The following is a 112268-nucleotide window of genomic DNA, read 5'->3' as shown; positions in this document are numbered from 1 at the left end:
CTCGGCCTTGCCGCGCTGGTCGTGTTCGGCGAATACGTCCGCCTCGTTTCGCGGATCGCGCCCGATCCCGCGAAGATGTCGGCGGCGGTGCTGACCGGCGCGATCTACATCGGCTGGGCTGCGTTCGCGCTGATCGTGATGCCGACGCCGCTGCTGGTCGGCATCATGGGCCTGGTCATCTGCACCGATACCGGCGCCTATTTCACCGGGCGGGCGATCGGCGGGCCAAAGATCGCGCCGAAGATCAGCCCGTCGAAGACCTGGGCAGGGCTTGCCGGCGGCATGGCCGCGGCTGGCATCTGGACTTCGCTTGCGACGCTGTTCGGCGGCTACCTCGTCTCCGCCATCGGTCCGACCGGGCCGAGCCTGGGCGAAGCGCTGCGCATCACCAACGTCGGCTTTGCCGCGCTTGCGGGCGCCGCGCTCGCGGTGCTGGCGCAGGCGGGCGACTTCTACGAAAGCTGGCTCAAGCGGCGCGCCGGGGTCAAGGATTCCTCGCGCCTGATCCCGGGGCACGGCGGGCTGTTCGACCGGGTCGACGGGCTGCTGCCGGTCGCGATCGTGGTCGGCACGCTGTGGGCGCTGGGGGCGGCGTCGTGAGCGCGCCGCGCAGCATCACCGTGCTCGGCGCGACCGGCTCGATCGGCGCATCGACGCTCGACCTCGTGCGCCGGAACCCGCGCGACTGGCGGGTGGTGGCGCTGAGCGCGAACTGTCAGGCGAAGGAACTGGCCGCGCTCGCCCGCGAGTTCGGCGCCGAGATCGCGGTGGTCGCCGACGAGAGCTGCCTTGCCGACTTGCGCGAGGCGCTGGCCGGCAGCGGGATCGCGGCGGCGGGTGGCGCTGCCGCGCTGGTCGAGGCCGCGGCGCGTGGCGCCGAGGTGACCGTCGCCGCGATCGTCGGCTGCGCCGGGCTCGCCCCGACGATGGCCGCGATCGAGCAGGGCCGCACCGTCGCGCTCGCCAACAAGGAAGCGCTGGTCTCGGCCGGCGAGGTGATGACCGCCGCCGTGGCGCGCTCGGGCGCGACGCTGCTGCCAGTCGATTCCGAGCACAATGCGATCTTCCAGTGCCTGTCGGGCAATGCCATCGACGACGTGCGCTGGATCACGCTGACCGCGAGCGGCGGACCGTTCCGCGACTGGAGCCTCGAGCGGTTGCACGAGGCGACCCCGGCCGAGGCGGTCAAGCATCCCAACTGGTCGATGGGCGCCAAGATCAGCGTCGATTCGGCCACGATGATGAACAAGGGGCTCGAATTCATCGAGGCGTTCCACCTGTTCCCGGTGGGGGTCGAGCGCTTGCGGATCATCGTCCACCCGCAATCGATCGTGCACTCGATGGTCGAATATCGCGACGGCTCGACGCTGGCGCAGCTGGGGCCCTCGGACATGCGCGTGCCGATCGCTTCGGCGCTCGCCTGGCCGCGGCGGATGGACACGCCCTGCGCCCCGCTCGACCTCGCCGCGATCGGCGAGCTGACGTTCCGCGCGCCCGACGAGGTGCGCTTTCCAGCGACGCGGCTGGCGCGCGAGGCGGCGATCGCCGGCGGCGCCGCCGCCGCGGTGCTCAATGCCGCGAACGAGGTTGCGGTGGCCGCGTTCCTCGATCGTCAGATCGCGTTCACCCGAATCGTGCAATGTGCGCAGGACGTGCTTTCGCGCGGCCTCCCGCCTGCGCCCGCTTCGCTCGACGATGTCGTCGCGGTGGACCGGGAGGCGCGGATCCGGGCGCGCGAGACGATGGAGCCTGTTCGTTGACCCCTGCGCTGCATTCCCCCGGCCTGCTGATCACCCTGCTGGCGTTCGTCCTCGTGCTCGGACCGCTGGTGTTCATCCACGAGCTCGGCCACTACCTGGCCGGCCGGCTGTTCGGGATCAAGGCCGACAGCTTCTCGATCGGCTTCGGCAAGGAGCTGCTGGGCTGGACCGACAAGCGCGGCACGCGCTGGAAGCTCTCGGCGCTGCCGCTGGGCGGCTACGTCCAGTTCGCCGGCGACATGAACGCGGCCGGAAAGGCCGATCCGGCCTGGCTGTCGCTGCCGGCCGAGGAGCGCAACCGCACCTTCCAGGCAAAGCCGCTGTGGCAGCGCGCGCTGGTCGTGCTGGCCGGGCCGGTGACCAACCTGCTGCTCGCGGTGCTGATCCTCGCCGGTTTCAACCTCGCCTACGGCAAGATGGTGGTGCCGCCGGTGATCGGCGCGATCCAGGCAGGCTCGGTGGCCGACAAGGCCGGGCTCAAGGTCGGCGATCGTATCGTTTCGTTGCGCGGAAGCGGCGTCGACAGCTTCCTCGACGTGCGGCTGCAGGTCTCGCAGCATCCCGGCGAGCCGCTCGACGTGGTGATCGAGCGCGCCGGCGCGCGCCTCGCCCTGCCGATGGAGGCGGGCACCAAGGTGCTGCGCGACCGCTTCGGCAACGAGCAGAAGATCGGCTTCGTCGGCATCGGCCCGGCGAGCGTGGAGCGCGTCGCCGTCGGCCCGGTCGGCGCAACCGCGGCGGCGGTCGGCCAGACGCGCGACATCATCGGCATGATGGTCACCGGCATCGGCCAGATCCTGACCGGCAAGCGCGAAGTGCGCGAGCTGGGCGGGCCGATCAAGATCGCAAAGTATTCGGGCGAGCAACTGGCCTCGGGCTGGGAGGCGTTCGTCTTCTTCATCGCCATGATCTCGATTAACTTGGGGTTCATCAACCTCTTGCCAATCCCGGTGCTCGACGGCGGCCACCTTGCGCTCTACGCGGCAGAGGCCGTCCGCCGTCGACCGGTGAGCCAGCGCGGGCAGGAATGGGCCTTCCGCACCGGTCTTGCGCTGGTGCTTGGGCTGATGCTGTTCGTGACGCTCAACGATGTCGCATCGCTCGGGTTCTTCGGAGGGTAGGCCGTTTTGCCGCGTTATCACCGGGCCGGCCGGCACCGGGCGGTGAAGGCGGAATTTTTCACAATATTGCGGGGCTAATCGAGTTCCGGTGGGCTTGCTTGCTTGATTGGCACGGCTGCATCGGGCACAGGGCTGCGATTGCCGGACGGCGGGCTGGATGGCAGGGACCAGCCCTCGACGATCGGCTGCACGATGATACGGGATGGCGCTTGGTGATGACTGGAATTGACATGGCCCGGGCAACCCCCGCCGTGAAGCGTGTTTCCCCCCTGGCCATGGCCCTGCTCGCGACCACCGCGCTCGTCGCGCTGCCCGATGCGGCGCAGGCTGCTTCCAAACCCAAGCCGGGCAAGGCGGTTCCGATCGCAGCCGATGCGCCTGCCGCGCCGGTGCGCGCGGCCCCTGCGGTCGATCCGGCGGCGCCGCTCCAGACCGTCCGCTCGATCGACGTCCAGGGCGCGCAGCGGCTCGAGCCCGACACCATCCTGTCGTACATCCGTCTGCGCGTGGGCGATACCTACAGCCAGTCGGCCGGCGACCAGGTGCTCAAGGACCTCTACGCCACCGAGCTGTTCGCCGACGTCTCGCTCAAGAACGACAACGGCGCGATCACGATCGAGGTCAAGGAAAACCCGGTCGTCAACCGCATCATCCTCGAAGGCAACAAGCGGTTGAAGGAGGACAAGATCCTCCCCGAGATCAAGCTGACCGCGCGCCAGATCTTCACGCGGTCCAAGGTCCGCGCCGACGTTGCGCGGATCATCGAGCTGTACAAGCGGCAGGGCCGTTTCGCCGCTTCGGTCGAGCCCAAGATGGTGATGCTCGACCAGAACCGCGTCGACATCGTGTTCGAGATCACCGAAGGGCCCAAGTCCAAGGTCCGCCAGATCAACATCATCGGCAACGAGACCTTCTCGGACAGCGACCTGCGCAGCGAGATGGTGACCAAGCAGGCGCGCACCTTCCGCCTGTTCTCGAGCGGGACGAGCTACGATCCCGACCGCCTCGCCTTCGACCAGCAGAAGTTGCGCCAGTTCTACCTGACCAAGGGCTATGCCGATTTTCGCGTCGTCTCGGCGGTGGCCGAGCTGACCCCGGACAAGCGCGACTTCATCATCACCTACGTGGTCGAGGAAGGGAAGCGCTACAAGTTCGGCGACGTCAAGGTCGAGAGCCAGCTGCGCGACTTCGACGGCGCGGTGCTCGCCAAGCGGCTCGCGCTGCACAAGGGCGACTGGTACAACGCCAAGCTGGTCGAGGACACGGTCGACAGCCTGACCGAGACCGCGGGCACCTTCGGCTATGCCTTCGCCGACGTGCGCCCCGATTTCGACCGCAACAAGGATGACCTGACGATGTCGGTCACCTTCCGCATCGCCGATGCCCCGCGCGTCTATGTCGAGCGGGTCGACGTCAACGGCAACACGCTGACGCAGGACAAGGTCGTGCGCCGCGAGTTCCGCCTCGCCGAGGGCGATGCGTTCAACTCGTTCCAGATCAAGCGCTCGTCGAACCGCATCAAGTCGCTCGGCTACTTCCAGGAAAAGTTCGAGGTCGAGCAGAAGCAGGGCAGCGCGCCCGACCGCATCGTGCTCGAAGCCAACGTCGAGGAGAAGCCGACCGGGCAGCTCCAGCTCTCGGCCGGGTTCTCGAGCCTCGAGAGCTTCATCTTCCAGGCCTCGATCCAGCAGAACAACTTCCGCGGCCGCGGCCAGACGGTCGGCGCCAGCGTCGACTATTCGCGCTATTCGCGCTCGATCCAGCTGAGCTTCACCGAGCCGTACCTGTTCGATCGCAACGTTTCGTTCGGCATCGACGTCTATCGCCGCGACTACAACAGCTTCAACTACTACAACTCGAGCCGCAACACGACCTACAAGCAGGCGACCACCGGCTTCCAGGCGCGCGTCGGCGTCGCGCTGACCGAGTACATGTCGCTGGTCGGGCGCTACACGCTCAACTTCGACAACGTGACGCTCGACAAGACGCTCTACTACACCAACGGCGCCTGCGATCCGTTCAAGGGCGGGTTCTACCTGTGCGATGCGATCGGCAAGCGCACCAGCTCGATCCTCGGCGCCTCGCTGATCTACGACACGCTCGACAACCGCGTGCGGCCAACGCGGGGCACCTCGGTCGTGCTGGGCACCGACTTCGCCGGGCTCGGCGGTTCGGTGAAGTACGCGCGCATCACCGCCAATGCCGCCAAGTACTTCTCGGTGGGCAAGGGCTTCGTGTTCTCGCTGCGCGGCGAAGGCGGGGCGATCCAGCCGCTCGCCAAGCGCTACGACGAGAACGGCGTCGAGGTCGACGGCGTGCGCCTGACCGACCGGTTCTTCCTCGGCCAGCCGCAGCTGCGCGGCTTCGACATCCGCGGCGTTGGCCCGCGCGTGCTGCGCAAGTTCTACACCGGCCTCAACACCGACGGCACCGGCGGCGTGACCAGCACCAACCGCGACGACTGGCAGGACGACGCGATCGGCGGGCGCTACTACTACCTCGGCCACGCCGAGCTGGAGATCCCGCTGGGTTCGGGCGCGCGCGAGCTGGGCCTGCGGCCCTCGATCTTCGTCGATGCGGGCGCGGTGTTCAGCGTCAAGCGGCCGACGGTCAATCCGCTGGTGCTCGAGATCTCGAACAGCACGACCGGCGACGTCAAGTACGTCTCGGTCACGCCCGATCCGGCCAATCCGGCCAACTGGACCAACTACAGCATTCCGTCGGGTTATTCGGTGACGCGCAAGTTCACCGAAAGCTTCGTCGGCAATTCCGCCAAGCCGCGCGTCTCGGTCGGCGTCGGCGTGAACTGGAACTCGCCGTTCGGGCCGTTCCGCATCGACTTCGCCAAGGTTCTTTCCAAGGTCGACGGCGACGACCCGCAGGCCTTCACCTTCAACGTGGGAACACAGTTCTGATGAAACTCCGCATTGCTTCGGCCCTGATCGCGGGCCTTCTCGTTTCGGCTGCTCCCGCGGCCATGGCCCAGACCACCCCGGGCGGCACGATCGCCGCCGGCATCGCCGTCGCCAACCCGCCGGCGGTGGTCGCCGCGTCGAACGCCTTCAAGACCGCGCAGACCCAGCGCCCGGTCACCTACAAGGCGCAGATCGACCAGGCCAACACCCGCAAGGCCCAGATCGAAGCCCAGCTCAAGCCGCTGGTGGCCAAGCTCGAGGCGGATTCGAAGGCGGCCAACCCGAACCGCGCCGCGCTGCAGCAGCAGTACGAGCAGATCCAGCAGATCCAGCAGGCCGGCGAGCAGGAAATGCAGCAGATCCTCGCTCCGCTGAACCTGTCGCAGCAGTACGTGCTCGAGCAGATCGGCGACAAGCTCGACGACGCGACCCAGGCGGCGATGACCAAGAAGAAGATCACCATCGTCTATGACTCGCAGGGGATCATCAAGGCCGACCAGGTCTACAACCTCAACCAGGACATCCTGAACGAGCTCAACACGCTGCTGCCTTCGGCCCAGCTCGTGCCGCCCGCCGGCTGGCTGCCGCGCGCGCAGCGCGAACAGCAGCAGGCCGCCGCGGCCGCTTCCGCCGGCGCCGCCGCTCCGGCCGCCGCTCCGGCGACCAACACCAAGAAGCCGTCCGGCCGTTAAGTCGGAGCGCACCGGGGAATGACCGAAGGGACCCAGCCGGAAGCGGCCGCGCCTGCGCCGCTTTCGTTCGACATCAAGGGCGTGATGGCGGCGCTGCCGCACCGCTATCCGCTGCTGCTGGTCGATCGCGTCGCCGAACTGGTCGTGGGGGAGCGCATCCACGCGATCAAGGCGGTGTCGATGAACGAGCAGTTCTTCCAGGGTCACTTCCCCGGCCGCCCGATCATGCCGGGCGTGCTGCAGATCGAGGCGCTGGCGCAGGCCGCCGGCGTCCTCGCGGTCGAGACGCTGGGCCTCGCCGGCACGGGCAAGCTCGTCTACTTCATGGCGATCGAGGAGGCGAAGTTCCGCACGCCGGTCGAGCCCGGCTGCCTGCTCGATCTGCACGTCGAATTCACCCAGAAGCGCGCGCGCGTCTGCAAGTTCGCCGGGCGCGCCATGCTCGGCGACAGGATCGCGACCGAGTGCAGCTTCACCGCGATGATCGCCGACTCCTGAGAAATAGGGTGCGCGGCCCCACTGGCGGCGCCCGAGGGCAGCGGTTAAGGCGGTTCCCGAAGGAGACCTGCCCATGGCCCGTGCCGAAACGATCGCGCTGTTGTCCCGCTATTACGCCGCGTTCAACGCGCGCGACTGGCAGGGCATGCTCGATTGCCTGGCCGAGGACGTGGCGCACGACGTGAACCAGGGCGAGCGGGTGGTCGGCAAGGCGGCCTTCGAGCAATTCCTTGCCCACATGGAGCGCTGCTACGCCGAGCAGTTGACCGACATCGTGCTGATGGCGAGCGACGACGGCGCCCGCGCTGCCGCCGAGTTCGTGGTCCATGGCCGGTACCTCGCGACCGACGAGGGCCTGCCCGAAGCCAGCGGGCAGACCTACGTGCTCCCCGCAGGCGCCTTCCTCGCCATTGCCGACGGGCGGATCAGCCGCCTGACGATGTACTACAACCTCGCCGACTGGGAAGCGCAGGTCATCGGCGCATGACCATTGCGGTGCGGCCGCTGACGGGGCCCGAGGTGCAGGCCGCGCTGGGCGACCTTGCCGCCTTGCGCATAGCGGTCTTTTCGGCCTTTCCCTATCTCTACGACGGCGACGAGGCCTACGAGGCCGCCTATCTCGCCGACTACGCCGCGTCGCAGGACGCGGTGCTGGTTGCAGCGTTCGATGGCGCGCGCATCGTCGGCGCCGCCACCGCTGCGCCGATGTGCCACCAGAACGCCGGGTTCCGCGCGCCGTTCGAGGCCCACGGGCTCGACAGCGCCGGGCTGTTCTACTTCGGCGAGAGCGTGCTGCTGCCCGATTACCGCGGGCGCGGCATCGGCCACGCCTTCTTTGATGCGCGCGAGGCGCAGGCCCGCGCCTGCGGCGCCGAGGCCGCGTGCTTTGCCGCGGTGATCCGCCCCGAGGACCATCCGGCGCGGCCCGCCGGCTATACCCCGCTGGACGCGTTCTGGACCCGGCGCGGCTATGCCCCGGTTGCGGGTCTTGTCGCGCGGCTCGCCTGGAAGGAGCACGGCGAGACAAGCGAAAGCGACAAGCCGATGCAGGTCTGGCTGCGCCGCTGGGGGGCGGCATGAACGCGTTCGGCTGGCAGGTCGCCGCCGCGCAGTACCCGATCGAACCGCTCGCCGACTGGGACGCCTATGCCGCCAAGCTCGCGCGCTGGGTCGCGCTCGGCGTCGAGGGCGGGGCCGACCTGCTGGTGTTCCCCGAATATGGCGCGATGGAGCTGGCCGCGCTCGACCCTTCGACGATGGGCGACCTCCACGGCTCGATCGCGACCGTCTCGGCGCTGCTGCCGCGGGTCGACGACCTCCACGCCGAGCTTGCCGCGCGCCACGGCGTGCACATCCTTGCCGCCAGTGCGCCGCGGCGCGATGCCGACGGGCGCTACCGCAACGTCGCGCGGCTGTTCGCGCCCAACGGAAATCGCGGCGCGCAGGAAAAGCTGGTGATGACCCGCTTCGAGCGCGAACAGTGGGCCATCGCGGCCGGCGACCGGCTCCGCCTGTTCGAGACCGCGCTCGGCCGGATTGCGGTGACGATCTGCTACGACAGCGAATTCCCGCTGCTCGCCCGCGCCGCCGTGGAGGCGGGCGCCGAAGTGCTGCTGGTGCCGAGCTGCACCGATAGCCTGCACGGCTACTGGCGCGTGCGGATCGGCGCGCAGGCGCGCGCGCTGGAAGGGCAATGCTACGTGGTCCAGTCGCCCACCGTGGGCGAGGCGGCGTGGTCGCCGGCGGTCGACGTCAACCGCGGTGCCGCCGGGGTCTATGGCCCGCCCGACGCGGTGCGCGGCGGCGACTGGGCCATGCCCGAGGACGGCGTGCTCGCGCTGGGCGAGGAAGGCGCGGCGGGCTGGGTCCACGCCCGCATCGATCCCGCGCTGGTCGCCGAACTGCGCGCCGACGGCGGCGTGCTCAATGCCCGGCACTGGCGCGAGCAGCCCGGCGCCGTCCCGCTCCCTCCGGTCGAGATCGTGAGCCTGCTGTGAAGATCGATCCCTTCATCCTGATCATGCTGGCGACGGTTGCGCTGGCCAGCCTGTTTCCCGCGACCGGCGCTGCCGCGCTCGTCGTCGACGGCGTCGCCACCGCGGCCATCGCGCTGCTGTTCTTCCTCCACGGCGTGCGGCTGAAGCGCGAGACGCTGGTGACCGCGGCGACCGACTGGAAGATCCATCTGCTGATCCTGGCCTGCACCTTCGTGATGTTCCCGCTGCTCGGCATCGCGCTGCACCTTGCGCTGCCCGGCCTCCTCCCGCCGGCGCTGTGGATCGGCGTGCTCTACCTGTGCGCGCTGCCCTCGACGGTGCAGTCGTCGATCGCGTTCACCTCGATGGCGCGGGGCAATGTCGCGGTGGCGCTGTGCGCGGCGGCCTTCTCCAACCTGTTCGGGGTGATGGTCACGCCGTTCCTGGCGAGCGCGCTGCTCGGCACGCAAGGCGGCATCTCGGCCGGGCAGGTGGGCAAGATCGCCAGCCAGCTGCTGCTGCCGTTCGTGCTGGGCCACCTGCTGCGCCCCTGGCTCGGCGCCTGGGCCGAGCGCAACCGCAAGCTGCTGACCTTCACCGATCGCGGCACGATCGTGCTGGCGGTCTATTCCTCGTTCGCCGCCGCCGTGGTCGAAGGGCTGTGGCACAAGGTCGCGCCGCTGCAGATGCTGGCGGTGCTGGGGCTGTGCCTGCTGCTGCTTGCCGTGGTGCTGGCGCTGACCACCGTGATCGCGCGGGCGCTCGGCTATGCGACGGCGGAGGAGATCGCGATCGTCTTCGTCGGCTCGAAGAAGTCGCTGGCGAGCGGGGCGCCGATGGCCAAGATCATCTTCCCCCCGGCGGTGGCGGGCGCCGCCATCCTGCCGGTGATGATCTTCCACCAGGCGCAGCTGATGGCCTGCGCGGCGATCGCCCGGCGCTATGCCGCGCGCGCGGGCGATTGACGCCAGGCGCTGTCACGGCACTGTCGCGCGAAGGTCATAGCGGGCGTCCTCGGTCAAGCCTGAAGGAGGAATCGCCATGACCCTGTCCCTTTCCCGTCGTGAGATTCTGGCCGGGACCGCGGCCTTCGCGCTGTGCGGGATGGCCGCGCCGCAGCGCAAGACCCGGGTGATGCCGCCGGTGCCGCCGCAGGCCTACGTCTTCGGCCACCGCGGCGCCTGCGCGCTGCGCCCCGAGCATACGCTTGCCTCCTACGGCCGCGCGATGGCCGACGGCGCCGACTTCGTCGAGCCCGATCTCGTGCCGACCAAGGACGGGGTGCTCGTCGCCCGCCACGAGCCCAACATCGCCGAGACCACCGATGTCGCCGCCCATCCCGAGTTCGCCGACCGCCGCAAGGTACTGACGATCGACGGCGAACAGCAGGAAGGCTGGTTCACCCACGACTTCACGCTGGCCGAGCTCAAGACCCTGCGCTGCAAGGAGCGGCTCGGCGCGGTCCGCCCCGAAAGCATGAGCTACGACGGCAAGTTCGAGATCGTCACGCTCGACGAGATCGTCGCTTTCGTCCAGGCCGAGGGCGCCAAGGCCAAGCGCGAGGTCGGGCTGATCCCCGAGATCAAGCACTCCACCTTCTTCGCCGCTGCCGGCTTCGACATGGAGGGGCTGTTCCTCGCCGCCTTCAACCGCCTGCCCTACCTCCAGGACGCGCCGCTGATCGTGCAGTCGTTCGAGACCGCCGGTCTCAAGCGCCTGCGCCGCGAGATCGGCCAGTACGGCAATGTCCAGCTGATGCAGCTGTTCGACGACGACGCCAAGCGCCCCGCCGACATCGTCGCCGCCAAGGGCAAGACGACCTATGGCGACATGGCGACGCCCAAGGGCTTCTATGTCGTGGCCGATTATGCCGACTGGGTCTGCGCCCCGACCGAGCGCATCTTCAACACCCGCGACGAGGGCCGCCATCTGGTGCGCACCGAGTTCCTCGCCGATGCCCAGCGCGCCGAGCTGCTGGTCGGGGCCTATACCTTCCGCCCGGAAAACCGCTTCCTGCCGCCCAACTTGCGCAACGGCGGCGAGAACGAGCGCAACCAGGCAGGCGCGGTCGCCTACATGCGCCGCTTCCTCAATGCCGGGGTCAACGGCGTGTTCACCGACGATCCGGCGATCGGCCGCCTCGCCGAGAGCGACTGGGGGCAGTAAGGCAGCGTGGCTGGTGACGCGGCGATCGTGCTGGGCTAGGGCTGCGGCATGATTGCCATTGAAACCGGATCGCGCTGATGGACGCCGCCGAACAGGTCCACGCCAAGTTCCTTGCCGCGCTCGAGCGCGGCACGTTGCGCCGCCGCTCCAACCTCGGCCTTGCCGAGGCGGGCCTGGCGCCGGCGCGCGCGGCGGCGCTGCTCCATTCGCAGATGACCAGCCGCCAGCTCGATCGTCTCAGCCGCAAGCTGCAGGCCCGCGGCGAGGGGTTCTACACGATCGGATCGTCGGGCCACGAAGGCAACGCGGTGCTGGCGGAAGCCTCGCGCACCGACGACATCGCCTTCCTCCACTATCGCGACGCCGCCTTCCAGATCCACCGCGCCAGCCGCGTGCCGGGCGAAACCCCGGCGTGGGACATGCTGCTGTCCTTCACGGCGAGCGCCGAGGATCCGATCTCGGGCGGGCGGCACAAGGTGCTCGGCTCCAAGCGGCTGATGATCCCGCCGCAGACCAGCACCATCGCCAGCCATCTGCCCAAGGCGGTCGGCGCGGCCTTTTCCATCGGCATTGCCCGCCGCATGGGCTGGAACGATACAGTGCTCGCCAGCGACGGGGTGGTGATCTGCTCGTTCGGCGATGCCAGCGCCAACCACTCGACGGCCGTCGGCGCGCTCAACACCGCCGCCTGGGCCGCGTTCCAGAACACGCCGATGCCGATCGTGTTCGTCTGCGAAGACAACGGCATCGGCATTTCGACGCGCACCCCGCCGGGCTGGATCGAAGCGGCCTGGTCGAACCGTGCCGGGCTTCGCTACATCGCCGCCGACGGCTGCGATCTCGCCGATGCCCACCGCGCCGCGCGCGAGGCGATCGATTTTGCGCGGGCCAAGCGCAAGCCGGTGTACCTGCACCTCAAGACCGTGCGGCTCTACGGCCATGCCGGCAACGACATGCAGCTCGCCTATCTGAGCAAGGACCACATCGCCGCCGACGAGGCGCGCGATCCGCTGCTGGCGAGCGCGGCGCTGCTGATCGAGGAAGGGGTGATGACCGCCGCCGAGATCGCCGACGAATACAACGCCATCGAAGCCTCGCTCGCCGCGGCGGTCGAACAGGCGATCCGCCGCCCCAAGCTGAAGGATGCGGCCGAAGTCATGGCGAGCATCGTTCCGCCCCGGCGCGAAGGCGGCGACCGCCCGCCCGCTCCGGCCGAGGCGCGCGCCGCGCTGTTCGCCGACGAGGCGAGCGCGATGGCCAAGCCCCAGCACATGGCCAAGCTGATCTCGTGGGGCCTCGCCGACGTGCTGCTGCAATACCCCAACGCCATCGTCTGTGGCGAGGACGTGGGGCCCAAGGGCGGGGTCTATGCCTGCACGCAGAAGCTGCACCAGCGCTTCGGTTCGGCCCGCGTGATCAACACGCTGCTCGACGAGCAGGCGATCCTCGGCCTCGCCATCGGGGCCGCACACAACAACCTGCTGCCGCTGCCCGAAGTGCAGTTCCTCGCCTATGTCCACAATGCCGAGGACCAGATCCGCGGCGAGGCGGCGACGCTGCCGTTCTTCTCCAACGGGCAGTTCACCAATCCGATGGTGCTGCGCATCGCCGGGTTGCCCTACCAGAAGGGCTTCGGCGGGCACTTCCACAACGACAACAGCCTCGCCGTATTCCGCGACATTCCCGGCGTGATCCTGGCCGTGCCGTCGAACGGGCGCGATGCCGTGGCGATGCTGCGCGAATGCGTGCGGCTGGCGCACGAGGAACAGCGCGTGGTCGTCTTCGTCGAACCGATCGCGCTCTACATGACCCGCGATCTCCATGCCGAAGGCGATGGCGAGATGACCGGGCTCTACCCGCCGCCCGGCGAACACGTCGTGCGCATCGGCGAACCGGGCGTGCATGGCGATGGCGCCGACCTTGCCATCGTCACCTACGGCAACGGCACGTTCCTCGCGCGCCAGGCGCAGAAGCTGCTGGCCGCACAGGGCGTCGCCGCGCGGGTGATCGACCTGCGCTGGCTCGCCCCGCTGCCCGAGGAGGCGTTGCTTGCCGCCACCGCGCCTTGCGCGCACGTGCTGATCGTCGACGAATGCCGCGTCACCGGATCGCAGAGCGAGGCGCTGATGGCGCTGTTCGCCGAACGCCAGCCGGACAAGCCGACGACGCGCCTGGCCGCGACCGACAGCTTCATCCCGCTCGCGCGCGCCGCCACCCACACGCTGCCGAGCCGCGACATGATCGTCGCCCGCGCGCTGGAGATGGTCCGTGGCTGAGGCACCCGCGAAGGAACGCATCGTCGTCGTCTGTCCGGGGCGCGGCACCTACAACGCGCCAGAGCTCGGCTACCTTGCACGCCACCACGCGGGCGAGGCGCTGCTGTCGCGCTTCGACGCGATCCGCGAGCAGGCCGGCAAGGCGGCGCTGACCGCGCTCGACGCCGCGCCCAAGTTCACCCCGGCGCACCTCAAGGGCGATGTCGCCGCGCCGCTGATCCACGCCTGCGCCTATCTCGATTTCCTTGCGCTCGACCGCGACCGCTTCGAGATCGTCGCGGTCACCGGCAATTCGATGGGCTGGTACACCGCGCTCGCCTGCGCTGGCGCGGTCGGCGCCGAGGAGGCGTTCCGCATCGCCGATGCGATGGGCGTCAATTCGCAGGCGCACGACGAGGGCGGGCAGAGCGTGCTGGTCCTCGCCGGCGAGGACTGGCGCGTCGATCCATCGCGCGAGGACGAGATCGCGGCGCTGATGGCGGCGCACGGCGTGCTGCCCTCGATCCGGCTCGGCGGGATGCTGGTGGTGGCCGGCCCCGCGGCCGCGCTCGCCGCGTTCGAGTCCGCGCTGCCGCCGCTGTCGCGCCCGCCGATGCGGCTGCCCGGCCACGGCCCCTTCCACACCCCGCTGATGCACCCGAGCGCCGCCGCCGCGCGCGCCTCGCTGCCGCAGGCCTGGTTCGGCCAGCCGCAGATCCCGCTGATCGACGGGCGCGGCGCGATCTGGCGGCGCGCCTCGACCGATCCTGCGGCGCTGTGGGACTACACCTTCGGCCACCAGATCCTCGAGCCTTACGACTTCACCGCCGCGATCACCGTCGCGCTCAAGGAGTTCGCCCCCGACCGGCTGGTCCTGCTCGGCCCGGGCGAAACCTTGGGCGGCGCGATCGGGCAGGTGCTGGTGCGCAATCGGTGGCTGGACATTTCGTCGCGAAACGGTTTTTCTGCACGGCAGGAAGAGGATCCGTTCCTGATCGGCGTTGGCAGGGCAAGCCAGCGGGGTATCGTGATCCGATGACGACAAGGCACCAGGCTCTGATCCGGCAGGAGCGGTGATGCAGCCGCGCATCCTGTTCGTCTGTCTCGGCAACATCTGCCGCTCGCCGATGGCCGAGGCGGCGTTGCGCGCGCGCGCGGTGGCGGCGGGCATCGCGCTCACCATCGATTCGGCGGGCACCGGCAGCTGGCATGTCGGCAACCCGCCCGATCCGCGCGCCCAGGCCGAGGCGCTGCGCCACGGGATCGACATCTCCGCCTACCGGGCGCGGCAGGTGCGCGAGGAGGATTTCCGCACCTTCGACACGATCTACGCGCTCGATCCCTACAACCTGCGCGATCTCCACGCGGTTGCCCCGCGCCGGCCGCTGGCGAAGGTCGCGCTGCTGATGGACCTCGTCCCCGGTCGGGCGGGCACCGCGGTGATCGACCCGTTCTATGGCGACGAGCACGATTTCGCCGCGGCGTGGGACGATGTCGATGCCGCGGCCGCGCAGATCGTGGCGCAGTTCAGCCGGCGCTGATCGCCCCGGTTCGCCCGCCGCCCGCACCTGCTGCACCCACCACGCCCAGGATCGCCTCGATCACCCCGCTGCGCGCGGCGCGCCCGTGCTCGCCCGGTTCGAGCGCAAGCCCCACCGTCCGCCGCAGCGCGAAGCCCGCCAGCGGCCGCAGCGTCACCCCGGGCGTGCCGAGGCTGGCAGGCATCACGGTCAGCCCGAGCCCGGCGCGGACGTAGCCGGCGACGCGTTCCTCGCTCATCGAGCGCGCGGCCATGAACGGGCGCACCCCGCGCGCGGTGAAGAACTGGCTGACCAGCGGCAGCGCCTCGCACTGGCGGCGCACCAGCATGGGCTCGTCGACCAGTTGCTCGGCGGGGATCGCGGATTCGGCGGCGAGCGGATGCGCATCCGCGAGCGCGAGCAGGTAGGGCTCGTCGAACAGCGGCACCGTGCGCCGCGCCGCGCCCGCATCCAGCGGGCCCAGCGTCAGGTCGACCCGCCCGCGATCGAGCAGCGCGGCCAGCTCGCCCGCTCGCCGCTCCACCAGTTCGAGTCGCACGCCCGGCAGCGCGCGGCAGGCCGCAACGATCGCCTCGACGAACGGCGCCGCCAGCGTCGCCGCCAGCCCCAGCCGGATCGTCGTCACCGCGTGGGTTTCGGCAAGCGCCGCCTGCGCCTCGAGGAACGCTGCCTCGATCCGCCGCGCCGGCTCGACCAGCCGCGCGCCCGCCTCGGTCAGTTCCACGCGGCGGTTGGAGCGCACGAACAGCGGCGCGCCCAGGTCGCGCTCGAGCCGGGCGATCCCGGCCGAGACCGTCGGCTGCGACACGCGGGTCAGGTCGGCCGCGCGGCTGAACGATCCGGTATCGACCACGGCAAGGAAATAGCGAAGCAGGAGCCGGTCCATGATAGCATTCTTCTATGCACTGCATGAAGCCGCGCCAAGTGGTCATCGGCCCGCGGTGTGATAGCATCGCCGCCAAACTGCTGATGGAGGATGCCTTGCGTGCGACGCCCGATCTCGATTTCGGCCTGACCGAAAGCGCGCTGATGATCCGCGAAGCCGCCGGCCGCTTCGCCGACGAGCAGATCGCCCCGATTTCTGCCGAGATCGACCGCAACGACCGCTTCCCGCGCGAACTGTGGGAGCCGATGGGCGCGCTTGGCTTGCACGGCGTGACCGTCGAAGAGGAATGGGGCGGGCTCGGCCTCGGCTATCTCGACCATGTCATCGCCGTCGAGGAGGTCAGCCGCGCCAGCGGCTCGGTCGGCCTCAGCTACGGCGCGCACTCGAACCTCTGCGTCAACCAGATCCGCCGCTGGGGCAACCCTGAGCAGAAGGCGAAGTACCTGCCCAAGCTCGTTTCGGGCGAACACGTCGGCAGCCTCGCCATGTCCGAAACCGGCGCCGGCTCCGATGTCGTGTCGATGAAGCTGCGCGCCGATGCGGTCCCCGGCGGATTCCGCCTCAACGGCACCAAGTTCTGGATCACCAACGGCACTTATGCCGATACGCTGGTGGTCTATGCCAAGACCGCGCCGGAGGCGGGCAGCCGCGGCATCACCGCGTTCCTGATCGAAAAGGACATGCCCGGCTTTTCGATAGGGCAGAAAATCGACAAGATGGGCTTGCGCGGCTCGCCCACGGCCGAGCTGGTGTTCGAAGACTGCTTCGTGCCGGAAGAAAACGTCATGGGCCCGCTGCACGGCGGCGTCGGCGTGCTGATGAGCGGCCTCGACTACGAACGCGTCGTCCTCGCCGGCATGCAGATCGGCATCATGCAGGCCTGCCTCGACACGGTCATTCCCTACGTCCGCGAACGCAAGCAGTTCGGCAAGCCAATCGGCGCGTTCCAGCTGATGCAGGCGAAGGTCGCCGACATGTACGTCGCGCTGCAATCGGCGCGCGCCTATGTCTACACCGTCGCCCGCGCCTGCGATGCGGGGCAGACCACGCGCTTCGATGCGGCGGGTGCGATCCTGCTCGCCAGCGAAAGCGCGTTCCGCGTGGCGGGCGAAGCGGTGCAGGCCTTGGGCGGCGCGGGTTACACCAAGGACTGGCCGGTCGAACGCTACCTGCGCGATGCCAAGCTGCTCGACATCGGCGCCGGGACCAACGAAATCCGCCGCATGCTGATCGGGCGCGAGCTGATCGGAGCGGGGTCGTGAGGACAAGCCTGACCCCTCCGTCAGCCCTGCGGGCTGCCACCTCCCCGTTTGGCCCTTCGACAAGCTCAGGGCAAAACGGGGAGGAACCGCTCCTCCCCATTTTCGCAGCGCGCAAATGGGGAGGTGGCAGTCGCGAAGCGGCTGACGGAGGGGTCCTGATTCAAAGCGAGCAAGCCGCATGACCGCCCCCGTCCTTCCGACCAACCTCGACCTCTCGAGCCCCCAGGCCCGGGCGCGCGCCGCGCACAACCGGGCGCTGGCCGATGACTTGCGCGCCCGCGTCGCGCAGGCCGCGCTTGGCGGCGATGCGCGCAGCCAAGACCGCCACGTTGCCCGTGGCAAGCTGCTGCCGCGCGACCGGGTGGAGCGCCTGCTCGATCCGGGTTCGCCCTTCCTCGAACTGGGCCAGCTCGCCGCCAACGGCATGTATGGCGATGAAGTGCCGGGCGCGGGCATCATCACCGGCGTCGGGCGCGTCTCGGGCCGGCAATGCATGATCTTCGCCAACGACGCGACGGTGAAGGGCGGCACCTACTTCCCGATGACGGTGAAGAAGCACCTGCGCGCGCAGGAGATCGCGCAGGAAAACCACCTGCCGTGCATCTACCTCGTCGACAGCGGCGGGGCGAACCTGCCCAACCAGGCCGAGGTCTTCCCCGACCGCGACCACTTCGGCCGATTCTTCTTCAACCAGGCGAACATGAGCGCGCGCGGCATCCCGCAGATCGCCAGCGTGATGGGCAGCTGCACCGCCGGCGGCGCCTATGTGCCGGCGATGAGCGATGAAACCGTGATCGTGAAGGGGCAGGGCACGATCTTCCTCGCCGGCCCCCCGCTGGTGAAGGCCGCGACGGGCGAGGAAATCAGCGCCGAAGACCTCGGCGGCGGCGATCTCCATGCGCGCAAGTCGGGCGTGGTCGATCACCTCGCCGACAACGACGAGCACGCGCTGACGATTGTCAGGGACATCGTTTCCCACCTCTCGGGCCCGTTCGTGTCGAGCGAAGTCGAGACAGGCGCGCGCAAGGCTCCGGTTCCGCCGAAGTACGATCCGCAGGACCTCTACGCCATCGTGCCCGAAGACGTGCGCGCGCCCTACGACGTGCACGAAGTCATCGCGCGGATCGTCGATGGCTCGGAGTTCCATGAATTCAAGGCGCTGTATGGCGCCACGCTGGTCTGCGGCTTTGCCCATATCTGGGGCATGCCGGTGGCGATCCTCGCCAACAACGGCGTGCTGTTCTCGGAAAGCGCGCAGAAGGGCGCGCACTTCATCGAACTCGCCTGCCAGCGCGGCATTCCGCTGCTGTTCCTGCAGAACATCTCCGGCTTCATGGTCGGCGGCAAGTACGAAGCCGAAGGCATCGCCAAGCACGGCGCCAAGCTGGTGACGGCGGTCGCCACCGCGCAAGTGCCCAAGATCACCGTGCTGATCGGCGGCAGCTTTGGCGCGGGCAACTATGGCATGTGCGGCAGAGCCTATTCGCCCCGGTTCCTGTTCACCTGGCCCAATGCGCGGATCAGCGTGATGGGCGGCGAACAGGCGGCGAGCGTGCTCGCCACCGTCCACCGCGATGCGGACAAGTGGACGAGCGAGGAAGCCGAGGCCTTCAAGGCCCCGATCCGCCAGAAATACGAAGACGAAGGCAATCCCTACTACGCCACCGCGCGCGGCTGGGACGACGGCGTCATCGACCCCGCCCAGACCCGCGACGTCGTCGGCCTCGCCCTCGAAGCCTGCCTCGCGGCGCCGATACCGGAGGCGCCCCGCTTCGGGGTGTTCCGGATGTGAGAAGCCTAGACAAGATCCTCCCCGAGCTTGTCTCGGGGAGGGGGACCGCCCGGCGCAGCCGGGTGGTGGAGGGGCAAGCGGCTGCGTGCAAACGCGACGATGCTCGCTGCGGCCCGTTCGGGATCGTCGAGGATGTTCGCCGCCGGAATACGCAAGGTCTCGATCCCCTCGGCTGCAAAGTAGGCGTCACGCGAGGCATCCCGCCGCGGGCGGTCGCCCATGTCGTGCGATCGTCCATCCACTTCGATCGCCACCCTCGCATCGCTGCAGTAGAAATCGAGGACATATGGTCCGCTCGGGTGCTGCCGGCGGAACTTGATCCCGTCCGGACGCGCCTTCAGAAATCGCCAGAGCAGAACTTCCGGCAGCGACATCTGGCGTCGCTGGCGTCTCGCCTTGCTGATCGTGCCGGTTTGCGGATCAGGCGAATTGTCGCGCAACATTCGAAAGCCCCTCCACCATGCTTCGCATGGTCCCCCTCCCCGAGCAAGCTCGGGAAGGATCTAGGAAATCGCGCATGATCCAGTCCCTGCTCATCGCCAATCGGGGCGAGATCGCCTGCCGTGTCATCCGCACCGCGCGCCGGCTCGGAATCCGCACCGTGGCGGTCTATTCCGACGCCGACGCCAACGCGCTGCATGTCCGTAGCGCCGACGAGGCGGTGCCCATCGGACCGGCCCCGGCGCGCGAGAGCTATCTGGTGGGCGAGCGGATCATCGCCGCCGCGCTGGCGACGGGGGCGGAGGCGATCCACCCCGGATACGGCTTCCTGTCGGAGAACGCCGCCTTCGCGCAGGCCGTGCTCGATGCGGGGCTGGTCTGGGTCGGGCCGAAGCCGGCCTCAATCACCGCGATGGGGCTGAAGGACGCGGCCAAGGCGCGGATGATCGCAGCCGGCGTGCCGGTGACGCCGGGCTACCTCGGCGAGGACCAGAGCCCCGAGCGGCTTCAGGCCGAAGCCGACGCCATCGGCTATCCGGTGCTGATCAAGGCGGTCGCGGGCGGCGGCGGCAAGGGCATGCGCCGGGTCGATGCGAGCGCCGACTTCGCCGAGGCGCTGGCGTCCTGCCGGCGCGAGGCCGCGGCCTCGTTCGGCGAGACCCGCGTGCTGATCGAGAAGTACATCCTCTCCCCCCGCCACATCGAGGTGCAGGTGTTCGGCGATGCCCACGGCAACGTGGTGCACCTGTTCGAGCGCGACTGTTCGCTCCAGCGCCGCCACCAGAAGGTGATCGAGGAGGCCCCCGCGCCGGGCATGGACGAAGCGACGCGCGAAGCCGTCTGCGCCGCCGCCGTCCGCGCGGCGAGGGCGGTGGACTACGAAGGCGCCGGCACCATCGAGTTCATCGCCGACGGCTCCGAAGGGCTGCGCGCGGACCGGGTGTGGTTCATGGAGATGAACACCCGCCTGCAGGTGGAGCACCCCGTCACCGAAGCGATCACCGGCGTCGATCTGGTCGAATGGCAGCTGCGCGTGGCGAGCGGGGAGCCGCTGCCGCGGCGGCAGGACGAGCTGTCCATCAACGGCTGGGCGATGGAAGCGCGGCTCTATGCCGAGGACCCGACCCGGGGCTTCCTGCCCAGCATCGGGCGGGTCGAGGATTTTCGCTACCCCGCGCAGCGCGCCCGGATCGACACCGGGGTCGAGGCGGGGGCGGAGATCTCGCCGTTCTACGATCCGATGATCGCCAAGCTGATCGTTCATCGCCCCACCCGGGCGCAAGCGATCGAGGGCCTGCGCCAGACGCTGGACGAAGGCGTGGTGGGGCCGCTGGTGACCAATGCCGGGTTCCTGTGGCGCCTGCTCGGCCATGCCGCATTCGAGGCGGGCGTGGTCGACACCGGGCTGATCGAGCGCAACCTCGAAACGCTGGCGGCGCGGCCCGAACCTTCGGCCGAAGCGCTGGCGCTGGCCGCGATGCGGCTGGCGGGGGCGGCGGGGGACACGCCGTGGAGCAGCCGGTCGGGCCTGCGCCTCAACGCGCCGTCGCAGCGCACCGTGCGGCTGGCGGACCAGTTCGGCCGCCGCTTCGAGACGACGCTGCGCGACGGGCAGGCCTCCCCGGCCGAGAGCGCGGCGGGCGTGAGCGAGGGCGGCGAACACTTCGTCCTGCGGCTCGCCCGGACCGAGGGCGGCGCCGGTGGCCTTGCCAGCGACGGAGCGATCCGCGCGCCGATGCCGGGGCGGGTGATCGCGGTCGATGTCGCTGACGGCGAACGGGTGACCAAGGGCCAGAAGCTGCTGGTCCTGGAAGCGATGAAGATGGAGCACGCGCTGACCGCGCCGTTCGACGGGACGGTCGCCGGCCTGACCGTGGAAGCGGGCGCGCAAGTGCAGGTCGAGGCGCTGCTGGCGCGGGTGGAGAAGGATTGATGGCGGGCAAGTTCTTCGACCAGTGGCAGGTGGGCGAGCGGATCGAGCACGAGATCCGCCGCACCGTGACCGAGACCGACAACCTGCTGTTTTCAACGATGACCCACAACCCGCAGCCGCTGCACATCGATGCCGAGGCGGCGCGGGCGAGCGAGTTCGGGCAGATCCTTGTCAACGGCACCTTCACTTTCGCGCTGATGGTCGGCCTGTCGGTCGGGGACACCACGCTCGGCACGCTGGTGGCGAACCTCGGCTACGACAAGCTGGTCATGCCCAAGCCCGTGTTCATCGGCGACACGATGCGCGCGACGAGCGAGGTGGTCGAGCTGAAGGATTCGAAATCGCGGCCCGGAGCGGGGATCGTCACCTTCCGCCACGAGCTGATCAACCAGCGCGGCGAGGTGGTCTGTTCGTGCCTGAGGACGGCGCTGATCCAGCGCAGGGGTTGACGGGGTTTACACTGTCCAGGGAACAAATCGGCAGGCCCCGCAAAGCCCCGGACGGCGGTGTGCGCACGAGGACCCCGCTTGCCCGATAGTGGGAAGCAAGTCCGCGTCGTTACCTGATTTTTACTCCGCTGCTGTTGGATCATCGGGCGATCCTAGCACTGGCGCCGCCTGTAGGACAGAGCCGGCCTTGCGCTCCCGCGGAGTTGCGAATACAATTTGCATATGCAACAGAAGAAGACCGACAAGCAGCCCTGCGTGGCGACGACGGTGCGCAAGGCCAATCGCGCGCTGACCCGGCTCTACGAAAGCGCGCTCGCCGAACACGGCTTGAGCCTGGCGCAATACAGCCTGCTCGACACGCTGGCGCGCGCCAAGGCGCTGCCGCTGGCGCGCCTCGCCGAGCGCGAACTGCTCGACCGCAGCTCGCTGACCCGCGCGCTGGTGCCGCTCGAGCGCGACGGCCTGGTGACGGTCGTCGACGGTCCGGCGCGCAGCCGCGTCGCCAGCCTGACCGACGCCGGCGCGACCCGCATCAAGGCGGCGCGCAAGAGCTGGACGGTGACCCAGGCAACGATCATCGCCCGGATCGGCCCGCAGAACTGGGCGGCGCTGGCCCCCTGGCTCGGCCAGATCGCCGAGCAGGCGAGCGTGCTCGCCGAAGTGCCGGTGGCGCTGCGCTGAACCGCGGGATCGTCTGACGGCGGATCGCCGCAGTGCGGGCCGATTGCAGCAGGCCGGGCGCAAGCGCAGCGGTCAGTCGTCGGACCGCATCGCCCAGGCGAGGGCGTTCTCGATCAGGCGGCGGTGCTCGGGATCGGCATAGACCTCCGGCCGATGGCCGATCGCCGAATAGGCCATGCGTCCCTTGCCGACGGCGCGCGTCCAGGCGATCGGGTGATCGCCCATGCGCAGATCGCGGCCGAAGCCGGTTCCGGGCGCATAGCTCGCTTCGTCGAGCGCGAGGACGACATGGGTGCCCGGCACGGTGCGCGGGCTCGCCACGAAGCTGTACCATTCGTCCTTCATCGACCATGCCGAAGGCAGGCCCCTGGCCATCGGCGAGCGCGGATCGTCGACCAGCACGCGGGCTTCCTGGAACTGCGGGTTCATCGGATGGCCGGCGAAGCGCGCGCCGATCAGGGTATCGGCATACCAAGGCCAGAAGCTGACCGGATCGCCCGACGAGCCGTGCATCCCGACATAGCCGCCGCCGTTTTCGACCCAGCGGCGAAAGGCGCGGCGCTGGCTCAGCGTCAGCACGTCTCCGCTGACGTTGTTCCACACCACGGCGCGGAAGCGGCGAAGGTCGGCGGGGTTGATCAGCCCGGCGCGATCGGTCGAGACGACCTGCCAGCCGCGCGCCTTCGCCAGATCGACGATCATGGCGTGGGCGGCGAGCACGCTGGGCGTGTCGCGAAAGCCGGTCATCTTTTCGAACAGGAGGATGGCGGGCTTGCCGGGGGCGAGGCGGTAGGGGGTGCGTTCGTCGTCGTAGCGGGCGCAGCGTGCGGCGCGATCCTCGGGCGTGACCGCCAGCTTGCGCAGCGCGGCATCGACCCGGTCGACCGATGCGGCATCGGCGCCGACGAACATCAGCGCTTCGCGCGGCGTGACGATCGCGCCGAAGGTCGGGGCGGCGGTGCCGGTCATCAGCGGCGGCAGTTTGGCGAGCATGCCGGGCGCGGCCTGTTCGACGGCGGCCGTGGCCGGCGTGCTGAGCAGGACATCGACCAGCGGCGATGCGGCCGAGAACGGCGCGTCGCGCAACGGGCAATCGAGCGGCGCGCGCGCCTGCGCGGCAGGGGTGAGCGCAAGGCCGAGCGCGGCGGCGAGGAGCGTGCGGACCGGGTTCATCGGGCGGAACTATGCGCAGGTCCCGCCTTCCCGGCAAGCCGCGCTCAACCCAGCACGCGCGGCGGGCGGACGTAGTCGAAGGGGCTGGCGCCGTCCCAGTTGGCGCCGTCGGGGTAGCGCAGCTCGATGCCGGCGAGGTCGCTTTCGGGGAGAAGGGCCATGTTGACGCCCATCATCGTGTTGCCGTGCGCGGCGATGGCGCTTTCGGTGAGGGTGAAGTGGGTGGTCGCGCCGCAGGTCGGGCAGAAGGCGATCTCGGCGGAGGGATCGGGCTTGTCGGTGCGGCGGTAGCGGGTGGGCTGGCCCGTGATCTGCACCTGTTCGGGGGCGAAGTAGCCCCAGCGCGCGCCGGTCTTGCGGCAGAGCGAGCAGTTGCAGGCGAAGACGAAGTCGGGGCGGGTGTCGATGGTGACTGAGATCGCGCCGCAATGGCAGGTCAGGTTAGGGCAGGATAGGTTTTTCATTTCCGAGGCTTAGCACGGGTCAGGGGCGCGGGGCGAATCCCTGCAGGAGGACGTCGACCATCGCCCGCGCGGCGTCCTCGCGGGACATCGGACCCGCCGGGTCGAACCAGCGGGCCGGCCAGTTGAGCGCGCCGGCAAGGGTGAAGGCGAGCAGGCGCGCATCGGGCGCGGCGACGGTGCCGTCGGCCACGCCTTCCTCGATCAGCGCGCGCAGGGCATCGTCGATCTCGCGCTTCTTTGCCCGGAAGCGCGCGGCGCTGGCCGGCGAGAGCAGCTCCTCGCCGGTGCGGATCACGCAGCGGCCGAAGTCGTCCATGTTCACTTGCGCATAGCGTTCGAGGAAGGTCCGCAGCCGGTCGATCCCCGCTCCCGGAAGCCGGCGGGCCTCTTCGGCGGCCTGCTGCAACTGCGCGAGGCCGATCGACACGCATTCGAGCAGCACCTGATCCTTGTTGCCGAGGTAGTGGTAGATCGTCGGCTTGGACACCCCGAGGCTCAATGCGACGTCGTCGAGCGAGGTCGCATGGAAGCCGCGTTCGTTGAACATCCTGACCGCCGCCAGCAGCACCGCCTCGCGCTTGGCCTCGCGCGCCGCCTTGCGCTGGGCGGCGTCCGGGAAGGGCGACTTGGCCTTTTGGGCAGGCGGTTCGTTCACGGCTTTCGATTGACGCACTACCGGGGCGAATGCAATATACTCGTGAGTAGATTTTTTCGAATTGGAGTTCGCATATGCAGATCAACGGACTTGCCGCGGTCGTGACCGGCGGCGCCTCGGGGCTCGGCGCGGCAACGGCGGCGCGGCTCGCCTCGCTCGGCGCCAAGGTCGCGCTGTTCGACCTCAATGCCGAGGCCGGCGAAGCCCACGCCAAGGAGATCGGGGGCAAGTTCTACTCGGTCAATGTGACAGACGAAGCGTCGGTCGCGGCCGGGCTCGAAGCCGCCGAAGCGGCGCACGGCAAGGCGCGCATCCTGGTCAATTGCGCCGGGATCGCCCCGCCGGCCAAGGTGATCAACCGCGACGGCAGCGCGATCGCGCTCGCCGACTTTGCCAGAATCGTGAACATCAACCTGATCGGCACGTTCAACGTGCTGTCGAAGTTCGCCGCGCGCATCTTCGACGCCGAACTGGTGGGCGAGGAACGCGGCGTGATCATCAACACCGCCTCGGTCGCAGCGTTCGAAGGCCAGGTCGGCCAGGCAGCCTATGCCGCTTCGAAGGCCGGCGTGCACGGCATGGCGCTGCCGATCGCGCGCGAGTTCGCGCGCTATGGCATCCGCGTCAACACGATCGCGCCGGGCATCTTCTGGACGCCGATGCTCGCCTCGCTGCCGCAGGAGGCGCAGGATTCGCTGGGCAAGCAGGTGCCGTTCCCGAGCCGCCTGGGCAAGCCCGAGGAATATGCGCAGCTCGCCCAGTCGATCATCGAGAACCCGATGATCAACGCCGAGACGATTCGCCTCGACGGCGCGATCCGCATGGCGGCGAAGTAGGCGGAAGCCGGCCACAAGGCGGGTTGGCGGATCATCGCCACCCGCCTATGGACGATGCGTTTAATCGTCCGATTAATATGAAGGGTTGAGGGCAGGATGACGATCAGCAGCGAAGCGCTGGAGATGGCCGCGCGTGTCGAAAAGTTCGTGCGCGACGTGGTGTTCCCCTATGAGCAGGACCCCCGCCGCGACTACCATGGCGCGCCGACCGACGAACTGGTGCAGGAGCTGCGCGGCCTGGCGCGCGCGGCAGGCGTGCTGACCCCGCACATCAAGCCCGAAGGCGGCCACTTCAACCAGCGCGAGACCGCGGTGATCCTGATCAAGTCGGGCCTGACCCCGCTCGGCATGCTCGCCTGCAACACCCAGGCGCCCGACGAGGGCAACATGTACCTGATCGGCAAGGTCGGCAGCCCCCACCTCAAGGAGCGTTTCCTGCAGCCGCTGGTTTCGGGCGCGGCGCGCTCGGCGTTCTTCATGACCGAACCGGCGGACATGAACGGTGCGGGCGCGGACCCCTCGATGATGCTGACCACCTGCCGCAAGGACGGCAACCACTGGGTGATCAACGGCAAGAAGGCGTTCATCACCGGCGCCGAAGGCGCGAAGGTCGGCATCGTCATGGCGAAGTCGGAAGATCCCGACAGCAAGGGCGGCGCGTGCATGTTCCTCGTCGACCTGCCCGACCCGGCGATCCAGATCACGCGCGTGCCCAACACCATCGACAGCTCGATGCCCGGCAGCCATGCCGAGATCACCATCGACAACCTGCGCGTGCCCGCCGACCAGATGCTTGGCGATGCCGGCGAGGGCTTCAAGTATGCGCAGATCCGCCTGTCGCCTGCCCGCCTGTCGCACTGCATGCGCTGGCTCGGCGGCTGCATCCGCGCGCAGGAAATCGCCAGCGACTATGCCAACCGGCGCATGGCCTTCGGCAAGACGCTGATCGACCACGAGGGCGTGGGCTTCATGCTCGCCGAGAACATGATCGACCTCAAGCAGTGCGAGCTGATGATCGACTGGTGCGCCAGCGTGCTCGACACCGGATCGCTGGGCACGGTCGAAAGCTCGATGACCAAGGTCGCGGTGTCCGAGGCGCTGATGCGCGTCGCCGACAAGTGCGTGCAGGTGATGGGCGGCACCGGCGTGACCGACAAGACCATCGTCGAGACGATGTTCCGCGAAATCCGCGCCTTCCGCATCTACGACGGCCCGACCGAGGTCCACAAGTGGAGCCTTGCCAAGAAGATCCGTCGCGACTGGAAGCACGCCCATGCCGAATGACGCCGTCGCGCAGGCCAACAGCGGCGCGGGGCAGGTCCGCGTCGCATTCGACCAGGACGCGCTGGCGCGCTGGATGGACGCGAACGTGGCGGGCTTTGCCGGGCCGCTCACCGTCGAGCAGTTCAACGGCGGCCAGTCGAACCCGACCTACAAGCTGACCACGCCGGGCGCGGCCTATGTCATGCGGCGCAAGCCGCCGGGGCCGCTGCTGAAGGGCGCGCACGACGTGCTGCGCGAGGCGCGGGTGCTGACCGGGCTGGCCGGCACGCCGGTGCCGGTGCCGCCGATCCACGGCGTCTGCGAGGACGAGAGCGTGATCGGTTCGGCGTTCTACGTCATGGGGATGGTCGAGGGGCGCATCTTCTGGGACGCGGGTTTCACGCAAGTGCCTTTCGCCGAACGCGCCGCCTACTACGATGCGATGAACGCGACGATCGCGGCGCTGCATTCGGTCGACGTCGAGAAGGCGGGGCTGGCGGACTACGGCAAGCCGGGCAACTACTTCGCGCGGCAGATCGGGCGCTGGTCGAAGCAGTACCTCGACGACGAGCTTGCCGGGCGCAATCCGGACATGGACGCGCTCGTCGAATGGCTGCCGACGGCGATCCCCGCGGGCGACGAGACCAGCGTGGTCCACGGCGATTTTCGCTGCGACAACATGATCTTCCACCCCACCGAGCCGCGCGTGGTGGCGGTGCTCGACTGGGAGCTGTCGACGCTGGGCCACCCGCTGGCCGACTTCGCCTACCATGCGATGATGTACCGCATGCCGGCCGATATCGTCGCCGGCATCGGCGGCGAGGACCCGGTGGCGCTGGGGCTGCCGACCGAAGCGGACTACATCGCGGCCTACTGCAAGCGGACCGGGCGGACGGACATTCCCAACTGGGACTTCTACCTCGCGTTCAACTTCTTCCGGCTGGCGGCGATCTTCCACGGGATCAAGGGGCGCGTGCTGCGCGGCACGGCGACCAATGCGCAGGCCAAGGAGCGCGCCGAGGCGTTCCCGCGGCTCGCCGCGCTGGCGCGCGAAGCGATGGAGAAGTGCAAGTGACGAGCGTGACCCACACCATCGAAGGCGGCGTCGGCCGCATCGTGCTCAGCCGCCCGGACATGGGCAACGCGATCGACATGGGCCTTGCCGAGGACCTGGTGGCGGCGGCGAAAGCCTGCGCGCAGGACGAGGCGGCGCGCTGCGTGGTGCTGTCGGGCGCGGGGCGGATGTTCTGCGTCGGCGGCGACATCGGCAGCTTTGCCGCGGCGGGCGACCGGATGGGCGCCTTCCTGCGCAAGCTCGCCGACGTGCTGCACGAGGCGGTGCTGGTGCTCGCCCGCATGGACAAGCCGCTGGTGGTGGTGGTCCATGGCCCGGCGGCGGGCGCGGGGCTGAGCCTTGCGCTGCTGGGCGACGTCGTGCTGGCGAGCGAGGCGGCGCACTTCACCGCGGCCTATACCGGGATCGGCGTGACCCCCGATGGCGGCATGAGCTGGCTGCTGCCGCGGCTCGTCGGCCTGCGCGCGGCGCAGGAGATGATCCTGACCAACCGCCGGGTGAGCGCCGCCGAGGCGGCGAGCCTGGGCATCGTGACGCGGACGGTGGCGGCGGACGCGCTCGCGGCCGAGGCCGAGGCGGTGGCGGCAAAGCTGGTGGCGGCGCCGACCCGCGCGCTGGGGCAGGTGCGCAAGCTGCTCGCCGAGGGCCAGACCCGCGGCCTTGCCGAGCAGCTCGAGGCCGAGGCGGCGACGATCGCCGCAGCGGCGGACGGCGCCGAAGGGCGCGAGGGCATCGGCGCGTTCCTCGCCAAGCGCAAGCCGGACTTCGACGCGACCTGACCGGCGCTTACGGCGCGCGCGCGCCGGCGAGGCGGCGCGCGTGGGCCCGCCGCGCGAGAACCTTGGCGCCGCAGCCCATGCTGGTGCGCAGGAACCGGCTCGCCGCGCTCGCTTCGGCATAGCCGAGGCGGTGGGCCAGCTCGGCGAGGTTGGGCTTGCGCTCGTTGGCGAAATATTCCTGCGCGGCGCGGCGGCGGACGCGCTCGAGCACGCCGGCGAAGGTCTCGCCCCGGTCGGCGAGGCGGCGCTGCAGGCTGCGCGGCCCGATCGCGAGGCTTTGCGCGACGGTCTCGAGCGTGACCGCGCCGCTCGACAGGTTGGCGGCGATCATCCGCTCGACCCGCAGCACCGCATCGCGCGCCGACCGCGACTGCTCCTCGCCGGCGAGCTGGCGTTCGAGAAAGGCGAGGAGGTGGGCATTGCCGTTGGGCGAGGGGCGGCGCATGTCGGCGCGGTCGAGCACCAGCGCGCAGCGGTCGGCGCCGAACGCCACCGGACAGCGGAACACGTTGCGATGGAAGGCGACGCTGGAGGGCGCGGGGTGGTCGAACTCCATGCGCAACGGGTGCCAGTCCTCGCCCAGGATCAGCTGCAGCACGCGCATCTGCAGGGTGAGCGTGGCTTCGAGATACTGGCTGGCCCCGAACCTTGCCGGGATGGCGATGAACTGCTGGAGCACGATCTCGTCGCCCTGCTCGACCATGCGCGAGCCCAGCGCCTGGCTTTCGAGATGGAGGAAGCGGGCGCTGATGCGGATCGAATCCTCGACCGTGGGGCAATGGTCCCACAGCAGGCTCAACGGGCCGTAGCCGCGCAGGTTGCACCACATCGCGAAGGCGATGCCGATGTCGGGCCGCCGCGCGACGATGGCGCAGAGCTGCATGATGTCGACCATCGCGTGCGCGGGCACGGTTTCGGCGGTGCTGCTGGCGGCGAGCAGGTCGAGCATCTCGCGGTCGAGCACGGCGTTGAGATCGATGCCCGAGATCCGCGCGAAGCGGACGAACTGTTGCATGGAAGACGCATGGGCCATCGGACAGTCGAGCATGACGCGATTTGTCATGATGCTGTCGGGATGTGTCAAGATTTAACTGGCGAATTGACGCAGTGAAGCAAGCGTAGCCAACCCCCGTGGCAAGAGGGGTGGCGCACGTGGCATCGGCGGGCCCTGACCAGAGCCCGCCTTTCGAAAGGGAGCAGTATGAAAGGCATCTGGCGCGCCAGCACCGCTGGCGCAATCGTTGCGGCCGTTATCGCCACCCCCGTGTTTGCGCAGGACGCGCAGGCGGATGCGGGCGACAGCGGCGGTCTCCAGGAAATCGTCGTCACCGCGCAGCGCCGTGCGGAAAACCTCCAGAACGTGCCGATCGCGATCACCGCGGCCAATTCGGACACGCTGGCCCAGGCGCGCGTCGACAACGTCAGCAACATCGGCACGATCACCCCGTCGGTGACCTTCCGCGTGTCGAACATCTCGTCCTCGTCGGCCAACCTCGTCATCCGCGGCCTCGGTACGACCGGCAACAGCCGTTCGTTCGAAGGCTCGGTCGGCGTGTTCATCGACGGCGTCTACCGCACCCGCGCCGCCGCGGCGCTGCAGAACTTCCTCGACATCGACAACCTGCAGGTCCTGCGCGGGCCCCAGGGCACGCTGTTCGGCAAGAACACCACCGCCGGCGCGCTGCTGCTGGCCTCGGCCAAGCCTTCGACCGCGCGGCCCGAGTTCCTGTTCGACGCGACCTACGGCAACTACGATTCGCTGATCGTCAAGGCCGCCGGCAACGTGCCGCTGACCGACACGCTGGCGCTGCGCGTCGCCGGCCTCGCCTCGAAGCGCGACGGCTTCTACACCAACCCGACCAACGGCGAGCACCTCAACAACGACGCCACCCAGGCGGTCAAGGCGCAGCTGCTGTTCGAACCCTCGGCCGATGTCACCATCCGCCTGATCGGCGACTATTCGCACAGCGCGGGCAACTGCTGCTATGCGACGACCAACCTCAAGGACGGCCCGACCCAGCCGCTGGTCGACTTCCTGACGGTCGCCAACGGCGGCGTCGTGCCTTCGAAGGACCCGTCGGACTGGGAGCAGACGCTCAACGGCGACGGCCACCAGACGATCGAGGACTACGGCGGCACGCTGCAGATGGACTTCGGTCTGGGCGCCGGGACGCTCAAGTCGGTGACCGCGCTGCGCAAGTTCACCGTCGACCAGAAGGACATGGACCCGGACTTCACCGGCGCCGACATCTTCCGCTACTACGAGAACTTCTCGAGCCGCTTCTTCTCGCAGGAACTGACCTACAACACCAAGATCGAGGCGCTCAACGCCGACGCGGTGTTCGGCGCGTTCTTCTCGGACGAAAAGCTCGAGATGGGCCGCACGCTGCCCTGGGCCTCGCAGGGCCAGGCCTACTGGAGCACCTTGCTCGCCGGGCCGCTCGCCGGGATCAACGCCTATCTCGCCTCGCAGGGTCTCGGCCCGGTCTCGCCCAATGCCACGCCCGGCACCTGGGCGGTCGAGAAGATGCGCGGCAAGGCCAAGTCCTATGCCGGCTTCGCGCACCTCGACTTCGCGGTGGGCGACAAGGTCAACGTGATCGCGGGCCTGCGCTACTCGGTCGAGAAGAAGCAGGGCTCGTTCTCGAACCCGTTCTACCGCGCATCGCCCAACGGTTCGAGCACCGAGCTGTTCACGCTGCTCGGCCTCGCGCCCAGCCCCGCCTATGATCGCGAGATCACCAACAAGGCGCTGTCGGGCACCTTCGGCCTGCAGTATCGCCCGGTGAACGACGTGATGCTCTATGCGACGTACAACCGCGGCTTCAAGGCGGGCGGCGTCAACATCGACGCCAACGCCGCGGGCACGCTGCTCAACAACGCGGCGGCCTTCGCCAAGCTGTCGCCGAGCCAGCAGATCGCGGTGAGCCTCCTGAACGGTCGTGCGGGCCTGTCGGCTCCGAAGGATCCGACCTACAAGCCCGAGACGGTCAACGCGTTCGAAGTCGGCGCCAAGATCCAGTACCTCAACCGCCGCGCGCGCACCAACATCGCGCTGTTCTACTACGACCTGTCGAACCTGCAGGTGGCGCAGTTCGTCGGCCTTCAGTTCACCGTGCTCAACGCCAAGTCGGCGAAGGACTACGGCGTCGAGCTGGAGAACCTGTTCGAGCTGACCGACGGCGTGACGCTGGCGATCGACGGCACCTGGATCCCCAAGGCCGACTTCGGCAAGGACGCCAACATCGATCCGGTGCTGTCGGACAAGCGCTTCCGCTTCGCCCCCGAGCTGTCGGGCAACGTGACGCTGAACGTCGACAAGCCGATCAGCGACACGGTCAACCTGACCGCGCGTGCGCAGTACCAGTACACCTCGAGCCAGCTGATCAACACCGCCGGGCTCACCGAGCAGGGCGCGGTCAGCCTGGTCAACGCCAACCTCGGCTTCAAGCTGCCGAAGTCGGGCCTGACCGTCGAGGGCTGGGTGCAGAACCTGTTCGACAAGACCTACTTCACCTACGGCTTTGCCACTCCGCTGCAGACCGGCGACGTCAACGGCTACCTGGGCGCCCCGCGCACCTACGGCATCCGCGTCCGCGCCGCGTTCTGAGCGCATCGCCAAGGCGAGACGGAAGGCCGCCGTCCCTCATCCGAGGGGCGGCGGTTTTTCGTTGGCGCCGTAGCGTCAAGGCATTGTCCTGCGAGGGCTGGACGGACTTTAATTGCACGATTAAAGAGGGGCGCCCGCGTGGTGCACGCGCGGCCAAGAGCCCGGGAGTCCTCGATGACCACTGCCACTGCCGCCGTCGCGCGCGGCGCCAACGCCGACTTCACCATCGAGCAGATCGACGTCGCGGCGCCCGGGCCGGGTGAAGTGCGGGTGCGGATCGCGGGCGTCGGCCTGTGCCACACCGACCTCGTCTTCCGCGACCAGGTCGAGACGTTCGCCAAGCCCGCGATCCTCGGCCACGAAGGCGCCGGCGTGATCGAGGCGCTGGGCGAGGGGGTCGAGGGTCTCGCCGCGGGTGACGCGGTGATGCTCGGCTTTTCGAGCTGCGGCGGCTGCCCGCGCTGCGCCGAGCACCTGCCGAGCTACTGCAACCTGTTCGTGCCGCTCAACTACGCCGGGATGCGGCTGGAGGACGGCTCGACCGCCTATGCCAAGGGCGAGGAGCGGATGAGCTCGCACTTCTTCGGCCAGTCGTCGTTCTCCTCGCTCGCGGTCACCCGCGCGCGCAACGTGGTCAAGGTGCCCGAGGGCGTGACCGTGCCGCTCGAATATCTGGGCACGCTGGGCTGCGGCTTCCAGACCGGCGCGGGCGCAGTGCTGCGCTCGATGGACTGCAAGCCGGGCAGCTCGCTGATCGTGTTCGGCGGCGGCCCGGTCGGCCTGTCGGCCGTGATGGCCGGCGTGATCCGGGAATGCAGCACGGTCATTCTCGTCGAACCGGTCGAGGCGCGACGCAAGATCGCACAGGAATTCGGCGCGACCCACGTCATCGATCCCGGGGCCGTGGATGATCTGGGCGCGGCAATCCGCGCGATCCTGCCGCTGGGCGTCGACGCCGCGCTCGATACGACCGGGGTGGTCCCGGTGATCGAGGCGGGGCTCGCCAGCCTCGCCCCGCACGGGATCATCGGGCTGGTCGGCGTGCCGCACGATCCGGGTGCGGCGATCAGCGTCAACATCACCGCGCTGATGACCCCGGGGCTGCGCGTGATCGGCATCATCGAGGGCGACAGCGAGCCGCAGGACTTCATTCCCGAACTGCTCGCCTACCACGCGCAGGGCAAGTTCCCGTTCGACAAGCTGATCAAGACCTTCCCGCTCGACCAGATCAACGAGGCGATCGCGGCGCAGGCGCGCGGCGAATGCATCAAGGTCGTGCTCGTCCCCTGATCCGAACCCCTTTCCTCCCAGACGGAGATTTCCGATGGAATTCAACGACACCTACCAGATGCTGATCGGTGGCGAGCTGGTCGCCGGCAGCGCCACGCTCGACGTGCTCAACCCCGCCACCGAAGAGGTGATCGCCCGCGTGCCCGACGCGACAGAGGCCGATCTCGACGCCGCCGTCGCCGCTGCGCGCAGGGCATTCCCGGGCTGGGCCGCGACCCCGATCGAGGAGCGCAAGGCCAAGCTCAACGCGCTCGGCGATGCGATCTTCGGCAATATCGAAGGCTTCGCCCGCCTGCTGACCAGGGAGCAGGGCAAGCCCGGCACCGAGGCGCAGGGCGAGATCATGGGCGCGGGCTACTGGCTCAAGGCCTTCACCGCGCTCGACCTGCCCGAGACGGTCAACGAGGATTCGGACGAGCGCATCTCGATCACCCGCCACGTGCCGCTGGGCGTGGTCGGCGCGATCGCGCCGTGGAACTTCCCGATGATCCTCGCCATGTTCAAGGTCGCCCCGGCGCTGCTCGCGGGCAACACGATGGTGCTCAAGCCCTCGCCGTTCACGCCGCTGTGCACGCTGAAGTTCGCCGAACTGGCGAGCGAGATCCTGCCGGCGGGCGTGCTCAACGTGGTCACCGGCGGCGACAGCCTCGGCCCGTGGATGACCAGCCATGCCGGCTTCGACAAGATCAGCTTCACCGGCTCCACCCAGACCGGCCGCCGCGTGATGGCCTCGGCCGCGCCGACGCTCAAGCGCGTGACGCTGGAACTGGGCGGCAACGACGCCGCGATCGTCCTGCCCGACGTCGATGTCGAGAAGATCGCCGAGCAGCTGTTCTGGGCGGCCTTCAGCAACAACGGCCAGATCTGCATCGCGACCAAGCGCATGTACATCCACAAGGACGTGTACGAGCCGCTGCGCGACGCCATCGTCGCCTATGCCAAGACGGTGAAGGTCGGCGACGGGTCCGAACAGGGCACGCAGATCGGCCCGATCAACAACAAGCCGCAGTACGAGCGGGTGCTCGACCTGATCCAGGACGCCAAGGACAAGGGCTACAAGTTCCTGATGGGCGGCGAGAAGGCCGACGTTCCGGGCTACTTCATCCCGATCACCATCCTCGACAACCCGCCGGAGGACAGCCGGATCGTGCAGGAAGAGCAGTTCGGCCCCGTCCTGCCGCTGATCCGGTTCGACGACTACGACGACGTGATCGCGCGCGCCAACGCCACCGACTATGGCCTTGGCGGCTCGGTCTGGTCGAAGGACGAGGAAAAGGCCTTCGAGCTCGCCCAGCGCATCCAGTCGGGCACGGTCTGGGTCAACGAGACGCAGCACCTCTCGCCGCTGGCGGCGTTCGGCGGCATGAAGCAGTCGGGCGTGGGCGTCGAGGGCGGGCTCGAGGGCCTGCTCGAATACACCAACGCGCAGACGCTGGTGCGCCGCAAGAAGCCGGCCTTCGCGCAGTAAGCGCCACCGGACCGGCGCGCAGCGCAAGGCGGGCCGGTCCTTTCCTTCACGAACCGACAGAGCCGGCGGCAAACGCCGGCCACGAGAGGACATGCCATGGACTATCCGTTGCCCAATGCTTCGACCGATCTGACCGGCCAGGTCGCGCTGGTGACCGGCGCTTCCTCGGGCCTCGGCCTGCGCTTCGCCAAAGTGCTGGCGGCGAGCGGCGCCAAGGTCGCGCTGTGCGCGCGGCGGATGGACCGGCTCGAGGCGCTGGCCCAGGAAATCCGCGAGCAGGGCGGCGAGGCGGTGGCGATCGCGATGGACGCGACCAAGGCCGACGACCTCTCCGCCGCGGTGGCCAAGGCCGAGGCGGCGCTGGGCCTCGTCACGATCCTCGTCAACAATGCCGGCATTCCCGATGCGCAGCGCGCGCACAAGATGGACCTCGAACTGGTCGACCGCGTGCTCGACATCAACTTGCGCGCGCCGTGGATCATGGCGGTGGAAGTGGCCAAGCGGCTGATCGAGACCAAGACTCCGGGGCGGATCGTCAACATCGCCTCGGAAGCGGCGTTCCACTACGGCGGCAACGGCGCGGCGCTCTATTCGGTGACCAAGGCGGCGGTGGTGCGGCTGACCGAGACGCTCGCGGTCGAATGGGCGCGCAACCACATCAACGTCAACGCCATCGCGCCCGGCGCGTTCGAATCGGAAATGCTCGCCGGGATGCTCGAGCGGATGGGCGACATCAGCCAGCACATGCCGAGGAAGCGCCTGGGCAACCCGGCGCAGCTCGATTCGACGCTGCTGTTCCTCGTCGGCCCCGCCTCGGACGCGGTGACCGGCACCTGCGTGCGGGTGGACGACGGCCAGCACGGCCGCTGAGGCGCCGCACGGACAAGGCACGAACAAGGCACGGGCGCGGCGCGGGCAAAGGCTCGCGCCGCGCCTTCCCGCGCGTGCGGAACCGACGCGAGCGCTAAGGCGCGTCAGGCGTTCCGGTGATCGAGGAAAGTGGTGCCGGGGACGGAACCGCGAAAATCTATTATATATTTGTAAATATGACGCTTTTTTTAATGCATTTTTGGCCGAAGCCCCCAATTAGGCCCCCAGCTGGTCAAGCCTGCCCCATTTTATCCGCTAATTTCGTCCGCAATGGTACACGGTTATTCGCCATCGAGCGGACGGCCAATTGGGCTTGATCGCCTCGCCTATGCCAATTCGCGTAGGAGTATCTCCGCCTGCGCGAGAACGGTTTGCACGGCTTCGTCCGCCAGATCGGGCGGGTAGCCGTATTTTTTCAGGATACGCTTCACCAGCACCCGCATCCGTGCGCGGGCGCTTTCGCGCTGATGCCAGTCCACGGTCACGTTGCCGCGTAGTTGTTCCAGCAGTTCGTGGGCGATCAGCCGGAGCTTTTCATTGCCCATCGCCTCCACCGCGCTCTCGTTCTCGGCAAGGGCATCATAGAAGGCGATTTCTTCTGGGCTAAGCCCCTGTTCCTCACCCCGCACGCGGGCGGCTTGCATGTCCTTGGCCAGCGCGATGAGTTCCTGAATCATCTCCACGGCAGAAATCGCGCCCGCGTGATAGCGGGCCACGGCTTCTTCCAGCCGGTTGGAAAACGCGCGGCTTTCAACCAGATTGGTCTTGGACCGGCTGACAATCTCCCCGTTGAGGAGCTTCTTCAATGCCTCCAGCGCAAGGTTCTTTTTCTCCATCTTCTCGACTTCCATCAGGAATTCGTCGGAGAGGATCGAAATGTCGGGCGACTGGATGCCCGCGACCTTCAGGATGTCGATGATTTCCGAAGACGCAACGGCCCGGTCCACAAGTTGTTGGACGACAAAGGAGCGATCTTTCTCGCTGATCTTTCCGGTAGCCGTTGTTTTGGCCAGCGCCGCCCGGATCGCCTGAAAGAAGCCGACCTCATCCCGGATCGTCCGCGCTTCGTCGCTGGCAGAGGCAAGCGCATAGGCTTTGGACAGTTCCAGCACCATGTCGAGATAGCGGCGATGGGCGCGCTTCTTGTCCTCGGCATCCTTTTGCTTGGCTGCTTGTGATTCCTGCCACTTCAGCACCCAATCGATAGCCCCGCCAAGGCAAATCAGGCGTTCGCGCGGCTGGCCGTCGATGCCGGGCCGATAATCAAAGCCGTGGAACAGGTCGCGGATGGCCTCATACCGTTCCATCATCGCGGCAACGGCAGCGGCTTCATCGATGCCGGTCTTGTCGCGGTCTGAATCGGTGTATTGGCCAAGGGCGCTGCGCAGGTTTTGCGCCACGCCGATATAATCGACCACCAGCCCGCCCGGCTTATCCTTGAACACCCGGTTCACGCGGGCAATCGCCTGCATCAAGCCGTGGCCGCGCATCGGCTTGTCGATATACATGGTGTTCATGCACGGCGCGTCAAAGCCCGTCAGCCACATATCGCAGACAATAACGAGCCGTAGCGGATCGTCTGGGTTGCGAGCCCGTTTCGCGAGTTCGTCGCGCCGCTTCTTCGTGCCAATATGTTGCTGCCAGTCAAGCGGATCGGACGCAGCCCCCGTCATCACGATCTTGACCGCGCCATTGTCATCGTCGGTCGAATGCCACTCCGGGCGAAGCGCGATAATGCGGTCATAGAGCGACACGCAGATGCGGCGGCTCATGCAGACGGCCATCGCCTTGCCGTTCATCGCCTCGGTGCGCGCTTCAAGGTGCGTGACCATATCCGCCGCGACCTGGGCCAGCCGCTTGTCGGCCCCGACCAGCGCCTCCACGGCGGACCATTTCGCCTTCATCTTCTCGGCTTCGGTCAGCGAGGCATCTTCGATCAACGCTTCGATTTCCGCGTCGATGAGGGGCTTTTCGTCCTCGTTCAATTCGATGCGGGCAAGGCGGCTTTCATAGAAAATCGGCACCGTGGCGCCATCTTCCACGGCGCGGCTGATGTCGTAAATGTCGATGTATTCGCCGAAAATGGCCGGTGTGTTGATGTCCGCCGCCTCAATCGGGGTGCCGGTAAAGCCGATGAAGGAGGCGTTCGGCATCGCCTGTCGGATGTAATGGGCATAGCCATAGCGCCGCAGCCCTGTTTCCCGGTTGAGCTTGGCTTCAAAGCCATATTGGCTGCGGTGGGCTTCGTCCGCGATCACGATGATGTTGCGCCGATCCGACAGCAGCGGGAAACTCTCTTCCCCGCGCTCCGGCGAGAACTTCTGCACGGTGGTGAACACCACGCCGCCAGCCGCCTTGTCGAGAAGCTGCTTCAAATCCTGCCGACTGTCCGCCTGCTCCGGGTTCTGGCGGATCAGGTCGCGGCAAAGCCCGAAGGTGCCGAAAAGTTGATCGTCCAAATCATTGCGATCCGTCAGAACAACCAGCGTCGGGTTTTCCAGTGCCTCGGATTTCACCGCCAGCCCAGCGAAGAACGCCATCAACAGGCTCTTGCCTGATCCCTGCGTGTGCCAGATGACGCCGATCTTGCGATCCCCGTCCGGGCGGGTAGCCTCCACCGCCTGCCGCACTGCCTTTTGCGCACCGTGGAACTGGTGATAGCCAGCGACGATCTTGAATGGCCCTTCGCCCTTATCGCCAAAGACAATGAAATCGCGGATCAGCGCCAGCAGATTTTCGCGGGTGAACACCCCCCGCAGCAGCGTTTCGAGTTCCGGTGTGCCGCGATGGGCGAAGTCCTCCCCGTCCACCGTTCGCCACGGCATGAAGCGTTCAGCATCGGCAGTGATGGAGCCGATCCGGGCTTCCATGCCATCGGACGTGACCAGCACCGCGTTGGTGCTGAACAGGCTGGGGATTTGGTGGAGGTAGGTTTGAAGCTGGTTGAAGGCGTCGGCAATCGTCACGTTCTGCGACGCAGCATTTTTCAATTCCAGCACCGCGAGCGGCAGGCCGTTGACCAACAACACCACGTCCGGGCGGCGGTTGGTCCGGTTCTCGACCACGACAAGCTGGTTTACGGCCAGCCAGTCGTTGGCATCCGGGTTTCCAAAATCGATCAGCCAGATTTTGGTGGAAGCGGTCTTGCCGTCATCCCCGCGAAATTCAACATCGACGCCTTCGGTCAGCAGTTTGTGGATGCGCCGGTTTTCCTCGACCAGCGAAGGAAGCTCGCCGGTCAGCACGCGGCGCATAGCCTCGTTGCGCGCGGCTTCGGGGGAATTGGGGTTGATCCGCGCGACGGCTGCTTCCAGCCGCCCGACAAGCACGACATCGCCAAACGAACGCCGCTCCGGTGCGCTGCCATCGGGAGCGATCACAGAGCCGTGGAGATAGGACCAACCAAGCTCTTGCAGCGTTTCTAGCGCCGCCAGTTCCACGATGTCTTCCGTGATGCTCATCTCGACGGTTCGCCGCTCATTCGATATGGGTTGGTCAATGGGCTGGTCACTGAGTAGCGGGGGCTGGCCGGGCATTCGCCGCGCGCCAATGCGCCATAAAGAAGCCAATCAAACGTCGCGCGCCGATTTCGGCGATTTCACGATTTACGCCGCTACTCATAAGGAAGCGCCTGAATTCAAGTTTCAGGCGAGTTCTGGAGGCATCGCGCTCCGGCCAGTCGGTGTCGGCCAGCCGCTCATAGAGCGCGATCAACTTTGGCGCCCATCCGGCCAGCGTTTCCAGCGGGAATTCGCTGTCATTGCGCAGTGTATTGCGCAGCAAACCGGCAATGGCATCTGCCGAAATTTCGCTGTCTGCGATCAGTGCGACATCAGGCTCTGCCGCCGCCTGGTCCGCCGCCGCTTCCAGCGCGCGGGCTTCCGCCGCGTCGCGCTTCTCTTCGTCGATCAGGCGGGCCAGCCAGTCGTTGCAATATTTCGATGCGCCGCCCGGATCAGGAAAGAGGTTGGCGTGGTGAATGTTCATCTTGCGCAGGGTGTTGAGGCATTCCACCCGGTTCTCGTTCGGCACGTGAATCTTGGCGATATAGCGGGCCACGTCCATCGGATCGTCGGGGTTGATGATTTCGTTATCGGCCAGTTCGTTGAGGATCGCCGAGACCAGATTATCCTTGCCGCTGGGGGTGATCGTGAATAGCCCGGCCTGATTGACCAGCCGCGCGTTTTCGTGGTGCGTCGGCTCAAAGATGATTTGCGAGAGGTTTTCGTCGGCGCGGATCGCCGCCATGTTCAGGCAGAACACCGCGCGCGAAGGGTTCTCCACCCCTTCCACGTCCGGCTCGTCAAAGGCGAAGAACAGCGCGACATAGGGCGATTTGGTCCAGTCGATCAGCGGCGTGCGCAATCCGTGGTGCTGGCCGAAAGCCCAAAGCTCCTCGTCGTCCAGCTTGCTGCAATCCAGTCCGCGCCCGCGCATGGCTAGGCGGAATTGCGCCAGCAAGTTTTCCTGATGCGGCCCCGGCACCGCGCCGCCATCGAACAGGCGGGCGAGCGTGGAGGAAAGGTGCCAGTTATGCCCGGCCTGCCCGCGATAGACGAATTCGCCCGCCGCCCGGTTGTGATCGGGCGAGCGCATCGCCTCGATAAAGTCTTGCCAGCTTTCCACCCGGCAGGCGGGCACCAGCCCGTCAATCGCCACGTCCCCGAACGTGTAGGTGGGGAACAGCGGCAAGGAGCGGAAATAGGGGTCGGCCATCAGGCGGCCTCAACCTTGGGCGCGACGCGCACCGCGCCGGACATCAGCCGGGGCAGGAGGTAGTCGCGGGTTTCGGCGAGGGTGCGGCTTTCTTGAGTGGCCAGTTTTAGCTTCTCGTCCATCGGTCCTGCGATGGCCTCGAACGCCTCCACAAGTGCATTGCCGGACTTTACGACCGGTAGCTTCTCAAACTGCTTGCGGTTAATCGCGCCGAACACCGTTCCGGTGTGTTCGTATAGTTCCAGCTCCGGCTGGAGCGAGCGGAGCGTGTAGAAGGTGTAGCTTGTGCTCCCGGATTTGTGCCGCGCGCACGCAACACCACGGCCAATACAGCATCGCTCCCACGCCATATTCAAATCGCCGACAGGGGCACGAACGCTGATGAGCGTGTCACCTGCGTTTGCGATCCGGCTCGGAGCGGAACAATACTTGCGGTTTTCCGGGTATCTGAAGCCGAAATCGGTTCGACCCTGAAAGAATGGCAATCCATCCCCGGTATCGTTGTATGTGTCTCCCGGCGGCGATTGCCCCATTGTTAGGTCAAACTCCGCGCCAAATTCAGCTTCGGTCCACCCCACCGGCAAGCCATCGTCGCCGAAGGCGGCGGGGAAGAGGGTGGCGAGCTGCGCGGCGCGGGCGGGGTCTGGGGTCAGCCCGCCCATGATCGCCACCGGATCGGCCTCGCCAGCCACCTTGCGGCGGGTGGGGCCGAAATCGACAAACCAATCCCGAAAGATCGCTTGCGCCATCCCTTCCAGCGTCTCATTCATCCGCCGGTTGAGTTCGATCTTTTCGTCTAGTTCCGAGAGAACTTCAGCAGTTGTGCGCTGTTCGTCGAGATCATCGGGGAACTGAAATGGATGGTTCGTAGCGAACTGCGTGTATTGAAACCGCGCGACACCGGTGTGCTGAATATGGAAGGGGCGCAATGCACCAGAATGATATTCCGCTTGGAGTTTCCAAAACAGAAAGGCGGGGTCCACAACGGCAAAATCCGGCCTTAGGAAACGCGCGAAACTTGCGCAAATCAGGGGCAACTTGGCATTCCTAATAACGCGCTCGGTGATATGCACCGTTCTGCCAGTAGGCTGATCTTTAGTTCCGCCCGCTGTCTCGATCAAAACGTCATTCAGCTTGATGGCTTTACGTTCCGCGATGTCTTCGCGGATGTATCGAATCGGCAGCGTTGAAAGATCGCCGAACCGCACGCGCTCAAAATCAGTTCCCCGAACGACTTGCATTGGCACAAAGCCGGGACCGGGTTCGCCTTGGCCCCATTCACCATCGCGTGTGAAGCTGACTAGCTGAGAAACAGTGCATTTAGCCATCGGCTGAAACTCTGGTCATGCTACCGCGAATAGCCTTGGTCAGCCGGTCACTTTCGTTGAATTGATCTTCCAGCGTCGCGGTAAGCGCGGCGAAGCGTTCCGCGAAGGGCACGCCGTCATCCTCAGCATCTTCCGCCCCGACATAGCGCCCCGGCGTGAGGACGTGGCCATGCTTGCGGACCTCCTCCAACTTCGCAGACCGGCAAAAGCCGGGGATGTCCTGATACTCGCCCAGTCCCGCTTCCGGCTTGGCCCGCCAACGGTGATAGGCACCGGCAATCGTGGCGATGTCGCTTTCCGAAAACTCGCGCCGGGTGCGGTCCACCATATGGCCAAGGTTGCGGGCATCGATGAACAGGATTTCGCCCCGCCGATCCCGGTGGCCGTTCGCGCTCTTGTCGCGGGCGAGGAACCACAGGCAGGCGGGAATCTGCGTCGAATAGAAAAGCTGGCCGGGCAGCGCAACCATGCAATCCACCACGTCGCCCTCGATCATCGCCTTGCGAATGTCGCCCTCGCCCGATTGCTGGGACGACATGGAGCCATTGGCCAGCACCACGCCCGCCGTGCCGCGCGGGGCCAGGTGGTGGATGATATGCTGCAACCACGCGAAGTTGGCGTTGCCCGCTGGCGGCTGGCCATATTTCCAGCGAACGTCGCCCTCAAGCTGTGGCTGCCACCAATCCGAGATGTTGAACGGCGGGTTGGCCATCGCATAGTCGAACTTGAGCGTGGGGAAGGCGTCGCTGAGGAACGAACCTTCGTTGTTCCACTTGATGTCCGCATCGATGCCACGCACCGCGAGGTTCATCTTGCAGAGCTTCCATGTGGTATGGTTGCGCTCCTGCCCATAGATGGCGATGTCGCTGCGGCGGCCCTGATGGTTTTCGATGAACCGTTCGGACTGCACGAACATGCCGCCAGAGCCGCAAGCGGGATCGTAAACCCGGCCATGATGCGGCTCCAGCATCTCCACGATGGTCTGCACAACGGAACGGGGAGTGAAGAACTCGCCCCCGCGCCGCCCTTCGGCCCCGGCAAACTGGCTGATGAAATACTCATAGGCGCGGCCCAGCAGGTCTTTGGACTTGCCGTCCGCGCTGTGCATCCCGACCTTGGAAAACAGGTCGATCAGTTCGCCCAGCATCGTCTTGTCGAGTTGCGGGCGGCCATATTCCTTGGGCAACACGTCCTTGAGAACGGCGGCATTGGCGCGCTCGATGGAGTCCATCGCGTTGTCGATCAGGTTGCCGATGTCGCCCCCCCGCTCCTTGCCGGTGTTCACATCGGTGAAATTGATCTGCGGGCGCTTGGCGTTCGCCTGCAAATGTTCCCAGCGCGCTTCGGGCGGCACCCAGAACACATTGGCGGCGAGATATTCTTCGGCATCTTCGGGATCGGCAAATTCTTCTTCTGCCAATTTAGCGCGGTGCGCCTCGAAAGCCTCGGAAATATACTTGAGGAAAATCAGGCCAAGGGCGACGTGCTTATATTCCGAAGGCTCAAGATTTCCACGCAGCTTGTCAGCCGCCTTGAAGAGATCGGCCTCGAAGCCGAGATCGCCGCCACTATTCAATTGAGATGTCATTGAATCATCTTCCCCTCTGTCGGGAGACTTAGCGGCGGATAGCTTTCTTGCCAACCAATTCGCCAACGAAGGCTGACCGTAACGGGCTATAAGTTCGCCTTAGCCGCAAGCGCCTTGAGCAAAGCACGCACATCATCGTCTTTCGTCCAGTTCGAGCTTTTGGAGCAGGCCATTCCCCGGATCAATTCGGCTTGGCGGTGCGGGGAAATCGTCCCGTAGCTCGCCAGCGTGGTCATAGCGTGCGCATGGCCCATGTTTTGCGACCATGCCTTGAACGCTTCGATGGTGGGGCAGACGCGCTCGCCATATTGCACCAGCGTATCGCGGAAGGAATGGGGGTTGAAATAGGGCAGGCCAGCCGCTGCAAAGGCTTGCGCGAAAACCTTGCGCACCGGTCCCGCATTGGTCCAGCATTCACGCTTCAGGCCCGCAGCGACGAAGCCGCCGCTTTGGCCAAGGGCCACGCGGGTGGCAGGAAACAGCGGGTCTTCGTCGGACCAGAGCAGCGCTTCGCGAAGGTGCTTGCACCAGTCCTGAAAGATCGCGAGCGCTTCACCGCCAACGGGATAGAACCACGTCTCAAATGTCTTGCTGGCCTTCGTCCGCACGTCGCGCGCGTCCTGATCGACGCGGTTGTCGTGCAGATCGATGTGCTTGAGGCGGAACGATGCCAGCGCGCCGTCGCGTGCCCCCGTCAGCAGCGCAAAGGCAACCAGCGCGCGGTTGCGCTTCTCGATGTCGGTTTCGAAGGGCATCACAGACAGGACGTGGTGCACCTGTTCCAGCGTTGGGAACGCCTTGTGCCGGACCGCCTTGGCCACCCGCACTTCGGTTTCGGCCAGGTTGAAATAGTCGGCATCGCCATAGCGAAGGTGAGACTTGTAACCCGGCTGGCCTGCCAGCCAGACGAAGAACCCGCGCAAGGCGGAAAGAGTGGAATGCACCGTGGCGCGGCTCAATGGCTTGCCGGTGCGCACGGCGCGTTCGGCATCGAGCTTGCGCTTGAAGGCGACCGCTTGCTGGCGGTGGAACTTGCGAAAGTCCTTGTGCCCGTTCGCCTCTTCGAACCGGTCCAGCGCCTTAGCCACGGCATCGATCGACGCTTCGCTTCGACGGTTCGCTTCCTTCAGATAGTGGTAGTATTCCCGCTTCATCCGGGCGTTGTCGGCATTGTGCTTTGCCATGGCTTGTCAGTCCTTCGGTTTGTCACAGTTCAGGGAAGCCGGTGCGCGCTCTATTAGGCGTGAAGGAGCCTGCCTGATTTGGACGTCCAGCCGGGGCATGATCGCGGCAATCTTCGTTTCGTTGGCGCGGCGGTGCATGGCCGTGCCGCACGTCTCGCAAAGCGCTGTCAGGTTGCCGGTCGTGCCCATGCCCGGGATGAACTCCACCATGCCGAGCGCTGGTGCGGACGGTGCACGGCACTTGAAGCAGTAGATTGTCCCCGGCGGGCAAGGTCGCTTGCGGCTGGTCTGGCGAGCCAGCAGAAAGGCCCGGGCGACTGCCCCGGTAAACACCGTAGGGCGCTTCCCGTCGATCGCCTGAAGACCGGCGCCCTGCCATGTGCGCACCGAGTTCTTGTGCACGCCAAGGCATTCGGCCAGCTCCTGCACACTGTAGAAGCGGTGCAGCTTCACCTTGTAGGGATTGACCCGGCGGGCAGGCACCGGCCTTACTCCTGTCCTGCCACCAGACGGCGGATCGAGTCCGCCTTCACCAGCGTGCGGCGGCCCAGCTTGAAGGCTTCCAAGCGGCCATCGGCAATCATCGCGTAGACCGACGTGCGGCCAAGACTAAGGGCGCGGGCGGTTTCGTTGATCGAGTAGGCGAGACGTTCCATTGTTGTTGCTCCTTTCGGACCATGGCGGGTGCCAGCGGGTCCAAAGGAACATCGGCGAATCAGCGCAGCTTGTCGGACGATAAGGCCAGAAATAGGCCAGCAATTCGGGCTGCAAAATTATCGGCCTACTTCTTGAACTCCTCCCATACCCGGTTTGCATAAGGTCGGACGGTGCTTTCGCCGGGTTCTTTATCCCCTACCGACAATGCCCGTTGGAACGCTTTTTCGACATCGGCCTGATTTTCAGGGATAAGTTCCCCGCGAAAGATTTGGCCCCAAACTCTCGCCGTTGCCGCCTCCCAATCGTATTCCTGCTTGCGGCCCCGCTTGGGAGCAACTGTTGATTGATCGTCCGGCGCTGTAGGTTCCGATGCCAACGCTGCAAGGCTGGCCCTGAGGAAATACACGCCCGATAGCGTGATCGATGTCAGCTTCGTTGGCGAGTATCCGTTGCCGCTAAAGCGGCCCGTTACCCAGTCGAAGCTGCTTGAGCCCGCAATGCTGAAGTTGGTCCAGAACCATTGGGGGATGTCCCATTCGCGTTCTTGCCAACTCCAGTCGATCTCGTCGCGAGCGCCAGTAGAACCTTGGCCAAGCACGGCGCGTCCAGCAATGAAGCCGAGACCTGCCGCTGCCACGATCGCATCGCCGGATTGCATCGGGTTCACGCCATACGTGCCATAGGCGATTTGGCGGGCTTCCTTTGCTGTGACCCAAGCACTGTTCCCTGCTACCGACAGGCTTCGCGCGACCAACGCACGCTGCTCGAAGTCAAGCATGTCCAGAACGCCGTTCAGGCCAATCGACACACCCAACGCTCGTGCATGGTGCTGACGATCGATCGTGGTTTCAAAATCGCCCGACTTCCAATCCTGCTCCAGCGCTTCGTGGCCTTCAGCCCACCAGAATTCTTTTGGCACCATAACGTTCTCGCCGGAACGCTCGCCAATATGGAGATGCCTTGCCCGAGACAGCACCTGCCCAGCGTGCAGCCTCTTGCAGAGGGCCAAAGCGGAACCCGCGATTTCAACCGCACGCGCGGCGGGAATCCATTGTTCAACCATACGCCGAATATGCAGGCGCATGTCGCATCTGCCAAACCTTGCTTGCAGGCTATCCCAAGCGTGCGGCGGTTATCGGCACCACTTCAGCCCCGGTGCGCAGCGTATCGAGAAAATCCGCCCACCATTGCGCCATATCGACGCGCTCCTGCCAGTGTGCGCCGCGATGATAGGCAGCGCGCACTGCATCCTTGTCCTTGTGTGCCAGCGCCCGCTCGATGGCGTCGGGCGACCACTTGCCGCTTTCGTTCAGAAGCGTGCTGGCCATCGCGCGGAAGCCGTGGCCGGTCATTTCATCGCTGGCATAGCCCAAGCGCCGAAGCGCTGCGTTGACGGTGTTTTCAGACATCGGGCGAAGGTGCGTGCGGATCGACGGGAAGACATATTGGCCATCGCCAGTCAGTTCGCGCACTTTGGCCAGCACGTCCAGCGCCTGTTCCGACAGCGGCACGACGTGTTCGGCGCGGGCCTTCATCTTCTCGGCTGGAATGCGCCAGACCTTTGCTTTGGAATCGATTTCGGACCACTCCGCATGGCGGAGTTCGCCGGGGCGAACAAACACCAGCGCCGCCAGTTGTAGCGCGTAGCGCGTGACAGGGTGCCCGTCATACCCGTCGATCGCGCGCAGCAGTTCACCGGCCTTGCGCGGTTCAAGGATGGCTGCGTGATGCTTTGACTTGTGGCTGGTCAACGCACCGCGAAGGTCGCGGGTCGGGTCGGATGCGGCAAGCTGGTTGGCAATGGCGAAGCGGAACACTTGGCTGGCGAACTGCAACGCACGGTGCGCCGCTTCGGTTCGCCCGGTTGTTTCGTGCCTGCGCACGGCTTCCAGCATTTCGAACGGCTGGATTTCGGCAATCGGGCGCTGGCCAATCGCACGATCGAGCAGCTTCAGCAGCCATTCCTGTTTCGTCGTCGTCGCTTCGGCGCGACCTTCGCGCTTGCACTTCGCGATGTAGCTATGCGCGACCACAACGAACGAATTGGCCGCGCTCACCTTCGCGGCATGGCGATCCTGTTTCTTCTTCTCAGCCGGGTCGATACCGGCGGCAAGCAGCTTGCGGGCTTCATCGCGCAGATCGCGTGCGGCCTTGAGCGAGACTTCAGGATAAGCACCGAACGCCAGCTTTTTCTCGCTGCCTGTCGCGGTGCGGTACTTCATGCGCCATAGCCGCCCACCAGCCGGCGAAACCTGAAGGTAGAGGCCCTTTTCATCCGCCACGCGATAATCCTTGTCGCGAGGCTTCAGGTTGCGGATCGTCGCGTCGCTAAGGGGCATCGTGGGGGCCTTTCGGATAAGGCATTTTCACAAGGCCCCCACAAAGGCCCCCAATATCGACCGATTATCGACGGTCAAAGGCGGGCATCAGCGGTAAGGCCGATGCCAAAAATAGCAGATTTCCGGGGTTTTTACAAGCTTTGGCGGTGCTTGGCGAATAGTGTGGTGGTGCCCGGGGACGGAGTCGAACCGCCGACACCGTGATTTTCAGTCACGTGCTCTACCAACTGAGCTACCCGGGCATCGCGTCCGCTGCGGCCTGGTCGGCGGCGGCGGGCGGTTGGAAGCGCGCCTATGGCGAACGGGGCAGGGCTTGTCCAGCCCCGGCGTGCAGAAATTTTGCGGCGCGGTTACAGCGCCTCAGCTCTCGCCCTCCGGGTCCGCGGGAGGTCCGGGAATGGCGTAGCCGTCGTCGAGCCAGCGGACGAGATCGCGGTCGCGGCAGCGCGTCGAACAGAACGGCGCGTGCTCGGCCTGGCGGGGCTTGCCGCAGATCGGGCAGCGCTTGCCGGAGGCGGGAGGCGGGGTGGTCATGGCGCCACCGCCTGCGCGAAACCGCCGGCAAGCGCAAGGCCGGCGCGCTCCTCCACCACAACCGCGCGGCCGGTGCGGCGGGCGAGCTCGTCGCGCCATTCCTGGCGCAGCGCGCGGCAGACGGATGGCGCCGCAAGTAGGTGGAGCACGCCCGGCGCGGCCACGCGCTCGGCCTGGCGCAGCAGCATGCGCGCGGCGGCCGCGGCGGGATCGCGGGCGAAGCGGGCGACGAGCGAGGGACGTTCGAGCCGCGAGACCAGCTGGACGAAGCCGAAGCCGTTCATCGCGGTGCGCTCGATGCGCATATGGTCGAGCGCGGCGGCGAGCGCGGCGTCGACCGCCTGGCGGTCCTTCTTCTCGGGGAGAGAGGGAAAGTCGATGCCGACCGCGCCGCCGATGTCGAGCCGCGCCAGCGCGGCGGCGATCGCGGGCACGGCGGCGAGGCACAGCGCCGGCAGCGGCGGCGGGCCGTCGATGTCGACGAGGGTCATCGCGGGCGTCGCGCTGATCGCGAGACTGCCGCCGGCAAAGGCGACTTCGCCCGACAGCGCTTCCTCGACAAGTTCGGGCCAGCCCGCTTCGTCGAAATGGCGGTCGGTGACGCGCAGCGGGCGCACAGCGTGGCCTTCGGCGCGCAGGGCCTCGAGCAGCGAGGGCGCGGGGCCCTCGGCTTCGCCCGGGGCGGCGGGGCGGGCCTGGGGAAGCTTGGTGCGGCCCTTCTCGGCGATCGCGGCGCGGGTGACGCGCAGGCGCAGCTCGCGGCCCTCGCTGGCTTCGGGCGGAAGCGCCTCGACCTGCGTTTCGCTGCCGTCGGCAAAGCGGGCGTAGCCGCGGCGCGTGCCGGCGATGCGGCGGGTGATGCGGGCCATGGCGACGTGGCCGGCGCGCAGCGGTTCGCCCCAGTCGATCCGTGCGGCGAGGATCGTCGCGCCTTCGACCAGGATCGCGCGCTCCTCGCCGATCCCGGCTTCGTGGAGCCATTCAGGCAAGCGGCACTCCGGCGGCGCGGAGCAGGCGGCGGGTTTCGTAGAGCGGCAGGCCGACGACGCCCGAATGGCTGCCCGACAGCCAGTCGCACAAGCCCTCGGCGCTGCCCTGGATGGCATAGCCGCCCGCCTTGCCGCGCCATTCGCCGCCGGCGATGTAGGACTCGATCTCGGCCTCGCTGAGGCGCTTGAAGCGGACGATGGTCTCGCTCAGGGCTTCGCGCAGGCGGCCGTCGGGGCCGAGCACGGCGATCGCCGAGAAGACACGGTGGCGGCGGCCCGAGAGCAGCGCGAGGCAGGCGCGCGCGGTCGTCTCGTCCTCGGCCTTGGGCAGGATGCGGCGGCCGACGCCGACGACGGTGTCGCCGGCTAGGATCAGCGCGTCGGGCGCGAGCGCGGCGGCGGCGCGCGCCTTGCCCGCAGCGAGGCGCACGGCGTGGGCGCGCGGCAGCTCGCCCCGGAGCGGCGTTTCGTCGATGTCGGTGGCAAGGACGCGATCGGGCGTGACCCCGAGCCGGGCGAGCAGTTCGAGGCGGCGCGGGCTGGCGGAAGCGAGAACCAGCGGAGCGGAAACGGGCGGCGAGGGCGCGGCTGGCAGAGCCACGCGCCTTACGAGAACCCGCCGGGGCCGCCGCGCCCTGGCATGAAGCGGTAGGTGATCCGCCCCTTGGTCAGGTCGTAGGGGGTCAGTTCGACCAGGACTTCGTCGCCGACCAGCACGCGGATGCGGTTCTTGCGCATCTTGCCGGCGGTGTGGCCGAGGATCTCGTGGTCGTTCTCGAGCTTCACGCGGAACATTGCGTTGGGCAGCAGTTCGACCACCGTGCCGCGCATTTCGAGGAGTTCTTCTTTCGCCATGGGCGGAAACGGGCGCCTTTCGCTGGATGCCTGCCTTGAAGTCGTTGCCTTGAAACGGACACCTGGCATGGACAAGCGACCGCGCGCCGCGCGCATAGCGCCCGCCGGAGCAAAAGAAAAGACCGGGCGTTTCAGCGCGGATCCATGCTGCGGCGCGACAAAATGATACCAAACGCGCGTTGTCTCGCCGGGACCACGACGGCAGCACGACGGTTGTTGCCCCGATCCCCGATCCCTTTCGAAGCAGAGCGATGACCAGATTCCTTCTTTCGACCATGCTGACCCTGCCCGCCGCGCTCGCCGGGGCGGGACCGCTCATGGCGGCCGAGCAGGCGCCGGGCGCACCCGGACCGCAGGACCCCGAGGCGCCGAACTCGGTCAACGGCGAGACCATCCCGGTCGACAGCGATGGCGACGGCATCGACGATGCGGGCGAGATCCTGGTGGTGGCGACGCGGCTCAAGGGCCAGGTCTCGGCTGCGCAGCCGCCGCTGGTGACGCTCGACGAGGAGGCCATCGCCTCGTACGGCGCGGGCTCGATCCAGGAATTGCTCGCCGCGCTCGCGCCGCAGACCGGATCGGGCCGCGGCCGTGGCGACGGCGCGCCGGTGATCCTGCTCAACGGCATGCGCATTTCGAGCTTCCGCGAGATGCGCGGGCTTCCGCCCGAAGCGATCCGCCGGGTGGAGGTGCTGCCCGAGGAAGTCGCGCTCAAGTTCGGCTATCGCCCCGACCAGCGGGTGGTGAACTTCATCCTCAAGGACAATTTCAGGAGCTTCGGCAGCGAGAGCGACCTCAACCTGCCGGCGCGCGGGGGGTATGTCGACGCCAAGCAGGAGGTCACCCTCGCGCGGATCGACAAGGGCGCGCGGCTCAACCTGACCGGCAGCTTCGAGAAGCGCAGCGCGCTGACCGAAGCGGAGCGGAACATCGCGCAGACCCCTGCGGCGGGCGCCACGGTGGCGGGCGACCCCGATCCGGCGGACTATCGCACGCTGCTGTCGGACACGACCAGCACGCAGCTCAACGGCACCTGGGCCAAGCCGCTCGGCGGCGGGGCGGGGCTGACGCTCAACGCGCTGGTCCAGCGCGACGACGCCAGGAGCCTCAACGGGTTGAACACCGTCACTTTGACCGATCCCGCAAGCGGCACGACCTATGCCCGCTCGGTACTCGATCCCGAAGCGCTGACCACGCGGCGGCAGACGACGACGGTGTCGCTGGGGGCGGGCCTCAACAAGCCGCTGGGCGCGTGGCAGCTGTCGGCGACCGCGGACGGCAGCCATGTCGTGAGCGACAGCCGGATCGACAACCGCGCCGACCTGTCGGGGCTTCAGGCGCTGGTCGACGGCGGCGCGTTCGGTGCGGACGGACCGATTCCCGGCGATGCCGTGATCGGCGTGGGCCGCGACCGGGCGCGCAGCGTGACCAACAGCGCGACCACGCTGGCGACGCTGTCGGGCCAGCCGCTGCGCCTGCCGGGCGGCGAGGCCTCGCTGACGGTCAAGGCGGGCTATGCCTATTCGGGCATCCGTTCGAGCGACACGCGCACGCTGTCGGGCGAGACGCGGCTGACGCGCGGCGATGCGCAGGGCGGCTTCAGCCTCGACCTGCCGATCACCAGCCGGCGCGAGAACTTCGGGGCCGCGATCGGGGACCTCTCGCTCAACCTCAACGGCGAGGTGCACACCCTGTCCGACTTCGGCAGCCTGACCAACTATGGCGCGGGGCTGACCTGGGGGCCGACCGAGACGCTGAGCCTGTCGGCGAGCTTTATCGCGACGCAGGCCGCGCCGGGGCTGTCGGACCTCGGCGCGCCGACGACGCTGACGCAGGGCGTGGCGGTCTACGACTTCACCCGCGGCGAGACGGTGCTGGCGAACGTGATCAGCGGCGGCAACCCGAACCTCAGGAAGGAGCGCCAGCACGACATCAAGCTGGCGGCCAACTGGACGCTGCCGTTCCTCAAGAACTCCTCGCTGATCGTCGAGTATTTCCGCAACCGTTCGACCGACACGACCAACGCCTTCCCGCTGCTGACCCCGGAGGTCGAGGCGGCGTTCCCGGGGCGGGTGGTGCGCGGCGCGGACGGGCGGATCGTCTCGGTCGACCAGAGCCCGGTGACCTTCGCCGAGGAGAAGTCGAGCCGGCTGCGCTGGGGGATCAACCTTGGCGGCAGCTTCGGCAAGCCTGATCCGACAATGGCGCAGCGGCGCGGCGGCTTTCGCGGGATGATGGGCGGCATGGGCGGTCCGCCGCCGGGGGGAGGGCCGCCGGGAATGGGCGCAGGCGGTCCGCCGCCGGGAGGACCGGGCGGAGGCTTCGGCCGGATGCGCGGCGGGCCGGGCGGGGGGCCGGGCGGTGGTGGCGACGGGCGCGGGCGCTGGAACCTCTCGCTTACTCACACGATCCAGTTCACCAACACGGTGCAGATCGTCGAGGGCGGGCAGGTGCTGAACCTGCTCGACGGCGATGCCGTTTCGGGCAGCGGGGTGGCGCGCCATTCGCTCCAGCTTGAAGGCGGCGGCTTCTATCGCGGCTTCGGGCTGCGGGTGAACGGCACCTATACCGGCGGCACCCATGTCGACGCGAGCGGCGCGCCGGGATCGAGCCGGCTCGACTTCGCGGCGATCGCGACGTTCAATGCGCGCCTGTTCGCGGACCTCGGGCGGATTCCGGGGCTTGCCGACAAGAGCCCGTTCTTCAAGGGCGCGCGGCTTTCGCTGGGGATCGACAACCTGTTCGACGCGCAGCAGCGGGTGACCGACGGCAATGGCGAGGTGCCGCTGCGCTACCAGCCGGGCTACATCGACCCGGCGGGCCGCGTGATCAAGCTGGAGTTCCGCAAGCAGTTCTGAGCGACGGCGCAGCTCGGGTCGTCAGACCCGGCGGCCGTTGACGAAATCGTGGGCGATGCGTTCGCGGCGCTGGCGCTCGTGCTCGGAAAAGCCGTCGGAGAAGTGGCGCAGGCGGACGAGGTGCTCGAGCGCGAGCTTTTCCTCGAAGTGGAAGCCGACCCGCCCCGAGCGGCACCAGACGACTTCGCCGAAGACTTCGACGCCGTTGACCTCGAGCACGCCTTCGGCGCCGATCGCGACGATCTGGCCGATGCCGATCCGCGCGCCGGTGGCGGAAATGTCCTCCACCCGGCCGGGCATGGTGCCGCTCAGCAGGACCAGGCGGCAGGGCAGGCCGGCTCCCAGCCGCAGGCGCGAATCGGCGCGGCGTCCGGCCGATGCCGGGGACTGCTGCGAGAGGGGCGGATCGAACGGAGCGGACACCCCCGACCCGTGGGGCGAAGGTGCTTTCGCGAGGGATTGCAAGGGCATCCGCATGTTTGCGTAACGCGGGTCCAGCTCCTATTTCGGGCGCATGTCGCGCACCCCTGCCGGAACCCCTGCCACCCCCAACGCCGCCGAGCGCTTCAACGAGGACAAGGCGACCCATGCCGTGCGCGGCGCCGACCAGCCCGACATCGAGGCGGGCGTCGCCGCGATTCGCGAAGTGGTGCAGACGCTCAAGCCCAAGCCCGGCGTCTACCGGATGCAGGATGCGCACGGCGACGTGCTCTATGTCGGCAAGGCGCGGGCGCTGAAGAACCGGGTGGCGAACTATACCCAGGTCGACCGGCTGTCGAACCGGCTGCGGCGGATGGTCAGCCAGACGCGCAGCATGACGATCGTGACGACCAATTCGGAAGCCGAGGCGCTGCTGCTCGAGGCGCAGCTGATCAAGCGCTACCGCCCGCCGTACAACGTGCTGCTGCGCGACGACAAATCGTTCCCGTTCATCCTGCTGCGCGCCGATCACGCCTTTCCGCGCATCCAGAAGCACCGCGGCGCGCGGCGGGCGAAGGGCAATTATTACGGTCCCTTCGCCAGCGCGGGCAGCGTCAACACCACGATCAACGCGTTGCAGAAGCTGTTCCTGCTGCGCAGCTGCAACGACGGCTTCATGGCGCGGCGCGACCGGCCCTGCCTGCTCTACCAGATCAAGCGTTGCAGCGCGCCGTGCGTCGGCCGCGTCGACGAGGCGAGCTATGCCGAGCTGGTGCGCCAGGCCAAGGACTTCCTTGGCGGCAAGTCTGGCGCGGTGCAGAAGGAGATCGAGGCGCAGATGGCGCAGGCCGCCGAAGCGCTCGACTTCGAGCGCGCGGCGATGCTGCGCGACCGGCTGCGCGCGGCGACGTTCATCCAGGGCAGCCAGGCGATCAACGCCGAAGGCGTGGGCAATGCCGATGTCTTCGCGCTCGCCTGCAAGGGCGGGCAGATCGGCATCCAGGCGTTCTTCATCCGGGGGGGGCAGAACTGGGGCCACCGTGCGTTCTTCCCCAGCCATACCGAGGGGCTGGGGGAGGACGAGGTGCTGACCGCGTTCCTCGCGCAGTTCTACGAGGAAGTGCCGCCGCCGCGGCTGATCCTGGTCGATCGCGACCTGCCCGAAGGCGAGCTGCTGGCCGAGGCGCTGTCCGGGCCCGCGGGCGGCAAGGTCGAGATATCGGTGCCGCAGCGCGGCGACCGGCGGCGGCTGATGGATCAGGCGAGCCGCAACGCGGTCGAGGCGCTCGAGCGGCGCATGGCCGAAAGCGGCACCAAGGCGCGGGTCAACCGCGAGATGGCCGAGTTCCTCGAGCTGTCGGAGGTGCCGCAGCGGATCGAGATCTACGACAACAGCCACGTCCAGGGCGCCAATGCGCTGGGCGCGATGGTCGTTGCTGGGCCCGAGGGGTTCCTCAAGGGCCAGTACCGCAAGTGGAACATCAGGTCGGCGCAGACCAACGACGATTTCGGGATGATGCGCGAGGTGATGCGCCGCCGCTTCGCCCGCGCGCAGGAGGAGGACCCCGACCGCGAGAACGGGATGTGGCCCGACCTCGTGCTGATCGACGGCGGCAAGGGCCAGATGAGCGCAGTCAAGGCGGCGCTCGAGGAACTGGGGGTAGAGGACGTGCCGCTGATCGCGATCGCCAAGGGGCCGCACCACGGCCGCGAGGGGCGCGAGGTGTTCCATTTTCCCGACGGGCGCGAGAAGATGCTGCCGGTCAATTCGCCGGTGCTGTTCCACCTCCAGCGGCTGCGCGACGAGGTCCACCGCTTCGCCATCGGCGCGCACCGCGAGAAGCGCAGCCGCGCGATCACGGCGAGCCCGCTCGACGAGATCCCGGGCATCGGCCCGGCGCGCAAGCGGGCGCTGCTGCTGCATTTCGGCACGGCGGGCAAGGTCCGCGCGGCGAGCCTCGAAGACCTGCAGCGCGCGCCGGGCGTGAGCGCCGCGGTGGCGCAGGCGGTCTACGACTTCTATCACCCGGGCGGCTGACCGCCGCCCCCTCGCCACTCGGGCACACTAAGCAAGATTACGGTTAGCGCCGACTTAACCCCGCTTGTTGAAGCCATGGCGAGGTCGCTGAACGAATGTCTCCGTGCTGAGGAAGACACGGGCAAGTCCAGGGACTTGCCTTAGCGACGGGACGGGTTCGATGGCAAAGCGGGGTTGGGTCGGGGCGAGCGCCCTGGCGATGTTGCTGGCGGCGCAGGCGCCGTCGGCGTTGGCGGATAGCGGCAACGGGGTCGGCACCGCCTTCGAGCTCGCCTTCTGGCAGTCGATCGGGGCGAGCGAGGATGCCGGGCTCTACGACGCCTATCTGCAGCAGTATCCGCAAGGGACGTTCGCCGCGCTGGCGCGGGCGAAGCTGGTCGCGCTGCGCCGCGCCGGCGCGCCCGCTGCGGCTCCGGCGATGCCGGCGGTGGCTGCGGTGCCTGCGGTGGCTGCGACCCCTGCGGCGACGTCCCTGCCGGCTGCTGCTCCGCTCGCGGCTCCGGCTCCGCTCCCGGTTCCGGTTTCCGGGGAAGCGGCGCCCGCGCCCGCCGCCACCGCGAGCAGCGGGCCGGCGCTGGCGATGGCGGCGCCGCTCGGGCTTCCCGGACGCCCTGGGATGTCGCCGGTCGCCGCGGCGGGTGCGAGCGCGGCGCTGGGGCAGATGCTGGCCGAGCTCGCCCGCACGCAGGAGACGCCCGCGCCGGGGATCGGCGCAGCCGGAACGGGCGCGCCGGCCGCCTTGCCCGCGGCGGTCGCCGCGGTCTCGCCGGTGTCGGACCGCCATGGCCTGCCGCCGCGCCCGCACATGGCCAGCGTGCCCGATGTCGCGCTGCCGTCGAGCTTCTGTTCGGCCGAGGCGCGCAACCTGTTCCACGACAGCATCTACCGCCCGGCGGTGGATGCGGCCAAGCGCAACAACGATGCCGCGGTCGCCTACCTCAAGACCTTGCAGGGCATCTACGACGGCTACGACCTCGGCCACGATACCGAGGCGATGAACGCGCTCGCCGCCGAAGCGCGCGCCTATCAGGCCGAGGCCGCGACGACGTTCTCGCAGCAGGCCGCGCTGGTCAGGGCGTTCGACGAACTGATGGCGGTTCCGATCGCACCGTGCGGCGGGAGCAAGTGACGATGCGCGTCGGACCCTGGCTGGGCCTCGTCGCCCTCGCCGCGCTGGCCGGCGCGCAAACCGCGAGCGCACAGTCGTGCCTGGCCGACGCGCGTGCGGGCGAGCTGGTCCGGTCGGGCCGGCTGGTCGAGTTCGAAACGCTGATGATGGCGGTCTCGCTGCGCTGCGCGCGCGCCGGCGTCGACCTGCGGCCGGTCTACGAAGGCATGGTCGCCGCGAACGGGGCACGCTTCACCAGCGCCCACGCGGCGGTGCAGCAGCTGTTCGGAGCCGAGCGCGGCACGGGCTACGATCGCTACATGACGCAAGTGGCCAACCGCTACGGCGGCGGGGCCACCGATCCGCAGAAATGCGCGATGTTCCGCACCGTGGCGGCGACCTTGTCGAACCCCGCGGCCGACCTGCGGGCGCTGCCCGCGGTCGCCGAAGCGATGGTCTCCGCCCCGATCCTGCGCGAGCTGATCTGCACCACCGGACGCTGACCCTGCCTGCGCCCGTGCCGCCCTGCGACAGGAACCGCCCGGTGATCGGCCGGTTCTTTAAGCCAAGAGCTTAACGCAGATCGGATTTACTGAATGGCCAGCCTTCCCGATGCGATCGCCCCGCGGTCGCAATTCCTCAACGACGCCTTCCAGCGACGATTGGCGCACTGGAACCGCGTGCGCCTTGCCCCTTCGATGCCGTCCGAGAACTGGGCGGATCGCCTTCACCTCGACCACATCATGCTGCGCCTCGAAGGCGCGTTCATGGAGGAGTTGCGCGCGCAGGTCGTGCGCGAAGCTTCGCAGGTTCCGACCGATCCCGATGGTTTCATCGCCTGGTTCGAAGGCCTGCTGGAGAACGGGCCGGGGCAGGGCGACGCCCTGTTTCCGTGGATCGCCGACCACGCCGAACGCGACCAGATTCGCTGGTTCCTCGAACAGGAAGCGGCCGGCGAGGCGGGTTTCGATGATCTCGTGGCGATGACCCAGGTCAAGCTGCCGACGCAGGCCAAGATGGAGCTTGCGCGCAACTACTGGGACGAGATGGGCCGCGGCAACGTCAAGGGCATGCACGGCCCGATGCTCAACGGCCTGGTCGAGACGCTCGACCTCGAGCCGACCATCGAGAGCACGTGCTGGGAGAGCCTGGCCCTCGCCAATGCGATGACCGCGATGGCGAGCAGCCGGCGCTATGCCTGGCACAGCGTCGGCGCGCTCGGCGTGATCGAGCTGACCGCCCCCGGCCGCTCGGCCTGCACCGCCGAGGGCCTGCGCCGGATCGGACTGTCCGAAAAGGAGCGGCGCTACTTCTCGCTGCACGCGGTGCTCGACGTGAAGCATTCGGAAGACTGGAATCGCGAGGCGATCCGCCCTTCGGTTGCCGAAGACCCGGCGCGGGCGACGGCGATGGCCGAAGGCGCGCTGATCCGCCTGCACTGCGGCGCGCGCTGCTTCGCCCGCTACCGCGCCGAGCTGTGGGGCTGAGGCGTCACGCCCTGGGCTTGGGCGTGATCGGGCGGATCAGGCCTTCCTGCGTGACATTGGCGACCAGCCGCCCGTCCTGCGTATAGATCCGCCCGTTGTTGAAGCCGCGCGCGCGGCCTGCCCAGTTGCTTTCGCAGGTGTAGAGCAGCCATTCGTCGGCGCGGAAATCGTCGTGGAACCAGATCGCATGGTCGAGGCTCGCCGACATGATCGTGCCCTTGGCCCAGCTGAGCTCGGCATGGGGCAGGACGCAGGTCGACAGCAAGGTCATGTCGCTGGCGTAGGCGAGGACGGCGCGGTGGATCTTGGGATCGTCGGGAAGCGGCGCGGCGGCGCGGAACCAGACGTTCGAGACAGGCGGGCGCGCATCTTCCTGCATCCAGTGCAGCGGATCGAGCGGGCGCAGTTCGATCGGACGCGGCCGCGCCGGCCCGCGCGGCGTGCGGCCCGCGGCGACCGCCGCCTCGCGCCGCAGGGTCGCTTCGTTGGCGAGGCCTTCGGGGCCGGCGATCTGCGGCATCGGCTGGGCATGGTGGGCGCCGTCCTCGCGCTTGTGGAACGAGGCGAGCATGTTGAGGATGGTCTGGCCCTGCTGGCTCGCGACGATGCGGCGGTTGGAGAAGCTGCCGCCATCGAGGTCGCGTTCGACGCGGAAGTCGATCTCGTAGTCTTCGTTGCCGCCGCGCACGAAATAAGCGTGGAGCGAATGGACCGGGCGATCCGCCGGCACGGTCAGTTCGGCCGAGGCGAGCGCCTGGCCGATCACCTGCCCGCCGAACACGCGTCCGACACCGCCCCTCTTGCGCTTGCCGCGGAAGCGGTCGCCGCCGCGATCCTCGACATTGAGAAGATCGAGCAGGTCGGCGACGAGCTCTTCGGGCGAGGGGGTGGCGGTGGATTCGTTGCTCATTGCAACGCGATGGAATCTCTTTCCGTTACCGTCAACGTCAATTGCACGCCGGCATTTGTCCCGCTCCGGCAGAAATGGCATGGGTGAAGCATGCCCCGGATGCAGCGATGGCGGGATTGGGCGCGCACGCTCAAGCGCGATGTGGTGGCGCTGTGGCTTGCGGCGCGCGATCCCGAGGTGCCCTTGCCGGCCAAGGCGGTCGCCGCCGGCGTCGCGGCCTATGCGCTGTCGCCGGTCGATCTCATCCCCGACTTCATCCCGGTCCTGGGCCTGCTCGACGATCTGCTGATCGTGCCGCTGGGGATCGCGCTGGCGGTGCGGCTCATTCCCTCGCCGGTCATGGCGCGTCTGCGCGCGCGGGCGAGCGCCATGCAGCGGCCGGTGTCGAAAGCGGGGCTGGTGGCGGTGATCGCGATCTGGTGCGCGGCCGTGGCCTGGGGCGCCTGGGCGATCCTGCGGTCCTCCTGAAAAAGCCAACCCCCGCCGGCATCGGCTGCCGACGGGGGTTGCACTTTCACGACCAACCGGACTGTCGGACGCGCGGGGCTTATCCCGCTGCGTGGCCCGCGAGCGCGGCCAGCAGCAGCAGCGCGACGATGTTGGTGATCTTGATCATCGGATTGACCGCAGGGCCGGCGGTGTCCTTGTAGGGATCGCCGACGGTGTCGCCGGTCACCGCGGCCTTGTGGGCGTCGGAGCCCTTGCCGCCGTGGTGGCCGTCCTCGATGTACTTCTTGGCGTTGTCCCACGCGCCGCCGCCCGAGGTCATCGAGAGCGCGACGAACAGCCCGCCGACGATCACGCCCAGCAGCAGCGCGCCCAGAGCGGCAAAGCCGTTCTCGGGCCCGGCGACGGCCGAGATCACGAAGTAGACCACCACCGGCGCGAGCACCGGCAGCAGCGAGGGCAGGATCATCTCCTTGATCGCGGCCTTGGTGACGAGATCGACGGTGCGGGCGTAGTCGGGCTTGGACGAGTAGTCCATGATCCCCGGGTTCGCCTTGAACTGCTCGCGCACGTCGACAACGACGTCGCCGGCCGCGCGGCCCACCGCGGTCATGCCCATCGCGCCGAACAGGTACGGCAGCAGCGCGCCGAGCAGCAGCCCGACGATGACGTAGGGGTTCTCGAGGCTGAAGTTGACGGTCAGCGTCGGGAAGAACTCGCGCAGGTCGGTGGTGTAGGCGGCGAACAGCACCAGCGCGGCAAGGCCCGCCGACCCGATCGCGTAGCCCTTGGTCACCGCCTTCGTCGTGTTGCCCACGGCATCGAGCGCGTCGGTCTTTTCACGGACCGAATCGTCGAGCCCCGCCATTTCGGCGATGCCGCCGGCGTTGTCGGTGACCGGGCCATAGGCATCGAGCGCAACGACCATGCCGGCGAGCGCCAGCATCGAAGTGGCGCCGTAGGCGATGCCGATCAGGCCGGCGAGCTTGTAGGCGATGATGATGCCCGCGACGATCACCAGCGTCGGCAGCGCCGTCGCCTCGAGGCTGATGGCGAGGCCCTGGATCACGTTGGTGCCGTGGCCGGTGACCGAGGCCTGGGCGATGGACTTGACCGGGCGGTAGTTGGTGCCGGTGTAATACTCGGTGATCCAGATGATCAGCCCGGTGATGGCGAGGCCGAGCAGCCCGCAGTAGAACAGCATCCGGCCCGAATAGGCTTCCTCGCCGATGGGCGCGTTCATGTCGCCGAGCGCATATTGCATGGCGAACCAGATCGCCGGGATCGACAGGACCGCGGTGACGAGGAAGCCCTTGTACATCGCGCCCATGATGTTGTTCGAGCTGCCGAGGCGGACGAAGTAGGTGCCGATGATCGAGGTGACGATGCACACCCCGCCGATCAGCAGCGGCAAGCTCATCAGCGGCATCAGGTTGGAGACGCCCTTCACCAGCAGCGCGGTGAGGACCATCGTCGCGCCGACGGTGACGACGTAGGTCTCGAACAGGTCGGCGGCCATGCCGGCGCAGTCGCCGACGTTGTCGCCGACGTTGTCCGCGATCACCGCCGGGTTGCGCGGATCGTCCTCGGGGATGCCGGCCTCGACCTTGCCGACGAGGTCGGCGCCGACGTCGGCGGCCTTGGTGAAGATGCCGCCGCCAAGACGCGCGAAGATCGAGACGAGCGAGGCGCCGAGCGCGAGCGCGGTAAGGCCGGTGACGACGACGCGGTCGTTCGCGGCGTGGCCGGCAGGACCGGTCAGGTACCAGAAGAAGCCCGCGATCGCGAGGAGCGCGAGGCCCGCCACCAGCATGCCGGTGATCGCGCCGGCCCGGAAGGCGAGCGTGAGGCCCGCCTGCAGCCCGCTCTGCGCGGCGGCCGCGGTGCGCACGTTCGAGCGCACCGACACGTTCATGCCGATGAAGCCGGCGACGCCCGAAAGGACCGCGCCGATGACGAAGCCGGTAGCGCTGACCGCGCCGAGCGCCCAGGCGACGATCACGGCGACGACCACGCCGACGATGGCGATCGTGGTGTACTGGCGCTTGAGGTAGGCCTGCGCGCCTTCCTGGATGGCGCCGGCGATTTCCTGCATCTTGGCGTTGCCGGCAGGCGCTCCGAGCACTTGGCGGCTGGTCACGAAGCCGTAGAGCACGGCGAGCAACCCTAAAACGATGGACAATGTGACTAGGTTCACTTGGCATCCCCCTTATTCGAACGGCCCCGCAAGGGACCGTACCCCGTCGTTGCGGGTTGGCGGGGAAGCTATAGGTTTATGGCAGGCCTGCAAGTCCTTCGATGACCTGCGTCAACCGTGCAAGTAACCGAGCTTTCCGGGCGGGGGAGCGCCATCGAGGAGCAGCGCGTCGGCGCCGCGGGCGAGCACCGCGCCGATGCGGCGGGCGCTGACCGGCGGGGGCAGATCGGCGGGAAGCGTGAACAGCAGTTCGTAGTCGTCGCCCCAGCGCAGCGCGTCGTCGGCGCGCGCGGACGGCACCGCGGGGCCGAGCGGGATCGCCGGCCGCTCGAGCGCCAGCGTGACGCCGCTCGCCTCGGCCATGCGCGCAGCGTCGATCAGCAGCCCGTCCGAAACGTCCATCATCGCGCCGACGAGCGGGGCGAGCGCGCGGCCTTCGGCAAGCCGCGGCGCGGGCCGGCGGAAGGCGCCGGTGTCGACATCGCCGATGCCGTCGCGCAAGGCCTCGAACCCCATCATCGCCGCGCCGACCGGCCCGGTCAGCCAGACCCCGTGGCCGGCCTTCGCGCCCGACCGCGAGGGCACGGGATCGCACGTGGCGCGGCCGAGCGCGGTCAGGCCGAGCGTGCGCCGCCCGCTGCCGCCGGTGGTGTCGCCGCCGAGCAGCGGGACGTCATGCGCCGCGAGCACTTCGCGCAGGCCCTCGAGAAAGCGCGCATCGTCCGCGCCGAGCGCATAGCCGAGCAGCACGCCGATGGGCTCGGCCCCCTTGGCGGCGAGGTCGGACAGGTTGGTCGCGACCAGCTTCCAGGCGACGTCGGCGGCGTCCTGCCCGGGCAACCAGTGAACCCCTTCGACCATCGCGTCGTGGGTGAGCACCAGCGTCTCGCCGCCGAGGCGCAGCACCGCGCAATCATCGGCGAGCCCGCGCGCGGCGGGATGGGTGGCGAGGCCGCGCAGCGCGGCGATGAAGTCGGCCTCGCCCGCCATGGGTCCGGTCAGTCGCCCGTGAAGACGGGCGCGCGCTTCTCGAGGATCGCGGCGACCGCTTCGGCGTGGTCCTTGGTTTCGTGCGCGATCGCCTGGTAGGCGGCGGACAGTTCGAGCACGTCGTGGGCGCGGCCGTGCTGGGCTTCGCGCAGCAGCTTCTTGGTCAGCCGCAGTGCGCGGGGGCTGTTGGCGGCGATCTCCTCGGCGATGCCGACGGCGGTCTCGATCAGGTCGGCGTCGGGCACGACGGTGCCGACGAGGCCGATGCCTTGCGCGTAAGCGGCATCGAAGGTGCGGCCGGTGAGGAACAGCTCGGCGGCCTTGGAATAGCCGACGATCTTCTGCAGCGTCCAGGCGCCGCCGTCGCCGGGGACGATGCCGACCTTGATGAAGCTAGCCGCCATCTTCGCGCTTTCGGCAGCGACGCGGATGTCGCACAGGCAGGCAAGGTCGAGCCCGAGGCCGATCGCGTGGCCGTTGATCGCGGCGATCATCGGAATCTCGCAATCGAGCATGGCCCGCGTCGCGCGCTGGACCCCGCGGCGATAGTTGGCGCGGGTCGAGTCGGGCTGGTCGAGCACGCCGATCCCCTGGCGCTCCTTCATCCCCTTGATGTTGCCGCCGCTCGAGAAGGCGCGCCCCGATCCGGTCAGCACGATCGCGCTGACCGAGCGGTCGTTGCCGAGCTGGAAGAAGGTATCGACGATGTTGTCGCAGTCCTCGAGCGTGCCGATCGCGTTCATCGATTCGGGCCGGCTCATCGTCAGGATGGCGACGCGCCCGCGGCGCTCGAGCGTGAGGAACGGAGTGGTCACGGCAGCATCTCCTGTTTGTCGTTGCCTGAAAGGGCATTTCAACATCGTGAAAAGCCGGCTTTCGGTTTGCGGTCGCGCGGGGGCTGCCATAGGCATCGCGGCGATGCAAATATTCCCGCTCCACCCCTTCCGCCCGCAAGGCGACATCCCGGCGCTGCGCCAGCAGGTGCGCGCGCTGGTCGCCGAGCACGAGCACCGCTGGACGCCGCTGCAGCGCGCCAACTGCTGGTTCAGCTTCGACCCCGAGTTCTCGCGGGCGATGGGCGCGGCAGGGCTGCTGGGGATGACCTGGCCCAAGCAGTACGGCGGCCACGAGCGGACCATGCTCGAGCGCTACGTGGTGCTCGAGGAGCTGCTCGCGGCCGGCGCGCCGGCCGGGCTGCACTGGATCGCGGACCGCCAGACCGGCGCGCTGCTGGTGCGCTATGGCACCGAGGCGCAGCGCGAGAAGTACCTGCCGGGCATGGCGCGCGGCGAGATCTACGCCTGCATCGGCTTGTCCGAGCCCAATTCGGGCTCCGACCTCGCCAGCGTGCGGACTTTCGCGAAGAAGACGAACGAGGGCTGGCTGGTCAACGGCCAGAAGGTCTGGACCAGCGGCGCGCACAAGAGCCATGCCGCGCTGACGCTGCTGCGCACCGAGGAAGGCAGCGAGCGCCAGCAGGGCCTGTCGCAGCTGATGATCGACCTCGACACCCCCGGCATCACGATCCGCCCGATCATCGACATGACCGGCACGCACCACTTCAACGAGATCTTCTTCGAGGACGTGCTGCTGCCGCACGATGCGCTGGTCGGGGTCGAAGGGCAGGGGTGGAAGCAGGTCACCGCCGAATTGGCGCTCGAGCGCTCGGGCCCCGAACGCTACCTGTCGAGCCACGTCCTGCTCGTGGCGCTGATCGACGCGATCGGTCCGAACCCCGCTGACGAGATCGCCGAGCTGATCGGCCGGCTCACTGCCGAGATGTGGACGCTGCGCCAGATGTCGATGTCGACCGCGGCCAAGCTCGACGCGGGCGAGGACCCGATCGTCGAGGCGGCGATCGTCAAGGATCTCGGCAACGCCTACGAGCAGGCGCTGCCGCGCCTGGTCCAGGCCGCGACCGACACCGACCTTGCCGGAAGCAGCGCGCTGTCGCAGCTGCTCGCCTACTACCTGCTGGCCGCGCCCAGCTTCTCGCTGCGCGGCGGCACGCCCGAAGTGCTGCGCGGGATCATTGCCAAGGGGCTGGGGCTCCGGTGAGGGACATTCGATGAGCGAAAACCGTCAACTCCTCGTCGAGATGGCCGAAGGCCTGTTCGCCGATCTCGCCACCGCCTCGTTCGAGGACGCCGCGCCGCGCCTTGCCGAAGCGGGCTTCGCCACGCTTCTGGTCCCTGCCGAACAGGGCGGGTTCGGCGGCGACTGGGGCGATGTCCTGGCCGTGCTGCGCCTTGCCGGGCTGAACGCGGTCGCGGCGCCGGTGGCGGAGCCGATCATCGCGCACGCTCTGCTCGCGCAGGCCGGGATCGCCGCGCCCGAAGGGCTGGTGACGCTGGTCGCCGGCAATGGCCGCGCGCCGTTCGGCCGCCATGCCGATGCGGTCGTCATGGTGCGCGAGGGCACGCTGTCGCTCTACGCGAAGGGCGCCTTCGCGGTCGAGGAAGGCTCTTCGCTCGCCGGCGAGCCGTCCGACCTTGTCACCCCCTCGGGCGCGCCGGTCGCCAGTGCGCCATGCAGCGCGGATCTCGACGGCCTGGGCGCCTTCGCCCGCGTGGCGCAGGCTTCGGGCGCGATGGAAGCGGCGTTCACGCTCGCCATCGACCACGTCAACACGCGCGTCCAGTTCGGCCGCACGCTCGCCAAGTTCCAGGCCGTGCAGCAGGCGCTGGCCGAATTCTCGGAAGAAGCCGCGGCGGTCGATGCGGCCGCGGCGGCCTGCGCCGCAGCGCTCGATGCCGGCGACGCGGCGTTCGAGATCGCGGCGGCCAAGTACCGGCTCGGCCTTGCCGTCGATCGCGCGGTGCCGATCGCGCACCGGGTTCATGGCGCGATCGGCTTCACCATCGAATATGCGCTCAACCGCTTTACCCGCCGCCTGATGCACTGGCGCAGCGAGTTCGGCAGCGACGCGCAATGGGCGCGCGCGCTCGGCCACACGGTCGCTGCGCTCGGCGGGCAGGGGCTGTGGCGCGAAGTCGCGGCGCGGACCGACCGCCTGATCGCCTGAACGAAATATCAGCCGATGGGTGCTTGACCATCCCGGTCGATCCTGTTTAATCGCTCAATTAAACACGGATCGTTTCGAGAGGAGTCGAGTACCATGGCTACCGCCTATATCGTTGACGCAGTGCGCACCGCCGGCGGGCGGCGTGGTGGCCGTCTCGCCGGCGTCCACCCCGTCGACCTTGCCGCCACCACCATCGACGCGCTCGTCGTGCGCAGCGGGATCGACCCGGCGGCGATCGAGGACGTGATCATGGGCTGCGTCAGCCAGGGCGGCGAGCAGGCGCAGCAGGTCGGCCGCATGGCCGTGCTCGCCTCGAAAGTCCTGCCGGAATCGGTCCCCGCGGTGACCATCGACCGCCAGTGCGGATCGTCGCAGCAGGCGATCCACTTTGCCGCGCAGGCGGTGATGAGCGGCACGCAGGACGTGGTGATCGCCGCCGGCATCGAGAGCATGACCCGCGTGCCGATGGGCTCGACCGCCATTCTCTACATGAAGGAAGGGCTCGGCACCTACCGTTCGCCCGGGATCGTCGAGCGCTACGGTGAAGCCGGCTGGACCCAGTTCGCAGGCGCCGAGGCGATCGCCAACAAGCACGGCTTCTCCAAGGAGATGATGGACCAGTTCGCGCTCGAGAGCCACCAGAAGGCCAAGGCGGCGACCGAATCGGGCGCGTTCAAGAACGAGATCGTGCCGATCGACATCGAGACGCCCGAAGGGGCGGCGCAGCACACCGTCGACGAGGGCATCCGCATGGATGCGACCCTCGAGGGCATCGCCGGCGTCAAGCTGCTGAGCCCGGACGGCAAGCTGACGGCCGCGACTTCGTCGCAGATCTGCGACGGCGCTTCGGCGGCGCTGATCGTTTCGGAAGAAGCGCTCAAGAAGTACAACCTGACCCCGCTCGCCCGCATCCACACGCTGGCCGTGACCGCGGGCGACCCGGTGATCATGCTCGAGGAGCCGCTGTTCGCCACCGACAAGGCGCTGGCCAAGGCCGGCCTCAAGATCAGCGACATCGACCTCTACGAAGTGAACGAGGCCTTCGCCTCGGTGCCGATGGCGTGGCTCAAGCACCACGATGCCGATCCGGCCAAGCTCAACGTCAACGGCGGCGCGATCGCGCTCGGCCACCCGCTCGGCGCCTCGGGCACCAAGCTGATGGCGACGCTGCTCCACGGCCTCAAGGCGCGCGGCGGCAAGTACGGCCTGCAGACCATGTGCGAAGGCGGCGGCGTCGCCAACGTCACCATCGTCGAGGCGATGTAAGACTTTCCCCTGGGAGGATAATACCATGAAGCTCGACAATACCGTTTCCGCCGTCGTCACCGGCGGCGCCTCCGGCCTGGGCGCCGCGACCGCGCGCGCGCTGGCCGCCAAGGGCGTCAAGGTGGCGCTGTTCGACCTCAACAAGGAAAAGGGCGAAGCGCTCGCGGCCGAGATCGGCGGCGTGTTCTGCGAAGTGAACGTGACCAGCGACGAGAGCGTCGATGCCGGCTTCGCCAAGGCGCGCGCCGCCAACGGCCAGGAGCGCATCCTCGTCAACTGCGCGGGCACCGGCAACGCGATCAAGACCGCTAGCCGCTCGAAGGAAGACGGCTCGATCAAGCACTTCCCGATCGACGCCTTCAACATGATCATCCAGATCAACCTGGTCGGCACGTTCCGCTGCATCGCCAAGTCGGCGGCGGGCATGATGACGCTCGACCCCTGCGACGAGTTCGGCGAGCGCGGCGCGATTGTCAACACCGCCTCGGTTGCGGCCGAGGATGGCCAGATGGGCCAGGCTTCGTATTCGGCGTCGAAGGCCGGCGTCGTCGGCATGACCCTGCCGATCGCGCGCGACCTGATGGCCGAGGGCATCCGGGTCAACACGATCCTGCCGGGCATCTTCAACACCCCGCTGCTCGGCGCCGCGCCCGAGAACGTCAAGGCCGCGCTCTCGGCCCAGGTTCCCTTCCCGAAGCGCCTCGGCAATCCGGAAGAGTACGCCAATCTTGCGCTGTGCATGATCGAGACCAGCTATTTCAACGGCGAGGACGTCCGTCTCGACGGCGCGATCCGCATGGCGCCGCGCTGATCGAAAGCTGAAAACGAAAGGGCCGGGGCACAAGAACCCCGGCCCTTTTTCCTTCCCCGGGAGAGATTCATGACCGAATACAAGCAGATCAAGCTCGACATCGCCGATAGCGTCGCCACGCTGACGCTCAACCGCCCGGAGAAGATGAACGCCTTCACCGGCACGATGATGGTCGAGATGCAGGACGCCTTCGACCGCACCGACGCCGACGACAGCGTGAGGGCGGTGATCGTGACCGGGGCCGGCGACCGCGCCTTCTGCGCCGGCGCCGACCTTACCCCCGAAGACGGCAAGCATGTCTTTTCGAGCGGCGAAGCGGTCGAGGACCTGTCCGATCCGCGCGTGCGCGACGGCGGCGGCCTGCTGACGCTGCGCCTCTACCAGTCGAAGAAGCCGATCATCGGCGCGATCAACGGCGCCGCCGTCGGCGTGGGCGTGACCATGCAGCTGCCGATGGACATCCGCCTCGCTTCAACCAAGGCGCGCTTCGGTCTGGTCTTCGCGCGCCGCGGCATCGTGCCCGAGGCCGCCTCGAGCTGGTTCCTGCCGCGCATCGTCGGGCTGCCTCAGGCGCTCGAATGGTGCATGACCGGCCGCGTGTTCGATGCCGAGGAAGCGCTGCGCGGCGGCCTCGTCCGCTCGATCCACGAGCCCGAGGACCTGCTGCCTGCAGCCACCGCGCTTGCGCGCGAGATCGCCGACAACACCAGCTCGGTCTCGGTCGCGATGACCCGCGCGATGTTGTGGCACAACCCGCAGTACGACCACCCGATGCTGGCGCACCGCGTCGACAGCCGGGCGATCTACACCCTGTCGCGCGGGGCCGACGCCAAGGAAGGTGTGGCCAGCTTCCTCGAAAAGCGCGCGCCGAACTACCCAGCCCGCGTTTCTTCGGATATGCCGGCGTTTTACCCGTGGTGGGACGAGCCGGGCTACGAATGAGCGAGAACAGGTAGGAATGGGCGCAACAGGGCAAAGCAACGAGGTCGTGGAGCAGCAGGGGGCGCGCGAGCTGCTGCTCGACACCGCGTCGGCGATCATGCGCGAAGGCGACCAGGTCGACATTTCGCTGTCGGAGCTGTCGCTTCGCTCGGGGCTGAACTCGGCCCTGGTGAAGTACTACTTCGGCAACAAGGCCGGGCTGCTCAAGGCGCTGCTCGATCGCGACATGTCGACCATCGTCAAGTCGGTCGACGCGCTGGTCGCCAAGGACCAGATGGATCCGGAGGTGAAGCTGCGGCGGCACATCGCCGCCTGCATCGACACCTACTACGCCTATCCCTACCTCAATCGCCTGCTGATGCGGCTGGTGCGCGACAGCGACGAATCCGAGGCGCAGCGGATCGCCGACAAGTATCTCACGCCGCTGGGCAAGGCGTACGACAAGTTCATCGGCGCCGGGGTCAAGAAGGGCGTGTTCCGCCCGATCGACCCGCAGCTGTTCTACTTCACGGTCACCGGCGCGGCGGACAGGTTCTTCTCGGCGCGGCTGGTGCTGCGCCATTGCTATGGCACCGACACGCTGACCGAGAACCTGCGCGACCGCTATCGCGAGCATACGGTCGATTTCATCATGGCCGGTATCCTTGCCGACCGCGCAGGCTGAGCGCGGCTGGCGCATCGGGGTGATCGGCGGGTCGGGGGTCTACGACCTTTCGACGCTCGAGGATGCGCAGGTGATCGAGGTCGGCTCGCCGTTCGGCGCGCCTTCGGGGCCGGTGACGCTCGGCACGATCGCCGGCGTGCCCTTCGCCTTCCTGCCCCGCCACGGCGCCGGGCACCGCATCCCGCCCGAGGCGATCAACTACCGCGCCAACATCGACGTGCTCAAGCGCTGCGGGGTGACCGACCTCGTGGCGATCTCGGCGATCGGGTCGCTGCGCGAGGACTTCGCGCCCGGCAGCTTCGTCGCGGTCGACCAGTTCATCGACCGCACCACCGGGCGCGATGCGAGCTTCTTCGGCGAAGGCCTCGTCGCGCACGTGTCGCTGGCCGATCCGGTCTGCCCGCGCCTGTCGGCGCTCGCCGCGGCCGCGGCCGAGGCGGCGGGAGCGCAGGTCCATCGCGGCGGCTGCTACCTCGCCATGCAGGGGCCGCAATTCTCGACCCGGGCCGAAAGCCGCATGTACCGGGGCTGGGGCGCCGACGTGATCGGAATGACCGCGATGCCCGAGGCCCGCCTCGCGCGCGAGGCCGAGCTGCCCTACGCGCTGCTCGGCATGGTCACCGACTACGACAGCTGGCGCGAGGGCGACCATGTCGAGGTCGAGCAGGTCATGGCGGTGATGCACGCCAACGTGGCCGTCGCCCGCCGCGCCGTGCAGCAGCTGGCCACGCTGCTGCCGCCCGGACGCACGCCCAGCCCGATCGACCGCGCGCTCGACGGCGCGATCATGACCGCCCCCGACCGGCGTTGCCCGCAACGCCTCGCGCAGCTCGACGCAATAGCCAAGCGCTTATCGCCTTAAACAAAATTTCACTTTGCCCCGGTGCGGAGCATTATCTACTGGCTGGTGGAACGGTCGCTGTCACATTCTTTCACTTGCTCCCCTGCTAGTTTCAGTGGATACCAATTGACATGCCCGGATCACCGACGCGACTTGCCGACTTCGTGCCCTATCGAATGGCGATCACCTCCAACGCGGTCAGCGGACTGATCGCCGGGGAATATCGCAACGAGTTCGGCCTCAAGATCCCGGAATGGCGGATCATGGCCGTGCTGGGCGATGCTGGCCAGCTGACCCAGCGCGACCTCGTGCGGCTTACCCTGATGGACAAGGTTGCGGTCAACCGCGCCTGCAAGATCCTCGAGGAGCGCGGCCTGCTGCGCCGCAGCCCCAATGCCGCGGACGGCCGTTCGCACCATCTCGAACTGACCGGGGAAGGCCGCGCGATGCACGGCAAGATCTGGCCCCAGGCGCTCGACATCTACGAGCGGATCTTCGCGGCGCTGTCGGCGCGCGAGATCGAGAAGCTGCGGGTGCTGCTCGACAAGCTGCTGTCGTCGGTCCAGGCGCTCGAAGGAGATTCCCGATGAAGCTCGCCTCCCTGCCCCAAGGACGCGACGGTCGCCTGATCGTCGTCTCGAACGACCTCGCCTGGTACGCCGATGCCGACCACATCGTGCCGACGATGCAGGGTCTGCTCGACGCCTGGGACCGCCATGCCCCGCAGCTCGAGGCGCTCGCCATCGAGCTCGAGCACGGCGCCATTCCGCGCAAGCGCTTCCATGAACGCGAAGCGGCCGCGCCGCTGCCGCGCGCCTACCAGTGGGCAGACGGCAGCGCCTACGTCAACCACGTCGAACTGGTGCGCAAGGCGCGAGGCGCGGAGCTACCCGAAAGCTTCTGGACCGACCCGCTGATGTATCAGGGCGGCAGCGACGACCTGCGCGGCGCGCGCGAGCCGCTGGTGCTGCCCGACGAGGCCTGGGGCGGCGACTTTGAGGCCGAGGTGGTGGTCGTCACCGGCGATGTCGAACGCGGCGCGACGCGCGAGGAAGCGCTCGCGGCGATCCGCCTCGTGGGCCTGGTCAACGACGTTTCGCTGCGCAACCTGATCCCAGGCGAACTGGGCAAGGGGTTCGGCTTCGTGCAATCGAAGCCCGCCAGCCATTTCTCGCCGGTGTTCGTGACCCCCGCCGCGCTCGGCGGCGCGTTCGACCAGGGCAAGCTCGCGCTTTCGCTGAGCGTCGACCTCGACGGCAAGCCGTTCGGCCGCCTCCATGCGGACGAGGAGTGCACGTTCGACTTCGGCGTGCTGATCGCGCACCTTGCCAGGACGCGGCGGATCGGGGCGGGGTCGATCATCGGCTCGGGCACCGTGTCGAACCGCGATGCCGACGGCTCGCCCGGGCGTCCGGTCGCCGAGGGCGGCCGCGGCTATGCCTGCATTGCCGAGCAGCGCATGGTCGAGCAGATCCTCCACGGCGAGGCGCGCACCCCGTTCCTGCGCCACGGCGCGGTAGTGCGGATCGAGGCGCGCGACGCGGCAGGGCGCAGCCCGTTCGGGGCGATCGAGCAGACCGTGGTCGCAGGCTGAGGCGCGCCCGGCGCTTGCCGAAGGGCAAGCCGGGCGCGACCGCCGGCGGTCAATGCTCCGCCGTCACTCCTGGGCCATTACTCCCGGGCCGTCACTTCGGGCCGAAGCCGCCGCCGCCGCTCAGGCTGTCGGCGATCGAGCACGACGCCGGCCCGAGAATCACGATGAACAGCGTCGGCAGGATGAACAGGATCAGCGGGATGGTCATGATCGCGGGAAGGCGCGCGGCCTTTTCCTCCGCGCGCATCATCCGCTCGTTGCGGAACTCGGCCGAGAGCACGCGCAGCGCCGATGCGAGCGGCGTACCGTAGCGCTCGGTCTGGATCATCGTCGTGACGACGCCCTTCACCGATTCGAGATTGACGCGATAGGCGAGGTTTTCGAACGCCTGCCGCCGCTCGGTCAGGAACGACAGTTCGATCGCGGTCAGCGCGAATTCGTCGCCCAGCTCGGGATAGGCGCGGCCGAGTTCGCGCGCGACGCGGTTGAACGCGGCGTCCACGGTGAGGCCGGCCTCGGCGCAGATCACCAGCAGGTCGAGCGCATCGGGCAGGCCCTTGCGGATCAGCGTGGTCCGCTTCGAGACGAGGTTGCTGACGAACAGGTCGGGGCCCTTGTACCCGCCGATGACCATCACCGCGAAGGCGGCGAAGCGCTTGAACGAGCCCCATTCGGGGAAGTAGTTGAGCAGGTAGACGAACACGAGCGCGAGGCCGCCGAGCACGATCGGGCCGATCATGCGGCCGAGAATGACCGCGACCGCCCACTCCTTCTTGCGGATGCCGGCCTGCGCCAGCTTTTGCTGCACGGTCTTGACCTGGCTGTCCTGCAGCACCTTGAGCGATTCGAGGAAGCTGCGGATCGAATCGGTCGTCTGGTTGCGGCGGACGATGCTGGCGCGCTTGCGGGCGTTGGCGGTGACGATGCCCGCCTTGAGCTGTTCGCGGCGTTCGTTGAGCGCCTTGACCCGCTTGGCCATCGGATCGCGCACGGTGATCGCCGCGTAGATCGCGAGCATGACCGCCGCGGCGGCGATCCCGGCAAGGATCGAGCCGACCGCGATGACGTTGAAGCCGAGGAGAGTGGGGCCTGGCGGTGTGCTGAGCATGAGTCTAGCCGTCTTTCCCGTCAGATTTCGAAGTTGACCATCTTGGCCATGATGAACGCGCCGAGGCCCAGCCAGATGAACCCGCCGATGCCCGTGACGATCAGGCGCTGGTCCACCCAGAACTTCGTCATGTAGGTCGGGTTGATCCAGTAGATCAGCGCGAACACGATGAACGGCAGCGCGCCGACGATGTAGGCCGACGCCTTCGATTCCGAGCTCATCGCGCGGATCTTGAGCTTCATCTGCGCCCGCTTGCGCAGCACGTCGGCGAGGTTGGCGAGCGTTTCGGCAAGGTTGCCGCCGGTCTCGCGCTGGATCGCGAGCGTGATGCAGAAGAAGCTGAATTCGGCCATGTCGAGGCGGTCGGCGGTCTCCTGCAGCGCCTGTTCCATCGTCCGCCCGACGCGGATGCGGTCGGTCACCAGCTTGAACTCCTCGCCCACCGGACCCGGCACTTCGACCGCGACCAGCGACAGCGTCTCGCTGATCGGCAGGCCCGAGCGCAGGCCGCGGACGAGCAGTTCGAGCGCGTCGGGAAAGCGCGTGACGAAGTTGTTCACGCGGCGGTTGATCGCCTGCCCGACCACCATGTGCGGCAGACCCGCGCCGATCACCACCCCGGCGCCGAGCGCGAGCAGCGGCGCGGAAGTCTTGAGGAAGACGAGCAGCATGACGACGAGCCCGAGCCCGCCCGAGAAGTACAGGTACTGGCTGAGCGTCCAGCCGTGGCCGGTCTTGTGCAACCGCATCTCGAGCGCCTCGAGCCGCGAATTGCTGCCGGCGCGGCGGTAGGCCTTCGGCTTGCGCGCGGCGACGGCCTTGCGGTACTGCGCCTCGACCTTGTCGATCGCGTTGTCGGAGTGGCGGAAGCGCACCGCCTGCAGCCGGCGCGCGCTTTCCTTGCTCGCGGACGGGCCGCTGAACGCGGCATAGCCGAGCACCAGGACCATCATGATGCCGATCGACATGATCAGCAGCTGGACGATGTTCATCGCGTGTGTCCGCCTATTCGAGCCTGACCGCCGACCGGGCCTGCCGTTGCCATTTCAGCCCTGGGTCACGCCGGGGTCTTGGCCCTGGAGCCGAGCATCTTCTTGAAGTCGATCTTGCCGAGCAGCGAGCCGCCGCCCGCCTTTCCGGCCGCCTTCTCGACATCGCCCTTTTCGTCCTGCAGGCCCACGATCGCGTCGCCCAGCTCGCGGATCGCGGCGCCCGCCTTTGTCCCGCGGTTGGCGGCGACGAAGGTCTGGCCGAGCTTGGCGGCGTTGGCCGCGGCCTTGATGTCGTAGGGCACGGTGATGTTGATCTTGCGCTCGATCGAGGCTTCGAAATCGGCCTTGCTGATCTCGCCGACGCCGGCGTGCACCTTGTTCGCCACGACCACCGTCTGCGCATGGGCGGCGTTGGTCTTGAGCCACGACAGCACGCGGATCGCATCGCGCGCGCCGGCAAGGGTGAGCTCGGTCGCGACGACGACCACGTTCACGTCTGCCAGCAGGTGCGGGAAGTTGATCAGCATGTTCCGCGGCAGGTCGATCACGGTCATCTCGAAGGCGTGGCGGAATTCCTCCTCGAGCTGGACGAAGGCGCTGCCGTCGGTCATCAGCGGGGCGCTGATCGGCGCTTCGGCCGAAAGAATCGCGAGGTTGTCGTTGGCGCGGATCATCGCCCGCTCGATGAACAGCCCGTCGATGCGGCTCGGATTGTCGATCGCGTCGGTCAGGCCGCGGCCGGGCTCGAGATCGAGCGTCAGCGCACCGGTGCCGAAGTGGACGTCGAGATCGAGCAGCGCGGTCGGCAGCTTGTGGTCGGCGCTGAACAGCCAGGCGATCGACGTTGCCAGGGTCGTGGCGCCGACGCCGCCGCGGGTGCCGACGATCGCGGTCGAGATGTGCCGCTTGGCGGCGGCCGCGTCGTGGCTCTTGGGCGCTGCGAAGATCGCCTGGGCCTGGACCAGCGCATCGCGCACCTGGCCGGGCGAGAGCGGCTTGAGCAGGTAGTCCTGGATGCCCGAGGCGATGAGATCGCGATAGAGGCGCACGTCGTTGACCTGGCCGACCGCGATCACCACGGTGCCCGGCTCGCAGACCTCGGCGAGCGCGTTGATGTCGTTGAGCGGGTCGCCGCTTTCCGACAGGTCGACCATCAGGATCGCCGGGCTGGCGGTGATCGACAGCGACTGCACCGCGTTGCGCAGGCCGCCCTTGGCGCACTTCTCGGGCTGCCAGCCCATGTCGACCGCGACCGGGCGCAGCACGTCGAGCGCCGCGTCGTCGCACATGAACGCGGCAAAGGTGTCGCGGTTGCCGTTCTTCCAGGTGGTGCTCATCGATCAGTTACCCCCGCCAGACTTGCTCGACGTTTCCTTGAGCCCGCCCTTTCCGGTGGGTTCCATCGCGCGATAGGTTTCGATCGCCTTGCTCGAGCTCATGACCACCGTCTCGCCGCGCGTCTGGGCGCCGTGGACGAGGTCTTCCTTGTTCGCGACCATCGCCGCGAGGTTGCTGTTGATCGCGCAGCCGTAGTTCTTCGAGGTGGCGTTGCGCAGGTTGGCATCGGACTTGGCCGACCAGTCGGGGCAGCCGGGCACCGACGCCACGGTGCGGGTGACGACCACCCGGACCGTGCCGGGGTAGACTTCGCCCTGCGTGACCGGCGCGGTCGGCGCGAGCGCCAGACCGAAGCGTCCGGCGACGGCCTCGATCGCGCTGCGCACGTCGGGCGATTCGGCGGGATCGTCGATCGCCACCTTGTCGCCATAGGCGAGGTTCATCGTCTCGAACCAGCCGGCGAGGCGGCGCTGTTCGGCGACCGAGAGGCCCGAACCCGCGTCGCTGGCGAGGTCGATGGTGTAGCTGTCGCGCTGGACCACCGGCTGGTGGATGCTGTCGAGCGCCATGTTGTTCGGCATGCCGGCGCAACCGGCGAGCGCCAGCGCCAGCGACGCGGCCAGCGCGCCCGTGCGCAGCGGCGAGAGGGAAGGCTTGATGGCGGACATCGGTGTGGTCCTTCTCACTTCAGGTTGAAGCCCGGCGCGGCGGCCGCGGACTTCTTGTCCTTGGCGCGCGGTGCGGCGGCGGTCTGGCGGTCGTCGCCCGGGGCGATCACGGCGGGGCGATCGAGCGCGCCGACCTTGGGGGTCGGCTGCACCGAGCCCTGCTTTTCGGTCGGCTTGGGACGATCGCCGCCGGTCACGCCGCTGTTCTCGACGTTGCCGAGCAACTGGCTGACCGCGTCGGCGGCGCGGAAGCCGTCGGTCGGCAGCTTGATCGTGTTGGCGTCGACCGGGTTGACCAGGTACGGCGTCACCACGATCACCAGTTCCGTCTCGCCCTTCTTGAACGCGGTCGAGCGGAACAGCGAGCCCAGGATCGGCAGGTCGCCCGCACCCGGCAGCTTGGTGATGCTGTTCTGGTTGCCGTTGCGCATCAGCCCGGCGATCATGAAGCTCTGGCCCGAGCCCAGCTCGATCGTGGTCTCGGCGCGGCGGATGGTAAGCGCCGGGATCGAGTAGCCGTTGAGCGAAACCGCGCCGTCCGACGACAGTTCGGACACTTCGGGGCGGACCCGCAGCGAGATGCGCCCGTCGGCGAGCACGGTCGGGGTGTAGGACAGGCTGACGCCGTACTTCTTGTATTCGACCGAGGTCGCGCCGAGGCCCTGGCTGATCGGGATCGGGTATTCGCCGCCGGCGAGGAAGTCCGCCGTCTCGCCCGAGAGCGCGGTGAGGTTGGGCTCGGACAGGGTGGTGACGAGGCCGATGGTCTCGCCCGCATCGAGCGCGCCGAGCAGGTTGAGGCCGAACAGCTTGCCCTGGCCCGCCAGCGTCGTCGCGCCGGTCAGCGGGGTGACCGTGGTGCCGGGCTTGGGCACGAGGCCGAGCGGGTTCTTGTCGGTCACCGCGGTCGGGTCGTAGGTGTAGCCGGTGACCGAGCTGCCGATGCCGAGCGGCAGGTTCGGGTCCGTGGTCACATTCGGCGCCCATCCGGTACGGCCCTGGCCGATGCCGAAGCGGAAGCCGCTCGATCCGTCGATGCTGGTCCAGTTCATGCCGAGGTTGCGCACCAGCGTGCGGCTCACTTCGGCGAACTTGACGTGCAGGCTGACCTGCAGTGGGGTCGCCATCTTGAGCCGGCTGATCACCGTGGTCTTGTCGCCGACGAAGGCCTTGACCAGCCGTTCGGCCTCGGCCGCGTCCTCGGGCGCGCCGACCGTGCCGGTCAGCAGCACGGTGTTGTTCATCGTCGAGGTGGCGATGCGCGCCTCGGGCATGGCGAGGTGGAGCATCTGGTCAATGCTGTCGAGGTTGGTGCCGACCCGGACGTTGGCGGACCAGATCACCGCGCCGGCGGCGTTGCTGGCGTAGACCGTGGTCTCGCCGCCCGCCTTGCCGAACACGTAGAGCTGGTTCGAGGCCTTGACCTGGACGTCGGCGATCGAGTCGTTGGCGACGAACACGTCCGACATCTTGCCGGGCAGCGTCACCAGCTCGCCGCGACCGATCGAGAGCGCGATCGAACGGGCGGGGGCGGTCACGCTCTGGGCGCGGGCGGCGTCCATCGCAGGACCTGCCACGAGGCCGGCGGCAAGCGTCGCGCCGAGCAGGAGGGAGAGGGTACGGGCCTTCATGATCTTGCCTTTCGCAGCCGGGCGGCGCTGGTTCGTGTCGGTCCGGCTGGTCATCACTTGCTCCCCACCGGGACGGTTTCGATTTCCTTGCCGCGGCTGATGCGCACCACCGGTCCGCGGGCCATCATCATGCCGCCGGCCGGACCTGCGCCCATCGGCGCCGCCGGAGCGGGAGCCGGGGCCGCGATCGGGGCGGGGCGCTGCATCGAGTCGAAGTCCGAGCGGCCCGAAGCCTTGCGCTGGAAGCGCGAGACGTCGCCGCCGGTGACGAAGGTCGTGCCGCCGTCGCTCGGCTTGCCCAGCGCGGTCTTGAGCAGCGCCTCCTCCTGCGCCTTGGTCGCGCCGGCGGGAACCTTGACCGCGCCCGAGGCGATCGCCTGGTCGAGTTCGGTCGAGGTGTCGGCCAGCGAGCGCAGCGACAGGCTGATCGTGCCGATGGTCTGCGCCACCGCGATTTCCTCGGCGATCTTGGGGGTGACCTCGATCGTCACGGTGCTGAACTGGCGGACCTGGGTCTTGCCGTCGACGGTTTCCTGTTCGGTCGACTGGTCGGTGGCGAGCACGCGCAGGTTGCGCAGGATGGTCTCGGCGGCCTTCAGCGCCATGGCGTCCTCGCCACCGCGCACGGTCTGGGTGAGGACGAGGTCGATGTGGTCGCCGGGGAAGACGAAGCCTGCGACCCCGGTGCGGGCGCTCACCGGAATGGTCACGGCGCGCATGCCCGGCCCGAGCGCCGCGGCGAGGAAGCCGCGATCGCCGGGGGCGACCAGCGAGCCCTGGGTGATCGGCTCGCCGGCGGTGATCGGGTGACGCACGACGGTGCCGAGCATCTTGCTCATGTCCGCCTCGCCTTCGACGAAGTAGGCGTCCTGCACCATGTCCTTGGGCCAGGGCTGGTAGCCGATCGAATCCGCGGTGATGATCGTCCCGACCGGCAGCGCGCGCTGGGCGACGAGCACCTTGGGGCCTTCGGGCACCTTGGCGGCAGCGGCCGCCTGGGGCGTGGTCGCGCCGGAAAACAGGCTCCTGGCGGCGAAGGCCGTGCCGATCGCAACGATCAGCGCCCCCACCAGCAGCAAAAGCTTCTTCTTGTCCATGCTACGATCTCGCCCTGTTGAATGGTATCGAACGAACCCAAGTGGCCGGCATCAATCGGCCAAAATGGTTAATATTCCCTATTGGAATCCCACTGCGTGAAAGACCGCATTCAGCTGCGGGCCGAGCGCCCAGAGACCGGCTCCGGCGATCGCCACGCCGTAGGGAATCTTGATCCTGTCGCGCTGGCGGCGGGTGATGTACCAGGCGCCGAGCACGAGCGTCAGGACGCCGCCGGCGATCGACATCACCACCAGCATCTTGAGGAACAGCAGCGCCGGCAGCCACAGCGCCAGCGCGGTCAGCAGCTTGACGTCGCCGCCGCCCATGGCGCGGATCGCGAAGAGGCCGGCGAGCACGACGAACGCAAGCAGCGCCACGCCGATCTGCATCGCCACGTCGGGCCATAGCGAGAGACCCTGCGCCCACCAGTACAGCGGGGCGCACAGCGCGATGCCGGCGTTCAGCCAGTTGTCGATCTGGCGACGGCGGATGTCGGTGAAGGCGGCGGTCAGCAGCGCGATTGCCAGCGCCGCGACCAGTGCGTAGACGAAGGGTGTTTCCTGCATGCCCGCAGTCATACGGGCAAATCACTTACCAAACGGTAACCAAGATTGGCCGCGGAATTCGGCGCGTCGAACCGGCCTGGGAGGGTGCTGCAGGAGCGGACCGCACGACGAGGCAAGGGCATGACGAAGGCTTTCGACAGGCGCAGCATTCCCGGGACCGCGCGCGAAACGACATGGACCGCGCGCGATGGTCATCCGATCCGCCGGATCGACTGGCCCGCACCGGCGAACGGTCCCGACAATGCGGGCCCGGGGACATCGCGAGGAGCGCTGCTGTTTTGTCCCGGGCGCGCGGACTTTTATGAAAAATATCTGGAAACGCTGGCTTACTGGGCGGATCAGGGCTGGCACGTAACGGCGCTGGACTGGCGCGGGCAGGCGGGTTCGGGACGCGCGAGCCGCGATCCGCTCGCCGGCCACGTCGAGGACTTCGCGGTTTGGGTAAACGACCTCGCCGACTTCTGGCAGGACTGGACCCGCGCGACGCCCGGGCCGCACGTGCTCGCCGGACATTCGATGGGCGGGCACCTGGTCCTGCGCACGCTCGCCGAGGGCAGGGTCGATCCCGCGGCGCTGGTGTTGAGCGCGCCGATGCTCGGCTTCGTCACCACGATCCCGGCGCCGGTCCAGCAGGCGGTGGCGCGAATCATGTGCCGCATCGGTGATCCCGCGCGGCTCGCCTGGAAGACCAGCGAGAAGCCGGGCGAGAAGCTCGAGGCGCGCGCCGCGCTGCTGACGCACGATGTCGAGCGCTACGCCGACGAGCTGTGGTGGAAGGATGCAAGGCCCGAACTCGCGATGGGGCCCGCGACCTGGCGCTGGGTCGAGCGTGCGGCCGAATCGATCGCGCGGCTGGCGCGACCGGGCGCGCTCGAAGCGGTCACGACCCCGGTGCTGCTGCTTGCCGCGCGGCACGACGGCCTTGTCGCCTTCGCCCCGATCGCGCGGGCCGCCGCCCGGCTGCCCGACGCCGAACTGGTGGTCTGGGGCCGCGAGGCGCGCCACGAACTGCTGCGCGAGGTCGACGGCGTGCGCGACGCGGCGCTCGCGGCGATCGACGCTTTCCTTGACCGGACCGCGCCGCGACCGCAAAGCCGCGCGCGGACATGAACGAGCTTTTCGACGTCGCCATCATCGGCGCCGGCATGGCCGGCGCGAGCCTTGCCGCCGAGTGCGCCCCTCACGCCCGGGTCCTGCTGGTCGAGGCCGAGGATGCGCCCGGCTATCACACCACCGGACGCTCCGCCGCGTTCTGGGAGGAGGCCTACGGCGGTCCCGGCGTCCTGCCGCTGACCGAGGCTTCGGGCCGCTTTCTGCGCGACGGCGGCTATCTCACGCCGCGAGGCGCGCTCAACATCGGGCGCGAATCGGATCGTCCGAAGGTCGAGGGCTTCGTCGAGAGGTTCGCGGCACTCGGGGTGCGCGTCGAGCTGCTCGGGCCCGCCGCGCTCGCCGAACGCGTTCCCGGCATCCGCGACCGGTGGACCTGCGCGGCGTGGGAGCCCGATTGCGCCGACATCGACGTCGCCGGGCTGCACCAGCATTACCTGTCCGCAGCCAATCGCACCGGCTCGGTGCTGCGCGTGCGGGCGCGGATCGAGGCGATCGAGCGCGAGGGTGCCGGCTGGCGCCTGTCGTGGCGCGGCGGAGAGGCGCGCGCCGGTCTGGTCGCCGACGCCGCCGGGGCCTGGGCGGATGGTCTTGCCGCCCTTGCGGGCGCGCAACCGCTCGGCATCCGTCCGCTGCGGCGCACGGTGGTCCAGCTTCGCACCGCGCCGGTGCCGCCCGCCGACCTGCCGCTCACGCTCGGGATCAACGAGGACTTCTACTTCAAGCCGCAGGGCGACCGGCTGTGGCTCTCGCCCCACGACGAGACCCCCGATGTCGCGCGCGACGCCGCGCCCGAGGAACTCGACATCGCCATCGCGATCGACCGGATGGAGCAGGTGGTCGACTGGCAGATCGAGGCGATGGAGCGCCGCTGGGCCGGCCTGCGCAGCTTCGCCCCCGATCGCCTGCCGGTCTACGGCTTCGATCCGCGGATTGCCGGCTTCTTCTGGTTCGCCGGGCAAGGCGGCTTCGGCATCCAGACCGCGCCCGCGGCGGCGCGGCTCGGCGCGCAACTGCTGCTCGGCCTGCCGGCGGACGAATTGACCGAGCGCATCGACCCCGCCGTCTATGCGCCGGGGCGCTTCGCCTAGGCCGCGATCGCTGCGTCGCTCGCCAGCTTGTCGACGCGTTCGTTCTCGGGGTGGCCGTCGTGGCCCTTGACCCAGACCCATTCGACCTGGTGCGGCCGGGCGGCCGCGACCAGCGCGCGCCACAGGTCCTCGTTCTTGACCGGCTTGTTGTCGGCGGTCTTCCAGCCCTTCTTCTGCCAGCCGAAGACCCACTTGGTGATGCCGTCGAGCACGTACTTGCTGTCGGTGTGGAGCGTCACCCGGCACGGCGCCTTCAAGGCTTCGAGCGCGCGGATCGCGGCGGTCATCTCCATCCGGTTGTTGGTCGTCTCGCGCTCGGAGCCCGCCATCTCGCGCTCGTGTTCGCCCATCCGCAGCAGCGCGCCCCAGCCGCCCTTGCCCGGATTGCCCTTGCAGGCCCCGTCGGTGAAGATCTCGACGTGCTTCACGCGAAGACCTCCGGGTGCTCGCGATAGAAGGCGAGCCGGCGGGCGAAGGCCATCGGGTCCTTCTTCGTCACCAGCGCATCGGCCGGGGTGTTGAGCCAGTCGTAGGCGCGGCTCATGGCGAAGCGCATCGCCGCGCCTTGCGCCAGCAGCGGCAACGCGGCGCGTTCGGCGTCCGAAAGCGTGCGCCCTGCGCGATACCCCTCGAGCAGAGCCTGCGACAGGTCGGCGCGGAACTGCGCGCCGCTCGGATCGAAGCACCAGGCGGCATGGGTGACGGCGACGTCGTAGGCGGTGAAATCGTTGCAGGCGAAGTAGAAGTCGATCAGGCCGGTGACCTTGTCGCCCAGCATCAGGACGTTGTCCGGGAACAGGTCGGCATGGATCACCGAAACGGGCAGGTCGCTCGGCCAGTCGCGCTCGAGCCGCGGCAGGTGTTCGGCAACGATGCGCGCCAGCTCGGGCGAAATCTGCGCGAGGCCGTCCGCTCCGCAGGCGTCGGCCAGCCGCCGCCATTCGGCGACGCCCATGCCGTTGGCGCGACGGCCGGCGAACCCTGCCGCGCAATCGTGCATCTGCGCCAGCGCCTCGCCGACGGCGCGGGCCTGGCCGGGCGTCGGTTCCGAGACCGATACCCCGGGGAGATATTCGATCAGCGCCAGCGCCTTGGTTTCGCCCGAGGGGTCGCGCCGTTCGAGATAGAGCCTTCCATCGCGCGCATGGATCGTGCGCGGGACCGGGCAACCCGCCGCCGCGAGATGATCGAGCAGCGAGAGAAAATAGGGCAGTTCGCCGATGTCGATGCGGAACTCGTACATCGTCAGGATGAAGCGCGCGCCGCTTCCATCGGGCGCGCCGGCGGCGCCGGTCGTCTCGATCAGCCAGTTGCTGTTCGACACGCCCTCGGCGATGCCCTTGGCCGAGACCAGCGTGCCGACGTCGAATTCGGCGATCAGCGCCGCCATCGCTTCGGCGCCGAGGTGGGTATAGACAGCCATTGCCGCTCAGCCGACGAGTTGGCGTGGCAGCTTGAACACCATGTGTTCCTCGGCGCTGACGATCGTCTCCTCGCTGACCTCGCGCCATTCGCGCAGCCGCTCGACCACTTCGCGCACCAGCACCTCGGGGGCGGACGCCCCGGCGGTAAGGCCCAGCGTCTCCACTCCGTCGAGCCATTCGGGCACGATTTCGGCGGCCCGCTGGATCAGGCGCGAACGCGCGCCCTCGCGCTCGGCGACTTCGACCAGCCGCAGCGAGTTCGAGCTGTTGGGCGCGCCGATCACCAGCACCAGCTGGCAGCGCGGGGCGATCGCCTTGACGGCTGCCTGGCGGTTCGAGGTGGCATAGCAGATGTCCTCGGCCCGCGGCCCGGCGATCTGCGGAAAGCGCGCCCGCAGCGCGGCGACGATCTCGGCCGTGTCGTCGACCGACAGCGTGGTCTGGGTGAGGAAGGCGAGCGGCGCATCTTCGGGGAAGGCGAGTTCGGCGACGTCTTCGAGCGTCTCGACCAGCGTCATCGCGCCTTCGGGCACCTGGCCCATCGTGCCGATCACCTCGGGATGCCCGCGGTGGCCGATGAACAGGATGTGCTTGCCCGCTTCGACCTTGCGCTCGGCCTGGCGGTGAACCTTGCTCACCAGCGGGCAGGTCGCGTCGAGCCAGTCGAGCCCGCGCGAGGTCGCCTCGGCCGGCACCACCTTGGGCACGCCGTGCGCCGAGAACACCACCGGCGCGCCATCGGGCACCTGGTCGAGCTCCTCGACGAAGATCGCGCCCTTGGTGCGCAGGGAATCGACCACGAACTTGTTGTGGACGATCTCGTGCCGCACGTAGACCGGCGCGCCGTAGCGCTCGATCGCGCGCTCGACGATCTCGATCGCCCGATCGACCCCGGCGCAGAACCCGCGCGGCGCGGCAATGAGGAGGTGGAGCGGGGCCTTGCCGGCAGCAAGCGCGGCGGACGGATCTGGAAAGGTGGGGTTCATCGCCGCTCCCTTAGCAGCGGCCGCGCTCCGACGGTAGCCTGTCCGCCCCTTGCGCATGCGGTTGCGCCCCGGCCCCCGGGGAGCGCCATTGCCGAAGCGGATCGGGCTGGCTAGAGGTGGCCGCCCACGCCGATCGGCCGAACGACAGGAACTTGCCTCGATGACGTCCCGCACCCGCCGTCTTGCCGTCCTTTGCGCATCCTTCGGCCTCCTCGCGCTGGCCGGGTGCGCCAAGAACAAGGGCGAGCTGGTGGTGGACGACAGCGTCGGCGTGACCGCGCTGCGCAGCCCCTGCCCGTTGGTGGCGATCCCCGAGATGACCGGCGACATCACGCTGTTCAGCGCGCCGGGCCGCACCGATTCGGGCGCGGTCGACGTGGTCGCCTCGATCACCAACCTGCGCAGCACCTGCAACGATGCGACCAACGGCGACAAGCTCGCCTCCGACGCGACCTTCGACGTGCTGGCGCGGCGCACCGACACGCGCGGGGCGCGCCATGTCGACATCCCCTATTTCAGCGTGGTGATGCGCGGCGGCACCCAGGTCCTCGCCAAGCGGATCGGCACGATCGGGATCGACTTCGCCGACGGTCAGGAGCGCGCCAGCGCGCAAGGCCGGGCCGGAGCCAGCGTCGATCGCGCCGAGGCGACGCTGCCGCGCGAGATCCGCGCCACCCTGACCCGCAAGCGCAAGGCCGGCGACGCCGACGCGGCGACCGATCCGCTCGCGCAGCCCGAGGTGAAGGCCGCGCTCGCCAAGGCGAGCTTCGAACTGCTCGTCGGCTTCCAGCTGACCAACGACCAGCTCGCCTACAACGCCACGCGCTGAACCCAGCCGGTAGCGTATTCGCGCAAGGTCCGCTAACGGGCCTGCCATGACCGATGAGATTAGCCCCGTGTTCGCGCAAGTCGCGAACGTGATCGATGCCGCGCTCGACGCGCTGACCGCCGCCGGGACCTTGCCCCAGGGCCTGTCGCGCGCCGCCGTCACCTGCGAGCCGCCGCGCGATGCGAGCCATGGCGACATGGCGACCAACGCCGCCATGGTGCTCGCCAAGCCCGCCGCCACCAACCCCCGCGCGCTGGCCGCCGCGCTGGTCGAGGAACTGGTCCGCGACCCGCGCATCGCCGCGGCCGAGATCGCCGGGCCCGGCTTCATCAACCTGCGGCTCGCGCCCTCGGCGTGGCTCGCCGAGCTCGCGCTTATCGCGCAGGCGCAAGGCGATTACGGCCGTTCCGCGATCGGCGGCGGCACGACGGTCAACGTCGAGTACGTCTCGGCCAACCCCACCGGGCCGATGCACATGGGCCACTGCCGCGGCGCCGTGGTCGGCGATGCGCTGGCGCGGCTGCTCGAGTTCGCCGGGCACAAGGTCGTCAAGGAATACTACGTCAACGACGCCGGCGCGCAGGTCGACGTGCTCGCCCGCTCGGCCCACGTCCGCTACCGCGAAGCGCTGGGCGAGGACGTCGGCGCGATCCCCGAGGGCCTCTATCCCGGCGACTATCTCGTCCCCGTGGGCCAGGCGCTCGCCGCCGAGTTCGGCGACCGCTACGCCGCCGCGCCCGAAAGCGAATGGCTGCTGCCGTTCCGCCAGCGCGCGGTTGCAGCGATGCTCGACATGATCCGCGCCGATCTCGCGCTGCTCGGCATCCACCACGACCTGTTCAGCTCCGAGGCCGAACTCCAGGCATCGGGCAAGGTCGATGCCGCCGAAGCCTGGCTGCGCGAACACGATCTCGTCTACGACGGCATTCTCGAAGCGCCCAAGGGCAAGACCCCCGAAGACTGGGAGCCGGTCGAGCTGCCGCTGTTCCGTTCGACCCGCTTCGGCGACGACCAGGACCGGCCGATCAAGAAGTCGAACGGCGCCTGGACCTATTTCGGCGCCGACCTCGCCTATCACTTCCAGAAGGCGCAGGGCGCCGACGCGCTCGTCGACATCTGGGGCGCCGACCATGCCGGCACGGTCAAGCGGATCAAGGCCGCCGTCGCCGCGCTGACCAGCGCCGAGGGCCAGGCGCCCAAGCCGTTCGAGATCAAGCTCGTGCAGATGGTCGCGCTGCTCAAGGGCGGCCAGCCGTTCAAGATGTCGAAGCGCGCCGGCAACTTCGTCACGCTCGCCGACGTGGTCGAGATGGTCGGCAAGGACGTGGTGCGCTTCACCATGCTCACCCGCAAGCCCGACGCGCAGATGGACTTCGACTTCGACAAGGTGGTCGAAGCCTCGAAGGACAATCCGGTGTTCTATGTCCAGTACTGCCACGCGCGGATCTGCTCGACGCTGCGCAAGGCGGCCGCCGAGGGCTTCGCGCCTGCGGGCACCGATCTTGCCCTGCTGGGCGAGGAGGAGCTGGGGCTGATCAAGCTCGCCGCGCAGTTCCCGCGCACGGTCGAAGGTGCGGCCGCCGCGCGCGAGCCGCACCGCATCGCCTTCTTCCTCCACGACCTTGCCGCGGCGTTCCACGCCTACTGGAACCTCGGCAACGATCGCCCGGACAAGCGCTTCATCGTGGCACAGGACGGCGCGCTGACCGCGGCGCGGCTTTTCCTCGGCCAGCAAATCGGGCAGGTTGTCCGTAACGGGCTCGCCCTGCTCGGGGTAGAGGCGGCCGAGGAGCTGTGAGACGATGATGAGCGGGGGCGAAAGCGTCAGGACCGATTGGGACGATCACCGGACCGGGGATGATCCCGCCGGCGGCGTCGACCGCCTCGCGCTGGGCGACGAGCAGCGCCTGCCCTGGCTCGAAAGCGCCGACGACGTCGATCTCGACGAACCGATCGACAACGGCACCGGCCGCCTGCTCGCGTTCGCGGGCTTCGCCGTGCTCCTGCTGGTGGCGCTGGTCGGCGGGATCTACTGGCTGTCGCACCGCGCTTCCTCGAGCAGCGCGCCGGCGGACGGCAGCCTGATCGAGGCGAGCCGCGAGCCCTACAAGGTTGCGCCCAAGGATCCCGGGGGCAAGACCTTCCAGGGCACGGGCGATGCGAGCTTCACCGTGAGCGAAGGCGGCAAGCCCGCGGCGGTGATCGCCGGCAGCGCCGGCGCCGCCCCCTCCGCCCCGGCGCCGCGCCCGGCCGCGGCTGCCTCGGCGCCTGCGCCCGCCGCTGCCGCTGCCCCCGCCGCAACGCCTGCGGCATCGGGCGTCGGCGTGCAGATTGGCGCCTTCTCGAGCAATGCCGCGGCCGAAGCGGCGTGGAACAAGCTCGCGAGCGTCCACGAACCGCTCAAGGGTCTTTCGCATCGCATCGTCGAAGGCCGCGCCGACATCGGCACGGTCTATCGCCTGCAGGCGGTGGCCGGCGACGTCGCCGGCGCCAACGCGTTGTGCAACGCGCTCCAGTCGGGCGGCCTCAAGTGCCAGGTCAAGCGCTGAGCCGCGCGAGCGAAAGAGAACCCGAAATGACCGAGCCGCTGAACGTATCGATGATCGGCCTTGGCGTGATGGGCGGCGCGATGGCGCGCCACCTCGGCAAGGCCGGCCATCGCCTGACCATCTACAACCGCTCGCCCGCGCGCACCGAGGCGTGGCAGGCGGCAAACCCGGGGCTCGCCACGCGCGTCGCCGCGACGCCGGCCGAGGCGGCCGAGGGCGCCGACGCGGTGATCACCTGCGTCGGCAACGACGACGATCTCGCCGACGTCGTGCTCAGCCCCACCGGCGTGTTCGCCGGCGCGCGGCGCGGGGCGCTGTTCATCGATCACACCACCGTTTCGGCGCGCATCGCCCGCCAGATCGCGGTGGAGGGCCGCGACAAGGAACTGCTCTGCGTCGATGCGCCCGTCACCGGCGGCCAGTCGGGCGCCGAGGCGGGCACGCTCGCGATTATGTGCGGCGGCAGCGAACAGGCGATCGAGGCGGCGCGGCCGGTGCTCGCCGCCTATGCCAAGCGCGTGGTCCACGTCGGCAAGTCGGGCGCGGGACAGACCGCCAAGATGGCCAACCAGATGTGCATCGCCGGCACGCTCGCCGGGCTTTCCGAGGCGATCCGCTTCGCGCAGGCGGCGCGGCTCGATCTCGACAAGGTGTTCGAGGCGATCTCGGGCGGCGCGGCGCAGTCGTGGCAGATGGACAACCGCTTCCACACGATGGCCAAGGGCGAATTCGATTTCGGCTTCGCGATCGACTGGATGCGCAAGGACCTGGGCCTTGCCATCGAGGAGGCGCGCGGCCTCGGCGCGAGCGTCCCGACCACCGCGCTGATCGACCAGTTCTACGCCGACGTCCAGGCGCTCGGCGGCGGGCGCGAGGACACCAGCGCGCTCATCCGCCGCCTCCCCAAAAAGGGCTCGGCCTGACCTGCCGTATCGGTTAGCGTCCGTGCAGTTTCTGCACGAAAGCTTGTCGATGAACCCGAAGGATCTCCTGCCTGCACTCCTTGCCACGACCATCGCGGTGCCGGCGCACGCCGACGTCCTGGTCGACAACTTCAAAGGCTACACGATTGCCGCGGACGGCACGGTCACGCCGCTCGGCGCGATGGTCCTCGACGACATGGGCACGATCAAGGCGGTCTATGCCCCCGGGCAGAAGCCGTCGAAGAAGGGCGTCAAGTTCCATATCGACGGCAAGGGCCGCATCCTCCTTCCCGGATTGATCGACGCTCACCTTCACGTTTTCGGCACCGGCTTCGCCGCGCTGACTCTGGACCTGTCCGACACCGCGTCGCTGGCCGATGCGCTCAACCGGATCAGCGCCTTCGCCGCCGCGCACCCCGACCGCGCGTGGATCGTCGGGCGCGGCTGGAACCAGGAGAAGTGGAAGCTCGGCCGCTTCCCCACCGCCGCCGAACTCGACATGATCGTGCCCGACCGGCCCGTCTGGCTCGAACGCGTCGACGGGCACGCCGGCTGGGCCAACAGCGCCGCGCTCAAGGCGGCGGGCGTTACCGCCGACAGCAAGGCCCCCGCCGGCGGCTCGATCGAGAAGGATGCCGCCGGCAAGCCCGCAGGCGTGCTCGTCGATGCCGCGCAGGAGCTGGTTTCCGCAGCCGTTCCCGCGCCCAGCGCGCGCGACTACGATCTCGCCTTCGCGACGGCCCAGCGCATCTTCATCCGCAACGGCCTGACCGCCGTCGCCGACATGGGCTCGACCATCGAGGACTGGCAGGCGTTCCGCCGCGCGGGCGACGCCAACAAGCTCTACGTGCGGGTGATGTCCTATGCGGGCGGCGTCGATGCGATGAAGGTGATCGGCGGCCCCGGGCCGTCGCCCTGGCTTTATGCCGACCGGCTGCGGCTCAACGGCGTGAAGCTCTACATGGACGGCGCGCTCGGCTCGCGCGGGGCCTGGCTCAAGGCGCCCTATGCTGACAAGCCCGACACCCGCGGGCTGCCGCAGCTCAGCCAGACGCAGCTCGGCAACCTGATGAGCCGCGCCGCGATGGACAACTTCCAGGTCGCCGTCCACGCCATCGGCGATGCCGGCAACGGCGTGCTGCTCGGCGCGATCGACGATCTTACCCAGACCTACAAGGGCGACCGGCGCTGGCGCATCGAGCATGCCCAGGTGGTCGATCCCGCCGACTGGCCGACGATGGCGCGAATTGCGGCGAACGGCGGCATCGTCGCTTCGATGCAGCCGGTGCACCAGACCTCGGACCGGCTGATGGCCGAAGCCCGGCTCGGGGCGGACCGGCTCAAGGGCGCCTATGCCTGGAAATCGCTCAAGGGCACCGGCGCCACGCTCGCGTTCGGCTCCGACGCGCCGGTCGAAAGGCCCGACCCCTGGGCCGGATTCGCCGCCGCCATCAGCCGCGAGGACGAGAACGGCGCGCCTCCGGGCGGATGGCAGCCGCAGGAAAAGGTCGATCGCGCGACGGCGCTTGCCGGCTACACCAGCCAGGCGGCCTATGCGGGCTTTGCCGAAAGCCGCTTCGGCAGGCTGGCGCCGGGCTTGCGCGCCGACTTCATCTTCGTCGATACCGACCCGATGACGGCCTCGCCTGCCGAAATCCGCAAGACCACGGTGCTGGAGACCTGGGTGGGCGGCGGCAAGGTGTGGGATTCGTCCGATCCCGACGCGAAGGGATCGGCTGCGGGATCGGCTGCAACGGAAACCAAACCCCGCAAGGGCCGTTAAGGCCGCCGACGCGGAAGGCGGACGGGGCGCTTCGGTTCCCCGGCGCTGCGTTGCGGCAGGGCACCGGCGACCACCTTCCCCCTGCTGCGTCCGGCGCGGCCACCCGGCGGGGCTTATCCCCCCCCTCCCATGCTCCGCCCGGGGCCGGGCCGGATCACGATACGAGTGCGCTACGGGGCGGAAGGCTGTCGCTTTCCGCCCTCGTTTCGCATAGCGCGCCAGGCCTCAGGGAAGGGTGGTCGGAAGAGTTGCGCCAGCAGCGTCTTCGGCGGCCTTCGCCTCGGCGTCCTTCTTCTCGACGAAGCGCATCACTACCAGCGTGCCTTCGAACAGGATCAGCAGCGGCACCGCCAGCATCAGCTGGCTGACAACGTCCGGCGGGGTGATCACCGCAGCGAGCGCGGTGATCCCGACGATGACGTAGCGCCGCGCCGCGACCAGCTGGTCGCGGGTGATGATCCCGGCGCGGTTGAGCAGCATCAGCAGCACCGGCAGCAGGAAGCTCACCCCGAAGGCGAGGATGAACTGCATCACCAGCGCGAGATATTCCTCGATGCCTGGCAGCGCCTCCAGTTGCAGCCCGCCCTTGTCGCCCTGGAAGCCGATGAACCACTTGAACGCGGTCGGCATGACGATGAAGTAGGCAAGGCTCGCCCCCATCGCGAACAGCACCGGCGTGGCGATCAGGAACGGCAGGAACGCCTTCTTCTCGCGCGCATAGAGCCCCGGCGCAACGAAGGCCCAGAGCTGGTTGGCGATGACCGGGAAGCTGAACAGGAACCCTGCGAACAGCGCGACCTTCAGGTTCACGAAGAATGCCGAATAGAGCTTGGTGTAGATCAGCTTGCCATGACCGTCCGGAAACGCGGTCGAGAGCGGGTGGACGAGAATCGCGAGGATCTGGTCGACGAAGTAGTAGCTGACCGCCGAGGCGATCGCGAGCGCATAGACGCAGCGCAGCAGCCGGGTGCGCAGCTCGATCAGATGGTCAAGCAGCGGCGCCTGCGTCTCGTCGATGTCGCGGATCGGAATCATGGCGCCTCGGGCGCCGTCCCCGGCGCGGCGGGCGCGGGCAGCGCGGGGGGGGTGGCCGGTGCGGCGGTCGGTGCCGCGGAAGTGGGTGCGGCAGCGGCGGGGGCGGCGGTGGCGGGAACGGCGGTCGGGGCGTGTGCGGCGACGTGCGGATCGACCGGCGCGGTCTGGTCCTGCGCGGCCTCGATCGTCTGGCCCGCGGCGGGATCACCCTGCGGGTGCGCGGCCATGATCGCGGCGTTCTGCTCCTTCCACTTGCGCTCCATCTCCTCGAGCTCGGCCTCGCGGATCATGGTCTCGAGCCCGGAGCGGAAGTGGTTGGAAACGCGGCGGATGCGGCCGATCCAGCGGCCCGCCGTGCGCAGCGCCATGGGCAGGTCCTTGGGACCGATCACGACGATCGCGACGATCACCACCAGCAGCAGCTCCGAGGGCGCTACGTCGAACATGCCTTAGCCTTGGAGCCGCGCCGGATCAGGCGGACGGCGTGTTGTTCTGGTGCTCGGCCGCAACCGGCTGCGGGGCGGGCGCCGGCGGCGGGACCTGCGACAGCTGCGCCGGCGGCGGCGGCACCGGCCGGTCGGTCTCTTCGTTCATGCCCTGCTTGAAGCTTTTGATGCCCTTGCCGAAATCGCCCATCATCTCGGAAATCCGGCCGCGGCCGAACAGGATCAGGACCACCAGCGCAAGGATGATCAGGTGCGGTAGGGAAAGGCCACCCATTATACATTCTCCTTCGCGCTCCAGATAGGACATCGGCGCGCGACTTGCCAGCAATGCTCAGGAAGATTCGTCTTCCTTTTCCGGCTCGCGCCCCCTGTCGCCGTCCTCGCCGCCCGTCAATAGCGCGTAGGCGTCATCCACCGGATCGAGCAGGCCGGCGGCGCGCAACTCGTCGATCCCGGGCAGGTCGCGCCGGCTGGAAAGGCCGAAGTGGGCGAGGAACTCGCTGGTCGTGGCATAGATCGTCGGGCGGCCGGGCACCTCGCGCCGCCCGGCGACGCGCACCCAGCCGGCTTCCATCAGCACGTCGAGCGTGCCCTTGGCGGTCTGCACCCCGCGGATCGCCTCGATCTCGGCGCGGCTCACCGGCTCGTGGTAGGCGATGATCGCCAGCGCCTCGGTCGCAGCGCGCGACAGGCGCCGCACGTCCTCGGTCTCGCGCCGCAACAGGTGGGCAAGGTCGCCCGCGGTCTGGAAGTGCCAGCGCCCGCCGCGCTCGACGAGTTCCACTCCGCGGCCGGCATAGTCGCGCTGGAGCGCGACCAGCGCCGCGCGCACCGCCGCGCCGCCGAGGTGGCGCGAAATCTCCTCGGGCGTCAGCGGCCGGTCGCTGGCGAAGAGCGTGGCCTCGACCGCGCGGGCTAGGTCGTCGGGCGGGGTCACGCCGCCACCGCTCCGGCAGCCCCTGTCGCCCGGCGCAGGCGCAGCGGGCCGAAGGTCTCGTCCTGCGCGATCTCCGCCTTGCCCTGCTTGGCAAGCTCGAGCGCGGCGACGAAGCTCGAGGCGAGCGCCGAGCGGCGCAGCGCCGGATCCTCCCAGCCCGCTTCTCCGCGCGAGGGAAGGAAGCTGTGCAGGTCCTGCCAGTCGAGGCTCGCGCCAAGCAGCGCCGAAAGCCGCGCGAGCGCCGAATCGAGCGTCATCACCGCCCGCTCGCGGACTATGTGGACCACCGGTGCGGTGCGCGCCTTGACCACGCCGTAGGCCTGCATCAGGTCGAACAGGTCGGCCTGCCAGCGGTGGCGGCGGTCGACGCGCAGCCCTTCGGGCGCGCCGCGCGCGAAGACGTCGCGCCCCAGCCGGTCGCGCGCCATCAGCCGCGCGCCGGCTTCGCGCATCGCGCCCAGCCGCTGCAGCCGCAATTGCAGGCGCAGCGCGAGTTCTTCCGGGCTCGGCTGCATTTCGGGATCGCGCGGCAGCAGCAGCAGCGACTTGAGGTAGGCGAGCCAGGCCGCCATCACCAGGTAGTCCGCCGCCAGCTCCAGCCGCAGCGCCTCGGCCCGCTCGATATAGCCGAGGTACTGGTCGACCAGTTCGAGGATCGAGATCGTGCGCAAGTCGACCTTCTGCCGCCGCGCAAGGTCGAGCAGCAGGTCGAGCGGTCCCTCCCAGTTCTCCAGCTCGAGGTGGAGCGCGTCGCCGTCGCGGGCCGGGGCGGACGCGGGCAGGGCGTCCCAGGCCTCGTCGCCCTCGAACAGGCTCGGAGCCGGGGGCGCTGCGTCCATCACGCCAGCGCGAGCAGGGCGTCGCGCTTGCCCGCCAGCGCGGCCTGGTCCGCCAGGATCGCCGCGCCGTCCGCGGCGCCGTCGAACGCCGCGGTCGGGGCGAGCGCGCGTTCGAGCCGCGAGGCGGTCCTCGCGCTCATCGGCGCGAGCGCCTCGGCGATGCCGACCATGTCGTCCATCTTCGCCCAGCAGTTGAGCGCGATGTCGCAGCCCGCGGCCTGTGCGCGGGCGGCGCGCTCGGGCACGCTGCCGCCGAGCGCCTGCATGTCGAGGTCGTCGGTCAGCAACAGGCCGTCGAACCCGATCCGCTCGCGGATGATGTGCTCGATCACGAAGCGCGAATGGGTCGCCGGGTTGTCGGCATCCCACGCGGTGAAGCGGATGTGGCCGGTCATGCCCACCGCGGCGTCCTTGAGCGCGCGGAACGGCTGCAGGTCGCGCTCGAGCTCCTCGGCCGGGGCGGAGACGGTGGGCAGTTCCTTGTGGCTGTCGGCCATCGCGCGTCCGTGGCCGGGCATGTGCTTGACCACGCCCATCACGCCCGCGCGCGCCAGCCCGTCGAGCGCGGCGCGGCCGAGCGCGGCGACGCGCAGCGGCTCCGCGCCCAGCGCCCGGTCGCCGATCACGTCGTGCGCGCCCGGCGCGCGGACATCGAGCAGCGGCAGGCAGTCGACGCTGATCCCCGCTTCGGCAAGGTCGAGTCCCAGCGCATGGGCATTGGCGCGCATCGCCTCGATCGCGCTGGCGGGCGCCGTGTCCCACAGCCGGTCGAAGCGCTCGCCGGGCGGATAGGCCGCCCACACCGGCGGCTTCATCCGCGCGACGCGGCCGCCTTCCTGGTCGATGCAGATGAACGTGCGCGCGCGTCCGTGAAGCGCGCGCAGATCGTCGGTCAGCGCGCGCAGCTGCGCCCGGCTTTCGACGTTGCGGCCGAACAGGATGTAGCCGGCAGGATCGGCCTCGCGGAAGAAGGCGCGCTCGTCGTCGGTCAGGGCAGGGCCGGACAGGCCGAAGATGGCTGGCAGCATGGCGAAGGGGATTCGGCCAGTTTCCGCGGCTTTGCAAGCACTGCTGCGGCCAAGGCTGGGGAAAGGGGCGCCGGGCAGAATCGCTTTCGCTTGCTCGCGCTGGCCGTCTGCGGCAATCCGCGCGCCATGGTGCAGCGCGACAGGATTCGCCGGACGATGATGCTGGCCGGCCAGGGGGCCTTCTGGCTGGCTGCGGCATTCGCGGTGGTCATGGCCGTGCTGCCCAAGCCGCCGGCGATGCCGATGGACGGCTATGGCGACAAGGTCGAGCACATCATCGCCTTCGCCACGCTCTCGCTGCTTGCCGTGATCGCCTTCCCGCAGATGCCGCGCCTGCGGATCGTCGAGCGGCTGTCGTTTCTCGGCGCGCTGATCGAGGTCGTGCAGTCGATCCCGGCGCTCCACCGCGATTGCGACATTCGCGACTGGGTGGCCGATACGGTCGCGATCGTGGTGGTGGTCTCGCTCGCGCGCCTCGTCCCCCTGCTGCGCGAGCGCGCGCCCGCCTGACGCGCGGCGCGCTCCCCCGTCGCGCAGCGCGCCAGGCAAAGCCGCATCGGCGGTGCAGACGCCGCGGGTTTTCTTGCGCGATGCTTTCGATTAGGGCGGCGCCATGGAAAACCTTGCGCTCCAGCCCGCCCTCCAGCCCGACGCCGACGTGCCCGAGCTGACCCTTGCCGACGTGCGCGGGGCGGCGGAGCGAATTTCGGGCCAGGTGGTGCGCACGCCGACGCTCCATTCGAAGACCCTGAGCGCGATCACCGGGGCCGAGATCTGGCTCAAGTTCGAGAACCTGCAGTTCACCGCCGCCTACAAGGAGCGCGGCGCGCTCAACGCGCTGCTCCAGCTCGACGAGGAGCAGCGCGCGCGCGGGGTGATCGCGGCCTCTGCCGGCAACCACGCGCAGGGCCTCAGCTACCACGGCACCCGGCTCGGCGTGCCGGTCACGATCGTGATGCCGCGCACCACGCCGATGGTGAAGGTGATGCAGACCGAGGCGGTCGGCGGCAAGGTCGTGCTCGAGGGCGAGACGTTCGACGAAGCCTATGGCCATGCCCGCGCGCTCGAAAAGACCCTCGGCCTGACCTTCGTCCACCCCTTCGACGATCCGCGCGTCGCCGCCGGGCAGGGCACCGTCGCGCTCGAGATGCTCGAGGACGCGCCCGAGATCGAGACGCTGGTCGTGCCGATCGGCGGCGGCGGGCTGCTCAGCGGCATGGCCACCGCGGCGCGCGGGCTCAAGCCCTCGATCGGCCTCGTCGGGGTCCAGGCCTCGCTGTTCCCGTCGATGTACGCCAAGCTCAAGCGCCTCGACCTGCCGTGCGGCGGCGACACCCTCGCCGAAGGCATCGCGGTCAAGGAGCCGGGCACCTTCACCGCGGCGACGATCGGGCGGCTGGTCGACGACATCGTGCTGGTCGGCGAACCGGCGCTGGAAAGCGCGGTGGCGATGCTGCTGCAGATCGAGAAGACCGTGGTCGAGGGCGCGGGCGCGGCCGGCCTCGCCGCGCTGCTGACCCACCGCAAGCGCTTTGCCGGGCGCAAGGTCGGGCTGGTGCTGTGCGGCGGCAACATCGACACGCGCCTGCTCGCCAACGTGCTGCTGCGCGATCTCGCCCGCTCGGGCCGCCTCGCGCGGCTGCGGCTCACGCTCCAGGACCGCCCGGGTGCGCTGTTCAAGGTGGTCGAGGAGTTCAATCGCCACCAGGTCAACATCCTCGAGGTCTGGCACAACCGCATCTTCACCTCGCTGCCCGCCAAGGGCCTGACCGCCGAGATCGAATGCGAGGCGCGCGACAAGGAGCAGATCGACGGCCTTGTCGCGGCCCTGCGCGACAGCGGCTACGACGTGATCCAGGTCGAACTGGCCTGATCGCGCCGCGACGCTTCGCGATCCTGTCCCGAACCGGCACGGAACCGGCGTGGCGAGGCGAAAACGCGTCGCAAGTCGATCAAACGTGGTTAAGGCTCTTTCACCAATCGGCGCGGTCATGCATTGTCGCAGGACCGATGCCGGCGGGTGGGCCGTCGGCGACCGAGGATCCTGCCGGCCGTGACTGCGCCCGTACGCTTTCCCCGCTTCTTCGTGACCAGCCCCGGGCCCTGCCCGTACCTGCCCGGGCGGAGCGAGCGCAAGGTGTTCACCGAGCTCAAGGGTGACAAGGCCGACGACCTCAACGATGCGCTCAGCCGGATCGGCTTCCGCCGCAGCCAGACGGTCGCCTACCGCCCCAGCTGCGTCGATTGCAGCGCCTGCGTCTCGGTCCGGGTGGTCGCCGACGCCTTCGCGCCCTCGGCCTCGCAGAAGCGCATCCACAAGCGCAATTCCGATCTGGTGATGACCGTGTGCAAGCCGTGGTCCACCCCGGAACAGTTCGAACTGCTGCAGCGTTACCTTTCGGTCCGTCACCCGGGCGGGGGGATGGCCACCATGGACGAAATGGATTTCGCCGACATGGTGGAACATACGCCGGTGAAAAGTTATGTGATCGAATACCGCGAACCCACGAAGGATGGCAGTCAGGGCAGGCTTGTCGGCGCCTGCCTGACCGATCATCAGGGGGACGGGCTTTCGATGATCTACAGTTTCTACGACCCCCATCACGAGACGCGGACCGGGCTTGGCACGTACATCATCATCGACCACATCCTCCACGCTGCGAGGATCGGGCTGCCCTACGTCTACCTCGGGTACTGGGTCGAAGGCTCCGATCGCATGCAATACAAGGTCCGCTTCCGTCCGATGGAACGGCTCGGACGTGACGGATGGACCCGCTTCGAACCCGACGAGCAGGCCGACGCCATCGTCCGCGCCGCGGCAATGCAGCGCAGCGCCGAAGGTCTCCCCGCCGGCAAGGACGGAGTCGAACCGGCCAATTTCGCCCGGACCGGCTGATCCTTCGCGACCGGGCGGCTTTCCCGCGCTGTGCGTCGGGATCTGCGCCGCGCTGGCCGTCCTCGCCCTGTCGCAGCCCGCGCTTGCGCAATCGCGCGACGCCGACCAGGAACTCGAGGACCTGATCCCCGACGCCGCGCTCGACAATCCCGAAGCCTGGGCGCGCGATACCGATGCCGCGCGCACGCCGGTTCCCGACATCGCCGCGCTCGAAAACCCCGACACCCTCGCGCCGATGGCGGCGATGCCCGAAATCGCGCTGCCCTGGCCCGGCGAAGCCGACCTGCCCGCCGTCGAGCCGCTGACCCCCGATCCCGACATCGCGCTCGCCGAGGAGCAGGCCAAGCAGGCGGGGCAGCTGCTCGACGCCGCAGTGCCCGAGGGCGACGCTCCGGCGCGGACGCGGATCGCCGATGCCGCGGTCGTCAAGGTCGGCGGCCAGGTCGAGCTGGCGTTTCCGCCCGATGCCGCGCTGCCCGATCGCGAGGCCATCGTCGATCGCTTCGCCAGCCTGTCGACGCTCAAGGCGCTCGACGACGACGATGACAACCTCGCCCAGCTCACCCGCCGGGCGAAGGAAGACATCGCGCTCCTCCAGCAGGTTCTGCGCGTCTATGGCTACTACGATGCGCAGGTCGTCCAGTCGGTCGCCGGCGTCGAGCGGCGCGGGCAGAACGCGGCCACCGGCCCGGGCGGGCGGATCGACGCGAACAAGGCGGTGGTGCGCTTCGACGTCGTCCCGGGGCCGCAGTACACGCTCGCCGCGATCGACCTCGGCGACATCGCGCAGGCGGCAGACGCGGCGAAGCTGCGCGCGGCGTTCAAGCTCGCCAGCGGCGATCCGGTCAATTCCGACCGCATCGTCGCCGAGCGGCTGCATCTCGACACCGCGCTCGGCGAAAACGGCTATGCCTTCGCCAAGGTGGGCGAGCCGGCGCTGACCATCGACCACGAGCCGCGCACCGGCGATCTCGCCATCCCGGTCGAGACCGGCGGCAGGTATGCCTTCGGGCGGATCGCCAGCGCGATGCCGAAGTTCCTGTCGGGCCACCATCTCGAGGAAATCGCCCGCTTCGAACCCGGCGACCTCTACAAGCGATCGCTGGTCGACGACCTGCGCCAGGCCGTGCTCGCCACCGGGCTGGTCTCGACCGTCACGGTCAAGACGCGCGAAGCGGCCGCGCCGGTGGCGGGCCGGCCGGGCACGGTCGACATCGACGTCGACCTGGTCAAGGCGCCGCTGCGCACCATTGCCGGCCTCGTCGGCTATTCGACCGGCGAAGGCGTCCGGCTCGAAGGCAGCTGGGAGCATCGCAACCTGTTCCCGCCCGAAGGCATGCTGCGCGTGCGCGGGGTGGTGGGCACGCGCGAGCAGCTCGCCGGGGTGACCTTCCGCCGCAACAACTTCTGGGGGCGCGACCAGGTCCTGACCGCCGACCTCTACGCCCAGACCCGCGATACCGACGCCTACAACGCCCGCACCGCCTCGTTCATCGCCAGCTTCGAGCGCCAGACCACCTTGTTGTTCCAGAAGCCGTTCGTGTGGTCGGTCGGGCTGGAAGCGGTCGCCACCAGCGAAAAGCAGGATTCGGCGGGGAAGGCGGCGCCGCGCACCACCTACTTCATCGGCGCGCTGCCGCTGTCCGCGCAGTTCGACGACAGCGACAGCCTGCTCGATCCGAAGAAGGGCTTCCGCGTCGGCCTGCGCCTGTCGCCCGAACTGTCGGTGCAGGACGGCACCCGGTCGAAGTACGTCAAGGCGCAGTTCGACGCTTCGGGCTACTTCCCCGTCGCGGGCAAGGTCGTGCTGGCCGCGCGAACCCGGCTCGGCACGATCCAGGGCGCCGATCTTGCCGCCATCGCGCCGTCCCGCCGCTTCTACGCGGGCGGCGGCGGCTCGGTGCGCGGCTACGGCTTCCAGGCGGTCGGCCCGCGCGATGCGACCAACAATCCCACCGGCGGCCGCTCGCTCGCAGAATTCTCGCTCGAGGCGCGCGTGCGCACCGGGCTCGTCGGCGGCGCGGTCAGCGTGGTGCCCTTCGTCGATGCCGGCACCGTCGGCACCGGCGCCACGCCCTCGCTGTCCGATGTCCAGATCGGCGCCGGCGTGGGCCTGCGCTACGACACCAACTTCGGGCCGATCCGCATCGACCTCGGCACCCCGCTCAACCGGCGCAAGGGCGACAGCCCGGTCGGCGTATACATCGCGCTGGGGCAGGCGTTCTGATGGCCGAGGGCATCGACCCGCCCGCTGCCGAAGCGCCGCCGCCGCCGCCCCCGCCGCCGCCGCCGCGCGGCCCACGCTGGCGCCGGCCCTTGCGCTGGAGCCGCAACCTCGCGCTGGCGACCATTGCCGCGATCGGCCTGCTGCTGGCAGGCTTCGCCGTGCTCGACAGCTCGCTCGGCCACCGCTTCGTCGTCGACCGCATCGCCGCGCTGACCCCGGGCTCGGGCCTGCGCATCCGCATCGGGCGGATCGAAGGCTCGCTGTTCGGCAGCGCGACCTTGCGCAACGTCGTGCTGAGCGACCCGCAGGGCCGGTTCATGACCATCCCCGAGGCCGAGCTCGACTGGCGGCCGCTGTCGTGGATGAAGCGCGGGCTCGATATCCGCAGGCTGCTCGTCCACCGCGCCACGCTGCTGCGCACGCCGCGGATGAACCCGGGCAACCCCGACGAGCCGATCCTGCCCGATTTCGACATCCGCATCGACCGCCTCGCCTTCGACGACCTTACCATCGCGCCCGGGATCATGGACGAGAAGCGCCGCATCGACCTGTGGTCGAAGGCCGACATCCGCGGCGGGCGCGCGCTGATCGACTTCAATTCGCGCCTCGGCGGACATGACCGGCTCACCGTCCACCTCGACAGCGAGCCCGACCGCGACAGGTTCGACCTGCGGCTGGTCGCCGACGCCCCGCGCGACGGCCTGCTCGCCGGGCTCACCGGGATCGAGCGCGACGTCCACGCGCGCGTCTTCGGCAAGGGCAGCTTCAGCAACTGGCGCGGCGTTGCCTGGGCCTCGCAGGACGGGCGCAAGCTCGCCGCCTTCCTGCTCGACAACCGCGCCGGGCAGTACCGGCTCGCAGGCCAGGTCTTTCCCGCCGACCTGCTCGGCGGAACCGCGCGCGCCGCCGTCGGCGAAAAGCTCTCGCTGGTCTACGACGGCACCTTCGCGCGCAGCCTCGCGCAAGGGCAGCTCTTCGCCAGCGCCGCCGCATTCCGCATGGCGGGCCGTGGCGGCATCGATCTTGCCAACAACCGCGCCAACGAGTTCGCGGTGAAGCTCGGCCTGACCCGCCCCGAGCGGGTGCTGCCCACAGCGCAGCTCGCCGGCGCCCGGCTCGATGCGACCTTCGACGGTCCGTTCGACGATCTTTCGATCGCGCACGAGCTGCGCATCGCCCGCCTGCGCGCGGGCACCGTCGCGGCGGAGGACCTGCGCACCGCCGGCACCGCGCACTGGGACGGCAAGGCGCTGCGCCTGCCGGTCGCGCTCACCGCGCGCCGGCTCGCCACCGGCAATGCGCAGCTCGACCCGCGCCTCGCCGGCGCCAGCGCCAGCGCCGACATCCTGCTCGCCGGCAACGCGCTGTCGTCCGACAACATCGCGATCAACCTGCGCGGTCTCGCCGCTCGCCTGACCCTGCGCGGCGATCTTGCGCGCGGCGGCTATGCGCTCGCGGGCCCTGTCACCGCGCGCGGCTTCGCCGTGCCCGATCTCGGCGCGATCGACGCCAACGCCAAGATCCTGTTCAAGATCGGCAGCGGCGTGCCCTGGTCGGTCCAGGCCAATGCCGATGGCCGGATGACCCGGGTCGACAACGCCACCCTGCAGACGCTGACCGGCGGCGGCATCCGCTTCCGCGGCAATGTGGCGATGGGCGCGGCGATCCCGCTGACCATCCGTGCCGGCCGGGTCACCGCGCGCAAGCTCGACCTCGCGCTCGACGGCAAGGTGCTGCCCGGCGGGCGCAGCAGCGTGGTCGGGCGCGGCCGCCATGCCGACTACGGCCCGTTCACGGTCGATGCCGCGATCGAGCAGGACGGCCCCCACGCCGTGCTCGTGCTGGCGAGCCCGCTGCCGGCCGCCGGGCTCAAGGACGTGCGCGTCGCGCTGGCGCCGCAGGGCGACGGCTTCCGGATCGACACCAAGGGCGATTCGCGGCTCGGCCCGTTCGAAGGAACGCTCGGCCTCGTCTCGCCGCCGGGCGGCGACACGCGCATCGATATCCGCCAGTTCCACGTCTACCAGACCGACGTCACCGGCGCGGTGGTGCTCGGCAAGGGCGGCGTGACCGGCGACCTGGCGATGCGTGGCGGCGGGCTCGACGGCACCGTCCACCTCGCCCCGCGCGATGGCGGCCAGGCCGTCACCGCGCTGGTCAACGCCCGCAACGCGCGCTTCGGCGGAGCGAACCCGATCTCCATCGGCCTCGCCAAGGTCGATGTCGACGCGCTCTTCGCCGATGGCAACTCGACCATCGACGCCAATGTCGCCGCGCAAGGTATTGGCCTCGGCAAGGTGTTCATCGGCCGGCTTGCCGCCAATGCCGCGATCGTCAACGGCTCGGGCTCGGTCACCGCCTCGATGAGCGGGCGGCGCGGCACCGACTTCGACCTCCAGGGCACCGCCGCCTTCGCGCCCGACAAGATCGTCGCCTTCGTTTCCGGGCAATACGCCGGCCGCGCGATCACGATGCCGCGCCGCATGGTGATGGACAAGCTGGCCGACAAGGACGGCGGCGGCTGGCAGCTTCAGCCCACCCAGGTCAACTTCGGGCGCGGCGTGATCATCGCCGACGGCCACGTGCTCGGCGGACCCACCCGTCTCCATCTCGCCGTCTCGCGCATGCCGCTCTCGGTGCTCGACATCGTCGTCGCCGACCTCGGCCTCGGCGGGCTCGCCTCGGGCGTCATCGACTACAGCGACGACGGCACCGGCACGCCGCAGGGCCATGCCGCGCTGCAGGTGCGCAACCTGACCCGCTCGGGCCTCGTCCTCACCTCGCGCCCGCTCGACCTGTTCCTCGTCGCCCATCTCGACGCCGACAGCCTCGAAACGCGCGCGGTGATGAACGAAGGCGGCGCCGCGCGGGGCCGGCTCCAGGCGCGGATCGACCAGTTGCCGCGCGGCGGCACCACCTACGACCGCCTGCGCGCCGGGCGGCTGCGCGGCCAGCTGCGCTATTCCGGGCCCGCCGATGCGCTGTGGCGGCTCGCCGCGCTCGAGGTGTTCGACCTCACCGGTCCGCTGGGCGTCGCCGCCGATGTCTCGGGCACGATCGACAGCCCGATCCTCTCGGGCGCGATCGCCTCGCGCTCGCTGCGGGTGCAGTCGACGCTGACCGGGTCGGACATCCGCAATGTCGAAGCGGTCGGCAGCTTTGCCGAATCGAAGCTCAGCCTCGCGCGGTTCTCGGGCACCACGCCCAACGGCGGGCGGGTCAGCGGCAGCGGCACGGTCGACCTGTCCGACGTCTCGGCCGGCGGCGTGAAGCTCGACTTGCGCCTCGCCGCCAGCAACGCCCAGCTGATCAACCGCGACGACATGGGCGCGACCGTCACCGGGCCGCTGCGCATCGTCAGCAATGGCGTCGGCGGCACCATCGCCGGCCGCGTGCGGATCGACCAGGCGCGCTGGCGGCTCGGCATGGCCAATGGCGCCACCGAACTGCCGGTGATCAAGACCACCGAGATCAATACGCCCGCCGACGCCGCGCCCGCGCGCGCACGCTCGGCGCCCTGGCGCTTCCTGATCGACGCGGCCGGCGCCAACCGCATCGACGTGCGCGGCCTCGGGCTCGACAGCGAATGGGGCGCCGACATCCGCCTGCGCGGCGATACCTCGGCGCCGCGCATCCTCGGCACCGCCGAAGTGGTGCGGGGCGGCTATGAGTTTGCGGGCAAGCGGTTCGAGCTCACGCGCGGGCGCATCCGGTTTACCGGCGAGACCCCGATCGACCCGCAGCTCGACATCCTCGCCGAAGGCGACGCCAACGGCATCAGCGCCAAGATCGGCATCACCGGCACGGCGCAGAAGCCGGTCATCTCCTTCTCCTCGATCCCCGCGCTGCCCGAGGAGGAGCTGCTCAGCCGGCTGCTGTTCGGCAGCTCGATCACCCAGATCTCCGCGCCCGAGGCGGTGCAGCTGGCGGCGGCGCTCGCGTCGTTGCGCGGCGGCGGCGGGCTCGATCCGATCAACAAGCTGCGCAGCGCGATCGGCCTCGACCGCCTGCGCATCGTCGGCGCCGACGCCGCCACGGGCCGTGGCACGTCGATCGCGGTGGGCAAGTACCTCGGCCGGCGCTTCTTCGTCGAACTGGTCACCGACGGGCGCGGCTATTCGGCGACCTCGATCGAATTCCGCATCACCCGCTGGCTGGCGCTGCTCGGCACGGTCTCGACGATCGGGCGCGAATCGATCAATCTCAAGGCCAGCAAGGACTATTGAGGGGCGAGGGGCATCCCGGCCCCTCCGGCCCCATCGGTCCGCCCTGAGCTTGTCGAAGGGCCGTCCTTTCCTCCGACCGCGCGCGTCGCTTGGGGGAAAAGGACAGCGCGTCGACAGGCTCGGTACGGGCGGGGTTCCGAAACGCGCGCGTGGGCCCGATACGAAAAAGGGCCGCCCTTTCGGACGACCCTCTTCGTTTGCCCGGGAGCGCAGGATCAGGCGGGCAGGCCGCTGATCGCCTTCATTTCCATGAAGTCCTTGAGGCCGTAGAGACCGCCCTCGCGGCCGTTGCCCGACTGCTTGTAGCCGCCGAACGGAGCGCCCGGCGAGGGGCCCCAGTTGTTGATCGCGACCATGCCGGCGCGCAGCTCCGGCGCGACCGCCGCCGCCTTGGCCGGGTCGCCCGAGATCACCGCCGACAGGCCGTAGGCGGTGTCGTTGGCGATCTCGATGCCTTCCTCGAGGCTGTCGTAGGCCATCACGGTGACCACCGGGCCGAAGATTTCCTCCTGCGCGATGCGCATGTTCGGGGTCACGCCCGAAAACACGGTCGGCTGGATGAAGTAGCCGCGGTTGACTCCGGCGGGAAGGTCGGGGCCGCCGGCCTCGAGCTTGGCGCCTTCGTCGATCGCCGACTGGATCAGGTCGCGGATCTTGTCGTACTGCGCCTTGTTGACCACCGGGCCGAGGTGGTTGCCCTCCTGCATCGGGTCGCCGACCGGAGTCGCCGAATACATCGCGGCGAGGAACGCGGCGGCTTCGCCTTCGCGCTCGCGCGGGACGAGCACGCGGGTGGGCGAGATGCACGACTGGCCGGTGTTGACCAGCGGGCCCATCGCGGTGGGGGCGAGGTGCGCGGCGAAGTCGGCATCGGGCAGGACGAGGTTGGGCGACTTGCCGCCCAGTTCCTGGTGGACGCGCTTGACCGTGTCGGCCGCCGCCTTGGCGACGAGGATGCCGGCGCGGGTCGAGCCGGTGAAGCTCACCATCTCGATGTCAGGGTGCGAGCTGATCGCCTGGCCGACACCGGGACCGTCGCCGTTGACGAGGTTGAACACGCCCGGGGGCACGCCCGCCGCGTCGAGGATCTCGGCGAAGATCATGGCATTGGTCGGGCACTCTTCCGACGGCTTGAGGATCATCGTGTTGCCCGCGGCGAGCGCCGGCGCGACCTTGAGCGCGATCTGGTTGAGCGGCCAGTTCCACGGGGTGATCATGCCGACCACGCCGATCGGCTCGTAGGCCACCTTGAACGCGCCCGCATCTTCGACGAACTCGAAGTTCTGCAGCGCTGCGATCGTGCCGAGGAAGCCGCCGATGCCGGCGCCGACCTGCGCGGTGCCGGCAAAGCTCACCGGCGCGCCCATTTCCTCGGCCATCGACACGGCGAGGTCCTGCGCCCGCTTCTTGTACTCCTCGACGATGCGATTGAGCAGCGCCAGGCGCTCCTCGCGGCTCGTCTTGCTGAAGGTCTTGAAGGCGCGGCGGGCGGCCGCCACGGCCTTGTCGACGTCGGCCTTGGTGCCAAGCGTGACCACCGTCGTCGGCTCTTCCGTCGCCGGGTTGATCACGTTGTGGCGAACGCCGCCTTCGCTGTCGACCCACTGGCCGTCGATGTAGTGTTGAAGCCGCTCGCGCATCGCATTCACTCCCAGTTACCTGATTAAGGAATCACCGGGAGAGGATGGCAGCATCGCGTGGCGGATTGCAACCCGTCTCGCAGGCAAAGCGACCGCCCGAGAGACGAATTGCCGGGTCAGACGGTTCGGCGGCCGCGGAACAGCTGGACCAGGCCGACGATGATCGCCAGCACCAGCAGGATATGGATGACTCCCGCGGTCACCTTGAAGGCGAAGACGCCGAGCGCCCAGAGGACGAGCAGGACAAGCGCGATGGTCAGAAGCATGGGATCTCTCCGCTCGGGTTCGCTCCGAAGTGGAGCTGTCTCGTCTGCAGAACCCGGGCCGTGCGCGGCGGTTCCACGGCGCAAGGCGTAAGGCGCGCTAACCTTTTCTTCGGATCGCTGCGCCAAGGATGTCCCGCATGGGGACGGCGAGATCCATCACGCGCAGGCGCGCCGCACGGCGGATGGCCGAAGGCCTGCGCACCGGCTGGGTCGCGCTGGCGACCTTCGTCGCGCTGCTGTCGCTCTCGCTCGCGCTGGTCGCGGCGTTCAACCATTCGACCAGCGTTGCCGACGACCTCGCCCGCGAGGACGAGCGCGGGCTCGCGCGCCAGTACCTCGACCGGGCGATGCGCGATTTCGTGGCGATGCAGAAGGTCCAGCTGACCTGGGACGATGCGATGCGCAAGGCGGTCATCGGCGATGATCGGGCCTGGGCGAACTATTACCTCGGCGCCTTCTTCTGGAACAACTTCGAGACCGACCGGCTCTACCTGCTGCGCCCGGACGGCCGGCCGGTCCACGCCTGGGCGCAAGGCCGGCCGGTCGCCGCCGCGCTGGATCCGGCGCTGGCGGCCGACCTCGCGCAGCTGCTCGAGCGCGCCCGCGCCGAGGGGGCGACCTTCGGCAAGGCCGAGCGGACGCTGGCGCTTGCCGACGGCGCCTGGCCGGCCGACGCGGCGGGCCGCCCGCTCACCCGCTGGGCGGCGCGGCCGGTGCTCTACCAGGGCCGTCCGGCGTTCCTCGCCGTCGCCTCGATCGTGCCCGACCGAGACTACGCGCTGCTCGCGCGCGCGCCGGCCTATGTCGCCAGCCTGCGCTTCATCGAAGGCGCGACGCTCGCGCAGATGCGGCAGGACCTGCTGCTGCCCGATCTCCGCTTCAGCGCGGACCGGCCGGCGGCCGATCTCAACGCGATCGCGCTCGACGAAGCGGGCAGCGGGCGGATCGGGTGGATCGCGTGGCGGGCCAAGACGCCGGGGCCGACGATCGTGCGGCGCACCGCGCCCCTGCTCGCGACCTACATCCTGTTCTTCCTCGGCGTCGTGCTTGGCGGCGCGATCATCGTGCGGCGCATGCGCCGCGCCGCGCGCGAGCTGCTGGCGAGCGAGGCGCAGGCGCAGCACAACGCGCTGCACGATGCGATGTCGGGCCTGCCCAACCGCGTCCACTACATGCAGCGCCTGCGCGCCGAACTGAACGCCTGCATCGGCGGGCGCGCCGCGGGCGACGTGTTCGTCGCCTATCTCGACATCGACAGCTTCAAGGTGGTCAACGACACGCTCGGCCACCACGTCGGCGACGAGCTGGTCCGCCAGGTCGCGCTGCGGCTGCGCCGGGCGCTGCCCGAGGGCGATTTCCTGTCGCGCTTCGGCGGCGACGAATTCGTGCTGATGCGCCGGGCGAGCGGCGGGGTCGCCGCCGCCGATGCGCTCGGGCGGGAGATCATGGCGCTGATGCGCGAGCCGTTCGTGATCTCGGGCAACGCGCTCGACGTCACCTGCTCGTGCGGCATCAGCTGGGGCCCGGAACAGAGCGAGGACCCGGGCGAGCTGCTGCGCCGCGCCGACATCGCGCTCTACCGCGCCAAGCAGCGCGGGCGCGCGCGCTACCGCCGCTTCACCCGCGACATGGACGCCTCGGTCAAGCTGCGCCGCGAGATGGAGACCGAGCTGCGCCGGGCGATCACCCGCGACGAACTTTCGGTCGCCTACCAGCCGGTGGTGGCGATCGAGGACGGCGCGATCCAGGGCTTCGAGGCGCTGCTGCGCTGGACCCACCCCGAGCGCGGCGAGATCCGCCCCGGCCTGTTCGTGCCGATCGCCGAGCAGGGCGGGCTGATGATCCCGCTGGGCAACTGGATGCTGCGCCACGTCTTCCGCGAGTGCCGCAGCTGGCCCGCCTGCGACGTGTCGGTCAACCTCTCGCCGCTGCAGATCATGGCCGCCGACTTCCTCCCGACGATCGCCGGGATCGTCGCCGAGACCGGGGTCGACCCGCGCCGGATCGTGCTCGAAGTGACCGAGGGGATCATGCTCGACCGCTCCGAGCACGTGCTCGAGGTGCTGCGCGAGCTCAACCGGATGGGCTTCCGCATCGCGCTCGACGACTTCGGCATCGGCTACTCCTCGCTGTCCTACCTGCGCTCGTTCCAGTTCGAGCGGATCAAGATCGACCGCTCGTTCGTCCAGAACATCGAGGGCGACAGCGACGCCCATTCGATCCTCTGCGCGATCGTCTCGCTCGGCCACACGCTGCGGATGAAGGTCGTGGCCGAAGGGGTGGAGACCGAAGTGCAGCGGCGGCTGGTCCAGGCCGCGGGCTGCGAGCTGGTCCAGGGCCACCTGTTCTGGAAGGCGCTGCCGGTCGGCGAGGCGCGCGGCCTGCTGTGGCGGCGCGAGCGCGGCGAGCTGCTGCGCCTGGCGGGCTGATTCTCCCCCCGCTTCCGCCGGCGCTCTCGGTTCAGGGGGTGGCGTAAAGTTTCGCTTCGGCCGCGCGCCGCCTGACGAGGCCGGTCATCGGCTTGTGGTTGTTGTAGATCCAGTTGCCGAATTGCTCCGCCGCCTCGGCATATCGGCCCTCGGTGTGCAGCCGGGTCAGCGTCGCGGAGAAGATCGCCCCGGTGTTGTAGTGGAACGAGACCAGCGCGTCGAACTGGTTCGGCGTGGTCGGCGCCGGCCCGACGGCGCGGTCGACTTCGGCGACATAGCGGGCGATGTCGGCGGCAAAGCGCGCATCGCACTGCGCGCGGGTCCAGACCGTGCCGCGCGCGATGTCCGCGCCGGTCGAGCCCCAGCCGATCGTCCAGGGCCGGCCGTCGGCGCTGCCGGGATCGGGATAGGCCTCGTAGCGCCCGTCGGCGCGCAGGCGGCCGCAGCTCTCCCACGCCTTGATCAGCTTCTGGCCGGCCGGCCCGAGCGCCCTTGCCGCGCCAGAGGCTTCGCCGGCGGACGGCGCGGAGGCCGCCGGGCTGTCCGGCGCGAGGTTGGCCCCGAGCGAGCCGGTTGCCGCATCGATCGCCTTGTCGAGCAGTTTGACCTCCTGCGTCGAAAATCCGCGCCCGAGCATCCTGCGCACGGCGTCGAAGATCGGCTTTCGGTTCATTCCCCGTCCTTTGCTGCGGCATGGTGCGGCAGCAGGTGCGACCCGGGGCTCGTTATCGCCTCGAGCGGGAATGTATCACAGGGCCTGGCGTAGGAAAGCGCGAGTGCCGCCGCTTTGGCGCAACCGCCCTCAGCCGTTGGCGGCGCGCAGCGCCGGTTCGGCGCTGGCGGTGACGGTGACGGGCGTGCCGGAGGGCGCCGCGCCCGGATAGATGAAGCCGAAGGTGGGCGAGGGGCGCAGGCCCAGCGCGCGGGTCTTGCCGTACCACACGCGCACCTGGCTCCAGTCGCCGGCGGGCGAGATGTCGACCACTTCGACGCCGCGCTCGATCAGGCCGGGGGCCGACCAGTTGGCGTGGTCGATCAGGATGTGGCGATCGTCGACCACCTTCTTCACCACCGCGACATGGCCGTAGGGCATCGCGCCGCTCGCCTTGAACGCCAGCACCGCGCCCGCCTGGGGCCGGGCGCCGCGGGCATAGACCCCGGCGGCATTGCCCCACCAGTCGCGACCGTTGCCCGACAGCTGAACCTCGCCGATCTGGCGCGCATAGGCGACGCACTGCAGCCGGGCGTGGGCCTCGGCGGGGAGCAGGGCGAGCGAGAGGAAGGCGAGGAACGAAGCAAGCGCGACACGAAGCATGCGAGCCGTTCTAGGGCGCTGTGCGGATTCGCACAGTTCGGCGCGGCGCAACTCGCCCCGCACGGCCAACGATTCGTCCCGCACGTGCGAAGGGCTGTGGATAAAATGCGCGCACCACCACCCAAGTTCCCGCGCCAGTGCAACTTTTCGCGCCGCAAAAGCACCCGCCAAAGGCGAGGGGGGTTTACGGGGTTTACACTGTCCTGGAGAATAATTGCATTCGATCTTTCGGGCGCGATTGATCGACTTTGTCGATCAATCCGAGGGGAATGCTGCGGTGCACAATGCAGCGCCCGGGGGCGCGGTGCAGCAGCGCGAACGCCGCTTGGCGGGGTGACGGGGACAGGGCGAAGCCGGGTCATCGCGCAACGATAGCCGAGGTCGGGCACTGTAGGACAGGACGAGCGATGCCCTGCGCCGAGTTGCGCGCACGGCTCGGCTCGTCGCAAGTCCGTCGCGTCCTGCCCGGCGGAACGGGCAGGCGGCCTGTTGCATTCATGCGCCAGCAATAGCGGGGTGAACACCCGAACGGTTCAGACGCATTGGCAAGGAGTGACGAGATGCGTGTTTCCCTCAAGACGGCGGGGCTGATTGCGCCCGTGATGATGCTGGTTTCGGCCGGCGCGGTTTCGGCGCAGGGCACCATGGGCGGGCAGGACCCGATGGCGCAGCAGGGCGCGGGCCAGACGATGGACAATTCCGCGCCCTCGGATTCGCTGCAGGCGAGCGCCTCGGCGCAGGCCGTCGCCGGCCCCGAGGTCAGCGGCAACATTTCCGCGCGCAAGGGCGACCAGGTCGAGATCCTGGGCGCCGACGGCGCGCGCACCGTGGTGACGGTGAGCGATGCGACGAAGATCCGCGGCAAGCGCGGCTTCCTGCAGTCGAGCGCCAAGCTCGACCGCGCGGCGCTGATCAACGGCCTGCCGGTGACGGTCAAGACGCTGCAGGCTGGCGGCGCGCTGATGGCGAGCGAGATCACCTTCAAGAACGGCGACCTCAAGACCGCCAACATGATCCGCACCGGCACCGCGCAGGGCTTCGCCGAGCAGACCGCCGCGACCGAGGCGCTGCGCGCCCGCTTCGGCGACATCGACAAGTACAACGTCAAGAGCACCAGCAACGTCTATTTCGACACCGGCAAGTCGAACCTTTCGGCCCAGGCCAAGACCGAGCTCTGCGCCGCCGCGAGCCAGGCCGAAGCCAACGAGAACGCGCTGCTGCTGGTCATCGGCTATACCGATTCGGTCGGCGGCGACGATTACAACCAGACGCTGAGCGAAAAGCGCGCGGCGCGGGTGACCAACTACCTGCAGCAGGTCTGCCACTGGAAGCCCTACCGCATGCTGACCCCCACCGGCATGGCCAAGGCCGACCCGGCGGCGGACAACTCGACGCCCGAAGGCAAGGCGCAGAACCGCCGCGTGGCGATCAACGTGCTGGTGAGCAAGGCGGTCGATAACGGCGGCTGATGGTCGGCCGTCATCCTCCCCTGACAGGGGAGGTGGCGCCCCGCACGGGGCGACGGAGGGGTAGCGACCGGCGCGAACCTTTGCGTTCTTGCGTTACCCCTCCCCCACCCTTCGGGCGGTCCCCCTCCCCTTCCAGGGGAGGATGGTGGGCGAAGTCGGTGCTACTGTTTGAGGGTGGCCGATGCTGGCCTTCTGCGGGGATCACCCGCGGCTTCATTTTTCCTGCCCGTCATCCCGGGCTCGACGCGCCAAGCCCGGGGTGAGGGATATCGCCGGGTGAAGACTACGTCTCGATTTGGCGGGAAGCCGTAGCGCGCTCTGCCCGCATCATCCTCCCCTGACAGGGGAGGTGGCGCCCCGCACGGGGCGACGGAGGGGTAGCGACCGGCGCGAACCTTCGCGTTCTTTCGTTACCCCTCCACCACCCTTCGGGTGGTCCCCCTCCCCTTCCAGGGGAGGATGGTGGGGCGCGGCCGGTGCCACTGTTTCAGCGTGGCCGATGCTGGCCTTCTGCGGGGATCACCCGCGGCTTCAGTTTTCTGCCCGTCATCCCGGATGCGACGCGTCAAGCCCGGGGTGACGGAACTCTCGTTTGTCGGGGCTGGTCTGGTGCTGGACGCTAGCGATCATCCAACGTCCGCCCATCGCAGCGCATGGCAGCGCGTAGGGTGCATCGCACCCCCAACGAAAAGGGCGCCCGGTTTCCCGGACGCCCCTTTCTTGTCTCGCGTGATCCGAAGATCAGGCCGAGTAGTACATGTCGAACTCGACGGCCGAGGGCGTGGTTTCCCAGCGCAGCACTTCGGGCCACTTGAGTTCCATGTAGGCTTCGATCTGGTCCTTGGTGAACACGCCACCTTCGAGGAGGAAGGCGTGGTCGGCTTCGAGCGATTCCAGGGCCTCGCGAAGCGAACCGCAGACGGTCGGAACCTGGGCGAGCTCTGCCGGGGGCAGGTCGTAGAGGTTCTTGTCCATGGCTTCGCCGGGGTGGATCTTGTTCTTGATCCCGTCGAGGCCCGCCATCAGCAGCGCCGAGTAGCACAGGTAGGGGTTGGCCATCGCGTCGGGGAAGCGGAATTCGACGCGCTTCGCCTTGGCGCCGGCGCCGTAGGGAATGCGGCACGAGGCCGAGCGGTTGCGCGCCGAGTAGGCGAGCAGCACGGGGGCTTCGTAGCCCGGCACCAGGCGCTTGTAGCTGTTGGTGGTCGGGTTGGTGAACGCATTGAGCGCCTTGGCGTGCTTGATCACGCCGCCGATGAAGTACAGGCACATGTCCGACAGGCCGGCATAGCCGTTGCCGGCGAACAGCGGCTTGCCCGAATCCCAGATCGACATGTGGGTGTGCATGCCCGAGCCGTTGTCGCCCTTGATCGGCTTGGGCATGAAGGTCGCCGACTTGCCGTAGGCGGCGGCGACCTGCTGCACGACGTACTTGTAGACCTGCATGCGGTCGGCGGTCTGGACGAGCGTGCCGAAGGTCAGGCCGAGCTCGTGCTGCGCGGCGGCGACTTCGTGGTGGTGCTTGTCGCAGGGCAGGCCCATGTCGAGCATGGTCTTGACCATCTCGCCGCGGATGTCGACGCAGCTGTCGACCGGCGCGACCGGGAAGTAGCCGCCCTTCACGCCCGGACGGTGGCCGAGGTTGCCGCCTTCGTAGTCCTTGTTGGTGTTGGTCGGCAGCTCGACGTCGTCGATGCGGAAGCCGTTGCCGTCGTAGCCGTCGTAGAACTTGACGTCGTCGAACAGGAAGAACTCGGCTTCGGGGCCGACGTAGACGGTG

The 112268-nt window shown here is 68.7% G+C and carries 101 protein-coding genes and 1 tRNA gene (2 of these 102 running past the window's edge); 56 read left to right on the top strand and 46 right to left on the bottom strand.

Translation table 11 applies throughout. The features are described from left to right. From K3A85_RS02735 to K3A85_RS02670, 14 genes are all read left to right on the top strand, one after another. On the top strand, positions 1–600 hold the 3' portion of the coding sequence (locus K3A85_RS02735) for a phosphatidate cytidylyltransferase (RefSeq protein ID WP_225204964.1). The gene continues 135 nt to the left of window position 1, outside the view; the window shows 600 of its 735 coding nt (coding positions 136–735); its start codon lies off the left edge, out of view; the stop codon is at positions 598–600. Next, positions 597–1760, top strand: a complete 1164-nt coding sequence (gene dxr, locus K3A85_RS02730) for a 1-deoxy-D-xylulose-5-phosphate reductoisomerase (RefSeq protein WP_225204963.1) — start codon at positions 597–599, stop codon at positions 1758–1760. Before K3A85_RS02735 ends, dxr begins: the two co-directional genes overlap by 4 nt. After that, the gene (gene rseP, locus K3A85_RS02725) at positions 1757–2881 is read left to right on the top strand and encodes an RIP metalloprotease RseP (RefSeq protein WP_225204962.1); all 1125 of its coding nucleotides are present in this window, start codon (positions 1757–1759) and stop codon (positions 2879–2881) included. Before dxr ends, rseP begins: the two co-directional genes overlap by 4 nt. Positions 2882–3111: 230 nt before the next feature. Then, complete coding sequence (gene bamA, locus K3A85_RS02720) at positions 3112–5796, top strand: outer membrane protein assembly factor BamA (RefSeq protein ID WP_404822878.1); 2685 nt, start codon at positions 3112–3114, stop codon at positions 5794–5796. Then, positions 5796–6488, top strand: coding sequence for an OmpH family outer membrane protein (locus tag K3A85_RS02715; RefSeq protein ID WP_225204960.1), 693 nt, complete (start codon positions 5796–5798; stop codon positions 6486–6488). The genes bamA and K3A85_RS02715 overlap by 1 nt, the downstream gene beginning before the upstream one ends. A gap of 18 nt (positions 6489–6506) precedes the next feature. Further along, the gene (gene fabZ / locus K3A85_RS02710) at positions 6507–6986 is read left to right on the top strand and encodes a 3-hydroxyacyl-ACP dehydratase FabZ (RefSeq protein WP_225204959.1); all 480 of its coding nucleotides are present in this window, start codon (positions 6507–6509) and stop codon (positions 6984–6986) included. A gap of 73 nt (positions 6987–7059) precedes the next feature. Further along, positions 7060–7473, top strand: coding sequence for a ketosteroid isomerase-related protein (locus tag K3A85_RS02705; RefSeq protein ID WP_225204958.1), 414 nt, complete (start codon positions 7060–7062; stop codon positions 7471–7473). Further along, the gene (locus tag K3A85_RS02700) at positions 7470–8066 is read left to right on the top strand and encodes a GNAT family N-acetyltransferase (RefSeq protein WP_225204957.1); all 597 of its coding nucleotides are present in this window, start codon (positions 7470–7472) and stop codon (positions 8064–8066) included. Before K3A85_RS02705 ends, K3A85_RS02700 begins: the two co-directional genes overlap by 4 nt. Next, positions 8063–8983, top strand: coding sequence for a carbon-nitrogen hydrolase family protein (locus K3A85_RS02695; protein WP_225204956.1), 921 nt, complete (start codon positions 8063–8065; stop codon positions 8981–8983). Before K3A85_RS02700 ends, K3A85_RS02695 begins: the two co-directional genes overlap by 4 nt. Next, positions 8980–9927 carry a bile acid:sodium symporter family protein gene (locus K3A85_RS02690; protein ID WP_225204955.1) on the top strand — a complete coding sequence of 316 codons (948 nt, stop codon included), beginning with the start codon at positions 8980–8982 and terminating at the stop codon, positions 9925–9927. The genes K3A85_RS02695 and K3A85_RS02690 overlap by 4 nt, the downstream gene beginning before the upstream one ends. A 76-nt stretch (positions 9928–10003) precedes the next feature. Continuing rightward, on the top strand, positions 10004–11128 hold the full coding sequence (locus K3A85_RS02685) for a glycerophosphodiester phosphodiesterase family protein (RefSeq protein WP_225204954.1): 1125 nt from the start codon (positions 10004–10006) through the stop codon (positions 11126–11128). A 77-nt stretch (positions 11129–11205) separates the two neighbouring features. Further along, a complete protein-coding gene (locus tag K3A85_RS02680) occupies positions 11206–13404 on the top strand; it encodes a dehydrogenase E1 component subunit alpha/beta (protein ID WP_225204953.1) in 2199 nt (732 codons plus the stop codon). After that, entirely contained in the window at positions 13397–14422 is a 1026-nt protein-coding gene (locus tag K3A85_RS02675) for an ACP S-malonyltransferase (protein ID WP_225204952.1), read from the top strand. Before K3A85_RS02680 ends, K3A85_RS02675 begins: the two co-directional genes overlap by 8 nt. Positions 14423–14459: 37 nt before the next feature. Continuing rightward, complete coding sequence (locus tag K3A85_RS02670; RefSeq protein WP_225204951.1) at positions 14460–14924, top strand: low molecular weight protein-tyrosine-phosphatase; 465 nt, start codon at positions 14460–14462, stop codon at positions 14922–14924. On the opposite strand, the gene K3A85_RS02665 is transcribed toward K3A85_RS02670, so the two are convergent. Beyond that, positions 14911–15810 (bottom strand): LysR family transcriptional regulator, encoded by a 900-nt coding sequence (locus K3A85_RS02665; RefSeq protein ID WP_225204950.1) that lies wholly within the window; start codon positions 15808–15810, stop codon positions 14911–14913. The genes K3A85_RS02670 and K3A85_RS02665 overlap by 14 nt on opposite strands. A gap of 95 nt (positions 15811–15905) precedes the next feature. Here K3A85_RS02665 and K3A85_RS02660 point away from each other — a divergent pair, with 95 nt between their 5' ends. Further along, positions 15906–17072: an isovaleryl-CoA dehydrogenase gene (locus K3A85_RS02660; RefSeq protein WP_318248075.1), complete on the top strand. Its 1167-nt coding sequence runs from the start codon at positions 15906–15908 to the stop codon at positions 17070–17072. 178 nt (positions 17073–17250) lie between these two features. After that, complete coding sequence (locus K3A85_RS02655) at positions 17251–18864, top strand: carboxyl transferase domain-containing protein (RefSeq protein WP_225204949.1); 1614 nt, start codon at positions 17251–17253, stop codon at positions 18862–18864. A gap of 5 nt (positions 18865–18869) precedes the next feature. Here the strand turns inward: K3A85_RS02655 and K3A85_RS02650 are convergent, their stop codons facing one another. After that, positions 18870–19307 carry an endonuclease domain-containing protein gene (locus K3A85_RS02650; protein WP_225204948.1) on the bottom strand — a complete coding sequence of 146 codons (438 nt, stop codon included), beginning with the start codon at positions 19305–19307 and terminating at the stop codon, positions 18870–18872. A gap of 74 nt (positions 19308–19381) precedes the next feature. Here K3A85_RS02650 and K3A85_RS02645 point away from each other — a divergent pair, with 74 nt between their 5' ends. The 3 genes from K3A85_RS02645 to K3A85_RS02635 all read left to right on the top strand — a co-directional run bounded on the left by K3A85_RS02645 (position 19382) and on the right by K3A85_RS02635 (position 22368). Beyond that, the gene (locus tag K3A85_RS02645; RefSeq protein ID WP_225204947.1) at positions 19382–21238 is read left to right on the top strand and encodes an acetyl/propionyl/methylcrotonyl-CoA carboxylase subunit alpha; all 1857 of its coding nucleotides are present in this window, start codon (positions 19382–19384) and stop codon (positions 21236–21238) included. After that, complete coding sequence (locus K3A85_RS02640) at positions 21238–21687, top strand: MaoC family dehydratase (RefSeq protein WP_225204946.1); 450 nt, start codon at positions 21238–21240, stop codon at positions 21685–21687. Before K3A85_RS02645 ends, K3A85_RS02640 begins: the two co-directional genes overlap by 1 nt. A 222-nt stretch (positions 21688–21909) precedes the next feature. After that, positions 21910–22368 (top strand): MarR family winged helix-turn-helix transcriptional regulator, encoded by a 459-nt coding sequence (locus K3A85_RS02635; RefSeq protein WP_225204945.1) that lies wholly within the window; start codon positions 21910–21912, stop codon positions 22366–22368. A 72-nt stretch (positions 22369–22440) separates the two neighbouring features. Here K3A85_RS02635 and K3A85_RS02630 read toward each other — a convergent pair whose 3' ends face one another. The 3 genes from K3A85_RS02630 to K3A85_RS02620 are packed head-to-tail and all read right to left on the bottom strand — an operon-like array spanning position 22441 to position 24660. After that, positions 22441–23541 carry a ThuA domain-containing protein gene (locus K3A85_RS02630; protein ID WP_225204944.1) on the bottom strand — a complete coding sequence of 367 codons (1101 nt, stop codon included), beginning with the start codon at positions 23539–23541 and terminating at the stop codon, positions 22441–22443. A 44-nt stretch (positions 23542–23585) separates the two neighbouring features. Beyond that, complete coding sequence (locus K3A85_RS02625) at positions 23586–24005, bottom strand: GFA family protein (RefSeq protein WP_225204943.1); 420 nt, start codon at positions 24003–24005, stop codon at positions 23586–23588. A 19-nt stretch (positions 24006–24024) separates the two neighbouring features. After that, entirely contained in the window at positions 24025–24660 is a 636-nt protein-coding gene (locus tag K3A85_RS02620) for a TetR/AcrR family transcriptional regulator (protein ID WP_225204942.1), read from the bottom strand. A gap of 74 nt (positions 24661–24734) precedes the next feature. On the opposite strand from K3A85_RS02620, the gene K3A85_RS02615 reads away from it, so the two are divergent. The 4 genes from K3A85_RS02615 (at position 24735) to K3A85_RS02600 (ending at position 28613) form a co-directional block, all read left to right on the top strand. Next, the gene (locus K3A85_RS02615) at positions 24735–25496 is read left to right on the top strand and encodes an SDR family NAD(P)-dependent oxidoreductase (protein ID WP_225204941.1); all 762 of its coding nucleotides are present in this window, start codon (positions 24735–24737) and stop codon (positions 25494–25496) included. 96 nt (positions 25497–25592) lie between these two features. Next, positions 25593–26780 carry an acyl-CoA dehydrogenase family protein gene (locus K3A85_RS02610; protein ID WP_225204940.1) on the top strand — a complete coding sequence of 396 codons (1188 nt, stop codon included), beginning with the start codon at positions 25593–25595 and terminating at the stop codon, positions 26778–26780. Further along, a complete protein-coding gene (locus K3A85_RS02605) occupies positions 26770–27834 on the top strand; it encodes a phosphotransferase family protein (protein WP_225204939.1) in 1065 nt (354 codons plus the stop codon). Before K3A85_RS02610 ends, K3A85_RS02605 begins: the two co-directional genes overlap by 11 nt. Then, positions 27831–28613 (top strand): enoyl-CoA hydratase/isomerase family protein, encoded by a 783-nt coding sequence (locus K3A85_RS02600; RefSeq protein WP_225204938.1) that lies wholly within the window; start codon positions 27831–27833, stop codon positions 28611–28613. The genes K3A85_RS02605 and K3A85_RS02600 overlap by 4 nt, the downstream gene beginning before the upstream one ends. Positions 28614–28620: 7 nt before the next feature. Here K3A85_RS02600 and K3A85_RS02595 read toward each other — a convergent pair whose 3' ends face one another. Continuing rightward, a complete protein-coding gene (locus tag K3A85_RS02595; RefSeq protein ID WP_225204937.1) occupies positions 28621–29628 on the bottom strand; it encodes an AraC family transcriptional regulator in 1008 nt (335 codons plus the stop codon). Positions 29629–29814: 186 nt separating this feature from the next. On the opposite strand from K3A85_RS02595, the gene K3A85_RS02590 reads away from it, so the two are divergent. The 4 genes from K3A85_RS02590 (at position 29815) to K3A85_RS02575 (ending at position 35851) form a co-directional block, all read left to right on the top strand. Beyond that, positions 29815–32223 carry a TonB-dependent receptor gene (locus K3A85_RS02590; RefSeq protein ID WP_225204936.1) on the top strand — a complete coding sequence of 803 codons (2409 nt, stop codon included), beginning with the start codon at positions 29815–29817 and terminating at the stop codon, positions 32221–32223. A 174-nt stretch (positions 32224–32397) separates the two neighbouring features. Further along, the gene (locus tag K3A85_RS02585) at positions 32398–33513 is read left to right on the top strand and encodes an NAD(P)-dependent alcohol dehydrogenase (RefSeq protein WP_225204935.1); all 1116 of its coding nucleotides are present in this window, start codon (positions 32398–32400) and stop codon (positions 33511–33513) included. 34 nt (positions 33514–33547) lie between these two features. Next, the gene (locus K3A85_RS02580; RefSeq protein WP_225204934.1) at positions 33548–34981 is read left to right on the top strand and encodes an aldehyde dehydrogenase family protein; all 1434 of its coding nucleotides are present in this window, start codon (positions 33548–33550) and stop codon (positions 34979–34981) included. Positions 34982–35077: 96 nt separating this feature from the next. Beyond that, positions 35078–35851, top strand: a complete 774-nt coding sequence (locus K3A85_RS02575; RefSeq protein ID WP_225204933.1) for an SDR family NAD(P)-dependent oxidoreductase — start codon at positions 35078–35080, stop codon at positions 35849–35851. A gap of 326 nt (positions 35852–36177) precedes the next feature. Here K3A85_RS02575 and K3A85_RS02570 read toward each other — a convergent pair whose 3' ends face one another. From K3A85_RS02570 to infA, 14 genes are all read right to left on the bottom strand, one after another. After that, complete coding sequence (locus K3A85_RS02570) at positions 36178–39312, bottom strand: type I restriction endonuclease subunit R (protein ID WP_225204932.1); 3135 nt, start codon at positions 39310–39312, stop codon at positions 36178–36180. Positions 39313–39358: 46 nt separating this feature from the next. Continuing rightward, complete coding sequence (locus tag K3A85_RS02565; RefSeq protein ID WP_225204931.1) at positions 39359–40567, bottom strand: FRG domain-containing protein; 1209 nt, start codon at positions 40565–40567, stop codon at positions 39359–39361. After that, complete coding sequence (locus tag K3A85_RS02560; RefSeq protein ID WP_225204930.1) at positions 40567–41808, bottom strand: restriction endonuclease subunit S; 1242 nt, start codon at positions 41806–41808, stop codon at positions 40567–40569. The genes K3A85_RS02565 and K3A85_RS02560 overlap by 1 nt, the downstream gene beginning before the upstream one ends. Positions 41809–41887: 79 nt before the next feature. After that, positions 41888–43483: a class I SAM-dependent DNA methyltransferase gene (locus K3A85_RS02555; RefSeq protein ID WP_225204929.1), complete on the bottom strand. Its 1596-nt coding sequence runs from the start codon at positions 43481–43483 to the stop codon at positions 41888–41890. A gap of 86 nt (positions 43484–43569) precedes the next feature. Next, a complete protein-coding gene (locus K3A85_RS02550) occupies positions 43570–44667 on the bottom strand; it encodes a tyrosine-type recombinase/integrase (protein ID WP_225204928.1) in 1098 nt (365 codons plus the stop codon). A gap of 6 nt (positions 44668–44673) precedes the next feature. Further along, entirely contained in the window at positions 44674–45150 is a 477-nt protein-coding gene (locus tag K3A85_RS02545; RefSeq protein ID WP_225204927.1) for a hypothetical protein, read from the bottom strand. 5 nt (positions 45151–45155) lie between these two features. After that, positions 45156–45323 carry a helix-turn-helix domain-containing protein gene (locus K3A85_RS02540; protein WP_225204926.1) on the bottom strand — a complete coding sequence of 56 codons (168 nt, stop codon included), beginning with the start codon at positions 45321–45323 and terminating at the stop codon, positions 45156–45158. 125 nt (positions 45324–45448) lie between these two features. After that, positions 45449–46408 carry a hypothetical protein gene (locus K3A85_RS02535; RefSeq protein WP_225204925.1) on the bottom strand — a complete coding sequence of 320 codons (960 nt, stop codon included), beginning with the start codon at positions 46406–46408 and terminating at the stop codon, positions 45449–45451. 28 nt (positions 46409–46436) lie between these two features. Next, positions 46437–47663 (bottom strand): tyrosine-type recombinase/integrase, encoded by a 1227-nt coding sequence (locus tag K3A85_RS02530; protein ID WP_225204924.1) that lies wholly within the window; start codon positions 47661–47663, stop codon positions 46437–46439. A gap of 166 nt (positions 47664–47829) precedes the next feature. Then, positions 47830–47905, bottom strand: a tRNA-Phe gene (locus tag K3A85_RS02525). A 118-nt stretch (positions 47906–48023) separates the two neighbouring features. Continuing rightward, complete coding sequence (gene yacG / locus K3A85_RS02520; RefSeq protein WP_225204923.1) at positions 48024–48197, bottom strand: DNA gyrase inhibitor YacG; 174 nt, start codon at positions 48195–48197, stop codon at positions 48024–48026. Continuing rightward, the gene (locus tag K3A85_RS02515; protein ID WP_225204922.1) at positions 48194–49186 is read right to left on the bottom strand and encodes a ribonuclease E/G; all 993 of its coding nucleotides are present in this window, start codon (positions 49184–49186) and stop codon (positions 48194–48196) included. Before K3A85_RS02515 ends, yacG begins: the two co-directional genes overlap by 4 nt. Continuing rightward, positions 49179–49787 carry a Maf family protein gene (locus K3A85_RS02510; protein WP_225204921.1) on the bottom strand — a complete coding sequence of 203 codons (609 nt, stop codon included), beginning with the start codon at positions 49785–49787 and terminating at the stop codon, positions 49179–49181. Before K3A85_RS02510 ends, K3A85_RS02515 begins: the two co-directional genes overlap by 8 nt. A gap of 5 nt (positions 49788–49792) precedes the next feature. Continuing rightward, entirely contained in the window at positions 49793–50041 is a 249-nt protein-coding gene (gene infA / locus K3A85_RS02505; protein ID WP_225204920.1) for a translation initiation factor IF-1, read from the bottom strand. A 251-nt stretch (positions 50042–50292) separates the two neighbouring features. Here infA and K3A85_RS02500 point away from each other — a divergent pair, with 251 nt between their 5' ends. Next, on the top strand, positions 50293–52899 hold the full coding sequence (locus K3A85_RS02500) for a porin family protein (RefSeq protein WP_225204919.1): 2607 nt from the start codon (positions 50293–50295) through the stop codon (positions 52897–52899). Between the two features lie 21 nt (positions 52900–52920). Here K3A85_RS02500 and K3A85_RS02495 read toward each other — a convergent pair whose 3' ends face one another. Further along, positions 52921–53322 carry a PilZ domain-containing protein gene (locus K3A85_RS02495; protein ID WP_225204918.1) on the bottom strand — a complete coding sequence of 134 codons (402 nt, stop codon included), beginning with the start codon at positions 53320–53322 and terminating at the stop codon, positions 52921–52923. 91 nt (positions 53323–53413) lie between these two features. On the opposite strand from K3A85_RS02495, the gene uvrC reads away from it, so the two are divergent. From uvrC to K3A85_RS02475, 4 genes are all read left to right on the top strand, one after another. Continuing rightward, positions 53414–55357: an excinuclease ABC subunit UvrC gene (gene uvrC, locus K3A85_RS02490; RefSeq protein WP_225204917.1), complete on the top strand. Its 1944-nt coding sequence runs from the start codon at positions 53414–53416 to the stop codon at positions 55355–55357. Positions 55358–55517: 160 nt separating this feature from the next. After that, a complete protein-coding gene (locus tag K3A85_RS02485) occupies positions 55518–56486 on the top strand; it encodes a hypothetical protein (protein WP_225204916.1) in 969 nt (322 codons plus the stop codon). A 2-nt stretch (positions 56487–56488) separates the two neighbouring features. Beyond that, positions 56489–56968 carry a hypothetical protein gene (locus tag K3A85_RS02480; protein WP_225204915.1) on the top strand — a complete coding sequence of 160 codons (480 nt, stop codon included), beginning with the start codon at positions 56489–56491 and terminating at the stop codon, positions 56966–56968. A gap of 93 nt (positions 56969–57061) precedes the next feature. Next, positions 57062–57952, top strand: a complete 891-nt coding sequence (locus tag K3A85_RS02475; protein ID WP_225204914.1) for an iron-containing redox enzyme family protein — start codon at positions 57062–57064, stop codon at positions 57950–57952. 4 nt (positions 57953–57956) lie between these two features. Here K3A85_RS02475 and K3A85_RS02470 read toward each other — a convergent pair whose 3' ends face one another. Further along, positions 57957–58862: an acyl-CoA thioesterase gene (locus K3A85_RS02470; RefSeq protein ID WP_225204913.1), complete on the bottom strand. Its 906-nt coding sequence runs from the start codon at positions 58860–58862 to the stop codon at positions 57957–57959. Positions 58863–58961: 99 nt separating this feature from the next. On the opposite strand from K3A85_RS02470, the gene K3A85_RS02465 reads away from it, so the two are divergent. Beyond that, complete coding sequence (locus tag K3A85_RS02465; RefSeq protein WP_225204912.1) at positions 58962–59330, top strand: YkvA family protein; 369 nt, start codon at positions 58962–58964, stop codon at positions 59328–59330. A gap of 79 nt (positions 59331–59409) precedes the next feature. On the opposite strand, the gene K3A85_RS02460 is transcribed toward K3A85_RS02465, so the two are convergent. The 3 genes from K3A85_RS02460 to K3A85_RS02450 form a co-directional block, all read right to left on the bottom strand. Further along, positions 59410–61506 carry a sodium-translocating pyrophosphatase gene (locus K3A85_RS02460; protein ID WP_225204911.1) on the bottom strand — a complete coding sequence of 699 codons (2097 nt, stop codon included), beginning with the start codon at positions 61504–61506 and terminating at the stop codon, positions 59410–59412. A 111-nt stretch (positions 61507–61617) separates the two neighbouring features. After that, positions 61618–62496 carry a thiamine-phosphate kinase gene (gene thiL / locus K3A85_RS02455; protein ID WP_225204910.1) on the bottom strand — a complete coding sequence of 293 codons (879 nt, stop codon included), beginning with the start codon at positions 62494–62496 and terminating at the stop codon, positions 61618–61620. An 8-nt stretch (positions 62497–62504) separates the two neighbouring features. Further along, positions 62505–63311 carry a crotonase/enoyl-CoA hydratase family protein gene (locus K3A85_RS02450; protein ID WP_225204909.1) on the bottom strand — a complete coding sequence of 269 codons (807 nt, stop codon included), beginning with the start codon at positions 63309–63311 and terminating at the stop codon, positions 62505–62507. A gap of 103 nt (positions 63312–63414) precedes the next feature. Between K3A85_RS02450 and K3A85_RS02445 the strand changes: the two genes are divergently transcribed. From K3A85_RS02445 to K3A85_RS02405, 9 genes are all read left to right on the top strand, one after another. Continuing rightward, positions 63415–64554 (top strand): acyl-CoA dehydrogenase family protein, encoded by a 1140-nt coding sequence (locus K3A85_RS02445; RefSeq protein WP_225204908.1) that lies wholly within the window; start codon positions 63415–63417, stop codon positions 64552–64554. Between the two features lie 10 nt (positions 64555–64564). After that, positions 64565–65521, top strand: coding sequence for an acyl-CoA dehydrogenase family protein (locus tag K3A85_RS02440; RefSeq protein WP_225204907.1), 957 nt, complete (start codon positions 64565–64567; stop codon positions 65519–65521). A gap of 93 nt (positions 65522–65614) precedes the next feature. Next, positions 65615–66787: an acetyl-CoA C-acetyltransferase gene (locus K3A85_RS02435; protein WP_225204906.1), complete on the top strand. Its 1173-nt coding sequence runs from the start codon at positions 65615–65617 to the stop codon at positions 66785–66787. Positions 66788–66812: 25 nt separating this feature from the next. Further along, complete coding sequence (locus tag K3A85_RS02430; RefSeq protein WP_225204905.1) at positions 66813–67598, top strand: SDR family oxidoreductase; 786 nt, start codon at positions 66813–66815, stop codon at positions 67596–67598. Between the two features lie 69 nt (positions 67599–67667). Continuing rightward, positions 67668–68540 (top strand): crotonase/enoyl-CoA hydratase family protein, encoded by an 873-nt coding sequence (locus K3A85_RS02425; protein ID WP_225204904.1) that lies wholly within the window; start codon positions 67668–67670, stop codon positions 68538–68540. 16 nt (positions 68541–68556) lie between these two features. Next, positions 68557–69204, top strand: coding sequence for a TetR family transcriptional regulator (locus K3A85_RS02420; protein ID WP_404822877.1), 648 nt, complete (start codon positions 68557–68559; stop codon positions 69202–69204). After that, positions 69185–70066 (top strand): S-methyl-5'-thioadenosine phosphorylase, encoded by an 882-nt coding sequence (mtnP, locus tag K3A85_RS02415; protein ID WP_225204903.1) that lies wholly within the window; start codon positions 69185–69187, stop codon positions 70064–70066. The genes K3A85_RS02420 and mtnP overlap by 20 nt, the downstream gene beginning before the upstream one ends. 110 nt (positions 70067–70176) lie before the next feature. Further along, positions 70177–70635, top strand: coding sequence for a MarR family winged helix-turn-helix transcriptional regulator (locus K3A85_RS02410; RefSeq protein ID WP_225204902.1), 459 nt, complete (start codon positions 70177–70179; stop codon positions 70633–70635). Beyond that, positions 70632–71639: a fumarylacetoacetate hydrolase family protein gene (locus K3A85_RS02405; RefSeq protein WP_225204901.1), complete on the top strand. Its 1008-nt coding sequence runs from the start codon at positions 70632–70634 to the stop codon at positions 71637–71639. Before K3A85_RS02410 ends, K3A85_RS02405 begins: the two co-directional genes overlap by 4 nt. Positions 71640–71730: 91 nt before the next feature. Here K3A85_RS02405 and K3A85_RS02400 read toward each other — a convergent pair whose 3' ends face one another. The 7 genes from K3A85_RS02400 to K3A85_RS02370 all read right to left on the bottom strand — a co-directional run bounded on the left by K3A85_RS02400 (position 71731) and on the right by K3A85_RS02370 (position 79040). Further along, positions 71731–72747, bottom strand: a complete 1017-nt coding sequence (locus K3A85_RS02400; protein ID WP_225204900.1) for a type II secretion system F family protein — start codon at positions 72745–72747, stop codon at positions 71731–71733. A gap of 20 nt (positions 72748–72767) precedes the next feature. Continuing rightward, on the bottom strand, positions 72768–73739 hold the full coding sequence (locus K3A85_RS02395; RefSeq protein ID WP_225204899.1) for a type II secretion system F family protein: 972 nt from the start codon (positions 73737–73739) through the stop codon (positions 72768–72770). A 65-nt stretch (positions 73740–73804) separates the two neighbouring features. Continuing rightward, complete coding sequence (locus K3A85_RS02390; RefSeq protein ID WP_225204898.1) at positions 73805–75076, bottom strand: P-loop NTPase family protein; 1272 nt, start codon at positions 75074–75076, stop codon at positions 73805–73807. 3 nt (positions 75077–75079) lie between these two features. Continuing rightward, positions 75080–75745 (bottom strand): CpaD family pilus assembly protein, encoded by a 666-nt coding sequence (locus K3A85_RS02385; RefSeq protein WP_225204897.1) that lies wholly within the window; start codon positions 75743–75745, stop codon positions 75080–75082. 14 nt (positions 75746–75759) lie between these two features. Next, positions 75760–77430 (bottom strand): type II and III secretion system protein family protein, encoded by a 1671-nt coding sequence (locus tag K3A85_RS02380; RefSeq protein WP_225204896.1) that lies wholly within the window; start codon positions 77428–77430, stop codon positions 75760–75762. Further along, positions 77430–78473 (bottom strand): Flp pilus assembly protein CpaB, encoded by a 1044-nt coding sequence (gene cpaB, locus K3A85_RS02375; protein ID WP_225204895.1) that lies wholly within the window; start codon positions 78471–78473, stop codon positions 77430–77432. Before cpaB ends, K3A85_RS02380 begins: the two co-directional genes overlap by 1 nt. A 78-nt stretch (positions 78474–78551) precedes the next feature. Then, a complete protein-coding gene (locus K3A85_RS02370) occupies positions 78552–79040 on the bottom strand; it encodes an A24 family peptidase (protein ID WP_225204894.1) in 489 nt (162 codons plus the stop codon). Positions 79041–79160: 120 nt separating this feature from the next. On the opposite strand from K3A85_RS02370, the gene K3A85_RS02365 reads away from it, so the two are divergent. After that, positions 79161–80150, top strand: coding sequence for an alpha/beta fold hydrolase (locus K3A85_RS02365; RefSeq protein WP_225204893.1), 990 nt, complete (start codon positions 79161–79163; stop codon positions 80148–80150). Next, positions 80147–81241, top strand: coding sequence for an NAD(P)/FAD-dependent oxidoreductase (locus K3A85_RS02360; protein WP_225204892.1), 1095 nt, complete (start codon positions 80147–80149; stop codon positions 81239–81241). The genes K3A85_RS02365 and K3A85_RS02360 overlap by 4 nt, the downstream gene beginning before the upstream one ends. On the opposite strand, the gene rnhA is transcribed toward K3A85_RS02360, so the two are convergent. The 3 genes from rnhA to ispH are packed head-to-tail and all read right to left on the bottom strand — an operon-like array spanning position 81238 to position 83651. Then, positions 81238–81669, bottom strand: a complete 432-nt coding sequence (rnhA, locus tag K3A85_RS02355; RefSeq protein ID WP_225204891.1) for a ribonuclease HI — start codon at positions 81667–81669, stop codon at positions 81238–81240. The genes K3A85_RS02360 and rnhA overlap by 4 nt on opposite strands. Further along, positions 81666–82664 carry a homoserine kinase gene (gene thrB / locus K3A85_RS02350; RefSeq protein ID WP_225204890.1) on the bottom strand — a complete coding sequence of 333 codons (999 nt, stop codon included), beginning with the start codon at positions 82662–82664 and terminating at the stop codon, positions 81666–81668. Before thrB ends, rnhA begins: the two co-directional genes overlap by 4 nt. A 6-nt stretch (positions 82665–82670) precedes the next feature. Beyond that, positions 82671–83651, bottom strand: coding sequence for a 4-hydroxy-3-methylbut-2-enyl diphosphate reductase (ispH, locus tag K3A85_RS02345; RefSeq protein WP_225204889.1), 981 nt, complete (start codon positions 83649–83651; stop codon positions 82671–82673). A 160-nt stretch (positions 83652–83811) separates the two neighbouring features. Between ispH and K3A85_RS02340 the strand changes: the two genes are divergently transcribed. From K3A85_RS02340 to K3A85_RS02320, 5 genes are read left to right on the top strand one after another with little or no spacing between them, the layout of a single operon-like run. Then, positions 83812–84480: a hypothetical protein gene (locus K3A85_RS02340; protein WP_225204888.1), complete on the top strand. Its 669-nt coding sequence runs from the start codon at positions 83812–83814 to the stop codon at positions 84478–84480. A gap of 46 nt (positions 84481–84526) precedes the next feature. Beyond that, complete coding sequence (gene argS, locus K3A85_RS02335; protein ID WP_225204887.1) at positions 84527–86278, top strand: arginine--tRNA ligase; 1752 nt, start codon at positions 84527–84529, stop codon at positions 86276–86278. 4 nt (positions 86279–86282) lie between these two features. After that, positions 86283–87029: an SPOR domain-containing protein gene (locus K3A85_RS02330; RefSeq protein WP_225204886.1), complete on the top strand. Its 747-nt coding sequence runs from the start codon at positions 86283–86285 to the stop codon at positions 87027–87029. Positions 87030–87055: 26 nt separating this feature from the next. Further along, positions 87056–87952 carry an NAD(P)-dependent oxidoreductase gene (locus K3A85_RS02325; RefSeq protein ID WP_225204885.1) on the top strand — a complete coding sequence of 299 codons (897 nt, stop codon included), beginning with the start codon at positions 87056–87058 and terminating at the stop codon, positions 87950–87952. 49 nt (positions 87953–88001) lie between these two features. Beyond that, entirely contained in the window at positions 88002–89735 is a 1734-nt protein-coding gene (locus K3A85_RS02320; RefSeq protein ID WP_225204884.1) for an amidohydrolase, read from the top strand. A 225-nt stretch (positions 89736–89960) separates the two neighbouring features. Here the strand turns inward: K3A85_RS02320 and tatC are convergent, their stop codons facing one another. From tatC to nagZ, 6 genes are read right to left on the bottom strand one after another with little or no spacing between them, the layout of a single operon-like run. Continuing rightward, complete coding sequence (gene tatC / locus K3A85_RS02315) at positions 89961–90770, bottom strand: twin-arginine translocase subunit TatC (RefSeq protein ID WP_225204883.1); 810 nt, start codon at positions 90768–90770, stop codon at positions 89961–89963. Next, a complete protein-coding gene (gene tatB / locus K3A85_RS02310; protein ID WP_225204882.1) occupies positions 90767–91216 on the bottom strand; it encodes a Sec-independent protein translocase protein TatB in 450 nt (149 codons plus the stop codon). The genes tatC and tatB overlap by 4 nt, the downstream gene beginning before the upstream one ends. Before the next feature lie 25 nt (positions 91217–91241). Beyond that, on the bottom strand, positions 91242–91490 hold the full coding sequence (locus K3A85_RS02305) for a Sec-independent protein translocase subunit TatA (RefSeq protein ID WP_225204881.1): 249 nt from the start codon (positions 91488–91490) through the stop codon (positions 91242–91244). 57 nt (positions 91491–91547) lie between these two features. Next, entirely contained in the window at positions 91548–92153 is a 606-nt protein-coding gene (scpB, locus tag K3A85_RS02300) for an SMC-Scp complex subunit ScpB (protein ID WP_225204880.1), read from the bottom strand. Beyond that, the gene (locus tag K3A85_RS02295; protein ID WP_225204879.1) at positions 92150–92992 is read right to left on the bottom strand and encodes a segregation and condensation protein A; all 843 of its coding nucleotides are present in this window, start codon (positions 92990–92992) and stop codon (positions 92150–92152) included. Before K3A85_RS02295 ends, scpB begins: the two co-directional genes overlap by 4 nt. Further along, on the bottom strand, positions 92992–94020 hold the full coding sequence (gene nagZ, locus K3A85_RS02290) for a beta-N-acetylhexosaminidase (RefSeq protein WP_225204878.1): 1029 nt from the start codon (positions 94018–94020) through the stop codon (positions 92992–92994). The genes K3A85_RS02295 and nagZ overlap by 1 nt, the downstream gene beginning before the upstream one ends. 90 nt (positions 94021–94110) lie before the next feature. On the opposite strand from nagZ, the gene K3A85_RS02285 reads away from it, so the two are divergent. The 5 genes from K3A85_RS02285 (at position 94111) to K3A85_RS02265 (ending at position 103369) form a co-directional block, all read left to right on the top strand. Beyond that, a complete protein-coding gene (locus K3A85_RS02285) occupies positions 94111–94530 on the top strand; it encodes a VanZ family protein (RefSeq protein WP_225204877.1) in 420 nt (139 codons plus the stop codon). 103 nt (positions 94531–94633) lie between these two features. Next, positions 94634–95893, top strand: a complete 1260-nt coding sequence (locus K3A85_RS02280) for a threonine ammonia-lyase (RefSeq protein ID WP_225204876.1) — start codon at positions 94634–94636, stop codon at positions 95891–95893. A 180-nt stretch (positions 95894–96073) separates the two neighbouring features. Further along, positions 96074–96916, top strand: coding sequence for an arginyltransferase (locus tag K3A85_RS02275; protein WP_225204875.1), 843 nt, complete (start codon positions 96074–96076; stop codon positions 96914–96916). Further along, a complete protein-coding gene (locus K3A85_RS02270; protein ID WP_225205985.1) occupies positions 96897–99143 on the top strand; it encodes an autotransporter assembly complex protein TamA in 2247 nt (748 codons plus the stop codon). The genes K3A85_RS02275 and K3A85_RS02270 overlap by 20 nt, the downstream gene beginning before the upstream one ends. Continuing rightward, the gene (locus tag K3A85_RS02265) at positions 99143–103369 is read left to right on the top strand and encodes a translocation/assembly module TamB domain-containing protein (RefSeq protein ID WP_225204874.1); all 4227 of its coding nucleotides are present in this window, start codon (positions 99143–99145) and stop codon (positions 103367–103369) included. Before K3A85_RS02270 ends, K3A85_RS02265 begins: the two co-directional genes overlap by 1 nt. Positions 103370–103584: 215 nt before the next feature. Here the strand turns inward: K3A85_RS02265 and K3A85_RS02260 are convergent, their stop codons facing one another. After that, positions 103585–105009, bottom strand: coding sequence for an aldehyde dehydrogenase family protein (locus K3A85_RS02260; RefSeq protein WP_225204873.1), 1425 nt, complete (start codon positions 105007–105009; stop codon positions 103585–103587). Positions 105010–105125: 116 nt separating this feature from the next. Beyond that, positions 105126–105275: a lmo0937 family membrane protein gene (locus K3A85_RS02255; protein WP_225204872.1), complete on the bottom strand. Its 150-nt coding sequence runs from the start codon at positions 105273–105275 to the stop codon at positions 105126–105128. A 137-nt stretch (positions 105276–105412) separates the two neighbouring features. On the opposite strand from K3A85_RS02255, the gene K3A85_RS02250 reads away from it, so the two are divergent. Beyond that, on the top strand, positions 105413–107704 hold the full coding sequence (locus K3A85_RS02250) for a putative bifunctional diguanylate cyclase/phosphodiesterase (protein ID WP_225204871.1): 2292 nt from the start codon (positions 105413–105415) through the stop codon (positions 107702–107704). Between the two features lie 31 nt (positions 107705–107735). Here K3A85_RS02250 and K3A85_RS02245 read toward each other — a convergent pair whose 3' ends face one another. Both K3A85_RS02245 and K3A85_RS02240 read right to left on the bottom strand, forming a co-directional pair. Continuing rightward, entirely contained in the window at positions 107736–108377 is a 642-nt protein-coding gene (locus K3A85_RS02245) for a lysozyme (RefSeq protein ID WP_225204870.1), read from the bottom strand. Between the two features lie 129 nt (positions 108378–108506). Then, entirely contained in the window at positions 108507–109019 is a 513-nt protein-coding gene (locus K3A85_RS02240; RefSeq protein ID WP_225204869.1) for a CHAP domain-containing protein, read from the bottom strand. A 560-nt stretch (positions 109020–109579) separates the two neighbouring features. Here K3A85_RS02240 and K3A85_RS02235 point away from each other — a divergent pair. After that, positions 109580–110488: an OmpA family protein gene (locus K3A85_RS02235; RefSeq protein WP_225204868.1), complete on the top strand. Its 909-nt coding sequence runs from the start codon at positions 109580–109582 to the stop codon at positions 110486–110488. A 741-nt stretch (positions 110489–111229) separates the two neighbouring features. Here the strand turns inward: K3A85_RS02235 and glnA are convergent. Continuing rightward, positions 111230–112268, bottom strand: partial view of a type I glutamate--ammonia ligase gene (gene glnA / locus K3A85_RS02230; RefSeq protein WP_225204867.1) — the 3' portion only. 371 nt of this gene lie beyond the right edge of the window; only the last 1039 of its 1410 coding nucleotides appear in the window; its start codon lies beyond the right edge, outside the window; it ends in the stop codon at positions 111230–111232.

The sequence above is a fragment of the Novosphingobium huizhouense genome (assembly GCF_020179475.1).
Lineage (GTDB): Bacteria > Pseudomonadota > Alphaproteobacteria > Sphingomonadales > Sphingomonadaceae > Novosphingobium > Novosphingobium huizhouense.
This window is presented reverse-complemented; position numbering and strand designations above follow the sequence as displayed.

What these genes read in the sequence shown, in the direction of transcription:
- K3A85_RS02575 (WP_225204933.1), top strand. Translation starts at nt 35,078, where the DNA reads ATGGACTATCCGTTGCCCAATGCTTCGACCGATCTGACCGGCCAGGTC.
- K3A85_RS02610 (WP_225204940.1), top strand. Translation starts at nt 25,593, where the DNA reads ATGACGATCAGCAGCGAAGCGCTGGAGATGGCCGCGCGTGTCGAAAAG.
- K3A85_RS02370 (WP_225204894.1), bottom strand. Translation starts at nt 79,040, where the DNA reads ATGCAGGAAACACCCTTCGTCTACGCACTGGTCGCGGCGCTGGCAATC.
- K3A85_RS02340 (WP_225204888.1), top strand. Translation starts at nt 83,812, where the DNA reads ATGACGTCCCGCACCCGCCGTCTTGCCGTCCTTTGCGCATCCTTCGGC.
- K3A85_RS02590 (WP_225204936.1), top strand. Translation starts at nt 29,815, where the DNA reads ATGAAAGGCATCTGGCGCGCCAGCACCGCTGGCGCAATCGTTGCGGCC.
- K3A85_RS02305 (WP_225204881.1), bottom strand. Translation starts at nt 91,490, where the DNA reads ATGGGTGGCCTTTCCCTACCGCACCTGATCATCCTTGCGCTGGTGGTC.
- K3A85_RS02595 (WP_225204937.1), bottom strand. Translation starts at nt 29,628, where the DNA reads ATGCAACAGTTCGTCCGCTTCGCGCGGATCTCGGGCATCGATCTCAAC.
- K3A85_RS02615 (WP_225204941.1), top strand. Translation starts at nt 24,735, where the DNA reads ATGCAGATCAACGGACTTGCCGCGGTCGTGACCGGCGGCGCCTCGGGG.
- K3A85_RS02360 (WP_225204892.1), top strand. Translation starts at nt 80,147, where the DNA reads ATGAACGAGCTTTTCGACGTCGCCATCATCGGCGCCGGCATGGCCGGC.
- K3A85_RS02380 (WP_225204896.1), bottom strand. Translation starts at nt 77,430, where the DNA reads ATGACCAGCCGGACCGACACGAACCAGCGCCGCCCGGCTGCGAAAGGC.
- K3A85_RS02535 (WP_225204925.1), bottom strand. Translation starts at nt 46,408, where the DNA reads ATGCGCCTGCATATTCGGCGTATGGTTGAACAATGGATTCCCGCCGCG.
- K3A85_RS02325 (WP_225204885.1), top strand. Translation starts at nt 87,056, where the DNA reads ATGACCGAGCCGCTGAACGTATCGATGATCGGCCTTGGCGTGATGGGC.
- K3A85_RS02330 (WP_225204886.1), top strand. Translation starts at nt 86,283, where the DNA reads ATGATGAGCGGGGGCGAAAGCGTCAGGACCGATTGGGACGATCACCGG.
- K3A85_RS02560 (WP_225204930.1), bottom strand. Translation starts at nt 41,808, where the DNA reads ATGCAAGTCGTTCGGGGAACTGATTTTGAGCGCGTGCGGTTCGGCGAT.
- tatC (WP_225204883.1), bottom strand. Translation starts at nt 90,770, where the DNA reads ATGATTCCGATCCGCGACATCGACGAGACGCAGGCGCCGCTGCTTGAC.
- K3A85_RS02630 (WP_225204944.1), bottom strand. Translation starts at nt 23,541, where the DNA reads ATGAACCCGGTCCGCACGCTCCTCGCCGCCGCGCTCGGCCTTGCGCTC.
- K3A85_RS02400 (WP_225204900.1), bottom strand. Translation starts at nt 72,747, where the DNA reads ATGCTCAGCACACCGCCAGGCCCCACTCTCCTCGGCTTCAACGTCATC.
- K3A85_RS02440 (WP_225204907.1), top strand. Translation starts at nt 64,565, where the DNA reads ATGAGCGAAAACCGTCAACTCCTCGTCGAGATGGCCGAAGGCCTGTTC.
- K3A85_RS02580 (WP_225204934.1), top strand. Translation starts at nt 33,548, where the DNA reads ATGGAATTCAACGACACCTACCAGATGCTGATCGGTGGCGAGCTGGTC.
- K3A85_RS02700 (WP_225204957.1), top strand. Translation starts at nt 7,470, where the DNA reads ATGACCATTGCGGTGCGGCCGCTGACGGGGCCCGAGGTGCAGGCCGCG.
- K3A85_RS02470 (WP_225204913.1), bottom strand. Translation starts at nt 58,862, where the DNA reads ATGAGCAACGAATCCACCGCCACCCCCTCGCCCGAAGAGCTCGTCGCC.
- K3A85_RS02420 (WP_404822877.1), top strand. Translation starts at nt 68,557, where the DNA reads ATGGGCGCAACAGGGCAAAGCAACGAGGTCGTGGAGCAGCAGGGGGCG.
- K3A85_RS02395 (WP_225204899.1), bottom strand. Translation starts at nt 73,739, where the DNA reads ATGAACATCGTCCAGCTGCTGATCATGTCGATCGGCATCATGATGGTC.
- K3A85_RS02255 (WP_225204872.1), bottom strand. Translation starts at nt 105,275, where the DNA reads ATGCTTCTGACCATCGCGCTTGTCCTGCTCGTCCTCTGGGCGCTCGGC.
- K3A85_RS02235 (WP_225204868.1), top strand. Translation starts at nt 109,580, where the DNA reads ATGCGTGTTTCCCTCAAGACGGCGGGGCTGATTGCGCCCGTGATGATG.
- K3A85_RS02655 (WP_225204949.1), top strand. Translation starts at nt 17,251, where the DNA reads ATGACCGCCCCCGTCCTTCCGACCAACCTCGACCTCTCGAGCCCCCAG.
- K3A85_RS02260 (WP_225204873.1), bottom strand. Translation starts at nt 105,009, where the DNA reads ATGCGCGAGCGGCTTCAACACTACATCGACGGCCAGTGGGTCGACAGC.
- K3A85_RS02550 (WP_225204928.1), bottom strand. Translation starts at nt 44,667, where the DNA reads ATGGCAAAGCACAATGCCGACAACGCCCGGATGAAGCGGGAATACTAC.
- ispH (WP_225204889.1), bottom strand. Translation starts at nt 83,651, where the DNA reads ATGAACCCCACCTTTCCAGATCCGTCCGCCGCGCTTGCTGCCGGCAAG.
- K3A85_RS02530 (WP_225204924.1), bottom strand. Translation starts at nt 47,663, where the DNA reads ATGCCCCTTAGCGACGCGACGATCCGCAACCTGAAGCCTCGCGACAAG.
- K3A85_RS02280 (WP_225204876.1), top strand. Translation starts at nt 94,634, where the DNA reads ATGGAAAACCTTGCGCTCCAGCCCGCCCTCCAGCCCGACGCCGACGTG.
- K3A85_RS02685 (WP_225204954.1), top strand. Translation starts at nt 10,004, where the DNA reads ATGACCCTGTCCCTTTCCCGTCGTGAGATTCTGGCCGGGACCGCGGCC.
- K3A85_RS02320 (WP_225204884.1), top strand. Translation starts at nt 88,002, where the DNA reads ATGAACCCGAAGGATCTCCTGCCTGCACTCCTTGCCACGACCATCGCG.
- K3A85_RS02640 (WP_225204946.1), top strand. Translation starts at nt 21,238, where the DNA reads ATGGCGGGCAAGTTCTTCGACCAGTGGCAGGTGGGCGAGCGGATCGAG.
- K3A85_RS02425 (WP_225204904.1), top strand. Translation starts at nt 67,668, where the DNA reads ATGACCGAATACAAGCAGATCAAGCTCGACATCGCCGATAGCGTCGCC.
- K3A85_RS02295 (WP_225204879.1), bottom strand. Translation starts at nt 92,992, where the DNA reads ATGGACGCAGCGCCCCCGGCTCCGAGCCTGTTCGAGGGCGACGAGGCC.
- K3A85_RS02390 (WP_225204898.1), bottom strand. Translation starts at nt 75,076, where the DNA reads ATGAGCACCACCTGGAAGAACGGCAACCGCGACACCTTTGCCGCGTTC.
- K3A85_RS02585 (WP_225204935.1), top strand. Translation starts at nt 32,398, where the DNA reads ATGACCACTGCCACTGCCGCCGTCGCGCGCGGCGCCAACGCCGACTTC.
- K3A85_RS02635 (WP_225204945.1), top strand. Translation starts at nt 21,910, where the DNA reads ATGCAACAGAAGAAGACCGACAAGCAGCCCTGCGTGGCGACGACGGTG.
- K3A85_RS02555 (WP_225204929.1), bottom strand. Translation starts at nt 43,483, where the DNA reads ATGACATCTCAATTGAATAGTGGCGGCGATCTCGGCTTCGAGGCCGAT.
- K3A85_RS02430 (WP_225204905.1), top strand. Translation starts at nt 66,813, where the DNA reads ATGAAGCTCGACAATACCGTTTCCGCCGTCGTCACCGGCGGCGCCTCC.
- K3A85_RS02465 (WP_225204912.1), top strand. Translation starts at nt 58,962, where the DNA reads ATGCAGCGATGGCGGGATTGGGCGCGCACGCTCAAGCGCGATGTGGTG.
- K3A85_RS02385 (WP_225204897.1), bottom strand. Translation starts at nt 75,745, where the DNA reads ATGTCCGCCATCAAGCCTTCCCTCTCGCCGCTGCGCACGGGCGCGCTG.
- K3A85_RS02565 (WP_225204931.1), bottom strand. Translation starts at nt 40,567, where the DNA reads ATGGCCGACCCCTATTTCCGCTCCTTGCCGCTGTTCCCCACCTACACG.
- K3A85_RS02500 (WP_225204919.1), top strand. Translation starts at nt 50,293, where the DNA reads ATGACCAGATTCCTTCTTTCGACCATGCTGACCCTGCCCGCCGCGCTC.
- bamA (WP_404822878.1), top strand. Translation starts at nt 3,112, where the DNA reads ATGGCCCGGGCAACCCCCGCCGTGAAGCGTGTTTCCCCCCTGGCCATG.
- K3A85_RS02245 (WP_225204870.1), bottom strand. Translation starts at nt 108,377, where the DNA reads ATGAACCGAAAGCCGATCTTCGACGCCGTGCGCAGGATGCTCGGGCGC.
- K3A85_RS02625 (WP_225204943.1), bottom strand. Translation starts at nt 24,005, where the DNA reads ATGAAAAACCTATCCTGCCCTAACCTGACCTGCCATTGCGGCGCGATC.
- K3A85_RS02670 (WP_225204951.1), top strand. Translation starts at nt 14,460, where the DNA reads ATGCAGCCGCGCATCCTGTTCGTCTGTCTCGGCAACATCTGCCGCTCG.
- K3A85_RS02250 (WP_225204871.1), top strand. Translation starts at nt 105,413, where the DNA reads ATGGGGACGGCGAGATCCATCACGCGCAGGCGCGCCGCACGGCGGATG.
- fabZ (WP_225204959.1), top strand. Translation starts at nt 6,507, where the DNA reads ATGACCGAAGGGACCCAGCCGGAAGCGGCCGCGCCTGCGCCGCTTTCG.
- K3A85_RS02540 (WP_225204926.1), bottom strand. Translation starts at nt 45,323, where the DNA reads ATGGAACGTCTCGCCTACTCGATCAACGAAACCGCCCGCGCCCTTAGT.
- thiL (WP_225204910.1), bottom strand. Translation starts at nt 62,496, where the DNA reads ATGGCGGGCGAGGCCGACTTCATCGCCGCGCTGCGCGGCCTCGCCACC.
- thrB (WP_225204890.1), bottom strand. Translation starts at nt 82,664, where the DNA reads ATGGCTGTCTATACCCACCTCGGCGCCGAAGCGATGGCGGCGCTGATC.
- K3A85_RS02680 (WP_225204953.1), top strand. Translation starts at nt 11,206, where the DNA reads ATGGACGCCGCCGAACAGGTCCACGCCAAGTTCCTTGCCGCGCTCGAG.
- uvrC (WP_225204917.1), top strand. Translation starts at nt 53,414, where the DNA reads ATGTCGCGCACCCCTGCCGGAACCCCTGCCACCCCCAACGCCGCCGAG.
- K3A85_RS02435 (WP_225204906.1), top strand. Translation starts at nt 65,615, where the DNA reads ATGGCTACCGCCTATATCGTTGACGCAGTGCGCACCGCCGGCGGGCGG.
- argS (WP_225204887.1), top strand. Translation starts at nt 84,527, where the DNA reads ATGACCGATGAGATTAGCCCCGTGTTCGCGCAAGTCGCGAACGTGATC.
- cpaB (WP_225204895.1), bottom strand. Translation starts at nt 78,473, where the DNA reads ATGGACAAGAAGAAGCTTTTGCTGCTGGTGGGGGCGCTGATCGTTGCG.
- K3A85_RS02405 (WP_225204901.1), top strand. Translation starts at nt 70,632, where the DNA reads ATGAAGCTCGCCTCCCTGCCCCAAGGACGCGACGGTCGCCTGATCGTC.
- K3A85_RS02665 (WP_225204950.1), bottom strand. Translation starts at nt 15,810, where the DNA reads ATGGACCGGCTCCTGCTTCGCTATTTCCTTGCCGTGGTCGATACCGGA.
- K3A85_RS02695 (WP_225204956.1), top strand. Translation starts at nt 8,063, where the DNA reads ATGAACGCGTTCGGCTGGCAGGTCGCCGCCGCGCAGTACCCGATCGAA.
- K3A85_RS02365 (WP_225204893.1), top strand. Translation starts at nt 79,161, where the DNA reads ATGACGAAGGCTTTCGACAGGCGCAGCATTCCCGGGACCGCGCGCGAA.
- K3A85_RS02485 (WP_225204916.1), top strand. Translation starts at nt 55,518, where the DNA reads ATGGCAAAGCGGGGTTGGGTCGGGGCGAGCGCCCTGGCGATGTTGCTG.
- K3A85_RS02480 (WP_225204915.1), top strand. Translation starts at nt 56,489, where the DNA reads ATGCGCGTCGGACCCTGGCTGGGCCTCGTCGCCCTCGCCGCGCTGGCC.
- infA (WP_225204920.1), bottom strand. Translation starts at nt 50,041, where the DNA reads ATGGCGAAAGAAGAACTCCTCGAAATGCGCGGCACGGTGGTCGAACTG.
- K3A85_RS02475 (WP_225204914.1), top strand. Translation starts at nt 57,062, where the DNA reads ATGGCCAGCCTTCCCGATGCGATCGCCCCGCGGTCGCAATTCCTCAAC.
- K3A85_RS02410 (WP_225204902.1), top strand. Translation starts at nt 70,177, where the DNA reads ATGCCCGGATCACCGACGCGACTTGCCGACTTCGTGCCCTATCGAATG.
- tatB (WP_225204882.1), bottom strand. Translation starts at nt 91,216, where the DNA reads ATGTTCGACGTAGCGCCCTCGGAGCTGCTGCTGGTGGTGATCGTCGCG.
- K3A85_RS02705 (WP_225204958.1), top strand. Translation starts at nt 7,060, where the DNA reads ATGGCCCGTGCCGAAACGATCGCGCTGTTGTCCCGCTATTACGCCGCG.
- K3A85_RS02650 (WP_225204948.1), bottom strand. Translation starts at nt 19,307, where the DNA reads ATGTTGCGCGACAATTCGCCTGATCCGCAAACCGGCACGATCAGCAAG.
- yacG (WP_225204923.1), bottom strand. Translation starts at nt 48,197, where the DNA reads ATGACCACCCCGCCTCCCGCCTCCGGCAAGCGCTGCCCGATCTGCGGC.
- K3A85_RS02605 (WP_225204939.1), top strand. Translation starts at nt 26,770, where the DNA reads ATGCCGAATGACGCCGTCGCGCAGGCCAACAGCGGCGCGGGGCAGGTC.
- K3A85_RS02645 (WP_225204947.1), top strand. Translation starts at nt 19,382, where the DNA reads ATGATCCAGTCCCTGCTCATCGCCAATCGGGGCGAGATCGCCTGCCGT.
- K3A85_RS02715 (WP_225204960.1), top strand. Translation starts at nt 5,796, where the DNA reads ATGAAACTCCGCATTGCTTCGGCCCTGATCGCGGGCCTTCTCGTTTCG.
- nagZ (WP_225204878.1), bottom strand. Translation starts at nt 94,020, where the DNA reads ATGCTGCCAGCCATCTTCGGCCTGTCCGGCCCTGCCCTGACCGACGAC.
- K3A85_RS02240 (WP_225204869.1), bottom strand. Translation starts at nt 109,019, where the DNA reads ATGCTTCGTGTCGCGCTTGCTTCGTTCCTCGCCTTCCTCTCGCTCGCC.
- K3A85_RS02445 (WP_225204908.1), top strand. Translation starts at nt 63,415, where the DNA reads ATGCAAATATTCCCGCTCCACCCCTTCCGCCCGCAAGGCGACATCCCG.
- K3A85_RS02570 (WP_225204932.1), bottom strand. Translation starts at nt 39,312, where the DNA reads ATGAGCATCACGGAAGACATCGTGGAACTGGCGGCGCTAGAAACGCTG.
- K3A85_RS02265 (WP_225204874.1), top strand. Translation starts at nt 99,143, where the DNA reads ATGGCCGAGGGCATCGACCCGCCCGCTGCCGAAGCGCCGCCGCCGCCG.